The sequence below is a fragment of the Micromonospora terminaliae genome (assembly GCF_009671205.1).
Classification (GTDB): domain Bacteria; phylum Actinomycetota; class Actinomycetes; order Mycobacteriales; family Micromonosporaceae; genus Micromonospora; species Micromonospora terminaliae.
On record NZ_CP045309.1, the window covers coordinates 6,354,310 to 6,466,160 of the forward strand.

At 73.6% G+C, this 111,851-nt stretch carries 109 protein-coding genes and 1 tRNA gene (1 of these 110 running past the window's edge); 63 read left to right on the plus strand and 47 right to left on the minus strand.

All coding sequences use genetic code 11. The features are described 5' to 3' along the window. Window positions 1–79 precede the first annotated feature (79 nt). The 3 genes from GCE86_RS29605 to GCE86_RS29615 are packed head-to-tail and all read right to left on the minus strand — an operon-like array spanning window position 80 to window position 2,504. Window positions 80–733 (minus strand): O-methyltransferase, encoded by a 654-nt coding sequence (locus GCE86_RS29605; RefSeq protein ID WP_154229950.1) that lies wholly within the window; start codon window positions 731–733, stop codon window positions 80–82. Window positions 734–742: 9 nt separating this feature from the next. Then, the gene (locus GCE86_RS29610) at window positions 743–1,393 is read right to left on the minus strand and encodes a Maf family protein (RefSeq protein WP_154229951.1); all 651 of its coding nucleotides are present in this window, start codon (window positions 1,391–1,393) and stop codon (window positions 743–745) included. 10 nt (window positions 1,394–1,403) lie between these two features. Beyond that, entirely contained in the window at window positions 1,404–2,504 is a 1,101-nt protein-coding gene (locus tag GCE86_RS29615) for a S8 family serine peptidase (protein ID WP_420846453.1), read from the minus strand. 954 nt (window positions 2,505–3,458) lie between these two features. Between GCE86_RS29615 and GCE86_RS32535 the strand changes: the two genes are divergently transcribed. Continuing rightward, window positions 3,459–3,635: a hypothetical protein gene (locus GCE86_RS32535; protein WP_167537082.1), complete on the plus strand. Its 177-nt coding sequence runs from the start codon at window positions 3,459–3,461 to the stop codon at window positions 3,633–3,635. A 292-nt stretch (window positions 3,636–3,927) separates the two neighbouring features. Here the strand turns inward: GCE86_RS32535 and GCE86_RS29625 are convergent, their stop codons facing one another. Next, a complete protein-coding gene (locus GCE86_RS29625) occupies window positions 3,928–4,380 on the minus strand; it encodes a hypothetical protein (RefSeq protein ID WP_154229954.1) in 453 nt (150 codons plus the stop codon). Between the two features lie 101 nt (window positions 4,381–4,481). After that, the gene (locus GCE86_RS29630) at window positions 4,482–4,694 is read right to left on the minus strand and encodes an acyl-CoA carboxylase subunit epsilon (RefSeq protein WP_154229955.1); all 213 of its coding nucleotides are present in this window, start codon (window positions 4,692–4,694) and stop codon (window positions 4,482–4,484) included. Between the two features lie 91 nt (window positions 4,695–4,785). Here GCE86_RS29630 and GCE86_RS29635 point away from each other — a divergent pair, with 91 nt between their 5' ends. Further along, complete coding sequence (locus GCE86_RS29635) at window positions 4,786–6,771, plus strand: serine/threonine-protein kinase (protein ID WP_154229956.1); 1,986 nt, start codon at window positions 4,786–4,788, stop codon at window positions 6,769–6,771. An 89-nt stretch (window positions 6,772–6,860) separates the two neighbouring features. Continuing rightward, a complete protein-coding gene (locus tag GCE86_RS29640) occupies window positions 6,861–7,091 on the plus strand; it encodes a hypothetical protein (RefSeq protein WP_154229957.1) in 231 nt (76 codons plus the stop codon). A 92-nt stretch (window positions 7,092–7,183) separates the two neighbouring features. On the opposite strand, the gene GCE86_RS29645 is transcribed toward GCE86_RS29640, so the two are convergent. Both GCE86_RS29645 and GCE86_RS29650 read right to left on the minus strand, forming a co-directional pair. Beyond that, window positions 7,184–7,936 carry a GH25 family lysozyme gene (locus GCE86_RS29645; protein WP_154229958.1) on the minus strand — a complete coding sequence of 251 codons (753 nt, stop codon included), beginning with the start codon at window positions 7,934–7,936 and terminating at the stop codon, window positions 7,184–7,186. Between the two features lie 124 nt (window positions 7,937–8,060). After that, a complete protein-coding gene (locus GCE86_RS29650; RefSeq protein WP_154229959.1) occupies window positions 8,061–8,621 on the minus strand; it encodes a Uma2 family endonuclease in 561 nt (186 codons plus the stop codon). A 100-nt stretch (window positions 8,622–8,721) separates the two neighbouring features. Here GCE86_RS29650 and GCE86_RS29655 point away from each other — a divergent pair, with 100 nt between their 5' ends. The 4 genes from GCE86_RS29655 to GCE86_RS29670 all read left to right on the plus strand — a co-directional run bounded on the left by GCE86_RS29655 (window position 8,722) and on the right by GCE86_RS29670 (window position 12,102). Beyond that, entirely contained in the window at window positions 8,722–9,465 is a 744-nt protein-coding gene (locus GCE86_RS29655) for a M50 family metallopeptidase (protein ID WP_154229960.1), read from the plus strand. 170 nt (window positions 9,466–9,635) lie between these two features. Further along, window positions 9,636–10,619, plus strand: coding sequence for a ketopantoate reductase family protein (locus GCE86_RS29660; protein WP_154229961.1), 984 nt, complete (start codon window positions 9,636–9,638; stop codon window positions 10,617–10,619). A gap of 63 nt (window positions 10,620–10,682) precedes the next feature. Beyond that, window positions 10,683–11,183 (plus strand): SigE family RNA polymerase sigma factor, encoded by a 501-nt coding sequence (locus tag GCE86_RS29665; RefSeq protein ID WP_154229962.1) that lies wholly within the window; start codon window positions 10,683–10,685, stop codon window positions 11,181–11,183. Then, a complete protein-coding gene (locus GCE86_RS29670) occupies window positions 11,176–12,102 on the plus strand; it encodes a hypothetical protein (RefSeq protein WP_154229963.1) in 927 nt (308 codons plus the stop codon). The genes GCE86_RS29665 and GCE86_RS29670 overlap by 8 nt, the downstream gene beginning before the upstream one ends. A gap of 49 nt (window positions 12,103–12,151) precedes the next feature. On the opposite strand, the gene GCE86_RS29675 is transcribed toward GCE86_RS29670, so the two are convergent. Then, window positions 12,152–13,735, minus strand: coding sequence for an acyl-CoA carboxylase subunit beta (locus GCE86_RS29675; protein ID WP_154229964.1), 1,584 nt, complete (start codon window positions 13,733–13,735; stop codon window positions 12,152–12,154). A 96-nt stretch (window positions 13,736–13,831) separates the two neighbouring features. Here GCE86_RS29675 and GCE86_RS29680 point away from each other — a divergent pair, with 96 nt between their 5' ends. Beyond that, window positions 13,832–14,707 carry a biotin--[acetyl-CoA-carboxylase] ligase gene (locus tag GCE86_RS29680; protein WP_154229965.1) on the plus strand — a complete coding sequence of 292 codons (876 nt, stop codon included), beginning with the start codon at window positions 13,832–13,834 and terminating at the stop codon, window positions 14,705–14,707. A gap of 78 nt (window positions 14,708–14,785) precedes the next feature. Next, the gene (locus GCE86_RS29685) at window positions 14,786–15,358 is read left to right on the plus strand and encodes a PH domain-containing protein (protein WP_154229966.1); all 573 of its coding nucleotides are present in this window, start codon (window positions 14,786–14,788) and stop codon (window positions 15,356–15,358) included. 52 nt (window positions 15,359–15,410) lie between these two features. Here the strand turns inward: GCE86_RS29685 and GCE86_RS29690 are convergent, their stop codons facing one another. Both GCE86_RS29690 and GCE86_RS29695 read right to left on the minus strand, forming a co-directional pair. Continuing rightward, window positions 15,411–16,112, minus strand: coding sequence for a GtrA family protein (locus tag GCE86_RS29690; protein WP_154229967.1), 702 nt, complete (start codon window positions 16,110–16,112; stop codon window positions 15,411–15,413). Between the two features lie 63 nt (window positions 16,113–16,175). Next, window positions 16,176–16,712 carry a GtrA family protein gene (locus GCE86_RS29695; RefSeq protein ID WP_154230726.1) on the minus strand — a complete coding sequence of 179 codons (537 nt, stop codon included), beginning with the start codon at window positions 16,710–16,712 and terminating at the stop codon, window positions 16,176–16,178. Window positions 16,713–17,159: 447 nt separating this feature from the next. On the opposite strand from GCE86_RS29695, the gene GCE86_RS29700 reads away from it, so the two are divergent. The 4 genes from GCE86_RS29700 (at window position 17,160) to GCE86_RS29715 (ending at window position 22,084) form a co-directional block, all read left to right on the plus strand. After that, window positions 17,160–19,001: a phosphoenolpyruvate carboxykinase (GTP) gene (locus tag GCE86_RS29700; protein ID WP_154229968.1), complete on the plus strand. Its 1,842-nt coding sequence runs from the start codon at window positions 17,160–17,162 to the stop codon at window positions 18,999–19,001. A 39-nt stretch (window positions 19,002–19,040) separates the two neighbouring features. Continuing rightward, entirely contained in the window at window positions 19,041–19,916 is an 876-nt protein-coding gene (locus tag GCE86_RS29705) for a hypothetical protein (RefSeq protein ID WP_154229969.1), read from the plus strand. A gap of 167 nt (window positions 19,917–20,083) precedes the next feature. Continuing rightward, a complete protein-coding gene (locus GCE86_RS29710) occupies window positions 20,084–21,253 on the plus strand; it encodes a geranylgeranyl reductase family protein (protein WP_154229970.1) in 1,170 nt (389 codons plus the stop codon). Between the two features lie 60 nt (window positions 21,254–21,313). Continuing rightward, window positions 21,314–22,084, plus strand: a complete 771-nt coding sequence (locus GCE86_RS29715) for an isoprenyl transferase (RefSeq protein ID WP_154229971.1) — start codon at window positions 21,314–21,316, stop codon at window positions 22,082–22,084. Window positions 22,085–22,223: 139 nt separating this feature from the next. Here the strand turns inward: GCE86_RS29715 and otsB are convergent, their stop codons facing one another. From otsB to GCE86_RS29730, 3 genes are all read right to left on the minus strand, one after another. Further along, entirely contained in the window at window positions 22,224–23,048 is an 825-nt protein-coding gene (gene otsB, locus GCE86_RS29720) for a trehalose-phosphatase (RefSeq protein WP_154229972.1), read from the minus strand. Between the two features lie 71 nt (window positions 23,049–23,119). Beyond that, window positions 23,120–23,473 (minus strand): hypothetical protein, encoded by a 354-nt coding sequence (locus tag GCE86_RS29725; protein WP_154229973.1) that lies wholly within the window; start codon window positions 23,471–23,473, stop codon window positions 23,120–23,122. Window positions 23,474–23,652: 179 nt separating this feature from the next. After that, window positions 23,653–24,093: a helix-turn-helix domain-containing protein gene (locus GCE86_RS29730; RefSeq protein ID WP_154229974.1), complete on the minus strand. Its 441-nt coding sequence runs from the start codon at window positions 24,091–24,093 to the stop codon at window positions 23,653–23,655. 264 nt (window positions 24,094–24,357) lie between these two features. On the opposite strand from GCE86_RS29730, the gene GCE86_RS29735 reads away from it, so the two are divergent. The 6 genes from GCE86_RS29735 (at window position 24,358) to GCE86_RS29760 (ending at window position 29,680) form a co-directional block, all read left to right on the plus strand. After that, on the plus strand, window positions 24,358–24,699 hold the full coding sequence (locus GCE86_RS29735) for a hypothetical protein (protein WP_154229975.1): 342 nt from the start codon (window positions 24,358–24,360) through the stop codon (window positions 24,697–24,699). Beyond that, the gene (locus tag GCE86_RS29740; protein ID WP_154229976.1) at window positions 24,696–25,130 is read left to right on the plus strand and encodes a hypothetical protein; all 435 of its coding nucleotides are present in this window, start codon (window positions 24,696–24,698) and stop codon (window positions 25,128–25,130) included. Before GCE86_RS29735 ends, GCE86_RS29740 begins: the two co-directional genes overlap by 4 nt. 342 nt (window positions 25,131–25,472) lie before the next feature. Continuing rightward, window positions 25,473–26,885 (plus strand): RNA 5'-3' helicase PhoH2, encoded by a 1,413-nt coding sequence (gene phoH2, locus GCE86_RS29745; protein WP_154229977.1) that lies wholly within the window; start codon window positions 25,473–25,475, stop codon window positions 26,883–26,885. Between the two features lie 277 nt (window positions 26,886–27,162). Next, window positions 27,163–27,843 carry an aggregation-promoting factor C-terminal-like domain-containing protein gene (locus GCE86_RS29750; protein WP_167537083.1) on the plus strand — a complete coding sequence of 227 codons (681 nt, stop codon included), beginning with the start codon at window positions 27,163–27,165 and terminating at the stop codon, window positions 27,841–27,843. 101 nt (window positions 27,844–27,944) lie between these two features. Then, a complete protein-coding gene (locus GCE86_RS29755) occupies window positions 27,945–28,604 on the plus strand; it encodes a rhomboid family intramembrane serine protease (protein ID WP_154229979.1) in 660 nt (219 codons plus the stop codon). Between the two features lie 107 nt (window positions 28,605–28,711). Further along, window positions 28,712–29,680, plus strand: coding sequence for an NAD(P)/FAD-dependent oxidoreductase (locus GCE86_RS29760; protein ID WP_154230727.1), 969 nt, complete (start codon window positions 28,712–28,714; stop codon window positions 29,678–29,680). A gap of 17 nt (window positions 29,681–29,697) precedes the next feature. Here the strand turns inward: GCE86_RS29760 and GCE86_RS29765 are convergent, their stop codons facing one another. After that, window positions 29,698–30,390 (minus strand): TetR/AcrR family transcriptional regulator, encoded by a 693-nt coding sequence (locus GCE86_RS29765; protein WP_154229980.1) that lies wholly within the window; start codon window positions 30,388–30,390, stop codon window positions 29,698–29,700. A gap of 137 nt (window positions 30,391–30,527) precedes the next feature. On the opposite strand from GCE86_RS29765, the gene GCE86_RS29770 reads away from it, so the two are divergent. Further along, a complete protein-coding gene (locus GCE86_RS29770) occupies window positions 30,528–31,445 on the plus strand; it encodes an NAD-dependent epimerase/dehydratase family protein (protein WP_154229981.1) in 918 nt (305 codons plus the stop codon). Here GCE86_RS29770 and GCE86_RS29775 read toward each other — a convergent pair. After that, on the minus strand, window positions 31,414–32,415 hold the full coding sequence (locus tag GCE86_RS29775) for a DMT family transporter (RefSeq protein WP_154229982.1): 1,002 nt from the start codon (window positions 32,413–32,415) through the stop codon (window positions 31,414–31,416). The two genes, GCE86_RS29770 and GCE86_RS29775, sit on opposite strands and share 32 nt — an antisense overlap. Beyond that, on the minus strand, window positions 32,412–33,443 hold the full coding sequence (glpX, locus tag GCE86_RS29780; RefSeq protein WP_091260318.1) for a class II fructose-bisphosphatase: 1,032 nt from the start codon (window positions 33,441–33,443) through the stop codon (window positions 32,412–32,414). The genes GCE86_RS29775 and glpX overlap by 4 nt, the downstream gene beginning before the upstream one ends. 159 nt (window positions 33,444–33,602) lie before the next feature. Here glpX and GCE86_RS29785 point away from each other — a divergent pair, with 159 nt between their 5' ends. Then, complete coding sequence (locus GCE86_RS29785; RefSeq protein WP_154229983.1) at window positions 33,603–34,316, plus strand: DUF4245 domain-containing protein; 714 nt, start codon at window positions 33,603–33,605, stop codon at window positions 34,314–34,316. 180 nt (window positions 34,317–34,496) lie between these two features. Further along, the gene (locus GCE86_RS29790) at window positions 34,497–35,351 is read left to right on the plus strand and encodes a hypothetical protein (RefSeq protein ID WP_154229984.1); all 855 of its coding nucleotides are present in this window, start codon (window positions 34,497–34,499) and stop codon (window positions 35,349–35,351) included. Between the two features lie 35 nt (window positions 35,352–35,386). Here the strand turns inward: GCE86_RS29790 and GCE86_RS29795 are convergent, their stop codons facing one another. Then, window positions 35,387–35,599, minus strand: coding sequence for an exodeoxyribonuclease VII small subunit (locus GCE86_RS29795; RefSeq protein ID WP_091260311.1), 213 nt, complete (start codon window positions 35,597–35,599; stop codon window positions 35,387–35,389). A gap of 14 nt (window positions 35,600–35,613) precedes the next feature. Continuing rightward, complete coding sequence (gene xseA / locus GCE86_RS29800) at window positions 35,614–36,825, minus strand: exodeoxyribonuclease VII large subunit (RefSeq protein WP_154229985.1); 1,212 nt, start codon at window positions 36,823–36,825, stop codon at window positions 35,614–35,616. Between the two features lie 96 nt (window positions 36,826–36,921). Here xseA and GCE86_RS29805 point away from each other — a divergent pair, with 96 nt between their 5' ends. Beyond that, window positions 36,922–37,908 carry a 4-hydroxy-3-methylbut-2-enyl diphosphate reductase gene (locus GCE86_RS29805; RefSeq protein WP_154229986.1) on the plus strand — a complete coding sequence of 329 codons (987 nt, stop codon included), beginning with the start codon at window positions 36,922–36,924 and terminating at the stop codon, window positions 37,906–37,908. 41 nt (window positions 37,909–37,949) lie between these two features. After that, window positions 37,950–38,420, plus strand: a complete 471-nt coding sequence (locus tag GCE86_RS29810) for a hypothetical protein (protein ID WP_154229987.1) — start codon at window positions 37,950–37,952, stop codon at window positions 38,418–38,420. A 69-nt stretch (window positions 38,421–38,489) separates the two neighbouring features. Here GCE86_RS29810 and GCE86_RS29815 read toward each other — a convergent pair whose 3' ends face one another. Both GCE86_RS29815 and rmuC read right to left on the minus strand, forming a co-directional pair. Continuing rightward, complete coding sequence (locus tag GCE86_RS29815) at window positions 38,490–41,792, minus strand: S8 family serine peptidase (protein WP_154229988.1); 3,303 nt, start codon at window positions 41,790–41,792, stop codon at window positions 38,490–38,492. 148 nt (window positions 41,793–41,940) lie between these two features. After that, window positions 41,941–43,119: a DNA recombination protein RmuC gene (rmuC, locus tag GCE86_RS29820; RefSeq protein ID WP_154229989.1), complete on the minus strand. Its 1,179-nt coding sequence runs from the start codon at window positions 43,117–43,119 to the stop codon at window positions 41,941–41,943. A gap of 55 nt (window positions 43,120–43,174) precedes the next feature. Here rmuC and GCE86_RS29825 point away from each other — a divergent pair, with 55 nt between their 5' ends. Continuing rightward, the gene (locus GCE86_RS29825; RefSeq protein ID WP_154229990.1) at window positions 43,175–43,996 is read left to right on the plus strand and encodes a hypothetical protein; all 822 of its coding nucleotides are present in this window, start codon (window positions 43,175–43,177) and stop codon (window positions 43,994–43,996) included. A gap of 60 nt (window positions 43,997–44,056) precedes the next feature. On the opposite strand, the gene ppc is transcribed toward GCE86_RS29825, so the two are convergent. Together ppc and GCE86_RS29835 are read right to left on the minus strand one after the other, a co-directional pair. Continuing rightward, on the minus strand, window positions 44,057–46,843 hold the full coding sequence (ppc, locus tag GCE86_RS29830; protein WP_154229991.1) for a phosphoenolpyruvate carboxylase: 2,787 nt from the start codon (window positions 46,841–46,843) through the stop codon (window positions 44,057–44,059). Between the two features lie 123 nt (window positions 46,844–46,966). Next, a complete protein-coding gene (locus tag GCE86_RS29835) occupies window positions 46,967–47,998 on the minus strand; it encodes a hypothetical protein (protein WP_154229992.1) in 1,032 nt (343 codons plus the stop codon). Window positions 47,999–48,082: 84 nt separating this feature from the next. On the opposite strand from GCE86_RS29835, the gene GCE86_RS29840 reads away from it, so the two are divergent. Continuing rightward, a complete protein-coding gene (locus tag GCE86_RS29840; RefSeq protein ID WP_154229993.1) occupies window positions 48,083–49,123 on the plus strand; it encodes a S66 family peptidase in 1,041 nt (346 codons plus the stop codon). On the opposite strand, the gene GCE86_RS29845 is transcribed toward GCE86_RS29840, so the two are convergent. Beyond that, window positions 49,117–50,304 carry an FAD-dependent monooxygenase gene (locus GCE86_RS29845; RefSeq protein WP_154229994.1) on the minus strand — a complete coding sequence of 396 codons (1,188 nt, stop codon included), beginning with the start codon at window positions 50,302–50,304 and terminating at the stop codon, window positions 49,117–49,119. The genes GCE86_RS29840 and GCE86_RS29845 overlap by 7 nt on opposite strands. A gap of 90 nt (window positions 50,305–50,394) precedes the next feature. Between GCE86_RS29845 and GCE86_RS29850 the strand changes: the two genes are divergently transcribed. Beyond that, window positions 50,395–50,982: a PadR family transcriptional regulator gene (locus GCE86_RS29850; RefSeq protein WP_154229995.1), complete on the plus strand. Its 588-nt coding sequence runs from the start codon at window positions 50,395–50,397 to the stop codon at window positions 50,980–50,982. 42 nt (window positions 50,983–51,024) lie between these two features. On the opposite strand, the gene GCE86_RS29855 is transcribed toward GCE86_RS29850, so the two are convergent. Next, window positions 51,025–51,936, minus strand: a complete 912-nt coding sequence (locus tag GCE86_RS29855) for a cyclase family protein (protein ID WP_154229996.1) — start codon at window positions 51,934–51,936, stop codon at window positions 51,025–51,027. 166 nt (window positions 51,937–52,102) lie between these two features. Between GCE86_RS29855 and mfd the strand changes: the two genes are divergently transcribed. The 4 genes from mfd (at window position 52,103) to GCE86_RS29875 (ending at window position 59,246) form a co-directional block, all read left to right on the plus strand. Next, window positions 52,103–55,747 carry a transcription-repair coupling factor gene (mfd, locus tag GCE86_RS29860; RefSeq protein WP_154229997.1) on the plus strand — a complete coding sequence of 1,215 codons (3,645 nt, stop codon included), beginning with the start codon at window positions 52,103–52,105 and terminating at the stop codon, window positions 55,745–55,747. Window positions 55,748–55,794: 47 nt separating this feature from the next. Next, a complete protein-coding gene (locus tag GCE86_RS29865; protein WP_154229998.1) occupies window positions 55,795–56,544 on the plus strand; it encodes a hypothetical protein in 750 nt (249 codons plus the stop codon). A gap of 2 nt (window positions 56,545–56,546) precedes the next feature. Continuing rightward, entirely contained in the window at window positions 56,547–57,530 is a 984-nt protein-coding gene (locus GCE86_RS29870) for a nucleoside triphosphate pyrophosphohydrolase (RefSeq protein ID WP_154229999.1), read from the plus strand. A 96-nt stretch (window positions 57,531–57,626) separates the two neighbouring features. Continuing rightward, entirely contained in the window at window positions 57,627–59,246 is a 1,620-nt protein-coding gene (locus tag GCE86_RS29875) for a DUF885 domain-containing protein (RefSeq protein WP_154230000.1), read from the plus strand. A 2-nt stretch (window positions 59,247–59,248) separates the two neighbouring features. On the opposite strand, the gene GCE86_RS29880 is transcribed toward GCE86_RS29875, so the two are convergent. After that, complete coding sequence (locus GCE86_RS29880; RefSeq protein ID WP_154230001.1) at window positions 59,249–60,142, minus strand: NAD(+) diphosphatase; 894 nt, start codon at window positions 60,140–60,142, stop codon at window positions 59,249–59,251. A 23-nt stretch (window positions 60,143–60,165) separates the two neighbouring features. Then, on the minus strand, window positions 60,166–60,861 hold the full coding sequence (locus GCE86_RS29885; RefSeq protein ID WP_154230002.1) for a hypothetical protein: 696 nt from the start codon (window positions 60,859–60,861) through the stop codon (window positions 60,166–60,168). Between the two features lie 296 nt (window positions 60,862–61,157). Between GCE86_RS29885 and eno the strand changes: the two genes are divergently transcribed. Genes eno through GCE86_RS29905 form a run of 4 tightly spaced genes read left to right on the plus strand, consistent with a single transcriptional unit; the run spans window position 61,158 to window position 64,198 of the window. After that, window positions 61,158–62,441 carry a phosphopyruvate hydratase gene (gene eno, locus GCE86_RS29890; RefSeq protein ID WP_154230003.1) on the plus strand — a complete coding sequence of 428 codons (1,284 nt, stop codon included), beginning with the start codon at window positions 61,158–61,160 and terminating at the stop codon, window positions 62,439–62,441. A gap of 29 nt (window positions 62,442–62,470) precedes the next feature. Beyond that, window positions 62,471–63,103 (plus strand): FtsB family cell division protein, encoded by a 633-nt coding sequence (locus GCE86_RS29895; protein WP_154230004.1) that lies wholly within the window; start codon window positions 62,471–62,473, stop codon window positions 63,101–63,103. Between the two features lie 23 nt (window positions 63,104–63,126). Continuing rightward, on the plus strand, window positions 63,127–63,684 hold the full coding sequence (locus GCE86_RS29900; RefSeq protein WP_154230005.1) for a DUF501 domain-containing protein: 558 nt from the start codon (window positions 63,127–63,129) through the stop codon (window positions 63,682–63,684). A 1-nt stretch (window position 63,685) separates the two neighbouring features. Then, entirely contained in the window at window positions 63,686–64,198 is a 513-nt protein-coding gene (locus tag GCE86_RS29905; RefSeq protein ID WP_154230006.1) for an amino-acid N-acetyltransferase, read from the plus strand. A gap of 6 nt (window positions 64,199–64,204) precedes the next feature. Here GCE86_RS29905 and GCE86_RS29910 read toward each other — a convergent pair whose 3' ends face one another. Beyond that, window positions 64,205–65,116, minus strand: a complete 912-nt coding sequence (locus tag GCE86_RS29910; RefSeq protein ID WP_244317113.1) for a CE1 family esterase — start codon at window positions 65,114–65,116, stop codon at window positions 64,205–64,207. Between the two features lie 99 nt (window positions 65,117–65,215). Between GCE86_RS29910 and GCE86_RS29915 the strand changes: the two genes are divergently transcribed. Both GCE86_RS29915 and GCE86_RS29920 read left to right on the plus strand, forming a co-directional pair. Continuing rightward, window positions 65,216–66,202 carry an ArsR/SmtB family transcription factor gene (locus tag GCE86_RS29915; protein ID WP_154230007.1) on the plus strand — a complete coding sequence of 329 codons (987 nt, stop codon included), beginning with the start codon at window positions 65,216–65,218 and terminating at the stop codon, window positions 66,200–66,202. 148 nt (window positions 66,203–66,350) lie between these two features. Beyond that, the gene (locus GCE86_RS29920; RefSeq protein WP_154230729.1) at window positions 66,351–67,280 is read left to right on the plus strand and encodes a Ppx/GppA phosphatase family protein; all 930 of its coding nucleotides are present in this window, start codon (window positions 66,351–66,353) and stop codon (window positions 67,278–67,280) included. A gap of 107 nt (window positions 67,281–67,387) precedes the next feature. On the opposite strand, the gene GCE86_RS29925 is transcribed toward GCE86_RS29920, so the two are convergent. Then, window positions 67,388–68,077 (minus strand): hypothetical protein, encoded by a 690-nt coding sequence (locus GCE86_RS29925; RefSeq protein ID WP_154230008.1) that lies wholly within the window; start codon window positions 68,075–68,077, stop codon window positions 67,388–67,390. A gap of 132 nt (window positions 68,078–68,209) precedes the next feature. Then, the gene (locus GCE86_RS29930) at window positions 68,210–68,836 is read right to left on the minus strand and encodes a LysE family translocator (protein WP_154230009.1); all 627 of its coding nucleotides are present in this window, start codon (window positions 68,834–68,836) and stop codon (window positions 68,210–68,212) included. 65 nt (window positions 68,837–68,901) lie between these two features. On the opposite strand from GCE86_RS29930, the gene GCE86_RS29935 reads away from it, so the two are divergent. From GCE86_RS29935 to GCE86_RS29980, 10 genes are all read left to right on the plus strand, one after another. After that, window positions 68,902–69,234, plus strand: coding sequence for a PadR family transcriptional regulator (locus tag GCE86_RS29935; RefSeq protein ID WP_154230010.1), 333 nt, complete (start codon window positions 68,902–68,904; stop codon window positions 69,232–69,234). Beyond that, window positions 69,231–70,283, plus strand: coding sequence for an HAAS signaling domain-containing protein (locus GCE86_RS29940; RefSeq protein ID WP_154230011.1), 1,053 nt, complete (start codon window positions 69,231–69,233; stop codon window positions 70,281–70,283). Before GCE86_RS29935 ends, GCE86_RS29940 begins: the two co-directional genes overlap by 4 nt. Window positions 70,284–70,544: 261 nt before the next feature. Next, window positions 70,545–71,258, plus strand: coding sequence for a dienelactone hydrolase family protein (locus tag GCE86_RS29945; RefSeq protein WP_154230012.1), 714 nt, complete (start codon window positions 70,545–70,547; stop codon window positions 71,256–71,258). Between the two features lie 19 nt (window positions 71,259–71,277). Beyond that, window positions 71,278–71,991 carry a uracil-DNA glycosylase gene (locus GCE86_RS29950; RefSeq protein WP_154230730.1) on the plus strand — a complete coding sequence of 238 codons (714 nt, stop codon included), beginning with the start codon at window positions 71,278–71,280 and terminating at the stop codon, window positions 71,989–71,991. Window positions 71,992–72,011: 20 nt separating this feature from the next. Further along, the gene (locus tag GCE86_RS29955) at window positions 72,012–72,749 is read left to right on the plus strand and encodes a DUF4129 domain-containing protein (RefSeq protein WP_154230013.1); all 738 of its coding nucleotides are present in this window, start codon (window positions 72,012–72,014) and stop codon (window positions 72,747–72,749) included. Next, window positions 72,746–73,327 (plus strand): hypothetical protein, encoded by a 582-nt coding sequence (locus GCE86_RS29960; RefSeq protein ID WP_154230014.1) that lies wholly within the window; start codon window positions 72,746–72,748, stop codon window positions 73,325–73,327. Before GCE86_RS29955 ends, GCE86_RS29960 begins: the two co-directional genes overlap by 4 nt. Further along, on the plus strand, window positions 73,327–74,334 hold the full coding sequence (locus tag GCE86_RS29965; protein ID WP_154230015.1) for an AAA family ATPase: 1,008 nt from the start codon (window positions 73,327–73,329) through the stop codon (window positions 74,332–74,334). The genes GCE86_RS29960 and GCE86_RS29965 overlap by 1 nt, the downstream gene beginning before the upstream one ends. Next, window positions 74,334–75,698 carry a DUF58 domain-containing protein gene (locus tag GCE86_RS29970; RefSeq protein ID WP_154230016.1) on the plus strand — a complete coding sequence of 455 codons (1,365 nt, stop codon included), beginning with the start codon at window positions 74,334–74,336 and terminating at the stop codon, window positions 75,696–75,698. Before GCE86_RS29965 ends, GCE86_RS29970 begins: the two co-directional genes overlap by 1 nt. Before the next feature lie 55 nt (window positions 75,699–75,753). Then, complete coding sequence (locus tag GCE86_RS29975) at window positions 75,754–76,326, plus strand: hypothetical protein (protein ID WP_154230017.1); 573 nt, start codon at window positions 75,754–75,756, stop codon at window positions 76,324–76,326. Window positions 76,327–76,428: 102 nt separating this feature from the next. Further along, window positions 76,429–77,760 (plus strand): NAD(P)/FAD-dependent oxidoreductase, encoded by a 1,332-nt coding sequence (locus GCE86_RS29980; protein ID WP_154230018.1) that lies wholly within the window; start codon window positions 76,429–76,431, stop codon window positions 77,758–77,760. A 69-nt stretch (window positions 77,761–77,829) separates the two neighbouring features. On the opposite strand, the gene GCE86_RS29985 is transcribed toward GCE86_RS29980, so the two are convergent. Beyond that, window positions 77,830–79,668 (minus strand): DUF6311 domain-containing protein, encoded by a 1,839-nt coding sequence (locus GCE86_RS29985; RefSeq protein ID WP_154230019.1) that lies wholly within the window; start codon window positions 79,666–79,668, stop codon window positions 77,830–77,832. Window positions 79,669–79,757: 89 nt separating this feature from the next. On the opposite strand from GCE86_RS29985, the gene GCE86_RS29990 reads away from it, so the two are divergent. The 4 genes from GCE86_RS29990 (at window position 79,758) to GCE86_RS30005 (ending at window position 82,012) form a co-directional block, all read left to right on the plus strand. Continuing rightward, window positions 79,758–79,841, plus strand: a tRNA-Leu gene (locus GCE86_RS29990). Between the two features lie 104 nt (window positions 79,842–79,945). Continuing rightward, the gene (locus tag GCE86_RS29995; RefSeq protein WP_154230020.1) at window positions 79,946–80,788 is read left to right on the plus strand and encodes a Bax inhibitor-1/YccA family protein; all 843 of its coding nucleotides are present in this window, start codon (window positions 79,946–79,948) and stop codon (window positions 80,786–80,788) included. A gap of 127 nt (window positions 80,789–80,915) precedes the next feature. Further along, window positions 80,916–81,674 carry a Bax inhibitor-1/YccA family protein gene (locus GCE86_RS30000; RefSeq protein WP_154230021.1) on the plus strand — a complete coding sequence of 253 codons (759 nt, stop codon included), beginning with the start codon at window positions 80,916–80,918 and terminating at the stop codon, window positions 81,672–81,674. 17 nt (window positions 81,675–81,691) lie between these two features. Next, window positions 81,692–82,012 (plus strand): hypothetical protein, encoded by a 321-nt coding sequence (locus tag GCE86_RS30005; RefSeq protein WP_154230022.1) that lies wholly within the window; start codon window positions 81,692–81,694, stop codon window positions 82,010–82,012. 7 nt (window positions 82,013–82,019) lie between these two features. Here the strand turns inward: GCE86_RS30005 and GCE86_RS30010 are convergent, their stop codons facing one another. From GCE86_RS30010 to GCE86_RS30025, 4 genes are all read right to left on the minus strand, one after another. Further along, a complete protein-coding gene (locus tag GCE86_RS30010; RefSeq protein WP_154230023.1) occupies window positions 82,020–83,483 on the minus strand; it encodes a CYTH and CHAD domain-containing protein in 1,464 nt (487 codons plus the stop codon). Between the two features lie 40 nt (window positions 83,484–83,523). Beyond that, the gene (locus GCE86_RS30015) at window positions 83,524–84,786 is read right to left on the minus strand and encodes an acetyl-CoA C-acetyltransferase (protein ID WP_154230024.1); all 1,263 of its coding nucleotides are present in this window, start codon (window positions 84,784–84,786) and stop codon (window positions 83,524–83,526) included. A 73-nt stretch (window positions 84,787–84,859) separates the two neighbouring features. Further along, window positions 84,860–85,660, minus strand: coding sequence for an SGNH/GDSL hydrolase family protein (locus GCE86_RS30020; RefSeq protein ID WP_154230025.1), 801 nt, complete (start codon window positions 85,658–85,660; stop codon window positions 84,860–84,862). Between the two features lie 111 nt (window positions 85,661–85,771). Next, window positions 85,772–86,818 carry an SGNH/GDSL hydrolase family protein gene (locus GCE86_RS30025; RefSeq protein ID WP_154230026.1) on the minus strand — a complete coding sequence of 349 codons (1,047 nt, stop codon included), beginning with the start codon at window positions 86,816–86,818 and terminating at the stop codon, window positions 85,772–85,774. A 140-nt stretch (window positions 86,819–86,958) separates the two neighbouring features. On the opposite strand from GCE86_RS30025, the gene GCE86_RS30030 reads away from it, so the two are divergent. Next, window positions 86,959–87,315, plus strand: a complete 357-nt coding sequence (locus GCE86_RS30030; RefSeq protein WP_154230027.1) for a YkvA family protein — start codon at window positions 86,959–86,961, stop codon at window positions 87,313–87,315. Between the two features lie 76 nt (window positions 87,316–87,391). Continuing rightward, on the plus strand, window positions 87,392–88,762 hold the full coding sequence (locus GCE86_RS30035; RefSeq protein ID WP_154230028.1) for a cystathionine beta-synthase: 1,371 nt from the start codon (window positions 87,392–87,394) through the stop codon (window positions 88,760–88,762). Window positions 88,763–88,813: 51 nt separating this feature from the next. On the opposite strand, the gene GCE86_RS30040 is transcribed toward GCE86_RS30035, so the two are convergent. The 10 genes from GCE86_RS30040 to GCE86_RS30085 all read right to left on the minus strand — a co-directional run bounded on the left by GCE86_RS30040 (window position 88,814) and on the right by GCE86_RS30085 (window position 98,336). Further along, window positions 88,814–89,764: a S1C family serine protease gene (locus GCE86_RS30040; RefSeq protein WP_154230029.1), complete on the minus strand. Its 951-nt coding sequence runs from the start codon at window positions 89,762–89,764 to the stop codon at window positions 88,814–88,816. A 44-nt stretch (window positions 89,765–89,808) separates the two neighbouring features. Then, window positions 89,809–90,318 (minus strand): GNAT family N-acetyltransferase, encoded by a 510-nt coding sequence (locus tag GCE86_RS30045; protein ID WP_154230030.1) that lies wholly within the window; start codon window positions 90,316–90,318, stop codon window positions 89,809–89,811. After that, window positions 90,315–91,244: a ribonuclease Z gene (locus GCE86_RS30050; RefSeq protein ID WP_154230031.1), complete on the minus strand. Its 930-nt coding sequence runs from the start codon at window positions 91,242–91,244 to the stop codon at window positions 90,315–90,317. The genes GCE86_RS30045 and GCE86_RS30050 overlap by 4 nt, the downstream gene beginning before the upstream one ends. Window positions 91,245–91,574: 330 nt before the next feature. After that, complete coding sequence (locus GCE86_RS30055) at window positions 91,575–92,750, minus strand: osmoprotectant NAGGN system M42 family peptidase (RefSeq protein ID WP_154230032.1); 1,176 nt, start codon at window positions 92,748–92,750, stop codon at window positions 91,575–91,577. Beyond that, window positions 92,747–94,573, minus strand: a complete 1,827-nt coding sequence (ngg, locus tag GCE86_RS30060; protein ID WP_154230033.1) for an N-acetylglutaminylglutamine synthetase — start codon at window positions 94,571–94,573, stop codon at window positions 92,747–92,749. The genes GCE86_RS30055 and ngg overlap by 4 nt, the downstream gene beginning before the upstream one ends. A 2-nt stretch (window positions 94,574–94,575) precedes the next feature. Next, the gene (locus GCE86_RS30065) at window positions 94,576–96,360 is read right to left on the minus strand and encodes an N-acetylglutaminylglutamine amidotransferase (RefSeq protein ID WP_154230034.1); all 1,785 of its coding nucleotides are present in this window, start codon (window positions 96,358–96,360) and stop codon (window positions 94,576–94,578) included. 203 nt (window positions 96,361–96,563) lie between these two features. Continuing rightward, complete coding sequence (msrA, locus tag GCE86_RS30070; RefSeq protein WP_154230035.1) at window positions 96,564–97,226, minus strand: peptide-methionine (S)-S-oxide reductase MsrA; 663 nt, start codon at window positions 97,224–97,226, stop codon at window positions 96,564–96,566. Window positions 97,227–97,302: 76 nt separating this feature from the next. Next, the gene (locus tag GCE86_RS30075) at window positions 97,303–97,716 is read right to left on the minus strand and encodes an HIT family protein (protein WP_154230036.1); all 414 of its coding nucleotides are present in this window, start codon (window positions 97,714–97,716) and stop codon (window positions 97,303–97,305) included. Between the two features lie 93 nt (window positions 97,717–97,809). Then, window positions 97,810–98,007, minus strand: a complete 198-nt coding sequence (locus tag GCE86_RS30080) for a hypothetical protein (RefSeq protein ID WP_154230037.1) — start codon at window positions 98,005–98,007, stop codon at window positions 97,810–97,812. Continuing rightward, the gene (locus tag GCE86_RS30085; protein ID WP_154230038.1) at window positions 98,007–98,336 is read right to left on the minus strand and encodes a hypothetical protein; all 330 of its coding nucleotides are present in this window, start codon (window positions 98,334–98,336) and stop codon (window positions 98,007–98,009) included. Before GCE86_RS30085 ends, GCE86_RS30080 begins: the two co-directional genes overlap by 1 nt. Window positions 98,337–98,431: 95 nt before the next feature. Here GCE86_RS30085 and GCE86_RS30090 point away from each other — a divergent pair, with 95 nt between their 5' ends. From GCE86_RS30090 to ilvA, 4 genes are read left to right on the plus strand one after another with little or no spacing between them, the layout of a single operon-like run. Beyond that, window positions 98,432–99,574: a cystathionine gamma-synthase gene (locus GCE86_RS30090; RefSeq protein WP_154230039.1), complete on the plus strand. Its 1,143-nt coding sequence runs from the start codon at window positions 98,432–98,434 to the stop codon at window positions 99,572–99,574. 16 nt (window positions 99,575–99,590) lie between these two features. Then, complete coding sequence (locus GCE86_RS30095) at window positions 99,591–101,003, plus strand: amidase (RefSeq protein ID WP_154230040.1); 1,413 nt, start codon at window positions 99,591–99,593, stop codon at window positions 101,001–101,003. 49 nt (window positions 101,004–101,052) lie between these two features. Next, window positions 101,053–101,949: a DUF4328 domain-containing protein gene (locus GCE86_RS30100; protein ID WP_154230041.1), complete on the plus strand. Its 897-nt coding sequence runs from the start codon at window positions 101,053–101,055 to the stop codon at window positions 101,947–101,949. After that, window positions 101,946–103,166: a threonine ammonia-lyase gene (gene ilvA, locus GCE86_RS30105; protein ID WP_154230042.1), complete on the plus strand. Its 1,221-nt coding sequence runs from the start codon at window positions 101,946–101,948 to the stop codon at window positions 103,164–103,166. Before GCE86_RS30100 ends, ilvA begins: the two co-directional genes overlap by 4 nt. A 132-nt stretch (window positions 103,167–103,298) precedes the next feature. Here ilvA and greA read toward each other — a convergent pair whose 3' ends face one another. Both greA and GCE86_RS30115 read right to left on the minus strand, forming a co-directional pair. Beyond that, window positions 103,299–103,799 (minus strand): transcription elongation factor GreA, encoded by a 501-nt coding sequence (gene greA / locus GCE86_RS30110; RefSeq protein WP_154230043.1) that lies wholly within the window; start codon window positions 103,797–103,799, stop codon window positions 103,299–103,301. Window positions 103,800–103,946: 147 nt separating this feature from the next. Beyond that, entirely contained in the window at window positions 103,947–104,381 is a 435-nt protein-coding gene (locus GCE86_RS30115; RefSeq protein ID WP_154230044.1) for a DUF4307 domain-containing protein, read from the minus strand. 213 nt (window positions 104,382–104,594) lie between these two features. Here GCE86_RS30115 and mca point away from each other — a divergent pair, with 213 nt between their 5' ends. From mca to GCE86_RS30135, 4 genes are all read left to right on the plus strand, one after another. Next, entirely contained in the window at window positions 104,595–105,476 is an 882-nt protein-coding gene (mca, locus tag GCE86_RS30120) for a mycothiol conjugate amidase Mca (protein ID WP_154230045.1), read from the plus strand. Window positions 105,477–105,524: 48 nt separating this feature from the next. Beyond that, window positions 105,525–105,818, plus strand: coding sequence for a hypothetical protein (locus GCE86_RS30125; protein WP_154230046.1), 294 nt, complete (start codon window positions 105,525–105,527; stop codon window positions 105,816–105,818). Between the two features lie 216 nt (window positions 105,819–106,034). Next, the gene (locus GCE86_RS30130; protein WP_154230731.1) at window positions 106,035–108,530 is read left to right on the plus strand and encodes a putative bifunctional diguanylate cyclase/phosphodiesterase; all 2,496 of its coding nucleotides are present in this window, start codon (window positions 106,035–106,037) and stop codon (window positions 108,528–108,530) included. A 49-nt stretch (window positions 108,531–108,579) separates the two neighbouring features. Then, entirely contained in the window at window positions 108,580–110,616 is a 2,037-nt protein-coding gene (locus tag GCE86_RS30135) for a thioredoxin domain-containing protein (protein WP_154230047.1), read from the plus strand. Here the strand turns inward: GCE86_RS30135 and GCE86_RS30140 are convergent. After that, the gene (locus tag GCE86_RS30140; RefSeq protein ID WP_154230048.1) at window positions 110,609–111,169 is read right to left on the minus strand and encodes a PadR family transcriptional regulator; all 561 of its coding nucleotides are present in this window, start codon (window positions 111,167–111,169) and stop codon (window positions 110,609–110,611) included. The two genes, GCE86_RS30135 and GCE86_RS30140, sit on opposite strands and share 8 nt — an antisense overlap. Before the next feature lie 102 nt (window positions 111,170–111,271). On the opposite strand from GCE86_RS30140, the gene GCE86_RS30145 reads away from it, so the two are divergent. Then, window positions 111,272–111,748, plus strand: a complete 477-nt coding sequence (locus tag GCE86_RS30145; RefSeq protein ID WP_154230049.1) for a hypothetical protein — start codon at window positions 111,272–111,274, stop codon at window positions 111,746–111,748. 44 nt (window positions 111,749–111,792) lie between these two features. Continuing rightward, on the plus strand, window positions 111,793–111,851 hold the beginning of the coding sequence (locus GCE86_RS30150; protein ID WP_154230050.1) for a 5-(carboxyamino)imidazole ribonucleotide synthase. The gene runs 1,099 nt beyond the window's last position; 59 of the gene's 1,158 nt are visible here — the first part of the coding sequence; it begins with the start codon at window positions 111,793–111,795; its stop codon lies beyond the right edge, outside the window.

The window sequence follows — 111,851 nt, forward strand, 5'->3', positions numbered from 1 at the left end:
TCGGCCGGCTTGATCGACTCCGGCTCGGCGAGGTGGCGGGGTCCGGCGGGTGCGGACACCGCCACCTCGGCGTACTGGTTCAGAGCACCCGGGCGAGGGTCACGCCGTCGGCGATGGGGAGCATGACGACCTCGACGCGGACGTCGGCGAGAATCTCGTCGTTGAAGGCGGCGATCGCGCGGTCGTCGGCGTTCTGCGGGGCGAGCACCCGCCCGTTGCGCAGCGTGTTGTCCACCGCGATCACGGCACCCGGACGCATCCGCGGCACCAGCTCGTCCCAGTAGATCGGGTAACCGACCTTGTCGGCGTCGATGAAGGCGAAGTCCAGGTACCGCTCCCGCGGCAACTCGCGGAGCGTGTCCGCGGCCGGACCGATGCGCAGCTCGATCCGGTCCTGCACGCCCGCGCGGGTCCAGTACCGCCGGGCCACGCCCGTGTACTCCTCGGAGATGTCGAAGCAGGTCAGGCGGCCGCCCTCGGCCAGGCCCCGCGCGATGGCCAGCGAGGAGAGCCCGGTGAAGGTGCCCACCTCCACCGCCTGCCGGACACCGAGCAGCCGGGTCAGGAAGGTGAGGAACGCGGCCTGCTCGGGCGCGACCTGCATGTCCGCCTGGGCGGGAAGGGCGGCGCGGGTCTCCTCGGCCAGCTCCCGGACGATCTCGTCGGGGGCGGACCCGTGCGCCACGAGGTACGCGTGCAGTTCCGGGGTCAGCGGCAACGGCTTCGTGCTCATGACCGGACGTTAGCCGAGATTTTCGATCTCCTGGCCCCCGGGCGCGACCTTCGTCCACAGGTCGGTGATGTTCAGCCCCAACTCGGCGACGAGACCCCGCAGCAGCGGCAGCGAGAGCCCCACCACGGTGCCCGGGTCGCCCTCGATGCCGGTCAGGAACGCCCCGCCCAACCCGTCGATGGTGAACGCCCCCGCGACGGCCAGCGGCTCACCCGTCGCCACGTACGCGGCGATCTCCGCATCGCTGATGTCGGCGAAGTGCACGGTGGTCGAGGCCACCGCCTCCGCCCGGGACTCGTGCACCACGTCGAGCAGGCAGTGGCCGGTGTGCAGCACCCCGCTCCGACCGCGCATCCGCTGCCACCGCCGTGTGGCGTCCGCCGCGTCCGCCGGCTTGCCCAGGATCTCCCCGTCGAACGCCAGCACCGAGTCGCAGCCGAGCACCAGCGTCCGCTCGTCGGGGTCCGGACGCAGCCGGCCCAGCACCGCCTGCGCCTTCAGCCGGGCCAGCTCCAGGCACAGCTCCTCGGCGCGGTCGCTGACCACCTGCGACTCGTCGACGCCACTGACCAGCACGTCGGGTTCGATTCCGGCAGCCTGGAGCAGCTTGCGGCGGGCGGGACTCTGCGAGGCGAGCACGAGGCGCAGCGGAGTAGACACCCGACCGACGCTACCGGCTGATCCGCGGCGGCGGGTCGTCGCCACGTCGACGCCGGCGCCAGGCCAGGTACCCGCCGCCCGCGGCCAGCAGCACACCCAGCGTCGCCAGGCCGCGTGCCGTGGAGTTGTCGTTGTCCTTGTTCTTGTTCGCGGCCGCAGTCGAGGCGGGTGCGGTGACCGACGATGTCTCGAAGCCGAGTGGGGGGACGTCGGCGGTGAGGGCGGCGACCAGGTCGATGACGCCGTAGCCGTACTGGTCGTCGCGGCCGGGCGGACCCTTGTCGATCGCCGTTGCGGTCAGGCGGTGAGCGACCTCCTGCGCGGGGAGGTTGGGGTATTTGGAGCGGATCAAAGCCGCGGCACCAGCCACGATGGCCGTGGCACTTGAGGTGCCGGTTCCCTTCGAGTACTTCCCTCGGTAGCTGGTGCTGTAGATGTCTACGGCAGGAGCCACTATGTCGACGTCTGGCCCTACGACTGAGACTGAGGCGTGGTCGCCCAGGCGGTTAATGCCTCCCACTCCGATCACTCCCTGCTCGCGCGCCGGATAGCCGACATAGGAATCCTTGGGCGCATTCCCTGCGGCTGCGACTACTACCACATTCGCCGATACGGCGGCCTTGACCGCCCTTATCAGTTCAGGGCTTGCCCCTCCAACACTGGAGACGCATATGACGCCTGCGCCATGGGCGATCGCAAAATCAATGCCGAGCGCCAAATCATCCGCAGTCCCAGCGTTGTTTGCACCCGACGACTGAATCGGCAAGATCTTCGCTTGTGGCGCAATCCCCAGAGCGCCCGTGCCGTCGCTCCGACCGTGTGCGGCGATCAGGCCGGCCATGCTTGTGCCGTGGCTGTTCAGATCTTTGCGACCGTCGCCAGGAGTGCCGGAGATTGTCGTAGTTCCTGCCAGAAGATTTTCGCGGAGGTCTTGGTGAGGATCAACGCCTGTGTCTGCAACCGCTACAACCACTCCCTCTCCTCGGCTGATTCGGTGAGCCTCACCCACCTTCAAGTAGCCTAAGTGCCACTGATCAGGCCGGATGCGTGCAGCGGCGTCAGGGCTGGCTTGGGGGTTCGTGTGAAGGTTGGGGGAAGAAATGCCAGAAATTGCCAGGGCCGCGATCGCGAGAGAAAGACCTACTTTCACCGATCGAAGCCAATTGCTGGGCCGGGATCGATAGGGCCATCTTCTTCGGGTGGCAGCATGACAGGGGTGACGCCCTGCGCCGTCTCCCAAGGGTTGTCGGGATCCCAGGGCCGAGGGCTTTGTGCTTCTCGTTCAGGCCGACGGGGCATGCCGTGGCCGTTTATTGCAGAAGGTGAACCGCCAAACGGGAAGGTGTTCTGGGCTCCGTTGAGTTGCGCGTTCCGTCCTCCACCCGGCCTGGAGCCCGCAGCGCCGCTTGGCGCCGTACCCGCACCACCCCCACCGATGACCCCGCCGACTGGGTTGATGCGGCGTGAAGGGTTGGAGCTAACAGGCTGGCCGGCGCCTCCACCTGGCAAGCCTCCGATCAAGCCGTTAGGCGGTAATGGTCGAGAGGTGTTCGGTGGCGTCAAGCGAGAAGTTCCGCTCTTCGGTTCATTTGTTCGAAGATCGGGCGGAACCGTTGGCCCGCCGCGGCGGACCGGTGGAGCGCTTCCAATTCCTGCGATCGGAGGGGCCGCGGAATTTGGAGCCACTCCGGTCGTCGGGGATGGGTGCGCAGTATTCGGGAGGGTCGGCCGCGTGGGATCTGATGCTAGCCCTGTACCGACACCGCCTAGTACTGGCCCAACCCCCGCCGACGGGACGTTGGCGGGTGGCATGGAGGGTGATGCTGCCTGCGTCGTAGTCGTTTTCGGTCGCTTGGGTGAAGAGATGCCCTCCGACGATGCAACAGGAATGGGGATGACGGGAGGGATCACAGGTGCTGCGTTCCCATATACGTCTGGGTCGTTCGTCTGACGACCTGGCCGAATCGGTGCTGGTGGGCGTTGGAGCATGACTTGGGCTTGTTGGAGTTCGCCGCTCAGTCCCGTCATCAACCCGCGTGCCCGTACGTTCAACTCTTCGAGGTCCGTGTCCGTCACCGGAGGCTTCTCCGGCAGCCGGCTCCCCGCCACCGCCTTCGGGTCGGCGAGCACCGCCTCGTACGCCCGCTTCTGTCGCACCTTCTCCGCGTACTCGTCGAAGAGCGGCTTGAGTTCGGCGCGGGTGCTGCCGATGGCGCGGGTGGCGGCGGCGAGCGCGTCGTAGTTCGCGGCGGCGGCGTCGTGGGTGCGTTGCACCTGGTCGATGAGCTGATCGAGTTCGCCGAGGTACGCGCGGGCGGCGGCGTTGGTCTCCGGCGGCCACGCCTCCGCGAGCCCGCGCCGGTATTCGCGTAGCCGGCTCACGTGGGCGAGGGCCAGGTCGCAGACCTTGCGCCAGCCGGCGACCTGCTTCCACTGGCCGGTGGTGTCCTGGTCCTGCAGGCACGCCCACATGCTCAGCACGTCCATGAGGTGCCAGTCGGTGAGCCCGGAGGTGCGTCCGCTGCCCCGTTCGATCACGGCAGGACCACCCGCCCCGGCTCGGCGGCGGTGGGATCGGCCAGCGGCGGCGCCGGGCGGGCGGTCGCCACCGACGGCGCCGCGAGGGCCTGTTCGACGTCGCCGACCCGGGCCGAGGAGAAGGCGTCGGAGTCGTCGTAGGCCGCCGCGATGTGGCCGGCCGCTCCGGCCAGCCGGCCAGTGGCGGGGGCCAGGTCCCACACCATGGTGACCGTGGCCTTCTGGGTCTCGTGGTGGGCCTGGAGGAACTGGACCAGCTCGACGAACGCGTCGGCGGGGTTGGGGATCGGCGCCCGCATGTCGTCGGCGATGTACGACAGGTGGGGGGCGTAGTTGCGGCTGACCTCGTCCTGGAGCCGGTCGGCGAACTCCCGCATCCGTCGGATGTCGGCCTCGATGCCGCCGTAGTCACGCAGCCAGCCGGCCGGCTGGTTGTCCTCCGGGATCATCGACCCTCCCTGCCCGTCACCGCACGGTTTCCCTGAGTGAGGTTAATGGCTCGGCGCGGATCCCGGCAGTCCTGATGCGCGGGTGCGTACCCCGGGAAGGGTCAGCGGGGGAGGCCGGAGGCGCGCCACGCGCCGGAGCCGGCGACGGGCGCCGCGCCCGCCGGACGGGCGCTGCGCGCCCAGTGCGACACGGCGGCCGGCGCGGGGGCCGCGGCGGGCCGGGTCCGCACCACGATCGCGCCGACCAGGGCGGCCAGTTCCTCGGCGGTGGGCACGCCGCGGACGATCCGGAACAGCGGCTCTTCGGCAGACATGCCGACAGGGTACGCGTCCAGAACTTGACCTTCACCGCACAGTGGCGTGCCGCCGGTGTAGGCGTCGGCGCTGCCGGGTACGGTTTCCGGGATGTCTAACGCGCTCCCCCAACTCGTCGCCGACCGGTACCGGCTCATCTCGCCGCTCGGCCAGGGCGGCATGGGTCGGGTGTGGAAGGCGCGCGACGAGGTGCTGCACCGCGACGTGGCGATCAAGGAACTCGTCCCGCCGCCCAGCCTCACCCCGGAGGAGCGCCGCGAGATGCGGGAACGCTCGCTGCGGGAGGCCCGGGCCATCGCCCGGCTCAACAACGTCAACGTGGTCCGCATCTTCGACGTGCTGCGCACCGACGGCGATCCGTGGATCGTCATGGAATACGTGCCGTCGAAGTCCTTGCAGGACACGATCGCCGAGGACGGCCCGGTCTCGCCGGCCAAGGCCGTGGAGATCGGCCTGGGCGTGCTGGGCGCGTTGAAGGCCGCGCACAAGGCCGGCATCATGCACCGCGACGTGAAGCCCGGCAACGTGCTGCTCGGCAACGACGGGCGCGTCGTGCTCACCGACTTCGGCCTGGCCACGATTCCGGGCGACCCCAACGTGACCCGCACCGGCATGGTGCTCGGCTCGCCCGCGTACATCGCCCCGGAGCGCGCGAAGGACGGCACGGCGGGGCCGGAGGCCGACCTCTGGTCGCTGGGCGCCACGCTCTACGCCGCCGTGGAAGGCAAGTCGCCCTACGCGCGGCCGTCGGCGATCGCCACCCTGGCCGCGCTGGCCACCGAGTCGCTGCCGCCCCCGAAGAACGCCGGCCCCCTGAAGCCCGTGCTCCAGGGCCTGCTGCGCAAGGACCCGGAGGAGCGGATCACCGCCGAGGTCGCGGAGCGCATGCTGCGCAAGGCCGCGGGGCGGCGGGCCAAGGGCATCTCGCTGCTGGACGGCGTACGCCGGCCGGGGCCGAACGGTCCCCGCGTGCCGCGCCCACCGCTGGTGCCGGCCCCGCGTCCGGCGGACGGCCAGGCCGAGCGGCCGGTGAGCCCGGCGCCGCGCACATTCGACAAGGGTGCGGCTGCGGTGGCCGGTGCCGCGGCGGTCGCCGGCGCCACCGAGAAGGCGTCGGCCGGCTCGGACGCCGCGCCCACCGCCAAGGTGGCCCCGCCGGTCGCCGAGCCGACCACGAAGCTCGACGCCGCGCCCGTCACCGACGAGACCCGGGTGGACGGTCCCGATCCGGCGCTCGACGAGACTCGGCTGGACGGCGAGCCCGTGGTGGAGCCCCCGGCCCCGCCGAGGAACCCGACCTCCGTGCTGGCCGAGCCGGTCAGCCCAGCCCCGTCGACGGGCCGGGCCGCGGTGATCCCGGGTACGAAGCCGGAGCGCAACAGGCGCAACCTGCTGATCGGCGCGGTGGTCGCGGTGCTGCTGGTCGGCCTGGCGGTGGCCGTGCCACTGCTCAACTCCGGTGACGACGACCCGAAGGGCGGGCAGCAGGCCGCCACCACCTCGTCGGCCGCGGCCCCGCCGGCGCCGGGAACCAGCGCCGCACCGACCTCGGCCGCGCCGAGCAGCGCGGCACCCAGCGCGACCCCGTCGGCGTCGGCGTCGGCGTCGCCCACAGGCTTCGTGCTGCCGGCCGGGTGGACTTACTACGAGGGCCCCATCGGCTTCAAGGTGCCGATCCCGAACGGGTGGAAGGCGCGGGTCCGCTCCTCCGACAACTCGGTGGTGCTCTACGAGGTTGGCGGTACGAATCGCGTGCTGCTCATCCAGTGGACCAATTCGCCGAAGAGCGACGCGGCGGCGGACTGGCGGCAGCAGGAGCCGGCCCGCCGGAGCCGGGTCACCGCGTACCAGTTGGTTGGCATCAAGCCGTGCGACTGGTACCGGACCTGCGCGGACTGGGACTGGCTGGAGACGCGGGACAGCGGCACCCGCTTCCACGTGCGCAACCGGGGCGTGGCCACGGCCAGCAACCGGGGCTACGCGCTGCGCTGGGAGGTCCCGGCGAACGCCTGGGACGCCAACCTGGCCAACTGGGAGATCATCACCAAGGGCTTCAAGCCCGACCGGTCGAACTGATCCGGCGAATCCCACCGTTGCGAAACTGACTCGCATGGCCTTCCGTCTCCGGGGGTATTGAGACCCGCGACGACGGAAGGAGGAACGACATGGGTTACCGACACAGGGACACCGGCCCCCGGCTGGCACTGTGGATGCTGGTCGCGCTCGGGGACGTGATCCTGCTGCTGGTCAGCGCCGGTCTCTCCGCCCCGGTCGCGGTGCTCGGTGCAGTCGCCCTCACCGTCGCGGGGGTGGCGGCGTGGCGGCTGGCGCGGCGGACCACCCTGGCCGGGCGGGGCGCGGTCCCCGTGCCGGTCGGCTCGCGACGCAGGGCGTGACCCGGGGCCAGGACGACAGTGGCGGCAGCCGGACCAGCTATCGACCTCGGTCGTAGCCGATCCCGCTGCCGCCGACTGGCGACCGGGGCCGATCAGGTGTTGTTGGCCAGGGCGATCAGCCGGGTCCGGTCACCGTTCCAGTAGTTGCGGTCGACGTTGCCGCTGATCCCGGAGACGCTGCCGGTGCTGGTGTACTGCCAGAAGCTCCAGAACGGGGCGCCGGCCGGCAGGGTGCCCACCGTGCTGGACCACCGTGCGACCCACAGCGGGTGGTTGGCCCACGGGGCGGTCCAGCTGCCGGTGCACTGGTTCCACCAGCTGGTGGTGGTGTAGATGACGGCGTACCGGCCGGTGCGGGACCGGTAGGTGTTCAGGAAGTCCTGGACCCAGTTGCGCATGCCGGTGGTGGTCAGGCCGTAGCAGTAGCCGCCGCTGTACGGGTTGGCCTCCAGGTCGAGGGCGGCGGGCAGCGTGCGGCTGTCGGCGGACCAGGCGCCACCGTTGCTGGCCAGGTAGTTCGCCTGGGTCGAGCCGGCGGAGATGTTCGGCCGGGCGAAGTGGTAGGCCCCGCGGATCACGCCGGCGTTGTAGGCGTTGACGTAGTTCGCGTTGAAGTTCGGGTCCTTGTAGCTCGTGCCCTCGGTGGCCTTGATGAAGGCGAACTGGATGCCGGCGTTCCGCACGCTGGTCCAGTTGATGCTGCCCTGGTAGCGGGAGACGTCGATGCCGGGAGTGGTTGCCGCGGCGGCCGGTCCGGCGGTCGCGACGAGGCCCGCCGCCGCGGTGGCGGCGACGGTCAGGCCGGCGGCGAGCAACCGGCGCACGGAGAGTCTGGTACGAGCCATTGATGCCTCCAGGACGTCCAATGATTGACGCCTATCTTTGGAGGTAAGTGCCCTAGATCGCAAGAGGGCTTAAAGAATTCTTCATTGACGATCGTCGTCGCCCCGGTGACCGGTGCGGGTCGGTTCAGCGGAGGGTGCCCGGGTCGATGACCCAGCGGAAGGGCTCGGTGATGCTCAGCGTCTCGCCGGCCTTGGCGACCCGGTCCTCGACGTAATGCTCCCCGTCCAGCCGGTGCAGCCGCAGCGAGTGGCTGTCGCCGTCCTGCTCGACCAGCAGGTACCAGGGGATCCGGGCGATGGCGTAGAGCTGCATCTTGACAAGCCGGTCGGCGGCGGCGTTCCCCGGCGAGACGATCTCTCCGACGAGCCGGACCTCGCTGACCTCCATCACGGTGCCCTCGTCGTCGGTGTCGGCCACGACCAGGTCCGGAATGACGATCCGGTTCAATCCGAGTCGGACGTTGACCGCCTCGAATACCAGCAGCCCGTGCTGTTCGACCGCTGCTTCCACCGAGTTCGCTAGGCGGCGCGAGATGGTCTGGTGCCTCTTGCTCGGAGCAGGGCTCACGATCAGGCTCCCGTCGAGCAGTTCGATCCGGTCGCGGCTCTCACCCAGGGCGAGGTAGTCGGCCTCGGTCCAGGGGCCGACGTGCGGTCCGAAGGGCTCAAGTGGTGCCGCGCTCATCGGCGTTCACCTCCGCTCCGACTCGCCACCCGATCAGTTCCACACGATACGGGTCGTCGCCCCTCGAATGACACAGCTCGGGCCGGTAGGCTCCCCGCCCATGCCCCTGATCGACGGCCTCACCACCCTCTGGGACAAGCTGCTCGGCGCCCAGCCGGACCCGCCGCCGCTGCTGGTGCTGCTCACTGCCGTCGTCGCGCTGGTGGTCGTCGCCACCCGGCTGCCCTGGCGGATCGCCCGCAACGCCGTGACCATCGCCCACGAGGGCGGCCACGCGCTGATAGCGCTGCTGACCGGCCGGCGGCTGCGGGGCATCCGGCTGCACTCGGACACGTCCGGGCTCACCCTCTCCGCCGGCCGCCCCACCGGACCGGGAATGATCCTCACCCTGCTGGCCGGGTACGTCGCCCCGTCCCTCATCGGTCTGGCCGGGGCGTGGTTGCTCGCCGGCAACCGGATCACCCTGCTGCTCTGGGTCGCGGTGGCGCTGCTGCTCGCGATGCTGGTCATGATCCGCAACGTCTTCGGCGTGCTGTCGCTGCTGGTCACCGGCGGCGTGGTGCTGGCCGTCTCCTGGTACACGTCGCCGCAGGTGCAGGCGGTGTTCGCCTGGACGTCGGTCTGGTTCCTGCTCTTCGGCGGCGTCCGCCCGGTGTTCGAGCTGCAACGGCTGCGCAGCCGGGGGCGGATGCCCGAGTCCGACGCGGACCAGCTCGCCCGGCTCACACCGTTCCCCGCGCTGTTCTGGGTCGGCGTGTTCCTGCTGGTCGCAGTCGGTGCGTTGGTCGCCGGCGCGCTGCTGCTCGCCGGCCCGATCCTCACCGACGTCGGCCTCACGATCTGAGCGGGACATCACCCGTCCCGGAGCGCCGCTGGGCTGCGCCCGCATGGACGAGGTGGGTCACGGCCAGCGCTGGCTCTGCCACCTCGCCATCGTGAGCTGACCGAGCGCCGGTTCCCGCTGTGGAGTGGATCACCCGGCGGGACGGGTCGGGGCGGGGCAGAATCGGACGGGTGCGATACGTGATCATCGGGGCGGGCGCGGTCGGCGGCACCATCGGCGTACGGCTGGGGGAGGCCGGCCGCGACGTGACGCTCGTGGCCCGCGGCGCGCACCTGGACGCCCTCCGGGAGCGGGGCCTGACCCTGCGGACGCCGGACGGCACGGTGACCGGCCGGCTTCCCGCGGTGGCCGGCCCGGACGACCGCCCGCTGCCGGCGGACACCGTGCTGGTCCTCACGGTCAAGTCCCAGGACACCGCGGCGGCCCTGGCGACCTGGGTGGACACCCCGGTGGAGGGCGGCGGCACGGCGGGCGAGCGGCTGCCGATCGTGCTGGCCCAGAACGGCGTCGCCAACGAGCCGGCCGCGTTGCGGCTGTTCGCCCGGGTGCACCCCGTCTGCGTCTGGCTGCCCGCCACTCACCTGGAACCCGGCGTCGTGGTGGCGAACGGGCACCCGCATCCGGGGATGCTGCACCTCGGCCGCTATCCGTCCGGTGCGGACGACACCAGCCGCGCGGTCGCCGCCGACCTGACCGCCGCCGGGTTCGTCGCGCCGGTCCGCGACGACGTGATGCGCTGGAAGTACGGCAAGCTCCTCGGCAACCTCGGTAACGGCGTCCAGGCGCTGCTCGGCCGGGAGGCGCCCGAGGCGCTGGCCGCCCGCGTACGCGCCGAGGGGGAGGCGGCGCTGGCAGCGGCCGGCATCGCGCACACCACCCCCGAGGAGGAGGCCGCCGAGCGGAGCGACCGCGTGCGGCACCGGCCGGTCGACGGCGAGGAGCGGGCCGGGGGCTCCACCTGGCAGAGCCTGGCCCGGGGCGCCGGCTCCGCCGAGGCGGACCACCTCAACGGCGAGATCGTGCTGCTCGGCCGGCTGCACGGAGTACCCACCCCGGCCAACGCGGCGGTACAGGCCGCCGTGCGGCGGGCGGTCCGGGAGCGCATCCCGGCCGGCGGCTTCCCCCTCGCCGAGCTGGAGAAAATGGTCGGCTGAACCGGCAACCGCGGCCCGGGCTCCAGGCGTCTCTCCTGCGACCGCCACGGGGGAGGTAGCAGGGTGCCGGACGTCGACGGGTTCGACGAGTTCTACCGGGGCAGCCGGCAACGGCTGCTCGGTTTCGTCTACGTGCTCACCGGCGACCTCGCCGAGGCCCAGGACGCCGTGCAGGAGGCGTACATCCGGGCCTGGCAGCGGTGGTCGACGGTGCGCGGGTACGACGACCCGGAGGCGTGGGTGCGGGTGGTGGCCAGCCGGATCGCCGTGAGCCGCTGGCGCAGCCTGCGTAGCCGGGCCCGGGCCTACCTGCGGCACGGGGCGGAAGAGAGCATTCCCGCGCCGACCACGGACACGGTCGAGGTGGTGGCCGCGCTGCGCCGGCTCCCCGAGGAGCAGCGCACCGCCATCGCGCTCTACTACCTGTGCGGCATGCCGGTCGCCGAGGTGGCCCGGGAGACCGAGGCGCCGGTCGGCACGGTCAAGGCGCGGCTCTCCCGGGGGCGCGCCGCGCTCGCCGGACTGCTCGCGGTCGTGGATCTGGAGGAGGCCGCCGATGCGTGACGATGACCTGACCTTCGTCGAACTGCTGCAGCGGGAGCTGCACAGCGTCCGCTGGGCGGAGCCGGCCGAGATCCGGGCCCGCGCCCGGCGGCGCAGCCGGCGCACGGTGGTGGCGGCGGCGCTCGCCGTGCTGGCGGTGGCCTCGGGCACCGCGCTCGTGGAGGCCGGGCGGGCCGCCGGTCCGACCAGCGCCGTGGGGGACGGCGGTCCGACGGGCACGGTGGCGGCGTCGCCGGTCGCCCCCGCGCCGTCCGGCCGCGCCGACATTCCCGAGGCGGTGCTGCTCGAGCCGCGCGACCTCACAGTCAAGACGGGGGTACGGCTCGGCGACACGGGCCTGGCCGAGCCGGTGCGGGTCGACAGGCAGCTGGAGTCCTGCGCCCGCGAGCAGGGGATCTATCTGCAGCCGACCGTCTCCCGCTACTCCCGTTCGCGGACGCTGCTGCGGCCCGTGGCCGGGGCGTCGGGTGATGTCCCGGTGTTGAGCCAGGACGTGTACCGGGTCGACCCTCCGTGGGGTCTGGGACTCTTCGGCGACATCGATCGGATGCTGGCGGCCTGCCCGCAATGGCAGACCAGCTCGCTCCTGACCCAGACTGGCCGGACAGTGACCGCGGAGACCGAGCACCGCTGGGAGCCTGCCGTCACCGGATTCGCCGGCGACCAGTCGGTGATGCTGCGGCACGTCACGGACCAGGCCCGCGACCAGACCAGCGGGAAGGCGGTCGGGCCGGCGGGGTCGGTCGACGTCACGCTGGTGGTCCGGCTCGGCGACCTGGTGACCGTGATCGTGCCCGGCCCGGGCACGATCGAGGACCGGGTCGACGGCAGCGGGCCGGGCCTGAGCTACCCACAGCTCGAGGCACTCGGCAGGGTGGCCGCCCGGCGGCTGTGCGGAGCGGCCAACCCGGGCTGCTGACGCGCCGAGGCCCCCGTCGCACGCGCGTCGGGGGCCTCGGCGGACAGCGCTACAGCGGGATGTTGCCGTGCTTCTTCGGGGGCAGGGTCTCGCGCTTGGTGCGCAGCACCCGCAGCGCCCGCACGACCTGGGTACGCGTCTCGTGCGGCGGGATCACCCCGTCGACGTACCCGCGCTCGGCGGCGATGTACGGGTTGGCCAGGGTGTCCTCGTACTCGGCGATCTTCTCGGCCCGGACTGCGGCCGGGTCCTCGGCGTTGGCCAGCTCGGAGCGGTAGAGGATGTTCACGGCGCCCTGCGCCCCCATGACCGCGATCTGCGCGGTCGGCCAGGCGAAGTTCAGGTCCGCGCCGAGGTGCTTGGAGCCCATGACGTCGTACGCCCCGCCGTACGCCTTGCGGGTGATGACGGTGACCTTCGGGACGGTGGCCTCGGCGTAGGCGTAGATGAGCTTCGCGCCGCGGCGGATGATGCCGTCCCACTCCTGGCCGGTGCCGGGGAGGAAGCCGGGGACGTCCACGAAGGTCAGCACCGGGATGTTGAACGCGTCGCAGGTGCGCACGAACCGGGCGGCCTTCTCGGAGGCGGCGATGTCGAGGGTGCCGGCGAAGTGCATGGGCTGGTTGGCGACCACGCCCACCGGGCGCCCCTCGACCCGGCCGAAGCCGACCACGAGGTTCTGCGCGTAGAGCGGCTGGACCTCCAGGAACTCGCTGTCGTCGAGGACGTGCTCGATGACCCGGTGCATGTCGTACGGCTGGTTGGCCGAGTCGGGGATCAGGGTGTCCAGCTCCCGGTCCTCGTCGGTGATCTCCAGCTCCGCCGGGGCGTCGAAGACCGGCGGCTCGTCGAGGTTGTTCGACGGCAGGTACGACAGCAGCGCCTTCACGTACTCGATCGCGTCCTCCTCGTCGGTGCCGAGGTAGTGCGCGTTGCCGCTGCGGGCGTTGTGGGTGCGGGCACCGCCCAGCTCCTCCATGCCCACGTCCTCGCCGGTGACCGTCTTGATGACGTCCGGGCCGGTGATGAACATGTGGGAGGTCTGGTCGACCATCACGGTGAAGTCGGTGACCGCCGGGGAGTAGACCGCGCCACCCGCGCACGGACCCATGATCAGCGAGATCTGCGGGATGACGCCGCTGGCCCGCACGTTGCGGAAGAAGATCTCGCCGTAGAGGCCGAGCGAGGCGACGCCCTCCTGGATCCGCGCGCCGCCCGAGTCGTTGATGCCGACGACCGGGCAGCCGATCTTCATGGCCAGGTCCATCAGCTTGACGATCTTCTCGCCGAAGACCTCGCCGAGGGAGCCGCCGAAGACGGTGAAGTCCTGCGCGAAGACGCAGACCTGCCGGCCGTCCACCGTGCCGTAGCCGGTCACCACGCCGTCCCCGTACGGGCGGGTCTTCTCCAGCCCGAAGTTGGTCGAGCGGTGCCGGGCGAATTCGTCCAGCTCGACGAAGGAGCCCTCGTCGAGGAGCATCTCGATCCGCTCCCGAGCGGTCTTCTTGCCCCGCGCGTGCTGCTTCTCGACCGCGCGCGCCGACCCGGCGTGCACCGCCTCGTCGAGCCGTCGCTCCAGGTCCGCCAGCTTGCCGGCGGTCGTGTGGATGTTGATCCCGGTCTCGGTAGTCACGAAGGGAATATAACGATGGTTCAGGTGGGTGCCGCTGTGCAGTGCGCCTCACCGCTTCCCGGCGACCGGCCGGCGTGCGGGCCGTAGGCTGGCGGAATGCCCGGCTCGCCGTACACCGATCTGGATCGCCCGCCACTGTCCGCGGCCCGGCTGCAGCGCGCGCTGGTGGCGCCGCACGGGCCCTGGCGGCGGCTGGAGCTGCGCGCCGAGACCGGCTCGACCAACGCCGACGTGGCCGAGGCCGCCCGGGCCGGCGAGCCGGAGGGCCTCGTGGTGGTCGCCGAGCGGCAGACCGCCGGCCGGGGCCGCCGGGGCCGGGTCTGGCAGTCGCCGCCGCGGGCCGGCCTCGCCACCAGCGTCCTGCTCCGGCCGGGCGAGGCCGTCGCCGAGCGCGGCTGGGCGCCCGTGCCACCGCAGGGGTACGGCTGGCTGCCGCTGCTGGCCGGCGTCGCGCTGGTCGAGGCGGTGGCCCTGCTGGCCGAGCTGGACGCCCGGCTCAAGTGGCCGAACGACCTGCTGCTGGACGGCGCGAAGTGCGCCGGCGTGCTCGCCGAGGCGGTGCCCGGCACGGCGCCCGACCCGCCGCCCGCCATCGTGGTCGGCATCGGCCTGAACGTGACCCTGCGCGCCGACGAGCTGCCGGAGAACCCCACCGGGCTGCCGGCCACCTCGCTCCAGCTGGCCGGCGCCGCCGCCACCGACCGGGACCCGCTGCTGCGCGCCCTGCTCCGCTCGCTGGCCGACTGGTACGAGCGCTGGCGGGACGCCGGGGGCGACGCGGTCGCCAGTGGCCTGCGGGAGGCCTACCTGGCGGGTTGCGCCACTGTCGGCCGGCAGGTCCGGGTGCTGCTCCCAGACGGCCGGGAGGTGCGCGGCACGGCCACCGGCGTGGACCCGGACGGACAGCTGCTGGTCGACGGCCCGGAGGGCGAGCTGCGCCTTGCCGCGGGCGACGTGCTGCACCTGCGCTGAGCACCCTCCGCGCGGCCGATCCCGGAGGATGCGCCGACCGGTTACGGTCAGCCCGTCCTGTTCTGCGAGGAGGTTCCCGTGGCGTTCCCCGAAGACGTGCTCACCGAGGACGAGCACGTCGTGCTGCATCTCCACCCGCACTGGAAGGCCCTGATCCGGCCGATCCTGGTGCTGGTGCTCGCCGTCGCGGCGGTGGTCGCGGGCTGGGTCCTGCTGCCCGAGGGCGACGGCGGCACGATCGCGCTCTACGTGATCGCCGCGCTCGGCCTGGTGCTGGTGTTCTGGCTGGGGCTGTGGCCGTTCCTGGTCTGGCGCACCACCCACTACCTCTTCACCAACGAGCGGGTGCTGCTCCAGGAGGGGGTGTTCTCCCGCAACCGGCGGGACCTGCCGCTGACCCGGATCAACGACCACGCGATGCACCAGAAGTTCCTCGAGCGGCTGCTCGGTTGCGGCACGCTGACCATCGAGTCCGCCGGTGAGCGCGGCCAGTCGGTGCTCAGCGACGTGCCGCACGTCGACCGGGTCCAGACCAAGCTCTACGAGCTGGTGGAGGCCCACCACGACCGGCACAGCCTGGGCGACGGCGAGATGCGGGAGATCCTGGCCGACATGGCCGAGGGCAAGCCCCTGCGCGACCCGTCCGCCTGATCCCGGGTCCTCCGGTGTCCGCTCTCGCGGGCGCCGGAGCGCCGGGCCGGCGTCAGCGGCGCGGGGTGCGACGCGGGGTGGGCTGCAACTTGGCCAGTTCGGCGTCGAGGTCGGCGCCGAGGGCAGGGCCCAGGCCGGCGTCGGCCGCCGCGGGACGGACCTGTTGTGGCGCGTAGTCGCCCGCACGACGCTCGCCGAGCGGCGGCTCGGTCTCCTCCAGCTCGCTGACCGACTCGGCCAGCTCGGCCACCGGGTCCATCTCGCCCACGTTGTCCCACTCGTCGCGCGGAATAACGTGCCAGGTTTCCTGGGCGTGTTTCGGCACCGGCTGGAACACGAACGTCCGGTAGGACCAGAAGCGGAACAGCGTCGCCAGCAGGACGCCACCCGTCTTGGCCACGTTCAACGCGAGCAGGCTGTGCACGCCGAGGCCGTACTTCGCCAGCGCCAGGACGCCCAGTTCGATGATGAGGCCGGCCCCGTTGAAAAGGAAGAACAGGGCGTATTCGCGGCGAAGTGCCGCCTTCGGCCGATCCCGGTACGTCCAGTGCCGGTTCATCAGATACGACGTGATCGTCGCGACGATGGTCGCGATGACGGTGGCCTTGAGCTGACCATCGCGGAAAACCGTGAGTGCCAGCGCATTGAACACCGCGTAATTGATGACGGTGTTGATGCCGCCGACGATGCCGAATTTGAGCGCCTCATGGATGAACTTCTGCCAGCGCTCGGGCAGCAGACGGACAAGAGGCATGCGGAACACCTTAGGGCAGTGGGCAGGGCCGGCTGGGCCCGGCAGGACGGGATGGGCGGTGGGTCACGCCCCGGACTCTCGGTCGCGGCTCGTCGCCGGAACGGGGGGAGTTCCCGCCTCGACGAAAACGAACCGTCGGTACGCCCAGAACCGGAACAGCGTCCCCAGGCCGGTTCCGACGATGAAACTGGCGATGTTGTCCGCCAGTGGGGTCTGGAACACCCCGGGCCACACCGCGCCGAGCCCGTAGCGGCTGATCGCGAGACAGGCCACCGCGATGCCGAGACCCACCCCGTTGAAGAAGAAGAACAGCGCGTACTCGCGGGCGGGGTGGGAGCGCTGGCGGTGCCGCCAGGTCCAGAACCGGTTGCCCAGGAACGCCAGGGTGGCCGCCACGACGGTGGAGATGGTCTTGGCCGCCACCGGCGGCATGTGCCGCACGCTCGCGAGGTAGTTGAAGAGGGCGAAGTCGACGAGGAAGGCGAAGCCACCGACGGTGGCGAACTTGCTCATCTCCCGCACCAGGTGACCGAAACGGTCAATCAGGGCCCCGATCAGACCTCGGCGGGTCTGCGGAGCCCCGGGTTGTTCACCGGTCATCGTCGCGGCCACCCGACGAGAGTACCGGTTGCGCGCTGCGGGGACGGGCCGCAACGGCGAGTCGGCGGCGGCGGCCGCCCAGTTGCGGTGTCCGTGAGCGGAGCGTAACCGCCCGTGGCGGAATTGTGGAGCAGATCACGGAATCGTCGTTCGTGTTATCCCGGCCCGCTTCGGCTCATCCGGCACCGCCGCGGGGTTGGTCGCGAACCGGCCCGTCGAAGGTTCTCCGCAAGATTTGCGTGAAACTGCGCGCGAAAGCGGGTAAGAGATCGCGATGCCGCAGCGTGGCCGTACCTTGTGCAGTTCTTCACAACCAGTCCCACTGACTGGGGAGGCAGCCCGGTTTACGCTGAGCCCAATCCCAGGTTTCCACGAAGGCGACGCACCGGCTCGCCAGTACTCGTGCATCCCATACATCGGTCAGCGTCGACCACAAGGAGATGTGACATGGTTGCTCCGGCTACTGTTCGGGGTATCGATCAGGCCCCGACGTCCCACCCCAAACTGCTCGCCTGGGTACGTGAGGTCGCGGAACTGACCACCCCCGACCGGGTGGTCTGGGTGGACGGGTCCGATGAGGAGTGGCGCCGCCTCACCGACGAGCTCGTCGACAAGGGCACCCTGATCCGGCTGAACCCCGAGAAGAAGCCCAACTCGTTCTACGCGCGGACGGACCCCACGGACGTCGCGCGGGTCGAGGAGCGCACCTTCATCTGCTCCGTCGACGAGGCGGACGCCGGCCCCACCAACAACTGGATGGCGCCGGCCGAGATGAAGCGGACGATGACGGAGCTCTACCGCGGGTGCATGCGCGGGCGCACCATGTACGTCATCCCGTTCTGCATGGGGCCGGTCGAGGCGGAGAGCCCGATGTTCGGCGTCGAGATCACCGACAGCCCGTACGTGGTCGCCTCGATGCGCATCATGACCCGCATGGGCGAGAAGATCCTCGAGGCGATGGGCGACGACGCCGACTTCGTGCACGCGCTGCACTCGATCGGCGCTCCGCTCGAGCCGGGCCAGCAGGACGTGGCCTGGCCGTGCAACGAGACCAAGTACATCTCGCACTTCCCGGAGACCCGCGAGATCTGGTCCTTCGGTTCGGGATACGGCGGCAACTCCCTGCTCGGCAAGAAGTGCTACTCGCTGCGGATCGCCAGCGTCATGGGCCGCGACGAGGGCTGGCTCGCCGAGCACATGCTCATCCTCAAGATCACCTCGCCCGAGGGCAAGGTCTACCACATCGCGGGCGCCTTCCCGTCCGCCTGCGGCAAGACCAACCTGGCCATGCTGGAGCCGACCATCCCGGGCTGGAAGGTCGAGACCATCGGTGACGACATCGCCTGGATGCGGTTCGGCCCGGACGGCCGCCTCTACGCGATCAACCCGGAGTACGGCCTCTTCGGCGTCGCACCCGGCACCGACTGGAAGACCAACGCCAACGCCATGCGGACGCTGGACCGCGGCAACTCCGTCTTCACCAACGTGGCCCTCACCGACGACGGCGACATCTGGTGGGAGGGCATGGGTGAGCCGCCGGCGCACCTGATCGACTGGAAGGGCAACGACTGGACGCCGGAGAGCGACAGCCTCTCCTCGCACGCGAACAGCCGTTTCTGCACCCCGATCACGCAGTGCCCGATCCTGGCCGACGACTACTACGACCCCAACGGCGTGCCGATCGACGCGATCCTGTTCGGCGGCCGGCGCCGGGACACCGTCCCGCTGGTCACCGAGGCCCGCGACTGGGTGCACGGTGTCTACATGGGCGCCACGCTCTCCTCGGAGACCACGGCCGCCGCCTCCGGCGCGGTCGGCGTGGTGCGCCGCGACCCGATGGCCATGCTGCCGTTCATCGGTTACCACGCCGGCGACTACTTCCGGCACTGGATCGAGATGGGCAAGGGCGCCGACGGCGACGAGGCCAAGCTGCCGAAGATCTACTACGTCAACTGGTTCCGCAAGGACGCCGAGGGCAACTTCCTCTGGCCGGGCTTCGGCGAGAACTCCCGGGTGCTCAAGTGGGTCATCGAGCGCCTGGAGGGCCGGGCCGAGGCGGTCGAGACCCCGATCGGCATGGTCCCGGCGCAGGACGCGCTCGACGTCGAGGGCCTGGACATGACCCCGGAGGACGTCCGGATCGCCCTCAAGGTCGACCCGGAGGAGTGGCGCAACGAGCTGCCGCTGGTCACCGAGTGGTTCGAGAAGTTCGGTGACAAGCTCCCCGGCGTCCTCTGGGCCGAGCTGGACGCGCTGCGCGCCCGGCTCGACGCGGAGCCGCAGAAGTAGAGGTGTGACGGAAGCCCGCACCGGGCAACACCGGATGCCATGAGGACGGCCGCCGAACCTGTCGAGGTCCGGCGGCCGTCCGCCGTCCGGGCGCTGACCACCCTGCTCGCCGTCACGGCGGCGGCCACCATCGTGGTCGAGCTGCTCAACTACTGGTACGCCCCGGAGCAGGAGTTCGGGCTCGCCGTCCGCACCGGCTGGGCCATGCTGCGGTCGCTGGGCTTCCTCGTGCTGATCGGGCACGTCAAGCGCGGCCGGGCGGTGGCGAAGCCGTTCGGCCTGATCCTGTCGGTGACCACGGTCTTCGCGGTGGGGCGGCTGCTCGTACCCCGGGCGGGGGTGCCGCCCCTGCCCGGCCTGCTCGGTTTCGCGGTGCTCACGGCGCTCTGCGTCGCCGTGGTGGTGCTGCTCTACCGCTCCGAGGCGGTCGGCGGGCACCTGGTCCGGCACCGCAAGGGCCTGGTCGTCGAGGGCGGGGTGATCTCCTGGCGGGAGGTGGTCCCGAAGCGCCCGCCGGTCACCGGCTGGCTGCTCACCGCTCGGGTGGCCGCGTTCACCTACAGCCCGCTCATGCTGGTCCCGGCCCTGATCGCCACGGGCTCCATCCTCGACGGGCGGATCAGCGCGGTGCCGGCCGTGCTGTTCTGGTTCGCCGCCGGCATCGCGGTCAGCTACGCCGTGCTCTTCTGCACCGCCTTCCTCATGCGCGACCGCCCCTGGGCCCGCAGGTTCCTGGTCGTCATCACCCTGACCACCCTGGCGGTGGACCTGCCCCTGTGCTGGTGGCTCCTGGGCGTGGACGGCCTGGTCCGGGACGGCGCCCCCCTGGTGACGGCCGCCCTCCTGACCCTGTACTCCCTGAGCCGCGCCGGCCACGCGCCCACCCCGCCGCCCTCCCCGTCCTCGGCGCGTTGATCAAGAAGTTTGCGTCAAATTCCGGCCGTTGCCTGACGCAAACCTCTTGATCAACCCGACGAGCCGGGCCGCGGCGTGCGCGAGGTTGGCGGCGGTGTTGATCTCCGGTGGTGCCGCCAACCTCATGATCAACGGGGTGGGGTGGGGCGCGGCGGGTCCAGGGCGGGGTGTGGGCGGGGGAGGATGGGGGTGTGTGGGACGTCATCGTCGTTGGGGCCGGGCCTGCGGGGGCGGCCGCCGCTCTTGGCGCGCGACGGGCCGGCGCGGCGCGGGTGTTGCTGCTCGACCGGTTCGACTTTCCGCGGGACAAGGCGTGCGGAGACGGCATCGCCGCGCACGCGCTGGACGTCCTCGCCGAGCTGCGGGTGACCGGGGCGGTCGACGGGTACGCGCCGCTGCCCGCCCTGCGCCTGGTCGGCCCCGGTGGCGGCACGGTGGCCCGGGCGCTGCCCCGGCCCGCGTACACGGTGCCCCGGCAGGTGTTCGACGCCCGGCTGGTGGCGGCGGCGACCGCGGCCGGTGCGGAGCTGCGCCGGCACACCGTACGCACCGTGGAGGTGCGCGAGGACCGGGTGGTGCTCGACGGGGACCTGGCCGCCCGGGCGGTGGTCGGAGCGGACGGGGCCGGTTCGGTGCTGCGCCGGGCGCTCGGCCACCCGGTGAACCCGGACCGGCACCTCGCCCTCGCCATCCGGGGCTACGCGCCCGCCCGCCCCGGCCCGCCCGAGCAGCTCATCGTCACGTCGTCGCCGCGCTGGCCGGCGTACGCCTGGTCCTTCCCGATCGGCGACGGCCGCGCGAACGTCGGGTACGGGGAGGTGCTGCGCGGCGAGCCGCTGACCCGCGCCCACCTGCTGGAGCGGCTGGGCGCCCTGCTCCCGGACACCGACCCGGCGGCGGTGACCGACCTGCGGGCGCACCACCTGCCGCTCTCCACCCACCGGCCGGCGCCCGGGCGGGGCCGGGTGGTGCTGGCCGGCGACGCGCTCTCGTTGATCAACCCGTTCACCGGCGAGGGCATCTTCTACGCGCTGCGCTCCGGTGCCCTGGCCGGCGCCGCCGCGGCCGACGCCCCGGCCCTCGCGGCCCGCCGGTACGCCGACGCGCTGCGCCGCCGGCTCGGCACCCACCTGCGGCACAGCTCGGTGGCGGCCTGGCTGGCCCGGCGCCGGTGGGTGGTGGACGCGGCCGTGCGCGCCGCCCGCCGCGACGAGCGGGTCTACCGGACCGTGGTGGAGCTGGGACTGGGTGACGGACGTCTCGACGCCCGCACCCTGGCCCGGATCGGCGCCGGGCTGGCACCCGGCAGCGCGTCGGCACGCCGCGCCGCGACCTGACGCCGTGCGATGCGGCACCGAGACACTCATCGTCGGCGCGGGTCGCTACCCTGCAAGGTGATGACTCTGCGGAAACTCCTCTACTCCGTTTACGAGCGCCGGCTCACCGCGAAGCTCGCGGGTAAGCCGGTGCCCCGGCACGTCGGTGTGATGTGCGACGGCAACCGCAGATGGGCCCGGGAGATGGGCTTCGTCGACCCGAACGACGGCCACCGGATGGGCGCCGAGCGGATCAAGGAGCTGCTGCGCTGGTGCGACGCCGCCGGTGTCGGGCACGTCACGCTCTGGCTGCTCTCCACCGACAACCTGACCCGGCCGGCCGCCGAGCTGGACCCGCTGCTCCAGATCATCGAGGACCTCACCACCGAGCTGGCCGAGGAGGGCAACCCCTGGCGGCTGCGGATGGTCGGCGCCCTCGACGTGCTGCCGGCGCACCACGCGGCCGCGCTCAAGGCGGCCGAGGAGCGCACCCGGGAGCGCAGCGGGGGCGCCCAGGTCAACATCGCCGTCGGCTACGGTGGCCGGCGCGAGATCGCCGACGCGGTGCGCTCGCTGCTGCTGGAGCACGCCGCGACCGGCGGCACGGTCGAGGAGCTGGCCAATTCGATCGATGTCGACCACATCTCCGAGCATCTCTACACCAAGGGGCTGCCCGACCCGGATCTGATCATCCGGACCAGCGGCGAGCAGCGTCTCTCCGGCTTCATGCTGTGGCAGAGCGCCCACTCGGAGTTCTACTTCTGCGAACTCAACTGGCCCGACTTCCGCCGAGTCGACTTCCTCCGCGCCCTGCGCTCCTACGCCACCCGCCAACGCCGCTTCGGCGCCTGAGCCCCACCCCGCCCCGGCCGCCCGCCCCGCCCCGCATCCGCGTGACGATCATGGAGCTGTGGCGCCCGGAATGCCGGTGAGGTGGCCTTTGCGCGGGGCCACAACTCCATGATCGGCCGGCGCAGGGTATGGGCGGGGGTCAGGGCAGGTGGGTTAGCGCTTTGGTGAGGAAGTCGCCCAGGGCGGCGGGGGAGTCGAGGGTGAGGTCGGCGGCGTCGGCGACCTCGTGACCGGTCTCCGGGTTCGCCACGGCGACGCAGACGCCGAGGAACTGCGGGTCGGCGGCGGCCCGGGCACGCAGCGCCGAGAAGGCCTTGATGTCGGAGACGTCGTCGCCGAAGTACCAGGCACCGCCGGCGTCCCGGACCACCTCGCCGATGACCATGCCCTTGTCCCGGTCGACCGGCGGCTTCAGCTCCAGCACCATGCGCCCGGCCTGGCAGCGCAGGCCCAGCCGCTCGGCGCGGGCACGGCCCCACTCCTGCACGAGGTCGCCGAGGTGCGGCGCGGTGCGCCAGTGCAGCGCAACGGAGAGCCGCTTGAACTCCACGAGCGCGCCGGGCGGCAACTCGGCGCGGGCCTGCTCGGCCAGCTCGGTCATGGTGGGCACCCAGGGCAGGGCGGCCGGTTCGGTGACCGTCTCGCCGCCGGAGTGGCTGTGCTCCAGCCCGTAGAGGCCGTAGAGGTCGATGCCGGAGAGGCCGCCGAGGTGGTCGCGGAGGAACTCGACCGGGCGCGCGGAGACGATGGCGATCCGGCCTACGCGGGGGGCGAGCGCCTCCAGCGCGGTGAGCACCTTCGGCGCGGGCTGAACCGCGGTCGGGTCGTCGTCGACCGGCGCGAGGGTGCCGTCGAAGTCGAAGAAGAGCACCACGTCACCCGCGCGGGCGGCGGTGGCACGCCACGCGTGCTCGGCGTCCAACGGGGTTTTCGGCTGCTGGTTGCCCAGATTCAACGGCGGCACGCGCGACAGCGTACCCCGGTCACGGCGGCGTATTCGTGGCCGAGATGTGACGCCGGAACGACGTGGGACGGTCAGCGTTCGGCGGCTCCCCGTCCCCGGCGCCCGAACGGCACCACGGCCGCTTCCTGCCCGTGGCTCAGCAGGTAGCCCTCCACGAAGCCGGTGTTCCGGTCGCCGGTGTGCGCCTCGATCTCGTTGAGCCGCGCCACCAGGAACTCGGTGAGCGCGCTGACCCGGTCGTTGAGCCGGTCGTGCAGTTCGGCGACGACCGCGAGGACCACCGCGGTGCCGGCCGTGATGAGCGCGAAGAGGTTGACGACCAGGGGAAGCTGACCGCCGTCCACCACACCGACCACCACGTTGCCGGTCACGCACGATGTCACCGACACCACCGCGACCACGACTGCCAACCATTTCAGGGTCATGGACAGACCCCTCCTTCTGTCCCGCAGGGCTGGGTTCGGCTGTGTCCCGTCCCCCCGCCGACGACGAGCCCTTAGCAGTACAAACAGGCACGCTAGCGTGTCCGATCCGAGCCCGGAGGGGATCGATAGGATCTGTCCGGCGGTTCTTTCGCCATTTGCGGAACTAACTGGCTTGTCGACTATCCGGCCTGTCTGCCTCGTTTTCCGGAATCGGCAGGGAGTGTCGGCCGGTAAGCGAGGTAGCGAATGGTTTCGCGGATGTGGAACTTCTCCGCTTCGGAGACGTCCGGGTCGACCAGCCGGCGCAGCAGGGCCTCGACGTCCGGGTCCATGGGCGGCGCGGTGGGGGTGGCGCGAGGGGCGGCCGCCCGGTCCCAGCCGAGGGCGGTGAACGCCGCCGCCGGGTTGATCCCCAGCCCTTCGCAGAAGGCGACCACCCGCTCGGCCTCGGGGTCGCTGGCCCAGTCACCCCGGACCCAGCGGTTGATGGTCTGCCGGGAGACGCCGGTGCGCCGGGAGACCTCGGTGCCGCTCCAGGCCCGCATGGCACGCGCGTCCTCCAGGGCGCGGCGGACGAAGGTGGCGAAGGCGATCTTCCGTGCGTTCGCGGTCTCGGTCACCCCGTGACGGTACGGCCAGTCGGTCTCCAGGGCACCGCCCGGCACGCTGCTGTCACGCCGGCGTGACGGTGATCCACCGTTTCCGGTAAACGATCCAGAGCTCTTCCTGAGGGGTGTCACCCGGGCAGAATAGATGGACGCCAGTACGGCGGTAAACAGACGAAAAGCTGATACTGTCACGCTCATGAGACAACTTACGGTGTGTCACGTGCATGAGACGACGAGTGCTCACATGCGTCACTCCGCGGGTGTCGAGGGGGTCTCGTGACCGAGCTCGCGACCCGTGCGCAGGCCTTCGGCCTGATCGCCGAGGGGGTGACCGCCGGCCTGAGCGCCCCCTGGCGCCTCTACCTGGCGCGGGGCTGCCGCTACCTCTCCCTCAGCGTCGGGGACCGCGACGAGTGGGACGCCTGGCGGACCCACCTCGGTTGTCCCGAGCTGAGCGTCCGGGTCTACGAGGCCGGCGGCGAGATCCGCCGGGCCTCGGTGGCCGAGGTGATCGTCGACGGGTGCCGGATCAGCGTCGAGCTGGTCGAGGAGGTCAGCACCGCCGATCTGGAGCGGCTGCTGGTCGTCGACCCCCTGCCCGGGACGGACGAGCGATGAGCCCCTTTCTCGCCGTCGTGCTGGTTCTCGTGCTCGGCTCGACCTGCTATGCGGCCGGCCGGCTGCACGGCCAGCTCAGCTACCGGATCGGCTACCGGTTCGGCTACCGCCAGGGCTACTTCGACGGGGACCGGGGCGCCTGGCACCGGCGCCGCCGGGACGCCCAGGCCGCGATCGCCTCGGCGCTGGCCGGTCCGGCCCCGGCCGTGGTGACCACCACGACCGGGCGCTCGACGCCGTTCGCGGGCACGGCCGTCCCCGCCGCGGTCGCGGCCCGCACCGCCACCGGCCCGGCGCTGCGGGCCACCGCCACGGCGACCGCCCAGCTCGGTGGGCTGGCCGCGCGGCAGGGCACCACGTACACCGGCTCGTCGTTCGGCGCGGCCGGCGGCGGGCCGCGGGCCGGGACCCTGGTCCGGCGGCAGGGCTGACGCCCGCCCAGACGCGGTGTGCCGTCCGCGGCGGACGCGCACCGTCGGAGCCGCCCGTCAGACCGGTGACGGTGGCTCCGCCGGCCGGGATGCGCGCAGGGGGCATGCATCCCGGCCGGTTCCGCCGTCGTTCATCTCCCGGTCGGGTGTGATCCACTGCCACCACTAGCCGACCGGGCCTCCGGCGATTAGCGTCTAGGCATGGCACGGGGTTTTCCCGAGCCGGCCGGACAGCCCGGACCTGCGACCTCGCGCACGGGGCCCGCATCCGACCCCGTGTCCCACCGGGCACCGGAAGAGGCGGAACTCGGGTGGCCGGGTGCCCATCCGCGGAGCAGGCCTGTGACCACTCGCCGTACCCCCGCCGGTGCCGACCAGAACCCGGCCGCGACCGCCACGACCCGCCGGACCACCCGCAGCCGCCGTACGGCCGCCGCGTCCGCCGGCGCCGAGGAGCCCCGACCAGCCGGCCCGGCCTTCGTCCTGGACACCTCGGTCCTCCTCTCCGACCCGGCGGCGTTCCACCGCTTCGCCGAGCACGAGGTGGTGCTGCCGCTGGTGGTGATCTCCGAACTGGAGGGCAAGCGCCACCACCCCGAGCTGGGCTGGTTCGCCCGGCAGTCGCTGCGCATGCTGGACGAGCTGCGGGTGAAGCACGGCCGGCTGGACCGGCCGGTGCCCGCCAACGACCAGGGCGGCACCCTCCGGGTGGAGCTGAACCACACCGACGACGGGGTGCTGCCGCCCGGGTTCCGGAACGAGTCGAACGACGCGCGGATCCTCTCCGTGGCGCTCAACCTGGCCGCCGAGGGCCGCGAGGTCACGCTCGTCAGCAAGGACATGCCGCTGCGGGTGAAGGCGGCCTCGGTCGGCCTGCGGGCCGACGAGTACCGGCACGGTCAGGCCAGCGACCCGACCTGGACCGGGATGGCGGACCTGGAGCTGGCCGAGGAGGAGATCGGCCGGCTCTACGCGGGCGAGACGCTCGACCTCGACGCGGCCGCCGGCCTGCCCTGCCACACCGGCCTGGTGCTGCACTCGGCACGGGGCTCTGCGCTCGGCCGGGTGCTGCCCGACAAGACGGTCCGCCTGGTGCGGGGGGATCGGGAGGCGTTCGGCGTGCACGGTCGCTCGGCCGAGCAGCGGGTGGCCCTCGACCTGCTCCTGGACGAGTCGATCGGCATCGTCTCGCTGGGCGGCCGGGCCGGCACCGGCAAGTCCGCGCTGGCCCTCTGCGCCGGCCTGGAGGCCGTGATGGAGCGCCGCCGGCACAAGAAGGTGGTCGTGTTCCGCCCGCTGTACGCGGTCGGCGGCCAGGAGCTGGGTTACCTCCCCGGGTCCGAGTCGGAGAAGATGTCGCCCTGGGCGCAGGCCGTCTTCGACACCCTCGGCTCCGTGGTGCACGAGAACGTGCTGGAGGAGGTCACCTCGCGGGGCCTGCTGGAGGTCCTGCCGCTGACCCACATCCGCGGCCGGAGCCTGCACGACGCCTTCGTCATCGTCGACGAGGCGCAGTCGCTGGAGCGCGGCGTCCTGTTGACCGTGCTGTCCCGGATCGGCCAGGGGTCGCGGGTGGTGCTCACCCACGACGTGGCCCAGCGGGACAATCTGCGGGTCGGCCGGCACGACGGGGTGACCGCGGTGATCGAGGCGCTGAAGGGCCATCAGCTCTTCGCGCACGTCACTCTCAGCCGTTCGGAGCGTTCGCCCATCGCCGCGATGGTCACCGATCTGCTGGAGGACATTCCGCTCTGAGGCTGCCCTTTGCCCCATTTTGCGGGCATTCTCTTTGTGGCGCAGATCACAATCGGCGTCCTTGGTTTCCCATCGGCCTCACTGTGCGCAATGGTGTCCAACGAGCGCCTCAGCACCACCAAGATCGTTGAGCATCGTTCGCCGGGACCCGGCGGGAGAGCCACGAACACCGGTGCGCCGGCTGCGACCGCGAGGGTCGGGGCGCTCACGGCGCCGCCGAGGCCGCTCCCGGGCCGCGCGTCGCGCCGTGTCCTTGCCCCCGACGAAGGGACACTTCGTGAGTCGGCTGTGGAGCCGGTTCGGCGCCCGTACGGCCGCCGTCGCACTGCTCTCCGTGGGCGTTGCCGGCGGCTTCTATCTGGGTGAAGACCGACAGACCCAGCAACAGGGCCTGACCGCGCAGGTCGGCCTGCAGGTCGACCGGACGGAGTACGCGTACCAGCGCGACCGCCAGGCCGACCACCGCCTCGTGTCGGCCAAGCAGCGAGCCGCCGAGTACCAGGCGAAGCTGCGCGCCGCGGCGGCGGCCAAGGAGGCCGCCCAGCGGGCCAAGGAGGCCGAGGCGGCGGCCGCGTCCCGCAAGAAGGAGCGGGAGGCCGCGGAGAAGGCGGCGGCCAAGCCGTACGACGGGCCGATCCCGGCCTCCTGCGAGGAGTTCAGCGGCAACCGCAAGATCGGTTGCGCGATCATGCTCGACGAGGGCTTCGGCATCGACCAGTTCCCCTGTCTGGACAAGCTCTGGACGCGGGAGAGCGGCTGGAACCACAAGGCCTACAACGAGGGGTCCGGCGCGTACGGGATCCCGCAGGCCCTGCCGGGCAGCAAGATGGGCTCGGTGGCCGACGACTGGAAGACCAACCCGGCCACCCAGATCAAGTGGGGCCTCGGCTACATCGAGGGCCGCTACGACGACCCCTGCGGTGCCTGGGCGCACTCGCAGAGTTCCGGCTGGTACTGATCGGACACCGACGGCGGGGCGTGCGGAGATTCGCACGCCCCGCCGTCGTCGTGCCGCGGCTCGGGTGGCGGTACGTCGCGATTGCTGATAGCACTTGACGGGTGACCTGGCGAGACGGCCCGACGGGCGGCGACCCCCACCGGTTCGGCACCGAGGCGTTCTACGCCTCGCTCGGCCGGGCGTTCGTCGCCATGTGCGCGGTCGTGCCGGTGCTGTTCCTCATCGAGGCCGTCGACGTGGGCCTGCGCGCCGACCTGGACGTCACCGCCGGCATCATCCCGCACCGCATCCAGGGGCTCGACGGCATCTTCTTCTCGCCGTTCCTGCACGCCGGCTGGAACCACCTCTACAGCAACAGCATCCCGCTGATCCTGCTCGGCACCTTCGTGCTGGCCGCCGGCACCCGCCGGTTCCTCTGGTCCACGCTGGTGATCATCCTGGTCAGCGGCCTGGGGGTCTGGTTCACCGGTTCGCCGAACTCGGTGGTGGTCGGCGCGAGCGGGGTGATCTTCGGCTACCTCGGCATCCTGCTCACCCGCGGCATCGTCGAGCGCAGTTGGTGGAACTTCGCCGTGGTGCTCCTCGTCGGCCTGCTGTACGGCTGGCAACTGCTCGGCATCCTTCCCACCGACGAGCGCATCTCCTGGCAGGGCCACCTGTTCGGGTTGCTCGGCGGTGCCGTCGCGGCCGTGCTGTTCCGCCGCCGTACGGACACGGGGGACCGGGACACGCTCGGGTCACCGCCGGTCACGCTGTCCTGACGGCACGTCCATCGGCCGGCGGGACGTGCTTGCCCGCGGCCACCGCCCCGCCTACCGTCGAGATCAGCACGCGTTGATCCCCTGGCGAAGTGACGGGACGGTACGCCATGCGCGAGGTCGATGTCGCCGTGATCGGGGCCGGCCCCGCCGGGCTGTTCGCCGCCTACTACGCCGGGTTCCGGGGGCTCTCCGTCGCCGTGATCGACGCGCTGCCCGAGCCGGGGGGCCAGGTCACCGCCATGTACCCGGAGAAGCTCATCCTCGACGTCGCCGGGTTCCCCGCCATCAAGGGGCGGGAGCTGGTGGCCAACCTGGTCGCCCAGGCCGCGCCCTTCCGCCCGGACTACCTGCTCGGGGTGCGGGCGGAGAAGCTGTCGTACCTGGACGGGCGCCCGGTGCTCGGGCTGGCCGGCGGTGACCAGCTGCACTGCGGCGCGGTGCTCGTCACCGGCGGGCTGGGCAGTTTCACGCCCCGGCCGTTGCCGGTGGCGGACAGCTTCGTGGGCGGCGGGATCGTCTACTTCGTACCGCAGCCGGCCGAGCTGACCGGCCGGGACGTGCTCATCGTGGGCGGCGGCGACTCGGCGTTCGACTGGGCCGTGACGCTGGCCCCCATCGCCCGCTCGGTGACCCTCGTGCACCGGCGGGACCGGTTCCGCGCGCACGCCTCGACCGTCGACCGGGTGCGCGCGCTGCCGGTGCGGATCGTGGTCAACGCCGAGGTGACCCGGCTGCACGGGGAGGACCGGGTCACCGGCGCCGAGCTGGCCGTACGCGGCGGCGCCGTGGAGACGGTGCCGGTGGACACCGTGGTCGCCGCCCTCGGGTTCACCGCCGACCTGGGCCCGCTCGCCGAGTGGGGGCTGCGCCTGGACCGCCGGCACATCGTGGTCGACAGCGCCATGGCCACCAACCTGCCCCGCGTCTTCGCGGCCGGGGACATCACCGACTACCCGGGCAAGGTCCGGCTCATCGCCACCGGCTTCGGTGAGGCGGCCACCGCCGTCAACAACGCCGCGGTCGTCATCGACCCGAGCGCGCACCTCTTCCCGGGCCACTCCTCCGACGGCACCTGACCGGCGGGCCGCCGCGCTCAGGCCGCGGGCAGGCCGATGAGGTCGGCCATCAGGCCGGTCTGGTGGTCGAAGTACTCGTCGCGGTGCGGCAGCGTGCGGTTGATCCGGCCGAACAACTCGAAGCTGATCAACCCGAAGAGCTGGGTCCAGCCGGCCATGCCCCGGGCCAGCAGGGCGGGCGGCACGTCAACGTCGAGCAGCGCCGCCAGTTCGGCCACGTCGGACCGCAGCGGTTCGGGCAGTTCCTCGCCGGACGGTGCGAGCCGGCCGGCGGCCACCCCATCGCGGAGGATGCCGACCAGGGTCACCGGGGGTCGCTGGGCCGGCTCCACGGTGTCGTCCGGGGCCGCGTAGCCGGGGACGGGGCTGCCGTAGAGCAGGGCGTACTCGGCGGGGTTGGCCAGCGCCCAGGCCCGGGCGGCCCGGCACACGGCGTGCCAGCGGCCGCGCAGGTCGGCCTGATCGACGCCGGCATCGGCCGCCTCGACCACGTCGCCGAGCGCGCCGTACGCCTCCAGGATCAGCGCGGTGAGCAGGTCGTCGCGGCTGGGGAAGTAGCGGTAGATCGCCGACGAGACCATGCCCATGTCGCGGGCGACCGCCCGGAGCGAGAGGTTGGCGCCGTCGGTGGCCAGGTGGCGACGGGCGACCGCCTTGATCTCTTCGATCATGCCGGCGCGGACCCGGGCGCGGAGCGAGGGAGCGACCATGCCTCCACTCTGCCACGCCGGAGAGCGGCATTCAAAACCGAGAGCAGTGCTCTTGACGAAATGGCCCGGCGTCGGGCATGCTCTGTTGCGAGAGCGGTGCTCTCGGAATGGATCCCTGCTTTGAAGGGTGGCCCCTCATGGCCCTGCACGTCATCGTCGGCGCCGGACCCGTCGGCACCGCCACCGCCCGCCTGCTCGCCGAGCGCGGCGACCGGGTGCGGGTGGTGACCCGCCGCGGCACCGGCCCGGCCCACCCCGCCGTCGAGCGGGTCGCCGCCGACGCCGCCGACGCCGACCGGCTGACCGCGCTGACCGAGGGCGCGGTGGCGGTGTACAACTGCGCCAACCCGGCCTACCACCGCTGGCCGCTGGACTGGCCGCCGCTGGCCGCCGCGCTGCTCACCACCGCCGAGCGGACCGGCGCGGTGCTCGCCACCGTCGGCAACCTCTACGGGTACGGCCCGGTCGACGCCCCCATGACCGAGGCGACCCCGCTCGCCTCGACGGGCACGAAGGGCCGGGTCCGCAACCGCATGTGGGCCGACGCGCTGGCCGCGCACCGGGCCGGCCGGGCCCGGATCACCGAGGTACGCGGCTCCGACTACCTCGGCCCGGACGGGACCTCGCTGGCCATGATGGTGCTGCCCCGGGTGCTCGCCGGGCAGCGCGTGTTCCTGCCGGTCGACTGGGACGCCCCGCACACCTGGACGTACATTCCGGACGTCGCCCGTACCCTGGTGGCCGCCGCGACCGACGAGCGGGCCTGGGGACGCGCCTGGCACGTGCCCAGCGCGCCCGCCGTCTCGATGCGGGACCTCGCCCAACGCGCGGCGGCCCTGGTCGGTGCGCCCGCGCCGCGACTGACCCGGATGCCGTACCCGGTGCTCTGGCTCGGCGGGCTGGCCAACCCGTTCGTCCGGGAACTGCGGGAGACCGCCTACCAGTTCGCCCGCCCGTACGTGCTGGACTCGACCGCCGCGACCGCCACCCTCGGCGTCGAGGCGACGCCGCTGGACCGGGCGGTCAAGGAGACGGTGGCGGCGCTGCGCGCCTGACCAGCCTCGGCGGCGGCCCGAGCGCGGCGACCAGCACCGCGACCAGCGTCAGCGCCGCGCCCAGCAGGGTGGTCGGCGTGGGGTGCGAGGCGGCGGTGGGCAGCAGCAGGTCCAGCAGGACGGCGCCGACGACCTGCCCGGCGATGGTGGCCAGGCCGAGCAGCAGCACCCCGGTGAACCGGACGATGGCGGCGGCCAGCGCGATGAACACGATGCCGATGGGGCCGCCCACGTAGAGCCACGGCTCGGCCGGGAAGGCGCCGGCCGGGCGGCCCCGGACCGCCACGTCCACCGCGAAGGTGGCGAGCAGCGCCACGGTGCCCACGGTGAAGTTGACCAGCGTGGCGGTCATGGCGCTGCCGGTGGCCCCGCGGACCCGCCCGTTCACCGCCTGCTGCCAGGCGATGCCCACCCCGGCGGCCAGCGGCAGCAGGGCCAGCGCCAGGGCACCCGGGTCGCCCAGCCGGTCGCCTACCGCCAGCAGCACGGCCACCACCGTGAGCGCCGCGCCGACCAGCCGGTTCGGGGTGACCGGCTGCCGCCCGGTCGGGCCGATCCCCGCCCGGTCGACGAGCAGGCTGCTGCCGGACTGCCCGGCCACCACGGCGACGGTGAACACCGCCACGCCGAGGGCGCCGATGGTCAGGCCCTGGGTGGCGACCAGGAAGGCGCCGCAGACCCCGCCGAGGCACTGCCACGGCCGCAGCGAGCCGTCCCGGAGCGCGGCCCGCAGGGCGGCCAGGCCCCGCCGGCCGCCGGGGGAGGCGGGGACCAGCACGAGCAGCACCAGCAGGCCCACGCCGAACGAGACCACCGCGGCGGCGATCCCGTCGGCCAGGCGTACGCCGAGTTCTCCGTTGATCCGGGACTGGACGGCCACCGCGACCCCCGAGGCGGTGGCCAGCCCGGTGCCGGCGATCCGCCGCGTGGTCGGCAGCGTCGGGGTCGCCGCCGTCCCGGTCGCGGTCACTCCTGCTCGGCCAGGGGGCGCCCGTCGAAGTCGACCGCCGAGTAGAGGGCGAGCTTCTCCAGCCGGTGGTAGGAGTCGATCACCCGGATCGTGCCGCTCTTCGAGCGCATCACGATCGACTGGGTGTACGCCCCGCCCGCCCGGTAGCGCACCCCGCGCAGCAGGTCGCCCGAGGTGACGCCGGTGGCCACGAAGAAGCAGTTGTCGCCGGTGACCAGGTCGTCGGTGAACAGCACCCGGTCCAGGTCGTGTCCGGCGGCGAGCGCCTTCTCCCGCTCCTGCTCGTCCTTGGGCCAGAGCTTGGCCTGCATCATGCCGCCCATGCACTTCAGCGCGCAGGCCGCCGTGATGCCCTCCGGGGTGCCGCCGATACCCATGAGCACGTCGACGTCGGACTCGCCCCGGGCCGCCGCGATGGCGCCGGCGATGTCGCCGTCGGAGATGAACCGGATGCCCGCCCCGGTCCGCCGGATCTGCTTCACCAGGTCGTCGTGACGCGACCGGTCCAGCACGCAGACCGTCACCTCGGCGGGGTCGGTGCCCTTGACCTTGGCGATCCGCCGGATGTTCTCGGCCACCCCGGCGTTGATGTCGACCACGTCGGCGTACATCGGGCCGACCGCGAGCTTCTCCATGTAGAAGACGGCGCTCGGGTCGAACATCGCACCCCGCTCGGCCACCGCGAGCACGGCCAGCGCGTTCGGCATGCCCTTGCTCATCAGCGTGGTGCCGTCGATCGGGTCGACCGCCACGTCCACCTCGGGACCGGTCCCGTCGCCGACCTCCTCGCCGTTGAAGAGCATCGGGGCGTTGTCCTTCTCGCCCTCGCCGATCACCACGACACCGCGCATCGGGATCGAGTTGATCAGCTTGCGCATGGCGTCGACGGCGGCTCCGTCGCCGCCCTCCTTGTCGCCCCGGCCGACCCAGCGGCCGGCGGCCATGGCCGCGGCCTCGGTCACCCGGACCAGGTCGAGGGCGAGGTTACGGTCGAGATCCTGGGGCGTCCGCGTCCTGGTGGTTGTCATGACGGCTTCCTCCTCGCGACGTTGCGGGGTGGACCGGCGGGATGCGGCCGTCGCCGCCGCCGGTTTTGTCGCTGATCCTCACACGATCCCAGGTTCGCCGCCGGAGCGGGGCGGAGGAGGCCAGGATCACGTCACCCGGACGGCTGCGAGAATGGTCGGGTGGAACCCGCACAGCCTGCCGACCGCGCACCGACCGACGCCACTCCGCCCGACGGCCAGCCGCCGGTGCGGCCGGCCGCCGGAGCGACCCCGCCGGCGGGGGAGCCGGCCCTCGTCGAGTCGACCGGCGCCACGTCGCTGACCGACGCCGCGACGCCCGACGACGCCGGGGAGCAGCCCGCGCCGCCCCCGCGCAAGGAGAAGGCCCGGTCCGAGCGGTCGCCGAAGGACATGGCGCTGTCGCTGCTGGTCCTGCTGGTCCCCATCGCCCTGCTGCTCGCCTTCTACCGGGGCTTCCTCGGCGGAGACGAGCCGGTCACCGTCGACCCGGCGCCCGCCGTCGAGCAGGCCCGCGCGGCGGGCGCCTTCCCGGTCGCCGAGCCGCAGGGGTTGGGCTCCGACTGGCGTGCGGTCAGCGCCCGCTACCAGACCGAGTCGGGCGCCGGGACGCTGCGCATCGGCTACCTGACCCCGGAGGGCCGCGGCGCGCAGCTGGTGGAGAGCAACGCGCCGGCGGAGAAGCTGCTGCCGGCCGAGCTGAGCGGTGGCCAGCCGCAGGGTCCGGCCGACCTGCCCGGCGGGACGAGCTGGCAGCGGTACACCGCCCGGGGCAACGAGCAGGCCCTCGTCCTGCTGGAGCCGAACCGGACGGTGATCGTGGTGGGCGACGCCGGTGAGGCGGAGCTGCGCGAGCTGGCCACCTCGCTCCGCTGACCGCTCCCGCACCGGACAGGGATTGCGGAACACCGCTTCAGGGAACAGAAGGGGGCACGAGCCCGCCGGGGCCGACCACACCGGCCGGACCGGGCTCGTGCGCCGGAGCCGGCGTCCGGGCTGCGGCGCCCCGACTCCGGCACCTCCGTGGGCCGGACGACCCACCTGGAGAGGTTTGACGTGAAGATTCGACGCTTCAGCGCCACCGCGTTCGCCGCGGCGCTGCTCATCCCCGGCCTGGCCGCGTGCAACGACAACGGGACCGCCGGCGCGGGAGCCTCCGCGACCCCGGCCGCCTCCGGCAGCGCCGCCTCCGGCAGCATCGCCCCGAGCGGCACGCCCGGCGGCGACGCCAAGCAGGCCCTGCTCGACTCCACCAACGCGATCCGCGAGGGGAACTTCCGGTTCAGCATGTCCGGCGCGGGCTCCACCGCCGAGGGGCAGGTGCACGAGCCCACCCAGAGCGCCGAGATGCGGATGACGATCGGCGACCCGTCGTCGGACCTGATGATGAAGCTGGACCTGGTCCACTACAAGCCGGACAGCTGGGTCAAGGTGGAGCTGGGCGGCAAGGCCGCCGCCAGCGTGCCCGGGCTGAAGAACCTCAACCTGGGCAAGTACCAGCACCTCGACCAGACCCGGATCCAGGGCAACCGGGCGCTCGGCTTCGACTTCGACAAGCTCGACCCGGCCGGCAGCGCGGTGCTGACCCAGGGCGTCACCGAGGTCCGGCAGACCGGCGAGGGCGCGTACGCGGGCACCGTCGACGTGTCGAAGGCAGCCGAGGCGGGCTCGCTCGACCCGGCCGTGATCACCGCGCTCGGCGCGCAGGCCCAGTCGGTGCCATTCACCGCCAAGGTCGACCCGCAGGGCCGGCTCAGCGAACTGGTGCTCAAGATCCCGGCCGCCGGGCAGAGCGCCGCGCAGGACGTGAAGATCACCTACACGGACTACGGCAACGCCGCCGCCGCGCAGAAGCCCCCGGCCGACCAGGTCGTCGAGGCGCCCGCGGAGCTCTACAACCTGTTCAAGTGACCGGGCCGGCGGGACGGCTCCGGCCGTCCCGCCGCTCAGTCCTCGGTGCGCTGCCGGGCGGCGTCGATGCGCTCCCGGGCGCCGTCCAGCCAGCGCTGGCAGATCCCGGCGAGCTGCTCGCCGCGCTCCCAGAGCGCCAGCGACTCCTCCAGCGAGGTGCCGCCCGCCTCCAGCCGCTCGACCACCGAGGCCAGCTCGGCGCGGGCCTGCTCGTAGCTGAGCCGCTCGTCCTTCGTCGTGTCAGTCATCGGGTCCCATTTCATCAGCCGTCCACGGTGGCGGTCAGCTCGCCCTCGGCGAGGCGGACCCGCAGCGGATCACCCTTGGCCACCTCGGACGCGGCGCGGACCACGTGCCCGTCGCCGCGCTGGACGATGGCGTAGCCCCGGTCGAGGGTGGCCGCGGGGGAGAGGGCGCGCAGCCGCGCCAGGGTGTGCCGCAGGTCGTCGCCGGCGGCGCCGAGCCGGTGGTCCAGGCAGCGGCCGGCCCGGTCGCGCAGCGCCGCGACGTCGGTGGCCCGCTGGTCGACCATCACCTGCGGGCGGGCCAGCACCGGCCGGGACCGCAGCAGGTCGAGCCGGTGCTGCTCGCGGTCGACCAGGTTGCGTACCGCCCGCTCCAGCCGGGACCGGGCCTGGCCGATGAGGCGGACCTCCTCGGCCAGGTCGGGCACGATGCGCTTTGCCGCGTCGGTCGGGGTCGAGGCGCGTACGTCGGCGACGTAGTCGAGCAGCGGAGTGTCGGTCTCGTGGCCGATCGCGCTGACCACCGGCGTGCGGCAGGCGAAGACCGCCCGGCACAGCGCCTCGTCGGAGAAGGGCAGCAGGTCCTCGATGCCCCCGCCGCCCCGGGCGATGATGATCACATCGACCGTCGGGTCGGCGTCGAGGACCTTGAGCGCGCCCACGATGTCGGGCACGGCGCTCGGCCCCTGGACCGCCACGTTGACCGTGCGGAACTCCACGGCCGGCCAGCGGCGGCGGGCGTTGGTCAGCACGTCCCGCTCGGCGGCCGACGCGCGGCCGGTGATCAGCCCGATCCGGCCGGGCAGGAACGGCGGCCGGCGCTTGCGGGCCCGGTCGAAGAGCCCCTCGGCGGCCAGCAGCTTCTTGAGCTTCTCCAGCCGGGCCAGCAGCTCGCCGAGCCCGACCTGGCGGATCTCGTCGGCGCGTAGGCTGAGCGTGCCGCGGGCGGCGTAGAACTCGGGCTTGGCGTGCAGCACCACCCGGGCGCCCTCGGCCAGCTCCGGCGCGCCCGCGTCGAGCACGTCGCGGTTGGTGGTGACGGTCAGGCTGAGATCCGCCGACGGGTCACGCAACGTCAGGAAGACCGTGCTCGCCCCGGGCCGGCGGCTGATCTGCGCGACCTGGCCGTCGACCCACACCCACCCCAGGCGGGCGATCCAGGCCCCGATCTTCTGGCTCACCACCCGGACCGGCCACGGCTCCTCGGACGTGCTCCGCTCCTCGCTCACCCGCCCACCCTACGGCCCACCTCCGACGGGACCGTGCCCCGGACGTGGCACAGCTCGCAGTCCAGGCGGGGCGGAGGAGGCACGTACGATGGTCGGGTGACTGATGCTGAGACGACTTCCCGGACCGGCAAGCGCGTGCTCCTGGCCAAGCCCCGCGGCTACTGCGCGGGCGTGGACCGGGCGGTGCAGACCGTCGAGGAGGCGCTCAGGCTCTACGGCGCGCCGATCTACGTCCGCAAGCAGATCGTGCACAACAAGCACGTGGTGCAGACGCTGGAGGCCAAGGGCGCGATCTTCGTGGAGGAGAACGAGGAGGTGCCGGAGGGCGCCACCGTCATCTTCTCCGCGCACGGCGTGGCCCCCGAGGTCTACGAGCAGGCCCGGACCCGCTCGCTCAAGGCGATCGACGCGACCTGCCCGCTGGTCACCAAGGTGCACCAGGAGGCCCGGCGGTTCGCCGCCGAGGACTACGACATCCTGCTGATCGGCCACGAGGGGCACGAGGAGGTCGTCGGCACCGCCGGCGAGGCGCCCGCGCACATCCAGCTGGTCGACGGGCCGGACGGCGTCGACAAGGTCACCGTGCGCGACCCGAACAAGGTCGTCTGGCTCTCCCAGACCACCCTCTCGGTCGACGAGACCCTGGAGACCGTGGCCCGGCTCAAGCAGCGGCTGCCGCTGCTCCAGTCGCCGCCCAGCGACGACATCTGCTACGCCACCTCCAACCGGCAGCACGTGGTGAAGGAGATCGCCCCCGACTGCGACGTGGTGATCGTGGTCGGCTCGCGGAACTCCTCCAACTCGGTCCGCCTCGTCGAGGTGGCGCTGGACGCCGGCGCCCGGGCAGGGCACCTGGTCGACTTCGCCCACGAGATCGACGACGCCTGGCTGGAGGACGCCCGCACCGTGGGGGTCACCTCGGGCGCCAGCGTGCCGGACGAGCTGGTGCAGCAGGTGCTCGCGCACCTGGCCGAGCGCGGATTCGCCGACGTCGAGGAGATCACGACCGCCAACGAGCGGCTGACCTTCTCGCTGCCCCAGGAGCTCAAGCGGGACCTGAAGGCCGCGGCCGCCCGCGGCTGACCGGCCGGAACGAAACCGCCACTGACCACGTCCAACCGGTCATGAAGACTCCTCGGACGGTTCTCGTCGCCCTGCTGGCCGGCGCGGCGCTGACCGCCTGCGCCGGTCCGGGCAGCGAGCCCGCCGGTCCCAGCCCGACGGGTGCCGCCCCGGCGACCAGCAGCACCGGGCCGTGCGAAACCTGGCCCGCCTGCCAGGCCGATCCCGGCCCCAGCCCGACAGGAGCCCCGGTGACCAGCCAGCCCGATCCCGGCCCCAGCCGCCCGAACCCCACCTGGAAGGGCGGCCCGTCGAAGCCGCCCGGCCCGGGCGCCACCACCCTCACCGGGACGATCCGCGCCGGTGTCGAACCGAACTGCCTGCTGCTCGACGACAACCTGCTGATCGGCGGCCCGCGCGACCTGCTCAAGCCGGGCACCCGGGTCGAGGTCACCGGTCACGCGGAGCCGGGCATGATGACCACCTGCCAGCAGGGCACCCCCTTCGTCGTCGAATCGGCCCGCCGCGCCTGATCCCGCGCCGAGGCCGGAAACGGCGGAGCCCCGCCCCCGGGTGGGGGCGGGGCTCCTGGGTTCAGCGGGTCAGTTGACCGCACCGACCTCCACCGAGCCGCGGCCGACGACCGCGCCTTCGACGGTGGTGACGGCGAGGTCACCGTAGAGCTCCCGGCCGGCGGCCGGGGTGGCCTTGGCGGTCACCGTGCCGGTCAGGGTCGCGGTGGCGCCGTTGGCCAGGGCCAGCGGGGTGCTCGGGGCGGAGAGCGAACCCAGCGCCGGGGCGGCGAAGGAGTCGCGGTAGTCGTACGCGGTGGTCGGGTCGCTCACCGAGTAGCCGTCGATGACGACCCGGTAGGTGCCGGCGGCCGGGTTGGTCAGCGTGACCGCCTCCTCCGAGTCACCGTCGGCCGACTGGCCCACCCGCGTCGCGCCGAGGAAGACCGACAGGTCCAGGTCGGCGCTCAGGTCGGACGGGTTGCCGATCCGGGCGGTGAACGAGGTGGCCCCCGCCGGGACGTCCACCGTGTATTCCTGGCGAGCGCCCTGGGCGATGCTCGGCCGCTCGGCGTGCACGCTGGACAGCGGGCCACCGACGCCGGTCACCTGGACCGGGCCGAACGTGTTGGTCAGGCCCCAGCTCACCTCGGTCGGGGTGCCGGCGGTCACCGACGGCAGCTCGACCACGGCCGGCTCGACCGCGACGCCCTGCACCCGCGCCTGGAGCTGGAACGGGTTGTTCAGCGCCGGCGAGGTGCGCCGCGCCTCCACCTCGATCTCCCAGACGCCCGGGATCGGGTTCTGGTAGTCCCGCTCCTGCGGCTTACAGGCGGCGGCGTCGGAGAAGTTGGTGTAGCAGGCGGTGCTCGCGGTGCTCTCGACCGGCACGCCGTACGGGTTGATGGCGATGAACCGGGTCTGCGAGCCGGTGGCGATGCCGGAGAGGTTGACCTGCAGCGCGCCGGCGCCCTTCGGAACCGTCACGAAGTACGAGGTGAAGCCGTTCCGGTCGACCGAGCCGGCGGTGGCGAACGAGTAGGCCGGCGCGGAGACCGCGGTCGAGGCGACCACGACGGTGGCGACCTCGAAGTCGACCACCGAGGTGGCCGGGTCGTCGACGGTCATGATGGCGCCGTGCGCGCCGGCGGTCAGCGGCTTGGCCTTCACCTTGACGGTGACGGTCTTGTCGAGCGGCAGCCACACGACCGCCGGGGCCGAGAAGGTGCCGTCGTTGCCGCGGAACGCGACGGTGTGCTTGAGGCTCTTGTTCGGGCCGCTGGTGCGGGTCAGCTTGACCTCGTAGGTGCGGCTCTCCTTGACCTTCTGCCCGCCGTCGCCGGCCGCGCAGCGGTTGTAGATGCCGGTGCCGACGTTCGGGTTCGGCTCGAACACGCCGGAGTCCTTGTTGTACTTCGTCAGGTTGCCCGACAGTTCGGTGCAGACCGGCGCCGCGGAGGTGTAGGTCCGGGTCTGCACGCCCGCGGCGAGCAGGTCCCACGCGCCCGCGACGTTGAACATGCCGTAGCCCTGCGCGTAGGTCGGGACGTCCGCGATCGGCTTGGCGGAGGTGTAGATGGCCCGGCGCAGCGCGGCCGGGGTGACGCCCTCGTCGGTGGCCTTGGCCGCCGACAGCAGCAGCGCGGCGGCGCCGGTGGCCTGCGGCGAGGCCATCGAGGTGCCGTTCAGCATCTGGTAGCCGGGGGGCAGCGAATAGCCGGCCTCGGGGACCGGGTTGCCGGGCTGCCAGGTCGGCGCGGTGGAGATGGCCGAGCCGGGGGCGGTGACGTTGGGCTTGAAGCCGCCGTCCTCACGCGGGCCGCGCGAGGAGAAGTTGAACAGCGCGTTCTCCTTGCGGACCACCGAGCCGTAGTTGGCCAGCCAGGTGTCCTTGCTGACGTTCGCGGCCACGCTGACCACGTTGCTGGCGACGGAGGGGTCGCCGACGGTGTTCAGGCCCGGGCCGGAGTTGCCGGCCGAGATGAACATCTGCACGCCGTAGGTGCTGATCAGCTCGTCGTAGAGGTTGGCGCGGGCGTTGGAGCCGTCGTTGAGCGCCGGCAGGCCACCGATCGACATGTTGACCACGTCGACCTTGCGGTTGACCACCAGGTCGACCATGCCGGTGGTGAGCGCCGCGGCGGTGCAGCCGCCGCCCCACGAGCAGGCCCGGGCGGAGACGAGCTTGGCGCCCGGGGCGGCGCCGTCGAGGACGCTGTTGCCCAGCATGTCGTTGGCGGCGGTGATGCCGGCGACGTGGGTGCCGTGGGTCGCCTCGATGATCCCGATGTTGACGAAGTCGTAGTACGGGCCGGGCTGGCCGTCCGCCGGCGCGATGTCCACGTTCTTGCGGTACTCGACCACGAACGGGATCTGCTCGCGCACGGCGGTGGCCGGATTGTCCGTGCCGAAGTGGCCGACCTGGAACTTCTCCTTGTACGGCCGCATCGGCTCGTCGTCGGTGAAGTCGTTGTTCTGGTTGGCGTCTACGCGGATGTCGCCGTTCACCGGGTTGTAGAGGATGCCCCAGAAGTCGGTCGTGTCACCGTCGCGGTTGACGTCGCCCCGCGCGTCGTCCAGCAGGGTGATGTTCTCCCGGAAGACGTTGAACTTGTAGGCGCCGGCCGGTGCGGTCCAGGTGCCCAGCGTGTTGGTGAACGAGGGGCCCGCCACGTCGCTGGCCATCGCGCGCCAGGAGGCGTCCTCGAGCGGGTCCGTCGCGGTGACCCAGTCGACGATCTTGCGCTCGCCCGTGGTGGTCTTCTGCAGCGCCGGCTGGTCCAGGTCGATCCCGGAGTCCATGATGCCGATGGTGACGCCGCGGCCGTCCCACGTCGGGTGCGCGGCCTTGAAGGCCTCCGCGCCGGTCTCGTTGGTCGGCATGTACGGGTTGACCGCACCGGTGTCGGCGCCCGGGCCGGCCAGCGTCTCGCCCTGCTCGGCGGCCTTCGCGCCGGCCGGGGCGGCCTCGGGGGCCGGGTCGGGGAGCTTGATGGTCTCGTCGAGGTCGACGGCGGAGATGCCGGGGAGCGTCGCGGCCTTGAGGACCTTCGCGGTCGGGACCTTGGCCAGCACGTAGCCGACCTGGTCGTAGCGCTGGCTGACCGCGGCGCCCAGGCTGGCCAGCCCGTCGGCGACCTTCTTGGTCGAGCCCTTCTTGGCGGCGATGATCAGGGTGACGGTCGGGGCGTGCTTCGCCTCCGCCTCGTCCAGCAGCTTGGCGTCGTGGGCGCCCAGCGTCTCGGCGGCGGTCGGCTGCGAGGCGTCGGGGGCGGCGGCGGGGGCTGCGCTCGCGGTCGCGGCGCCACCCCCCACGGTCATGGCGCCGGCCGCCAGGACCGAGGCGAAGAGCGCGGCGGAGGTACGCCGGCTCCGGTTGCGGGGTTGACTCACGTTCTCTTCCTCCAGAGAACAGGGCCCTTCAGGAGACAGGGCACGCGTGACAGCGATCCTTCGGGCTGGCCCCGCCGGTGTCACTACTCCGAAGTAGGTTGTGACCACTCCGTGACGCCGATCGGCCGATGTCGTCACGTTTCGAGTGTCAACCGTCGATGGCTGCCGGCCGATCGGCCGATGTGGACACGCCGTCCACCAGTTCCGGGGCCTGCGGCTGGCGGGGCGCCAGCTCGACCTGGGCCGGTGCGGGCAGCTCCTGGTCGGAGACGCCCAGCTCGGCCAGCTTGCGGGCGCTGACCAGCACCCGCGCCTCCAGCGAGCCGACCGCGCGGTTGTAGGCGGTCACCGCACCGCTCAGCGCGCCGCCGAGCTTGCCCACGTGTTCGCCCAGGGTGGACAGCCGCCCGTAGAGCTCGCGGGCCAGCGAGTGCACGGTGGCCGCGTTGCGGGCCAGCGCCTCCTGCCGCCAGGAGTAGGCCACCGTGCGCAGCAGCGCCACCAGGGTGGCCGGCGTCGCCAGCACCACGTTGCGGGCGAAGGCGTGCTCGAGCAGCGACGGGTCGCGCTGCAACGCCACGTCGAGGAACGGGTCGGCCGGCACGAACAGCACCACGAACTCCGGGGTCTGGTCGAACGCCGCCCAGTAGGTCTTGGCGGCCAGCCCGTCGACGTGCGCCCGCAGGTGCCGCGCGTGCGCGTCGAGGTGGGTGTCGCGCCCCCGCTCGTCGCGCGCCTCCATGGCGGTCAGGTAGGCCTCGAAGGGCGCCTTGGCGTCGACCACCACGGTGCGGCCGCCGTGCAGCCGGACCACCAGGTCGGGGCGGACCCCCTGGTGGTCGGTGGCGGCGGTGACCTGCTCGTTGAAGTCGCAGTGCTCCAGCATGCCGGCCGCCTCGACGATCCGCCGGAGCTGGTGCTCACCCCAGCGGCCGCGCACCTGCGGGGCGCGCAGCGCCGCGACGAGCTGCTTGGTCTCGGTGCGCAGCTCGCCGGAGACGGCGCTCATCGACCGCACCTGTTCGCGCAGCTCGGCGTAGGCGTCGACCCGGTCGTGCTCCAGCTCGGCCACCCGCTGCTCGTAGCGGCGGAGGGTGTCGTGCAGCGGGGCCACCGCGCGGGCCACCGCCTCCTGGGACTGCGCGGTCGCCTCGTAGCTGAGCGCGCGCAGCGACTGCTCCAGCCGCCCCTCACCCTCGCGCGTGGCGGCCAGGGTCGCCTCCAGCCGGGCGATGTCGGTCGCCGAGCGGGACCGGGCGGCGAGCCACCCCACGGCACCGCCCGCGGCGAGGCAGAGCACCACCACGGCCAGCGTCGAGAAGCTCATGCCGAAGAGCTTGCCAAACGGGTACGACGTGCGCCCGCTGGGTACGTTCGACGTCATGGAGGTTGCCCTGTGGGTGGTCCTGATCCTGATGCTCGGAGGTGCCCTGGTGTTCTGGCGGTGGGGAAGCAGGTCCCGGCGGGCCACCGAGCTGGCCGACGCGCGCGCTGAGGCGCAGCGCTGGTACGAGCGGCTCGGCGGGCAGCTCATGAACCTGCACGGCGACGCCCCCGCGGTCCGCCAGGCGCTGGCCGACGCGGGCGAGCGGTACAACGCGGCCGGCTCCCAGCTGGAGCAGGCGGGCACCACGCACCAGTTCGCGCTGGCGCGGGAGACGGCGCTGGAGGGGCTGGCGTACATCCGGGCGGCCCGGACGGCCCTGGGCATCGACCCGGGCCCGGAGCTGCCGCCGCTGGCCGCCGCGCGCGGTGCGGGAATGCTCACCAAGGAGCGCGAGGTCAACGTGCAGGGCCAGACCTACCGGGCCGGCCCGCAGCCGGGAAATCAGACTCCGTACTACTACCCGGGCGGAAACTGGCAGGGCCGTCCCGTGCCGGCCGGCTGGTACTCGACGCCGTGGTGGAAGACGGCGCTGGGCACCGGGGCCGGCGTGCTTGGCGGCATCCTGATCGCCGACGCGCTCTTCTCACCCGCCTTCGCCGACCCGGGCTACGGCTACGAGGCCGGCTACCAGGAGGGCTTCAACGACGGGTTCGACGACGGCCAGGACCAGGGCGGCGACTTCGGCGACCAGGGTCAGGACTTCGGCGACCAGGGCCAGGACTTCGCCGGCCAGGGTGACTACGCGGCCGGCGACTTCGGCGGTGGGGACTTCGGCGGCGACTTCGGTGGCGGCGACTTCGGCGGCGGCGACTGGTAGCCCGCCCGGGAGGACGGAGGCCCCGGTCGGCGGGACCGGGGCCTTCCTCGTGCACCGGGGTCAGCCGGTGTTGCGCATGCCGGCGGCGATGCCGTTGACCGTGGTCAGCAGCGCCCGCTCCAGCGCCGTACCGTCGTTGGGCGCCCGGCGCCCGCCCGGCGCGGTGGCCACCGCGCGGCCCGCGGCCCCGGAGTCCCGGTACTGCCGCAGCAGGGCCACCTGGAGGTGGTGCAGCGGCTCCAGGTAGGTGTCCCGTACCGCGAGGGTGCGCTGGAGCACGGGCGAGTTCTCCAGCAGCGCCGGCGAGGCGGTGACCGCCAGCACCTCCTGCTTGGTGAGCTCGTACTCCTGCTCGATCTTCGCGAAGATCGGGTGCAGCTTCTTCGGGACCAGGGTCTCCACGTAGCGCCGGGCGATGCTCAGGTCGGTCTTGGTGAGCATCATCTCGACGTTCGACAGGAACGTGCGGAAGAAGTGCCAGTTCCGGTTCATCTCGGCGAGCACGTCCTCCAGCCCGGCCGCACGCGCGGCGGCCAGCCCGGAGCCCACGCCGAACCAGCCGGGCACGATCTGCCGGGTCTGCGTCCAGCCGAACACCCACGGGATGGCCCGCAGGCCGGACAGCCCGGCGCCGGTGTTCGGCCGCTTCGCCGGCCGGGAGCCGATGTTGAGCGCGCCGAGCAGCTCGGTCGGGGTGGAGGCCCAGAAGTAGGCCGGCAGGTCCGGGTCCTCGACCAGCGACCGGTAGGACCGGAAGGCCGACTCGGAGACCACGTCCATGGTGGCGTCCCAGCGTTCCAGCATCTCGGCCGGCTGCCGGGGCGCCGTGTGCAGCAGCGTCGCCTGGAGCACCGCGGCCACGGTCAGCTCCAGGTTCTCCCGGGCCAGCGCGGGCAGCGTGTACTTGTCGGAGATGACCTCGCCCTGCTCGGTCACCTTGATCGCGCCGTCGAGGGTGCCGTAGGGCTGGGCCAGGATGGCCTCGTGGGTGGGGCCGCCGCCCCGCCCCACGGTGCCGCCGCGGCCGTGGAAGAGCCGCAGGTGTACGCCGTGCCGCGCGGCCACGTCCCGCAGCGCGCGCTGGGCGCGGTGGATGGACCACTGGCTCGTGGTGATGCCCGCCTCCTTGTTCGAGTCGGAGTAGCCCAGCATCACCTCCTGCACGTCGCCGCGGGCCGCCACGAGCGCCCGGTAGGCCGGCAGGGACAGCAGCTCGTCGAGGATCTCGCCGCCGGCGTTCAGCTCGGTCGGGGTCTCCAGCAGCGGCACGATCCCGATCCGGGCCCGGCCGCTGTGCACGTCGACCAGGCCGGCCTCGCGGGCCAGCACGACCGCGGCGAGCACGTCGTCCACGCCGAGGGTCATCGAGATGATGTACGACTCGATCACCTCGGCGCCGAACCGGTCCTGCGCCTCGCGGATCGCCCCGAACACGTCGAACGTCTTCTGCGCCGACTCGGTGAGCGGGCTGTCCTGCGTGGAGAGCGGCCGGCGGCCGGCCAGCTCGTCGGCGAGCAGCTTGGTGCGCTCCAGCCGGGTCAGCGACGGGTAGTCGGACACCTCGCCGACCGCCGCGTAGAGCTGGGTGAGCACCTCGTGGTGCTTCTCGGCGTGCTCCCGGACGTCCATGGTGGCCAGGTGCAGCCCGAACGCGGACACCGTACGGATGGTCGAGGCCAGCCGGCCCACGGCGGTGAGCTGCCCGGAGTTGCGGGCCAGCGAGGCGCGCAGCAGCTCCAGGTCGGCGATCAGCTCGGCCGAGCCGCGGTAGTCCCGCCCCGGCACGTGCGGCGTGCCGGTGCGCAGCCGCTCCCGGGTGTTGGCCAGCTTGGCCTTCACGCACCGCGCCTTGAGCCGGTAGGGCTCCTCGGCGTTGACCCGGCGGAACCGGGGCGCCACCTCGGGCAGGGCGTCCAGGTCGGCCGCGAGGCTGGCCGACAGGTCGAGGGAGACCGCCCGCAGCCGGCGGGAGACGCTGACCTCGTTGATCAGCTGGTCCATGGCCTTCTCGGTGGCCTCGATGCCGTGCTCGTGCTGGATGCGCAGCACGTCGCGGGTCACCGTCGGGGTGACGAACGGGTTGCCGTCCCGGTCGCCGCCGATCCAGGTGCCGAAGGTCAGCGGGCGGGCGGTCGGGGAGGTCTCCACGCCGAGGGTGCGCAGCGTGTCGGCGAGGTCGTCGAGCACCTGCGGGGCGGCCTCGGCGTGCAGGTCGCGCAGGTAGTAGATGGCGTTGCGGGCCTCGTCGGTCGGGTCCGGCCGGTCCAGCCGCAGCTCGTCGGTCTGCCACATGAGGTCGAGCAGCTCGGCCAGGCGCCGGTTGGCCGGCCCCTCGTCGCTGGCGCCGTAGAGGATCGCGTTGGCCGTCTCGGCGTCGAGCTCGTCGGCGACCGCGCGCAGCTTGGACAGGATGGACCGGCGGGCCGCCTCGGTGGGGTGGGCGGTGAAGACCGGGCGTACGGCGAGCCGGCGGGCCGCGGCGGCGATCTCCTCGGCCGGCACCCCGCGCTCCGCGATCATCTTGGCCGCCTGGTCCAGCCAGCCGCCGTGCGTGGCCCGCCGGCGGCGCAGGTCGCGGGCCCGGTGCACCTGCTCGGTGATGTTGGCCAGGTGGAAGTAGGTGGAGAAGGCCCGGGCCAGCTTGGTGCCGGTGGTGACGTCGAGCCCGGCGAGGCGCTGGGCGGCGGCCGGCGGGTCGGAGCGGACCTGGGCCCGGATCTCCTCGACCAGGTCGAGCAGGGGCCGGCCCTCCTGGCGGGCGAGGGTCTGCCCGAGCAGCGTGCCGAGGCGGCGGATGTCGGCCCGGAGAGCAGCGTCGGGGCCGTCGTGGTCGTGCTGGTCGGTCACGGTGCGCTCCTTACGCGAGTACGAAGGACAGCGCTGTCCGACTCCCTGGATGGTATCCGCGCGAGCCCCGGCGGAAGGAGGGGGACCGCGTGACGATCTGCACTCTGGGACGGGCCGGCCGGCTCAGCCATGGGCGGTCGGCGCCTCGGAGGTGCGGGCGCGGGCCGCGCGCCGGTGGGTCCGGAAGACCGTCGCGGTGAGCAGGCCGACGATCCCGAGCAGGGCCCAGAGGGTCAGCCCGGACAGCGTCCAGCCCGTCGAGCGGCGGTCGAAGTAGACCGCCGACTTGATGAGGTCGGTGGTCAGGCCGGGCAGGTTCCACCGGTGCATGCCGCGCATCCAGTCCGGCAGGAACTCCGGGGCGTAGATGCCGCCGGAGCCGGGGTTGCCGAGCACCACCAGCAGCAGGATCACCAGCCCGGTGCCGAGCAGCCCGAGCCAGGCCTGCACGGCGCTGGCGATCATCGCGGCGGCGAAGACGGCCAGCGCGCCGACCGCCGCGACCGCCGGGAGGTCGTGGTGCCAGATGTCGAGCACCGGGCCGACGATGGTGGCCCCCACGACGCCCAGCACGACCGAGTAGACCGCCAGGGCGGCGATCCGCAGCCCGGCCCGGGGCAGGCTCACCGGGGCGGTGCCGGTGCGCAGGCCCAGCGCGGTCGAGGCCAGGTAGCCGCCGAGCACGAGGCCGACCGCCAGGTAGAACGGGACCAGCCCGCGCGGGTCGGTCGGCTCCACCGGCACCTCGTCGGTCACCTGGATCGGGAGGTTGGCCTGCTGGGCGGCCTGGCCGAGCACCTGGGTCACCAGCTCGGTGGCGGCCGGGGCGGAGGCGCTGGCGGTGGCCAGGTGCAGGCCGTTGTCCGGGCCGGAGGTGAGCACCCCGTACACCTTGCGGGTCGTCAGGCCGTCGTCGGCGGCGCCCGGGTCGTCGTACTCGATGGGTTCGATCTTGTTGGTGCGCTGGCGGACGGCCGCCAGCACGGCCTCGGCGCGCTGGTCGCCGAGGACGACCCCGACGGGCACGTCGTGGGGCCGGGGCTGGTGCAGCGCGCCGACGTAGGCGGCGATGAACGCGGTGGCCAGGGCGAGCGTGCCGAGCAGCAGCGCCGCCGTGCGGGGCAGCCAGTCGCGTGCCGGAAGCGCCTCGTCCACGCGCCCAGCCTATTGCCCGCATATGCCCGGCTCGGGCGGTTTCCTCCGGCGGAATTCGCTGGCGCGGCCCGATAGCTTCGGATCATGTCGCTGCCCAGCTACCCCCCGAAGCCGAAGCCGGGCGACCGGGTCGCCGTCGTGTCGCCCTCCGCCGGCCTGCCGGGCCTCTTCCCGCACGTCCACGAGCTGGGCCTGCGCCGGCTCCGCGAGGAGTTCGGGCTGGAGCCGGTGGAGTACCCGACCACCCGGCAGCTGGGAGCCGACCCCCGGGACCGGGCGCGCGACCTGACCGCCGCCTTCGCCGACCCGAGCGTCACGGCGGTGCTCGCCACGGTCGGTGGCGACGACCTGGTCACGGTCACCCCGTTCCTGGACGACGCGGTGCTGCGGGCCAACCCGAAGCCCTACTACGGCTACTCGGACAACACGAACGTGCTCAACCACCTGTACCGGCTCGGGATCGTCGCCTACCACGGCGGGTCGGTGCTCGTGCACCTCGGCCGGTCCGGCGCGCCGCACCCGCTGACGTTCGACTCGCTGCGGGCGGCGCTGTTCAGCTCCGGGTGGTACGACCTCACTCCCGCGCCGGAGTGGGGCGACGAGCCCCGCGACTGGCGCGACCCCGCCACCCTCGCCGAGGAGCCGGTGATGTTCCCCGGGGAGGGCTGGCGCTGGCACGGGCCGGCCCGGGTGGTCCAGGGGCGCACCTGGGGAGGCTGCCTGGAGATCATCCACTGGTTGATGGCGGTGGACCGGGTGCCCTCGGCGGCCGAGCTGGCCGGGTCGGTGCTCTTGGTCGAGACCTCCAACGAGCTGCCCGGCGCGCAGGAGGTCTTCCGGATCGTGCGCAACCTGGGCGAGCGCCGGCTCCTGGGGGCCTTCCCGGCGATCGTGGTGGGCCGGCCCAAGGCGTGGGACTTCGAGAAGCCGCACACCCTGGACGAGCGGCGGGCCTGGGGCGAGGCGCAGCGGGAGGCGATCCTGCGGGCCCTCGCGCCGTACGCCGACGACCCGGTGGTGGTCTTCGACGTCGACCTCGGCCACACCGACCCGCAGCTGATCATCCCGTACGGCGGGGAGATCCGCGTCGACGCCGTGGAACGCCGCATCGCCGTCCGCTACTGAACCTCCAGCGGCACGGTGGCGTGCCAGTCGATGTGATGACGGTGGACGGGGCCGAACATCTGCTCCGGGGTGGGCATGGCGGGCCCACCCGCCTGGCCGGCCTTGGCCCGGTTGGTGGCCGCCGCGTTGCCACCGATCAGCTCGACGCGCCCCCGGCGCAGCCGCTCGTACGCCGCGAACGCGGCGGCGTGATCGGGCCGGTCGCGTAGGCAGCGGGCCAGCTCGACGGCGCTCTCGATGGCGAGTGAGGCACCCTGGCCAGAGCTGGACGAGGGCGCGTGGACCGCGTCGCCCACGAGGACCAGGCGACCCCGGTGCCAGTGCGGCACGGACGGCATCCGCTCCATGGGCCCGGTGGCCATCAGCGTGTCCGGCGCGGTCTGGGCCAGCAGCCGTTCCCCGGGCACGTGACCCACGTAGCGCTCGCGCAGCCGGGCCAGCCACTGCTCCGCCGGGATCCGCTGGACCTCCGCCCAGGTGAGCGGCTCGGTGCGGGGGAGGCTGGCGAACCAGCAGACCTGCCCGTCGGGCAGTCGCCACCAGCCGATGAACGACCTGCCGAAGGCGAAGTACATGGTGCCGGGCTCGGCGGGTGCCACGTCCCCGGCGGATGCCACGTCCTCCGCGACCAGCCCGCCGAAGCCGAGCACGCCGGCGTACTCGGGCCCCGGTGCGCTCGGGTCGATCAGCGTGCGGACGGTGGAGCGGATGCCGTCGGCCCCGATCAGCACGTCCGCGTGCGCGGTGCTGCCGTCGGCGAAGACGGCGGTGACCCCGTCACGACCCTCCTCGGCCCCGACGAGGCGCCGACCGTATTCGACCTTCACGCCCTCGGCGAGTGCCTCTGCGGTCAGCGCCCGGTACAGGTCCGCGCGGGCCATCGCGTGGGTGGCGGGCAGCCCCGGGAAGCCGTGGAACTCGCTGAGGCGGTTTCCCGCGCCGTCGGCCATGACCACGCCGGGGACCGCGTGTCCGGCCGCCCGGACCGCCTCCTCGGCCCCGACGATCCGCAGTGCCGCCAGGCCGTTCGGGGCGAGGGTCAGCATCGCGCCGACGCCGTCCGCCCCGCCCGGGTGCGCCTCGTGCACGGTCGCCTCGATGCCCGCCCGGGCCAGCGCCATCGCCGTGACCGTGCCGCCGATGCCGCCGCCGATCACCACTGCCGTTCGCGTCGCGCCCATCTGCCGCTCCCTTCGATCGAGTAACTCTGAGAATAGTCTCAGCGAAACTAGTCCACGTCAACTAGTTCCGTTGGCTCTAGGATCACCGGCATGGACACCGCTGCCCGGAGCTCGCCGCTCGCCCTGACCGTGCTGGCCCTGCTGCACCACGAGCCGCTGCACCCGTACGGGGTGCAGCGGCTCATCAAGCAGTGGGGCAAGGACCAGGTGGTCAACGTGGGGCAGCGGGCGAGCCTCTACCGGACCATCGAGCGGCTGCACGCCGACGGCCTCATCGCGGTGCGGGAGACGGGGCGGGACCAGGCCTACCCCGAACGCACCGTCTACGAGTTGACCGACGCCGGGCGGCGGGTCGCCCGTACGTGGCTGAGAGCGATGCTGGTCGAGCCCAAGCAGGAGTTCCCGCAGTTCCCGGCGGCCCTGTCACACCTCGCGATGATCAGCCCGGCGGAGGCGGCGGAGCTGCTGGAGCGGCGTGCCGAACGGATTGGGCAGGCCCGGCAGGAGCGGGCCGCCGCGCTGGCGGCCCACGCCGACCTGCCCCGGGTCTTCCACCTCGAGGACGAGCACCTGGACGCGGTGACCGCCGCCGAGGAACGGTGGTTGCGCTCGGTCGTCGAGGACCTGCGCAGCGGCCGGCTCACCTGGTCGGCGCCCGCCGGTGCCGATCCGGCCTGACCGCGTGAGGGCGGCCGGAGCCGCGGGACCCGAACGGCCGGGTCAGCCGGCGACGACGGCGAAGGCGCGGACCGTGAAGGTGCCCATGCCGGCTACTCGGGGTGGGGCGGCTGTGAAGCGGAAACCCTCCGGGGGCAGGGCGGACAGGTTGGTCAGGTGCTCCGCGATCGGGATGCCGGCGGCGAGGAGGGCGCTGTGCGCCGGTCGCTCCCCGGCCGCCGCCGGGGTCATGTCGTCGATGTTGACCGAGTCGATCCCGACCAGCGCCGCCCCCGCCTCGACCAGCCAGTCCGCGCCGTCGCCGGTCAGGTAGGGCGCCTCCGGGCCGGCGTACCGGTCGGTGCCGAAGTGGGTGTCCCAGCCGGTGTGCAGCAGCACCGCCCGGCCGGCCACCTCGTAGGGAGCGAGCAGCAGCCGGTCCACCGCCCGCGTGCCGGCCGGCACGCGCACCACCAGGCCGGGCAGGTCGGCGAGGCGGTCCAGCGGTACGCTGGTCAGGTCCGGGCCGTCCGCCCACCGGTGCGAGGGCGCGTCCACGTAGGTGCCGGTGTTGGCGATCATGTCGATCCGGGCCACGTGGAACTCGACGCCCGGCGCGTACCGCTCCCGGGACGCCTCGCGGGTCAGCCAGTCGGTGATGCGGGGTGGCTGCCAGCCGGGCAGGGTGACCATGCCGTCGGTGATCACGTGGCTCAGCTCGACCAGCCGCCGCCCGCCGGGTGCCGGCGCGGCCACCCCGCGACCGCCCTTGTGCGGCTCCTCCACCACGGTCCGGTTGGTGATCCGCACCTCGCCGACCATCAGCAGCCCGAGGTGCCGGACGAGGAGCGCGGCCAGCTCGCCGTCGGTGACCTCCGGGCCTGGGATGTCCAGCCGGAAGCCGTCGGTCCGCAGCCCGCCACCGTTCGCGAAGATCACCTCGGCGTCGAACACCGCCCGGTACTCACCCGTCATGCGCCCCACCGCATCACGGCGGTCGCGACCCGTCAAGATCCATCTCACGGCCCGTGGCTGAGGCCCGGAATGTCCGGGGCGCGGGATAGTCTCGAACGGTGCCACCCCCCGTCCGTGCCGGACGCGGGGTCGTCGTCGTGCGCCGACCTCCTGGAAGTGATCGCAGATGCTCACCGGACTCTTCTCCGCCGCCCTGGCCGACCCCGGGCTGGCCCGGGCGCGTGACCTGGCGCGCTCCGGTGCCGCCCAGGTCGACGGCCTCGACCTCACGGCCCCCGCCGCGCTGCGCCCGTTCGCCGTCGCCGCGGTGGCCGCCGACCAGCCGGCCGGCGGCGCGGGCCGTCCCGTGCTCGCCGTGACGGCCACCACCCGCGAGGCCGACGACCTGGCCGCCGCGCTGGGCAGCCTGCTGCCGCCGGAGCAGGTGACGGTCTTCCCGTCCTGGGAGACGCTGCCGCACGAGCGGCTCTCGCCCCGCTCCGACACCGTCGGCCGGCGGCTGGCCGTGCTGCGCCGGCTGGCCCACCCCGACTCGGCCGACGCCCACGGGCGCACCGGCCCGCTGCGGGTCGTCGTGGCGCCCGTCCGTTCCCTGCTCCAGCCGCAGCTCAAGGGGCTCGGTGACCTGGAGCCGGTGCAGCTCGCGGCCGGCGACGAGGCGGACCTGGAGGAGGTCGCCCGCCGGCTCACCGACATGGCGTACGCCCGGGTCGACCTGGTCACCAAGCGCGGCGAGTACGCCGTGCGGGGCGGCATCCTGGACGTCTTCCCGCCCACCGACGAGCACCCGTCCCGCGTCGAGTTCTGGGGCGACGAGGTGGAGGAGATCCGCACCTTCGCCGTCGCCGACCAGCGCACCATCGAGGGCGTCCCGCAGCTCTGGGCGCCGCCCTGCCGGGAGCTGCTGCTCACCCCGGCCGTACGGGAGCGGGCCGCCGCGCTCGCCCAGGAGCACCCCGAGCTGGCCGAGATCCTCGACAAGCTGGCCGAGGGCATCCCGGTCGAGGGCATGGAGTCCCTCGCCCCGGCGCTGATCGGCGCCGACTCGATGGAGCTGCTGGTCGACTGCATGCCGGCCGGCACCCACGTGCTGCTCTGCGACCCGGAGCGGATCCGCACCCGGGCGCACGACCTCGTGCGTACCTCGGAGGAGTTCCTCCAGGCCAGCTGGGCCGCGGCCGCCGTCGGCGGCCAGGCCCCGGTGGACCTCGGCGCCGCAGCCTTCCGGACCCTCGCCGACGTCCGCACGGCGGCCCGCGCCCTGCGCCAGCCCTGGTGGACCCTCGCCCCGTTCGGCCTGGTGGAGGCCGACGCCGCGCCGGCCCGCCAGCCCTGGGAGGACGAGCCGACCGAGGTCGACGTCACCCCCGACGACGCCATCGCCGTGACCCTGGCCGCCCAGCCCGCCCCGCTCTACCACGGCGAGACCTCCCGGGTCGTCGACGACCTCAAGCGCTGGGCCGGCGAGGGCTGGTCGATCGCCCTGGTCTTCGAGGGCCACGGCCCCGCCCAGCGGGCCGTCGAGGTGCTCCGGGACGCCGGCCTCGGCGCCCGGCTCACCGAGGAGGTGCCGGCCGCGCCCGCGCCCGGCGACCTGCTGGTCTCCTGCGGCTGCCTGACGGCCGGCTTCGTCGACGAGGCGTCCCGGTTCGTGCTGCTCACCGGCAACGACGTCACCGGCGGCCGGGGCACCTCCACCCGCGACATGCGCAAGATGCCGAGCCGGCGGCGCAACACCATCGACCCGCTGGAGCTCAAGGCGGGCGACCACGTGGTGCACGAGCAGCACGGCATCGGCCGCTACGTCGAGCTGGTGCAGCGCACGGTCAACGGCGCGAGCCGGGAGTACCTGGTCATCGAGTACGCGCCGAGCAAGCGCGGCCAGCCCGGCGACCGGCTCTTCGTCCCCACCGACCAGCTCGACCAGCTCTCCCGCTACGTCGGCGGCGAGCAGCCCACCCTGCACAAGATGGGCGGCTCGGACTGGCAGAAGTCCAAGGCCCGGGCCCGCAAGGCGGTCCGCGAGATCGCCGCGCAGCTCATCCAGCTCTACGCCGCCCGCAAGGCGTCGAAGGGGCACTCGTTCGGCCCGGACACCCCGTGGCAGCGGGAGCTGGAGGACGCCTTCCCCTGGCAGGAGACGCCCGACCAGCTCGCCGCCATCGAGGAGGTCAAGCGGGACATGGAGCAGACCGTCCCCATGGACCGGCTGATCTGCGGCGACGTCGGCTACGGCAAGACCGAGATCGCGGTCCGGGCGGCGTTCAAGGCGGTGCAGGACGGCAAGCAGGTGGCCGTGCTGGTGCCCACCACCCTGCTGGTGCAGCAGCACTACAACACCTTCGCCGAGCGGATGAGCCAGTTCCCGATCACCATCCGGCAGCTGTCCCGCTTCCAGACGCCGAAGGAGACCGAGCGGACGCTGGAGATGGTCGGCGACGGCACCGTCGACATCGTCATCGGCACCCACCGGCTGCTCCAGTCGGCCACCCGGTTCAAGCAGCTCGGCCTCGTCATCATCGACGAGGAGCAGCGCTTCGGCGTCGAGCACAAGGAGCACCTGAAGACGTTGCGCGCCTCGGTCGACGTGCTGGCCATGTCGGCCACCCCGATCCCGCGCACCCTGGAGATGGCGATCACCGGCATCCGGGAGATGTCCACCATCGCCACCCCGCCGGAGGAGCGGCACCCGGTGCTGACCTTCGTGGGGGCGTACGACGACCGGCAGGTGGCCGCCTCGATCCACCGCGAGCTGCTCCGCGACGGGCAGGTCTTCTACCTGCACAACCGGGTCGAGTCGATCGACAAGGCGGCCCGCCGGATCCGCGAGCTGGTGCCCGAGGCCCGGGTCGCGGTGGCGCACGGCCAGATGGGCGAGGAGGCGCTCGAGAAGGTGATGGTCGGCTTCTGGGAGAAGGAGTTCGACGTCCTCGTCTGCACCACGATCGTCGAGTCCGGCATCGACATCCCGAACGCCAACACGCTCATCGTCGAGCGGGCCGATCTGCTCGGCCTGGCCCAGCTGCACCAGATCCGCGGCCGGGTGGGCCGGGGCCGGGAGCGGGCGTACGCGTACTTCCTCTACCCGTCGGACAAGCCGCTCACCGAGAACGCGCACGAGCGGCTGGCCACCATCGCGCAGCACACCGAGCTGGGCGCCGGCATGTACGTGGCCATGAAGGACCTGGAGATCCGGGGCGCCGGCAACCTGCTCGGCGGCGAGCAGTCCGGGCACATCGAGGGCGTGGGCTTCGACCTCTACGTCCGGATGGTCGGCGAGGCGGTCTCGGCGTTCAAGGGTGAGCACGCGGAGGAGGAGACCGAGGTCAAGGTCGACCTGCCGATCGACGCGCACCTGCCGCACGACTACGTCGGCGTGGAGCGGCTGCGCCTGGAGATGTACCGCAAGCTGGCCGAGGCCCGCGACGAGGAGCGGCTGCGCGAGGTGGTCGCCGAGATGACCGACCGCTACGGCGAGCCGCCCGCGCCGGTGCAGAACCTGGTGGCGGTGGCCCGGTTCCGGCTGCTGGCCCGGCGCTACGGCCTCACCGACGTGTCGATGCAGGGCAAGCACATCCGGTTCGGCCCGCTGCCGCTGCCCGACTCGAAGCAGCTCCGCCTCAAGCGCTACCACCCGGACTCGGTCTACAAGCAGGCGCTCGACCAGGTCAGCGTGCCCCGGCCGAGCACCCGCCGGGTCGGCGGCGAGCCGCTGCGCGACCAGGCGCTGCTGGAGTGGTGCGCCCAGCTCCTCTCCGATGTGCTGGGCGAGCCGGTCGCGGCGCAGCCGGCCGGGGCGGGGGCGCGGTGAGGTGGGCGGCGTCACAGCCGGGTACGGGCCGTGAGAGAGTGACCGGCATGCGTGCTCGCCGTCTTGTCGCCGTCGCCAGCGTGGCGGTCGGCCTCGTCACCCTCACCGGTTGCCGTACCGAGCCCGGAGTCGCCGCCTACATCGGTGACCACCGGGTCACCGAGGACCAGGTCACCTCGATCCTCGACGAGATCCGGGACGGGCTCTCCGCCTCGCCGGCCACGGCCGGGCAGGCCGGCGCCCTGCTGCCGGGCCGGGACCAGGTGGTGGCCACCCTGGTGCTGCGGGACGTCTGCCGGGACCTCTCGGCCGACAAGGGTTACCAGCCGCGGGGCCAGGTCAGCGCGGCGCAGGTCGCCCAGCAGACCGGCATGCCGGCCGACGCCGTCTACCCGCAGCGGGTGGCCGAGTTCTACACCTGCCTGTCCGGTGTGCCGGCCGGGGAGCAGGCCGCCCCCACCAAGGAGGAGTTGGCCGCGGTGATCGCGGCCGGCCGCTCCACCGGCGACATCCCGGCCACCGTCACCGACGAGGAGGCCGCGACTCAGCTCGACGGCGACCAGCTCCGGTCCGCGCTGGCCACCCGCAAGGTGCTCGCCGACGCCATCGGCAGCTACGACGTGTCGGTGAACCCGCGCTACCGTCCGCTGCTCTTCCCGCTGCTCAGCTTCAAGGGCGGCCCGGCGGTCTCCGTGCCGCTGGGCGAGGCCGGCTCCGCGGTCACCGAGATCTCGACCCCGGAGCCCGAGCCGACCGAGCCGGGCTCGGCGGAGCCGAGCGCGTCGGTGGCGCCCTGAGCATGACCGCGCGCATCGTCCTGCTGGTCACGTCGCCGCGGCTGCCGGCCGGCCTGCTGACCGCGCCCGCCTGGGACGCCGTCCGTTCCGCGCCGGTGCTGGCCGCTGCCGAGAGCGAGCTGGCCCGGGCGGTCCGGTCGACGGGCGCCGAGGTCACGGTGGTTACCGAGGGCGCCACGCAGGCGCTGCTCGACGCGGCGGCCGCGCACGGCAGCGCGGTGTGGCTGGCCGGCCCGGCCGGCGACGAGGCGCTCGCCCGCGAGCTGGGGTTGCGGCTGGCCCGCCAGCCGGGCCTCGCCGAGCTGGAGCTGATGTACGGCTCGTGGGACCCGCCGGGGGCCCGGCTGCTCGACGCCGTCGAGGTGATGGACCGGCTCGCCTCGCCCGGCGGGGACCCGTGGAAGCGGGCGCAGACCCACCGCAGTCTGGCCGGCTTCCTGCTCGAGGAGTGCTACGAGGCGTACGACGCGATCAGCGCCGACGACACCGACGCGCTCCGCGAGGAGCTGGGCGACGTGCTGCTCCAGGTGCTGCTGCACGCCCGGCTGGCCGAGGACCTGCCGGAGGGGAAGCGCTGGACGGTCGACGACGTGGCCGGCGGCCTGGTCGACAAGATGGTCCGCCGCAACCCGCACGTCTTCTCGGGTGAGCAGGCCGGCACCATCGAGGAGATCGAGGCGAACTGGGAGCGGATCAAGCGGGCCGAGAAGACCCGCGAGTCGGTGCTGGACGGGATCGCCCTGAGCCAGCCCGCGCTCGCCCTGGCCGCGAAGATCCTGGACCGCGCCGGCCGGATCGGCCTGGCCGTCCCGCCGCCGCTGGCGGAGTCGCAGGTCGATCCCGAGGCGCGTCTCGGCGCCGGCCTCCTCGCCACGGTGGCCGCCGCGAGACAGGCCGGCATCGACCCCGAGGCCGCCCTCCGCCGCGCCACCCTGGCGTACGCCGACGCCGTCCGCGCCGCCGAACGCGCCGCCGAGTCGAGCTGATCAAGAAGTTTGCGTCAGCCGGAGCGGTTTTCTCGACGCAAACTTCTTGATCAACGCAGGCAGCGGCCGTCGGTGGTGCTCGGTAGGGTTTCCGGCATGGAGCCGTTTGTGCCGCTCGCTGAGCGGATCGTCGAGGCGTTGCTGGAGAGCCGGCCCGGGCTGGCCACGTCGGCCGGGGACCACCGGTACGACGACCGGCTGCCCGACCTCTCCGCGGACGCACTCGCCGCCGACCAGGCGATGCTCAAGGACGCGGCCGATGCGCTCTCCGAGATCGACCCGGACTCGCTCGACCTCGAGGAACGCGTCGACCACGCGCTGCTCAGCAGCATGGTCGACCGGGGGCTGTTCGAGGCCACCGAGATCCGCAGCCACGAGTGGGACCCGCTGCGGCACAACCCGGGCCCGCTGCTGCACGCCCTCATGGCCCGCCCGTACGCGCCGGTCGAGGAACGGCTGACGCACCTGGCCGGGCGGCTGGCGGCCGTACCCGACGCCCTGGCGACCGCGCGCGCGACGCTGCGCGACATGCCGCGGATCCACGCCGAGACGGCGGTGGGGCAGTTCACCGGCACGGCGGCGCTGATCCGCGACGAGGTGCCCGGGCTGCTCGCCGAGGCGCCCGCGCTGCTCGACCGGGTCGAGCCGGCCGCCACCGCGGCCATCGCGGCGCTGGAGGAGTTCGTGGCCTGGCTGCGCACCGGCCTGGCCGCCGACGCCGGACCGGGGCGCGACCCCCGGCTGGGCCGGCGCCGCTGGGAGGCGCGGCTCTGGCACACCCTCGACACCGAGCTGGGCGCCGCCGAGGTCCAGCGCCGCGCGTGGGCCAACCTCGACCGCGTCACCGACGAGATCCGCGCGGCGGCCGTCGAGCTGGTCGGCGGCCCGGCCGACGACGAGACCGTACGCCGGGCGCTGGACCTGCTCGCCGCCGAGCACCCGGACGACGCCACCATCGTCGAGCTCGCCTCGGTCACGCTCGACGAGGCCAGCGACTTCGTGCGGGCCCACGACCTGGTGAGCCTCGTCGACGATCCGTGCGTCATCCAGGAGATGCCGGAGTTCGCCCGGGGCGTGGCGGTGGCCTACTGCGACTCGCCCGGCCCGCTGGAGACGGCCGACGTGCCGACCTTCTACTGCATCGCGCCCACCCCGGCGGACTGGCCGGCGCACCGGGTCGAGTCGTTCTACCGGGAATACAACGACCACATGATCCGCAACCTGACCGTGCACGAGGCGATGCCCGGCCACTTCCTGCAGCTCGCCCACGCCCGCCGGTACGCCGGGCCGACCCGGGTCCGCGCGCTCACCGAGTCCGGCGTGTTCATCGAGGGCTGGGCCGTGTACACCGAGGAGCTGATGGCCGGGCTGGGTTTCGGCGGCCTGCCGGTCCGGCTCCAGCAGCTCAAGATGCAGCTCCGGATGACCATCAACGCACTGCTCGACCAGCTCGTGCACTGCGAGGACCTGCCCGAGTCGGAGGCCATGGCGCTGATGACCGGGCGCGGTTTCCAGGAGGAGGGCGAGGCGGCCGGCAAGTGGCGGCGGGCGCTGCTCACCTCCACCCAGCTCTCCACCTACTTCGTCGGCTACAGCGAGGTGGCCGACATCGCCCGCGCCCGGCCGGCCGGGGTGTCCGTGCGCGACTGGCACGACGCCATGCTGGCGCACGACTGCCCGCCGCCGCGGCACCTGCGGACCCTGCTGGGGATCTGACCTCAGCGCGACGCGCGGGCGGCGACCGCGTCGACCAGCCAGCGCGACAGGGAGTACGCCGGGGGCAGCTCCGCCGGCAGCGTGTCCACCGGGAACCAGCGCGCCTCGGTCAGCTCCTTCGGGTCCACCACCGGCTCGGCCGCCGGGTCGGTGACGGTGGCCGTGAAGCCGGCGAGCAGGGTGCCCGGGCCGGACATCGCCCAGGGCTGGCTGTCCACGTAGGTGGGCCGCGCGATGGTCAGGCGGACCTCCTCGGCGACCTCCCGGTGGGCGGCCGCCTCCAGCGACTCGCCGGCCTCGACGAACCCGGCGACGAGCGCCCACAGCTCGGTCGGCCCGTAGGCGTGCCGGACCAGCAGCAGCTCCTCGGGGCCACCGGCCGGGCCGGGCCGGGTGATCGCCACCAGCACCGCGACGGACAGCGGCAGGAACGCGGTCAGCCCGCAGGCGGGGCAGCGTCGCGCCGTCTCGCCCGGCACGTCCGCCAGCTCGGCCCGGCACGCCCCGCACCACCGGTGCGTACGCCGCCAGGTGACCATGGCGAGCGCCCGTCCGGCCAGGTCCGCCTGCGCCGCGGGCAGCTCGGCGGCGAGGCCCCGCCAGCCGCGCCAGCGGCCGGGCAGCGCCTCGGGGTCGGCCGTGTCGGCCGCCCAGGCCGGCACCCCGCCCAGCGTGCCGACCGGCACCCAGTCCAGCCCGGCGGGCAGCTCGCCGATGCGGGGGAACCGCCCCTCCGGGCCGGTCAGCAGTTTGCGCCCGGCCACCGGCAGGGCCAGGTCGTCCGGGTGCGGCGGCCGGCCGTGGTCGGCGGCGGGAAGGAAGCCGGCCCGGCCGGCCGAGCTCCGGTCGGCGGCCGTCCCGCCCGTGTCGCCGGCCGCGCCGGCGTCGCGCGGCATGCGGGTTCCGGTGCCGCCGGGGCTCACGACGTGGTGGGGCGGCGGTGGTCGACCACGCCTGCCCCGGACGGGACGTCGAAGGCCGCGGACTCGACCGTGTCGGTGTAGCGGCTCAGGGTGACCTCCGCCGGCTTGCCGTCGAGGGTCCCGGTGAAGCTGCCCAGCACGCCCTCGCTGGTCACGCAGGCGCCGAAGCGGTCACCGGCCCGGGTCACGTTCACGCAGGTGGCGTGGTGCCCGGCCAGGGTGGTGTCGCTCTGTTCGATGGTCGCCTCGGGGTCCAGCGCCGCATCGGTGAGCAGTCGGATCACCGCCGGCGGGGTGACCAGCCCGTGCTTGCGCGCCTCGCCGTAGACGATCACCGAGGGCCGGCCGGCGGTCAGCACCGGCGGCGACACCGTGCACGAGGTGCGCCCGGCCGCGCTGGTGCAGCGGGTCACCGCCTCCTGGGTCACCGTGATCTTGCCGTCCGGCCAGGTGTACGAGGAGCGCAGCGGTTCCGTCGTCTGCGCGATCGACGCCGTGCGCCCGCCGCTGAGCTGGTAGTCGGCGGCCCAGGTCCGCTCCAGCGCCCGGTCCATCCGGGAGGTCAGGTCGTTGACCAGATCGGCCCGGCCGAGGGCGACCCCGGTGTCGTCGAGGGCCTGGCAGCCGGTGACCGAGAGCGACGCGATGGCCGAGGCGGCGAGCACGCGGAGAGTCGTCGAGGCGGCGGGCATGCCGCCCAGCCTTGTCGATCGACGCAACCTCTCGCAAACCCGTTGTCGGTTGAGGCCGGAGAATCCGGGAATGTCCGTGTCCGTGTCACCCACCGTCGTGGGCGGTATTCAGGTGAAGGTCCGCGGGGGGCGCGGTCCCTCGTCCCGCGGGGGCACGGTCCCTCGCGTTCAGTCACCGGGTGCCGCCCCGACGCAGGTACGCGAGGGCGGCGACCGATACGCTGCGTTCAACACCTGCCTCAGCCGCACCGTCGCGGCCCATACCGGACCGGAACACACAAACGAGGAGCGACTCAGTGGCAACCATCGAGGGAATCGTCGCCCGGGAGATCCTGGACTCGCGGGGCAACCCGACGGTCGAGGTCGAGGTCGGGCTCGACGACGGCACGATCGCCCGCGCCGCGGTGCCGTCCGGCGCCTCCACCGGCGCCTTCGAGGCGGTCGAGCTGCGCGACGGTGACAAGGACCGCTACCTGGGCAAGGGTGTCGAGAAGGCCGTCGCCAACATCGAGGACAAGATCGTCGACCAGCTCATCGGCTACGAGGCCAGCGAGCAGCGACTCATCGACCAGAAGATGATCGACATCGACGGCTCGGACAACAAGGGCGAGCTGGGCGCCAACGCCATCCTGGGCGTGTCGCTGGCCGTGGCGAAGGCCGCCGCGGGCAGCGCCGAGCTGAGCCTCTTCCGCTACCTGGGTGGGCCGAACGCGCACCTGCTCCCGGTGCCGATGATGAACATCCTCAACGGCGGCGCGCACGCCGACTCGAACGTCGACATCCAGGAGTTCATGATCGCGCCGATCGGCGCGCCCACCTTCCGCGACGCGCTTCGCTCCGGTGCCGAGGTCTACCACGCGCTGAAGTCGGTGCTGAAGAAGAAGGACCTGTCGACCGGCCTCGGCGACGAGGGTGGCTTCGCCCCGAACCTGCCGACCAACGCCGCCGCGCTCGACCTGATCGCCGAGGCCGTCGAGAAGGCCGGCTACCGGCTCGGCACCGACGTCGTCTTCGCCCTCGACGTGGCCGCCACCGAGTTCTTCGACAACGGCAGCTACACCTTCGAGGGCACCGCGAAGACCGCCGAGGAGATGAGCAACTACTACACCAAGCTCGTCGGCGACTACCCGATCGTGTCCATCGAGGACCCGCTGTCCGAGGACGACTGGAGCGGCTGGGCCACCCTCACGGCGGCGCTCGGCGACCGGATCCAGATCGTCGGCGACGACCTGTTCGTCACGAACCCGCAGCGCATCGCCCGGGGCATCACCGAGCGGGCCGCCAACGCCGTGCTCGTGAAGGTCAACCAGATCGGCTCGCTGACCGAGACCCTGGACGCGGTCGACCTGGCCCACCGGGCCGGCTTCAAGTGCATGATGAGCCACCGCTCGGGCGAGACCGAGGACACCACCATCGCCGACCTGGCGGTCGCCACCGGCTGCGGCCAGATCAAGACCGGTGCCCCGGCCCGCTCCGACCGGGTCGCGAAGTACAACCAGCTCCTGCGGATCGAGGAGGAGCTGGCCGACGCGGCGCGGTACGCCGGTGCCGGCGCGTTCCCGCGCTACCGTTCGGCCTGAGCCGTGAGCTCCGGGGGAGGGGTGTGACGATGCAGCAGCGCCGCACACCGGGTGGCCAGCGGCCCGCCCGTCGGCCGGGTCAGGCCGGCCGGCCGGGCGGGGCCCGGGTCCGGTCGTCGGTCCGGGACGCCGGCGTCCGCGCCGAGCCGCGTGCCGCCGGTCGGTCGCCCGGCGCCACCCGCGCCACCGAGGGGGTACGCTCCGCGAGCCGCCCCGCGGCGGCCCGGCGTACCGCGGCCGGTGGCACGGTCAAGCGGCTCACCGCACCCCAACCCCGGCGCTTCACCGGGCGCGCCACCGTGCTCTTCGCGGTGCTGATCGCGCTCGCCCTGGCCTACACCTATCCGGTCCGGGTCTACCTGGACCAGCAGGCCGACATCGAGCGCATGGAAGCGTCCCAGCAGCGGCAGCGCGAGCTGATCCAGGAGCTCTCCGCCGAGGCGGAGAAGTGGCACGACCCGGCGTACATCGAGACGCAGGCCCGGGAGCGGTTCTTCATGGGCCGGCCCGGCGAGACCCTGCTGGTGGTGCTCTCCGATCCGGAGGGGGCCGCCAAGGACGCCGGCAAGGGGAAGCCGGGGCCGCCGAAGCCGCCCGACCCCTGGTACGACACGCTGTGGTCGAGCGTGCAGGCGGCCAACGCCGAGCGCCCCGACAAGTGATCGACGAAACGAGAGAGGCACCGTTGAGCGTCGTACCACCGCAGGATCCGGCGGCGGAGTCCGTACCCCCGCCGGAGCGCCAGCCGGCCACCGAGGCCGACCTGGCCGCGGTGGCCGCGCAGCTCGGACGCCCGCCCCGCGGCACCCGGGCGGTGGCCCACCGGTGCCCGTGCGGCCTGCCCGACGTGGTGGAGACGACGCCCCGGCTGGCCGACGGCACGCCCTTCCCGACGCTGTTCTACCTGACCTGCCCGCGGGCCACCGCGGCGTGCAGCCGGCTGGAGTCGGCCGGGCTCATGAAGGAGATGGCCGAGCGGCTGGCTGAGGACCCGGAGCTGGCCGCCCGCTACCGCGCGGCGCACGAGGACTACCTGGCCCGCCGGGAGGCGATCGGCCAGGTGCCGGAGATCGCCGGCATCTCGGCCGGCGGCATGCCGGGGCGGGTCAAGTGCCTGCACGTGCACCTCGGGCACGCGCTCGCGGCCGGCCCCGGGGTCAACCCGTTCGGTGACGAGACCCTCGCCCTCGTGGAGAAGTGGTGGGCCGCGGGCCCCTGCGTGGACGTGCCCGCGGCGGAGTGAGATGACCGCCACCGACGAGATCGTCGTCCGCCGCGCCCGCACCGGCGACGTGCGCGGCATCCGGCGGCTGGTGGACACCTACACCGACGACCGGCGGCTGCTCAGCAAGGCCACCGTCACCCTCTACGAGGACGTGCAGGAGTTCCGGGTGGCGGTGACGCCCGACGGCACGGTGGTCGGCTGCGGCGCGCTGCACGTGATGTGGGAGGACCTCGCCGAGATCCGCACGGTGGCGGTCGACCCGGCCTGCCGGGGGCACAAGATCGGGCACCGGATCGTCGGCGAGCTGATCGACGCGGCCCGTGAGGTGGGCGTCGCCCGGATCTTCGTGCTCACCTTCGAGACCGGGTTCTTCGGGTCGTTCGGCTTCCGCGAGATCGACGGGGCGCCGGTGCCGCAGCCGGTCTACGAGCAGCTCCTGCGCTCCTACGACGAGGGTGTCGCGGAGTTCCTCGACCTGGAGCGGGTCAAGCCGAACACGCTCGGCAACAGCCGCATGCTGCTGCGCCTCTGACCCGCCTCACGTGCGCCGCGGGTGGGCCGCGAAGAACTCCCAGACCAGGTCGGTGGCGGTGACGCCGGCGTCCGGGGCGGCGAGTTGGCCGGCGGTGGCGCCGGGCCAGGAGTGGCCCATCTCGGGCAGGCTCCACACGGTCACGTCGCTGCCGTCGGCGCAGCGGGCGTCGGTCCGGCTCAGGCCCTTCGGCGCCGCCGGCTTCCGCCCCGCCACGGGCCGGCAGCCGAGCCGGCGCTGCCAGGTGCGCAGCCCGTCGTGGAAGGTGCCGGCGTACCGGTCCTGCCCGCCGACGAAGGTGATGACCGAGACCGGCCGCTTCGGAACGTAGCTGTCCGGCTCGGTCAGCGGGCCGCTGTAGCCGCCGCTGACCACGCCGATCGCCGCGAACACTCCGGTCGCCTCCACAGCGAGGCGGAAGCTCAGGTCACCGCCGTTGGAGATGCCGGTCAGGTAGACCCGGTCCGGGTCGGCCCGCCAGGTGTCGACCAGGTGCGCGGTGAGCGCGGTGAGGAACCCCGCGTCGTCCGCCGACCCGCAGCAGATCAGCGCGTTGAAGCCGCCGTGCTGCCCGTCGGGGTAGGCGACCAGGAAGTTCTCCCGGTCGGCGCGGGCGTCGAGCCCGGTCAGCTCCCGCATGTCGGCCCCGGAGCCGGGGAAGAAGTGCAGCGCGATGACCAGCGCCGCGGGGCGCGCCGGGTCGTACCCGGGCGGGGCGTGCAGCAGGTAGCTGCGGTCCACCCCGCCGTGGCGCAGGGTCAGCTCGTGGTCCCCGGCGGCCGGACGCTCGCTGGGCGCCGGCGTGGCAGCCGACCGCGCGCCGGGTGTCGGCGCGGCGGCCGGCTCGGCCTTCCCGCCGCACGCCCCACTGCTGAACGCCAGAACGAGCCCCGCCAGCACCGCGATCGTCCGCCGCACGTCCCGCCCTCCCCGTGGGTGTCCGGGCTCCACCGTCGGTTCCGGGACCCGAGCCGGTCAACCCTTTCGGTCCTCGCCGAAGCCGGGCACGCTGCTTCCATGCTGCGGCTGCACCTCGGACCGGCGGACCTGTGCCGGGTACGGTTCGTCGACCGCCTGCACCCCGTCGGCACCGCCATGCTGGCCTGCCAGGCGCTGTTCGACCCGACCACCGCCGCCATGGCACCGGACCTGGTGGCCGCGGCCGGCACGGCGACGTCCGTACGCGAGGTCCGCGCCGCCGCCACGTCGCTGCGGCACTTGCTGCCGGCCCGCGGCCGGCTGCCCGACTTCCTCACCCCGTTCGACGGGCTGGACTCGGTGGCCGCCGGCCTCGCGGCGATCCGGTCCACCCCCGTCCGCCGGGTCCGGGAGGAGGTCGCCGCCGCCTACACCGAGGTCGCCGCGACACCGCTGCGGCGCGCGTTCGCCGCCGCCGATCCGACCGCGCTCGACCTCTTCGGCCGGGCCCTCGACACCTGGTTCGGCGCGGTGCTGGCCCCGCACTGGTCCACCCTGACCACCGTCCACCAGCGACAACTGGCCGACGCCGCGCACCGGCTGGCCCGGCGCGGCCTGGCGGGTCTCTTCGACGGGCTGCACCCGGCGATCCGGTGGCGGCCACCCGTGCTGGAGGTGCGCACCTGGTGGAGCGGGGAGGTGACCGGCACCGGGGAGGGGATGGTGCTGCTCCCGTCACCCGTGGCCGGCCCGCTGCCCCGGGTCCTGGTCGAACCGGGCCGGCCGGTCCTGCTCGTCTACCCCGCCGCCATGCCCGCGCGGGCCGCCGATCCGGCGGTCGACCCGCTCGCCGGGGTGCTGGGCACGACCCGGGCGGCACTGCTGCGTCGCCTCGCCGGGCCGGGTCCGCACACCACCACGGCGCTCGCCCGGGGCGTCGGGATCGGCCTCTCCACGGCCTCCGAACACGCCACCGCGCTGCGTGCCGCCGGCCTGCTCAGCACCGAACGCGACGGCGCCGCGGTCCGCCACCGGCTGACCCCGCTCGGCGCGCACCTGCTCGGCCGCCCGGCGGCCGACGACTGAGTCTTCGTCGCGCCGCCCTCTTGATCGACTCCAGACCGCCGGGCCGGCGGTGTCCACCCGCCCCTGATGCCACCACCTCCCGCGAGGTGGAGTGGATCAGCCGGCGGGCGGTCGAGGCTGCCGTAGGGTGGCAGCCGTGACGACGCGTGTGGCCGCCATCGACTGCGGGACCAACTCGATCCGACTGCTGGTCGCCGACCTGCCCGACCCGTCCGCCGGGCCCCAGGCCCCGCTGGTCGATGTGAGCCGCCGGATGGAGATCGTCCGGCTCGGCCAGGGCGTCGACCGCACCGGCCGGCTCGCGCCCGAGGCGATCGAGCGGACCCGCGTCGCGCTCGCCGACTACGCGGCGGAGATCCAGAAGCTGGGCGCCGAGCGGGTGCGGATGTGCGCCACGTCGGCCTCCCGCGACGCGTCCAACGCCGCCGACTTCCGCACGATGGTCGAGGAGACCCTCGGCGTGGCGCCCGAGGTGGTCACCGGCGACGAGGAGGCCCGGCTCTCCTTCACCGGCGCCGTCCGTGGCCTGCCCACCGACGCCGAGCCGCCGTACCTGGTGGTCGACATCGGCGGCGGCTCGACCGAGTTCGTGGTCGGCACCCGCGAGGGCGGCGTCCAGGCGGCGATCTCCATGGACATCGGCTGCGTCCGCATGACCGAGCGCCACCTGCACGGTGATCCGCCCGGCCTGGACGAGATCGCCGCGGCGCAGGCCGACATCGCGGTCGCGGTGGACCGGGCGCTGACGGCGGTGCCGGGCCGGGAGGCCGCCACCCTGGTCGGTCTCGCCGGGTCGGTCACCACCGTGGTCGCCATCGCCCAGGGCCTCCAGGAGTACGACCCGGAGCGCATCCACCACGCCCGGGTGTCGTACGACCAGGTCGCCCAGGTCACCGCCGACCTGCTGGGGAAGACCCGCGAGCAGCGGCTGGCCATCCCTGTGATGCATCCCGGCCGGGCCGACGTGATCGGCGCGGGCGCGCTCGTGCTCCGGGTCATCATGGAGCGCGCCGGAATGCCCTCCGTCGTCGCCTCCGAACACGACATCCTCGACGGCATCGCCTGGTCCCTGGCCTGAGACGGCCCCGCATGATCGATGTCGAGCGGGCCGGCCCTGGACGATGCTGCTCCCCGGGCCCGGACGCAGTCGGACTGCTCCGGGTTGGCGGGTGAGCCGTCAACGGTTCACGTCGAACGCTGGCGTGGCCAGTCCGACGACCGCCCGGACCGGACCGCGGAGCCACCCGACAGCAGCCCGGCCCAGTCCGAACGACCCGCCCAGTCCGACCCGCCGGCCCCGGTGGAACCGCCGGTCCGGACCAGCTCCGGTTCGGAGGTGCCGCGCGGCGTGCTCAGCCCGAGGCCGTCCACGCCCAGTGGGCGGTCCTTCTGGGTCGCGGGCGGGATGATCTCGTCCGCCTGCAGCGCCGCCGGGGTCTCGGCGGCTGGCTGCGGCCACCGCTGCCAGCGGCGGATGCTCACGACCCCGACGAGGAGCAGCGAGCCGACGAGCAGCGTCGTCCCGGTCCGGAGCGGCGCCGCCAGGTCGACCTGGTGCCCGCTCAAGGTCAGTTGATGGTCGAACAGTTTCGCCACCGCGGTCGGGTTGACCAGCAGGCCCAGGTAACTGGCCGAGTAGGCCAGGCCGGTCAGTGCCGCGCCCAGCGGGGAGAACCGGAGCGTGGCGATGAGCCCGAGCACGAGCCCGGCGGCGGCCAGCACCAGCGCGGGCCGGACGAAATCTCCGCTGGCCAGGGCGCCGTCGTTCAATGCGGCGGCGAACGCCTGTTCCGACCGGTCCTGGCCGAGGGCGAAGAGAATCCAGGCCAGCGGACCGACGATGGCTGCGGCGAGCACGGTTCCGAGGTGTCGCATCCGGGCAACGTACCGATGGTCCGCGTCGATGAGCAGGCCCCATAAGCGAAACTTAAGGCAATTCGCACGCCGCGGTGGCTGGGGCGGGGCACGCGGAGCGGGTCACGGACGGCGTCGCGCGTCCGGCGGTGGTCAGGTCCGTTCGGTGGCGAGGCGGGCGCCGAAGCCGAGCAGGGCCACCCCGGTCAGCCCGTCCAGCCAGCGCCGGACCCGCCGCCGGGACAGCAGGGCCCGGGCCCGGTTCAGCGCCGCGATCAGGGCCAGCAGGTAGGCGAGGCTGAGCACGGCGTGGCTGAGTGCGAAGGCGAGCAGCACCCCGATCGGCGCGCCGCCGCCCACGAACTGGGGCAGGACCGCCAGGTAGAACGCCAGCACCTTCGGGTTGGTGACGTTGGACAGGAAGCCCTGCCGGAACCCGGCCAGCGCCTGGCCGGGCGGGGCGACGTCACCGGCCAGCGGGGCATAGTCGCCCCGCCAGGCCGACCGCCAGGCCTGCACCCCGAGGTACGCCAGGTACGCCACACCGGCCCAGCGGATCGCCTCGAAGAGCGGCTGGGAACGGACGATGAGCGCGCCGAGCCCGGCGGCGGCGGTCACCCCCTGCACCGCGTTCGAGGCGGTCACGCCGATGGCGCTCCACCGGCCCCGGCGCCGCCCCGAGGCCAGCGTGTTGCGGGTGACCACGGCGAAGTCCGGCCCCGGAACCAGGATCAGCACGGTGGCGAACACCAGGAAGGACGCGTAACCGCTCCACGACACACCCCGAGCCTAACCAGCTACCACGTTCTTGACGGTACTACGTAATCCACACTAGTGTCCGGAGCGTGGATACGACGCAGCTCCTCAAGGGCGTGCTCGACCTCGCCGTTCTCGCCGTGCTCAAGGACGCGGACGGCTACGGTTACGACATCCTCCGCCGGCTGCGCGAGGCCGGCCTGGAGGAGGTCGGCGACGCCTCGGTCTACGGCACCCTGCGCCGGCTCTTCGCCGCCGGCCTGCTGACCACCTACGTGGTGCCGAGCGAGTCCGGCCCGCACCGCAAGTACTACTCACTCAACGCGGCCGGCCGGGACCAGCTCACCCGCGCCGGCAAGACCTGGCGCTCCTTCGCCACCACCATGGACGCACTGCTCGACGATCGGGGGATGGCGGCATGACCGTCACGGGGCAGGAGATCGCGGACTACGTCGACCGGGTGCGGGCGGCACTCGCCGACCTGCCGCCGGCGGTTCGGGACGAGCTGACCGAGGATCTGCCGGAGCACCTCGCCGAGGTGGCCGCCGAGTCCGAGGGCAGCCTCGTCGACCGGCTCGGCGAGCCGGAGGCGTACGCGGCCGAGCTGCGGGCTGCCGCCGGTGCCGAGGCGGGAGCCGCACCGGGACGCCGGGGCCGGCGACTGGCCGCCGCGCAGGCGCGTGCCGGCGTCCAGCTGCGCGCCCTCGACACCCAGCTCGGCCCGCTGCTCGGGCAGTCCTCGGTGAGCGAGTTCCTCCGCCCGCTGCGCCCGGCCTGGTGGCTGCTGCGCGGCTGGCTCGCGGCGCTGGTGATCTCGGTGGTGCTCCAGGAGCCCTCCGGGTTGCTTCCCCGGCTCGACGGCAGCGTGCTGGCCGGCCTGTTCCTGCTCGCCGGCACGGTCCTCGCCTCGGTGTGGCTGGGCCGGCGCTCCGCCGGCATCCACGGCTGGCGGCGGCAGCTGGTGCAGATCGGCACCGCGGCACTACTGGTCTTCTCCTTCGCGATGCTGGTCAACGTCGACCACCACGCCAGCTCCGACCAGTTCGGCAGCTACCAGGAGGTCTCGGGCGGCGACCGGTACGACCGGATCGAGGACGTCTTCGTCTACGACCAGGAGGGGCGGCTGGTCCGCAACGCGCAGCTCTTCGACCAGAACGGCGTGCCGATCCGCCTCGGCTGGCCGAGCTGCCTGGACGCGAGCGGCAACATGCCCGCGCCGCGCAACGCCTACCCGTACTGCCCCGACCGGGCGCCCTTCGGGCCGCCGGCGCCGGCCGCGCCGACCCTGACCGCCCCGCCGGCGCCGGCCGCGCCGACCCTGAACGCCCCGCCCGCACCGGGCGCGAGCGTCGCCCCGGCCCCCGGCGCCAGCGTGGCCCCCGCACCGAGCGGGAGCGGCGTCCCCGCGCCGGCCGTGAGCCCGTCGGCCGCGCCCGGCGCGAGCACGCCGACGCCGGCGCCGACCCGCTGACGCCGACCTCCGAGGGGTGCCCGCCGACCGGCGGGCACCCCTCGGCGCGTCCACGGTGGAGGGCCGGGTGAGGTGCCGGAGCGCGGGGCGGTCCGCCGGCCGGCCCCGGCGGCGGTGACGGACCGGTCCGGGAGACGAACAGGAGGTGAATGCCACTGTTCTTTCGTCTTCCCCGGGCCGGTGAGCGCGTGGCACGCTACCCGCACGTAACACCCACTGTGCGACCAGCCAACGATGACTGACCGCTAGGAGGACGGGACCATGGGCGAGATGGTGAGCTTCACCGGCAACGGAGGGACGAGCGAGGGGTATCTCGCGATACCCTCCGGCGGTGCGGCCAGCCCGGCGGTCATCGTCATCCAGGACTGGTGGGGTCTCGTGCCGCACGTCCGGGCCGTGGTGGACCGCTTCGCGGAGGCCGGCTTCGTGGCCCTCGCACCCGACTTCCGGCACGGCGGCCCGGCGAGCAAGCCGAGTGAGCCGCGGCAGATGTTGAACAGCACCCAGATGGACGAGGCGGCGACCGACATCGCGGCCGCCGCCGAATACCTCGCCAACCGGCCCGAGGTCGCCGGCAAGGTGGGCTGCGCCGGTTTCTGCGCCGGTGCCAGCCTGGCGCTCTGGTCCGGCACGTTCTCCGAGCGCATCGTCGCCACCGCCGGCTTCTACCCGCGACTGCCCTGGGAGGGCATGCGCACCGGCGCGGCCGACAACGCCGGCCGCACCGACTGGGCCGGCTACGCCGGCAAAGCCGCACTCATCCACTGCTCCGAGGCGGACGGCCTGTCGGCCGCCGACGGGGTGCAGAGCGTCCGCCGGGCCATCGAGACCGCCGGCGGCACCTGCCAGACCTACGACTACCCGGGCACCGCGCACGCGTTCTTCAACGAGGACCGGCCGGAGCACTTCGACCAGCGCGCCGCGGCCACCGCCTGGGCCCGCACGCTGGAACTCTTCCGGGCCAAGCTTGGCTGAGCCGCGTACCCCCGCCGAGGTGGTCGCCCGCGCCGCGCGGGCGACCGACCTGGCCGACCTCGACGGCGCCGTGAGCAACTGCTTCGCCTGCCCCCGGCTGGTGGCCTGGCGGGAGGACGTGGCCCGGGTGAAGCGGGCGGCGTTCCGGGACCAGCACTACTGGGGCCGGCCCGTGCCCGGCTTCGGCCCGCCCGACGCGCGGATCGGCATCCTGGGCCTGGCGCCCGCCGCGCACGGCGGCAACCGCACCGGCCGGATCTTCACGGGGGACCGCTCCGGCGACGTGCTCTTCGCCGCGCTGCACCGCGCCGGGCTGGCCAACCAGGCGACCAGCGTGTCCGCCGACGACGGCCTGGCCCTGCGGCACACCCGCATCTTCGCCGCCGTGCGCTGCGCACCGCCGGACAACAAGCCCACCCCGGCCGAGCGGGACACCTGCGCGCCGTGGGTGCACCGCGAGGTCGCGCTGATCCGGCCGACCCTGCGCGTCGTGGTCGCGCTGGGCGCGTTCGCCTGGGCCGCGTGGTGGCCGGTGCTGCGCCAGGTGTACGGACAGCGCCCGCCCACACCGCGCCCGGCGTTCGGCCATGGGGCACACTGGTCCGGCACGTCCGCACCGGCGTTGCTCGGCTGCTACCACGTCAGCCAGCAGAACACCTTCACCGGGCGGCTGACACCAGCGATGTTGGACGACGTGTTCGCCCGGGCCAAGGACCTGGCCGGGGTGGACTGAGGAATGCGTGAGGCGGTGGGATGGACCTCGGCGTGCTCCGCAGGTGGTGGCCGGTCGCCGCGGTGACCCTGCTGCTCGCCGTCGCCGCGCTCGCCGCCGGCCACTCCGTCATCGGGGCGAGCCGCATCCCGCCCGCCGCCGACAACATCCCGTACGTGCCGGAGTACCCCTCCGCCGAGGCCGCGCCCTCGATCACGGCCGAGCCCCGGGACCTCGGCGAACCGACCTCCGGCGGTATTCCGGGCTGGCTCGCGACCGCCGCCGTCGTGGTGCTCGGTGCGGCCGTGCTGGCGGTCGTCGGGTACGTGCTCTGGACCGTGGTCGGCGGGGCGCTGCGCCGGACCACCCGTGCGGTGCCCCTCCAGCGGACCCGGCGCACCGCCGAGGGCACGGCCCGCGAGGTGGTGGCCGCGCTGGACGCCGGTCTCGTGGAGCTGGACGACCGGTCCACCGACCCGCGCACCGCGGTGATCGCCTGCTGGGTCCGGCTGGAGGAGGCCGCCGACGAGGCCGGGGTGCCCCGGCGCGCCGGTGACACCCCAACCGACCTGGTCAGCCGGCTGCTGCGGGGCGACCCGGAGGCCGGTGTCCCGGCGATCGCCAGCGCCGACGTGCTGGACGGTTTCGCGCACGTCTACCGGGAGGCCCGGTACGCCACCCACACGGTCGACGAGCGGATGCGGGACCAGGCCCGGGCCGCCCTGCGCCGGCTGCGCGGCGAGCTGACCTCGGTGGCCACCGGTGAGGCGACCGCATGAGCACGACCATCGACGACCTGCTCTCGTTCGACGAGGAGCCCGCCGGGGAGGCGCGGCGGCCCGGCGGCGGGCGGGCGCGCTGGGTGCTGCGGACCCTCACGGTCACCGCCGCGATCGTGGTGGTGATCGTCGTCGGGCTGCGCGCGGTCGGCCTCCAGGTCTCGCTCTGGGTCATCGTGGCGGGCGTGCTCGCCGTGCTCGCCGTCCGCCGGGTCACCGCCGAGCTGTCGCCCCCGCCGCCGTCCCGGGCCGGCGCCCGCGCCCCGGCCGGCGAGGAGCCCGGCACCTGGAACTGGTCCGCCCGCGACGCCCTGCGCGCCGCGATCAACGGGTGGGAACGCCCGCTGGACTGGTGCTCCGACAACCGCGAGCGGTTCACCGAGCGGGTGCTGCCCCGCCTCGGCGAGCTGGCCGACGAACGGTTGCGCCAGAAGCACGGCGTCACCCGCGAGTCCGACCCGGCCCGCGCCCGCACCCTGCTGGGCGAGCCGCTGTGGACGTTCCTCGGCACCCCCGCCCGCCGCCCCCCGACGCCGCGCGACCTCGCGGTGATCGTCGCCGAACTGGAGAAGCTGTGATGAACGACGTGGACCGGACCATGCCCCCCGCCGAGGTCGGCCGGCTGGCCCGCGGGGTGCTCGACGCGGTCGGCACGGTCGTGGTCGGCAAGCGGGAGGCGCTGGAGCTGGTCCTGGCCGGCATCCTGGCCGGCGGCCACGTGCTGCTGGAGGACCTGCCCGGCCTGGGCAAGACGCTCACCGCGCGCTCGTTCGCGCAGGCTCTCGGGCTGGACTTCCGCCGCCTCCAGTTCACCCCGGACCTGCTGCCCGCCGACGTCACCGGCTCGTTCCTCTACGACCAGCGCAGCGGCGACTTCTCCTTCCGGGCCGGCCCGGTCTTCACCAACCTGCTGCTCGCCGACGAGATCAACCGCACCCCGCCGAAGACCCAGTCGGCGCTGCTGGAGGCCATGCAGGAGAAGCAGGTCTCGGTGGAGGGCGTCACCTACCGGCTGGACGAGCCGTTCCACGTGCTCGCCACCGCCAACCCCATCGAGTACGAGGGCACCTACCCGCTGCCCGAGGCGCAGCTCGACCGGTTCCTGCTCCGGGTCTCGTTCGGCTACCCGAACCACGACGAGGAGTGGGAGGTGCTGCAACGGCGGATCGCGCGCCGCCGCGAGGAGGCTGAGATCAAGCCGGTGGTGGACGCCGGCACGCTGCGCGCCATGCAGGCCGCGCTGGAGGACGTGGTCGTCGAGGACTCGATCGGCCGCTACATCGTCGCGCTGACCGCGGCCACCCGGGAGCACCCGTCCGCGCTGGTCGGCGCCTCGCCGCGCGGCTCGCTGGCGCTGCTGCTGCTGTCCCGGGTCCGCGCGGTGCTCGCCAACCGGGACTACGTGGTGCCGGAGGACGTCAAGGCGGTGGCCGTGCCCGCCCTGGCACACCGGATCACACTGCGGCCGGAGATGTGGCTGCGCCGGGTGGATCCGTCCTTCGTGGTCGGTGAGGTGCTGGAATCCACTCCCGCCCCGGCCAGCGGCGCCCTGCCCAGCTACGCGGCCGGACCGTCCGGGCGCTGATGGCCGACCGTCAGGAACCGGCGAGCGGCTGGGCGCCCACCCGGGCGCTCGGCCGGGCCGTGCTGCTCACCGGCCTGCTGCTGGTCGCCGCCGTGCTGCTCGGCCGGATCGACCTGGTGGTGCTGGCCACGCCGTTCGCGCTGGGCACCGCGTACGCGCTGCGCCGCCGGCCCACCGCCCTGCCGGCCCTGGAGATCGGCGTCGAGGACACGCACCTGGTCGAGGGCGCGCCGATGACCGCCGCGGTGGCCGTGGGCAACCCGGACACCGTCTCCTACGACGTGGCCGTGGTGCGGACCCGGATGTCGCGCTGGCTGCGGGTCGAGAAGGTCGGCTTCGGCGGTACCGGGGTGGACGTGAGCCACTCCGGCGGCGCCGACCGGCCCTTCGTCACGTCGGTGCCGTCCGGCTCGGCCGTCGACCTCGAGCTGACCGGGACGGCGCTGCGCTGGGGACGGCACCCGATCGGGCCGGCCGGCGCCCGGGTCGCCGCCGCCGACGGGCTGCTGGTGTCGCGGGCCGTGCTCACCGACGCGGTCCGGATGCGGGTCTACCCCATGACCGAGCCGTTCGAGGCGGTCGAGGCGATGCCTCGGGCGGCGGGGCTGGTCGGCGCGCACCGCTCCCGCCGGCCGGGGGAGGGCGGCGAGCTCGCCGGGGTGCGCGTCTTCGCGCCCGGCGACCGGCTGCGCCGGATCGACTGGCGGGTCTCGCTGCGGGCCCGCCAGCTGCACGTGGCGGCCACCCTCTCCGACCGGGACGCCGAGGTGGTGGTGCTGCTCGACGTGCTGGCCGAGGCGGGCCGCTCCGGCGGTGTACGCGGGGCGGCGTCCGTGCTGGACACCACCGTGCGGGCAGCCGCCGCGATCGCGGAGCACTACCTGCACCGGGGTGACCGGGTGGCGATGCTGGAGTACGGCCCCGCCGCCCGGCGGCTGCGCCCGGCCACCGGCCGCCGGCAGTACCTGACCGTGCTGGAGTGGCTGCTCGACGTCAAGGCCGAGTCCTCCCCGCACGAGCCGTACGACCAGGTCTTCGGCCCGCAGCTGCTCTCCTCGGACGCGCTCGTGGTGGTGCTCACCCCGTTGCTCGACGAGCGCTCGGCGCAGATGCTGGCGCGGATGGCCCGGGGCGGGCGGTTCGTGGTCGCGGTGGACACCCTGCCGGCCGAGCTGCCGGTGCCGAAGGACCGGGGCTGGGCCGAGGTGGCGTACCGGCTGTGGCGGCTGGACCGGGACACGATGATCGGTCAGCTCCGGGAGCACGGTGTGCCGGTGGTGCGCTGGGCCGGTGCCGGCAGCCTCGACCAGGTGCTGCGCGACGTGGCCCGCCTGGCGACCGCCCCGAAGGCGGGCCTGCGGTGAGCGCGAGGAACGCAGCGCAGCGGAGTCCCGCAGTCGCGAACGAAGAGTGGCGCAGATGAACGATCTCGTCGAGGGCCTGACCGAGCGGGTGCGTGCGCTCCAGTACGCGGTGCGAAGGGTCAGCCCCACGCCGCTGCTGGTGCGGGCCGGCATCTTCCTCAGCGTGCTGGTCGGCTTCCTGGTCGCGTACCCCGCACAGGCCCTCGCCCCGCGGTCGCTGCTGGCCCTCACGGTGGTGGCCGTGCTCCCGGCGTTCGGTCCGCGCCGGGTGTGGCCGACCTTCGCGGCGCTGGTGACCGTCGGCGGCTGGCTGCTCGCGACGCTCGGCTTCGACCGGCCACCGGCGCTGTGGCGGCTGCTCGCCGTGGCGACTCTGCTCTACCTGGCGCACACGCTGTGCGCGCTGGCCGCGCTGCTGCCCTACGACGCGGTGGTCGACCCCGATCTCGTGCTGCGCTGGCTGGCGCGGGCCGGCGCCGTGGTGCTCGCGGCCGCGGTGCTCGGCGTCGTGCTGGCCGCACTCGGCGGGGCCGGCGGAGACCGGGGTTCCCAGGCGGCGACGGTGGTGGGGCTGCTGGTGGCGGTGGGTCTCAGCGGCCTACTGGCGTGGCTCCTGCGTCGCAGATAACGGGACGCTCCGGGAAGTTGCGCAGGTCACAGGGGTTGTGCTCCGTCACAGATGGGGGTCTCGATCGGGATTACCCGAGCCGACCGGGGAAAGATAGATGACGTGAATCCGAAGCGGATCCTTGTCGTGGGTGCCGGGCACGTGGGCCTGTACGCCGCTCTGCGCCTGTCCAAGAAGCTGAGCTCCCGTGAGGCCGAGGTCATCGTCGTCGACCCGCAGCCGCACATGACCTACCAGCCGTTCCTCCCGGAGGCTTCGGCGGGCAACATCTCCCCGCGGCACGCTGTGGTGCCGCTGCGGCGGGAGTTGCGCAAGTGCAAGGTCGTGGCCGGCACGGTCACCCGGATCGACCACGACCGCCGGACCGCCGTGGTGCAGCCGATCAGCGGCCCGACCCGGGAGATCCAGTACGACCACGTAGTGGTCGCCCCCGGTTCCGTCTCCCGCACCCTGCCGATCCCCGGCCTGCACGAAAACGGCATCGGGTTCAAGACCATCGGTGAGGCCATCTTCCTGCGCAACCACGTGCTGGACCGGCTCGACGTGGCGGCCGCCACCACCGACCCGGAGGTGCGCAGCCGGGCGCTGACCTTCGTCTTCGTCGGCGGCGGTTACGCCGGCATCGAGGCGCTCGCCGAGATGGAGGACATGGCCCGGGACGCGCTGCGGTACTACCCGGAGCTGAAGCCGGAGGACATGCGCTGGGTGCTGGTGGAAGCCACCCAGCGCGTGCTGCCCGAGGTCGACCGGGACATGGGCGCCTACACGGTGCAGGAGCTGCTCAAGCGGAACATGGACATCCGCCTGGACACCCGCCTGGAGTCGTGCGTCGACGGGGTCGCGAAGCTCTCTGACGGGTCCGTCTTCCCGTCCGACACGATCGTCTGGACGGCCGGCGTGAAGCCGTCGCCGATGCTGGACGCGACCGATTTCCCGCGCGACGAGCGGCGCCGGGTCACCTGCCTGCCCACCCTCCAGATCGTGGACGGCGACCGGGTGGTCGAGGGCGCCTGGAGCGCCGGCGACTGTGCCGCGGTGCCGGACCTGACCAAGGAGCCGGGCAACTTCTGCTCGCCGAGCGCGCAGCACGCGGTCCGGCAGGCCGCCCGGATGGCCGACAACATCGTGAACGTGATCCGCGGGCGCGAGCCGGTCAACTACAAGCACAAGCACGCGGGCAGCGTCGCCAGCCTCGGCCTGCACAAGGGCGTGGCGCAGGTCTACGGCGTGAAGATGACCGGCTGGCCCGCCTGGTTCATGCACCGCACGTACCACATGTCGCGGATCCCGTCGTTCAACCGCAAGGTCCGGGTCGTGGTCGACTGGTCGCTGGCGTTCTTCCTCAAGCGTGAGGTGGTCGCCCTGGGTCAGCTGCACGACCCGCGCGAGGAGTTCGCCGAGGCGTCCGCCCCGCCGGTCGGCGCACGCGTCTGAACCGACCGGCGGCAGAGCAACCGGAGAGGGCCCTTCCCGCACGGGAGGGGTCCTTCGCCGTGTGCGGCGTCAGAACCGCCAGGTCCAGGCGTCGGCGACCCGGGTGCCCGGACCGAAGAGCTGCTCCAGCGTCCCGCGCAGGGTCTCCGCGTGCGGCGCGTCGTCGGTCAGCGCCACGCAGGAGGCGCCCCAGAACTCGATGTCGCGGGCGGCCTGCCGGCGCTGCCGGTCGCCCACCGCGGGCGCCACCCCCCGCTTCGCGACGTCGGCCAGCAGGGCCGAGGTGGGGCGCTGGTACGTGCCCATGGTGGCCGAGCCGTTGCGGCCGTACGGGCCGATGAAGAAGCCCTCCGGCATGCCGAAGGCGGCGTCGGCCGCGGTGCCCCAGCGCATCGGCCACGGGTCCTTCGGGGTGGCCGTGGGCACCGGCACGAGCACCCCGCCGGGGCGTACGCACTGCCGCCAGTGCCCGCCGGTGACGAACTCGGGCAGCGGCGGCCGGCCGGTGGTGGGCAGCGGCGCCGGGAAGACACTGAGCAGGGCCGCGCCGACCGCGAGGGGGACCAGCCGGCGGGCCGACCCCCGCTCGCCGAGTGCCCGGTGCACGGCCAGGGTGAGCACCGTCCCGGCCAGCGGCAGCACCACGAGGCCGAACCGCATGGGCAGCGCGCCGTCCACCACGGGCAGGCCGGTCAGCAGGGTGTACGGGCCGGGGACGCCGGTGCGCTCCCCGCCGACCACCACCTCGGGGCCGAGTGAGAGCGCCGCCATGACCAGCGCCCCGGCGAGGCAGGCGACGACGAGGGCGCGCCGGCCCAGCCAGACCGCGCAGCCGGCGGCCACCAGCAGCAGCGGCCAGCCCAGGAAGGTGTTGAACTCGGCCGGGCCGGTGGTCAGCCGTGCCGCGTCGTAGCTGCCCAGCACCGACAGCGCGGAGAGCCGGGTCCAGCTCGTCAGGTCGGCGGAGAAGTAGTGCGGGCTGAACATCCCGTCCGAGACGCCCTGCGGCCCGGCGAACTGGAGCCACAGCGGGTACGCCAGCACGAGCAGGGCCAGCCCGGCGGCGCACATCAGCCCACCGGCGAAGCCGGGCAGCGCCCGGCGCAGCAGCGCCCGGTCGGCCAGCCCGTAGGCGACGGCCATGACCAGCAGGGTGAGTGCGGTGAGGAAGAGCACCTCCTCGCCGACGAAGATCTGGACGGTGACGGCCGTGGCCAGCCCGAGGGCCGAGCTGGCCAGCCGGCGGCGGTCCGGGCCGTCCGGCCGCCCGGCGGGGTCGGCCGCCCGGAGCAGCCGGATCACCAGCCAGATGATCACCGGGACCAGCCACTGGGCGGTCATGTGCAGGTGGGCGTTGCTCTGCGACACCATGCCGGGACCGAAGCCGCAGAGCGCCGCCCCGAGCCCGGCGGCGAGCGGGCGGGCCCGCAGCGTCCGGGTCAGGAGCAGGTACCAGGCCAGCGCCGTGCCGGCCAGGTTGGCCGCGGCCAGCAGGGCGAAGGTGACCGGTGCCCCGAGGACGAGGGTGACCGGGGCGAGCAGCACGCCGAGCGCGATCACACTGGTGTTCGTCATGAGGTTGACCCCGTCCGGCGCGTTCAGCCGATCGGTGATCAGGCCGAATTCGCCGTGCAGGGCGCGCGCGTCGACGGTCAGGAACCACTCGTAGAGGGTCTGGTCGGCCGGGTTCAACGCGAGCATGCGCTGCCCGGGCGGCCACAGGCCGTGGGTGAGCCAGCCGGCGAGCGCGGCGAAGAGCAGGCCGGCCAGCAGGTCCGCGCGGTGCCGGCGGCCGGCGGCCAGCAGCCGGGCCGCCCGGCCCGGGCGGACGGCCGGGTCGAGACGGAGTGCCTCGTCGGGGTCGGGCCCGGGGGCCGTGCGGGCGGCGCTGGTCACGGCCTCGACCATATCGGCCGGAACCCACGGGTACGCCGGGCCGCGACGCAGCCGCTACGGTGAGATCTGCACCGCCGCGTGTCGACGCGCCGGTGTCACCCGCCCGGGTGGTGGAACGGCAGACACGGCCGCCTTAAAAGCGGCTGCCGCAAGGCGTGCGGGTTCGACCCCCGCCCCGGGCACCAACTCTCAGCTTTCCCACAGCTTCGCGCCGCGCACGGCGTTGCACCCCCGTTTACCCTGGAGAGGCACGTTCACGTGCATCGACCCCCTGAGGGAGGCCTGAGAAGTGAAGACCACGAACCCGGTGCTCGCCCGGCTCGGCCAGGCGGCTGAGCGGGAGCGGGCGGCCGGGTACGCCCAGCCCGGGCCGTACGGTCAGCCCGGATATCCGCAGCAGTACCCGCAGTACCCGCAGCAGCAGCCGTACCCGACCGGTCACGGCTTCCCGGCGGCCCCGCCCACCGTGACCCCGATGACCCTCGACGACGTGGTCGTCAAGACGGTGCTGATGCTCGGCATCCTCGGCGCCTCGGCCGCCGCGGCCTGGGTCCTCGTGCCGGACGCCCTGACCGGCGCCGCCTGGATCGGCGCCGCCGTGGTGGGCCTGGTCCTCGGACTGGTGATCTCGTTCTCCCGGATGGCCAACCCGGCGCTGGTGGTGGCGTACTCGATCGTCGAGGGCGTCTTCGTCGGCATGGTCAGCAAGACGTTCAACACGGTCTACGACGGCATCGTGCTCCAGGCCGTGGTCGCCACCTTCGGCGTCTTCTTCCTGATGGCGATGATCTACAAGGCGCGGATCATCCGGGCCACCCCGAAGTTCGCCCGGATCATGGTGGCGATCATCGCGGGTCTGTTCGGCGTCATGGTTATCAACCTGGTGCTCGCGCTCTTCGGCGTCAACACCCACCTCCGCGACGGCAGCCCGCTGGCCATCGGCTTCAGCCTGGTCTGCATCGTGGTCGCCGCGCTGAGCTTCGTGCTCAACTTCGCGGAGATCGAGGACGGCGTCCGGATGGGGCTCCCGCAGCGCTACTCCTGGACCGCCGCGTTCGGCATCGTGGTCGGCCTGGTCTGGCTCTACCTGGAGATCCTCCGGCTGCTGAGCTACTTCCAGGGCGACGACTGACCGACCCCGCCCGACTGCGACGCCCGCCTGCCGCGCCCGCGGCGGCGGGCGTCGTCGTTTCCCCGTCGCCGCCGGGCCGCCGGGGGCAGAGTGGGAGCCGGGGGTACGTCGGCGCGAGGAGGTCGCGGTGCGCAGTGCCAACCCGGTGCTGGACCGGCTGGACGACGTGGGCCGGACCGAACGGCAGGTGCTCGGCGTCGGGGCCGCCGACACGATGACGGTGGCCGACGTGGTCAGCCGGACCGTCGGGTTGCTGCTGCTCACCGGCGTCACCGCGGCGGTGGCCTGGGTGCTCGTCCCGCAGGCGGCGTGGATCTCCGCCGCGCTGGCCGGCAGCGCCCTGGCCAGCCTGGTGCTCGTGCTGGTGATCTCGCTGAAGCAGATCACCAGTCCACCGCTGATCGCCGGGTACGCGGTGCTCCAGGGCCTGCTGCTCGGCGTGGCCAGTCGCGCCTTCGAACTGGTCTATCCGGGCATCGTGGCGCAGGCGGTCGTCGGCACGTTCGGGGTCTTCCTCGGCATGGCGCTGCTCTACCGGGCCCGGCTGGTCCGGGCCACCCCGCGGCTGGCCCGGCTGGTCGTGGGCACGCTCATCGGCATCGTGGCGATCGGCCTGGTCAATCTGGTCACCTACCTGTTCACCGGGAAGCAGGGCGTCGAGGTCTACAGCCTCTCCGCGCGGGTGGGCTGGCTGCCGTACGTCTTCTCGGTGGTCGCGATCATCGCCGGCGCGCTCAGCTTCGTCCTCGACTTCGACCTGGTCGAGCGTGCCGCCCGCAACGGCCTGCCCCGCCGGTACGCCTGGTTCTGCGCCTTCGGCCTGGTGGTCGGCCTGATCTTCCTGTACTGGCAGATCCTGCGCCTGCTCAGCTACGTCCGGCGCTGACCGTAGAATCCCCGGCGATGAGCGCAGCGGAACTGGACCGGGCCGTGACACTGCTGGTCCGACAGGTCGGGCACTGGGAGCAGCCGCGCTGGTCGGCGGCGGCCGCGGGCGGCAACGTGTCCCGTGCCGACCTCGTGCACAAGCTGGTCCAGGAGATCGCCAACCTGGCGGCCGACGCCGAGGGGGAGCCGCGCCGTGAGGTGCCCCGGCTGCCCAGCGACCTGGCCCTGCCCGACCAGCTCCGGGTGGTCACCGCCGACCTGCTGGCGGCCGGCGCGCGCGAGCCGGTCCTGGCCGGGGCGGCCGCCGCGGTCGCCCGGACCCGGTCCGCGCTGTAGCCGGCGCTCAGCCCAGCCAGCGGCGCGCCTTGCGCCGGCGAGCGCGATCCCGCGCCCGGGGCAGCCTCGACAGCTCCCGGTCGGCCACCGCGGCCTGCCGGGCGTGCAGCAGGCCGTAGGTGAACGTGTTCTCGCCGTCGGCGTACGCCCGCAGCGCCTGCTCGCGCAGCACCGCGCGGGTCACCACCGAATCCTGGTGCGCGCCGAGCACGTCCTGGAGGTCCTTGAGCCGGCTCACCAGCTCGGCGTCGGGCCGGCGCACCTCGACGGCGTACCGGGCCCGCTTGCCGGCCTTGCGCGCCTCGTGCAGGGCGGTGTCGTCGGTCCCGCCGTCGGCCAGCGCCCGGTCCAGGCGGTCGTCGAAGCGGGTCACCGCACGGCGCACCCGGCGCTTCACCCACCGGGGCCGTACGCGCGCGGCCGGCCCCTCGACGAGCGCGTCCAGCCGGCGCAGCAGGTCGGTGTAGCGATCCGAGCCGAGCGCGGCGCGCAGACCGTCCAGGGCGGTGGCCAGGTCGGCGGCGAACCGCTCGGCGAAGCGGGCCGGGACCGGGCCGAGCACCAGCTCGCCGGGTTCCGCGTGGACCGCGTCGGCCAGCCGGGCGGCCATCACCTGGACGTCCCGGACCGGCCCGAGCTGCGCGCCCAGCCAGCGCAGCTCCGCCCGTACCGCCTCGCTCTCCGCGCGGTCCCACAGCCCGCGGAAGGTCCGCAGCGTGGAGCGGAGCCGGCGGACGGCCACCCGCATGTCGTGCACGGCGTCCTCGTCGCCGCCGAGCGCGCCGGCGTGGTGGCCGATCAGGGTGTCGCGCTGGGCGGTGAGGTAGTCGACCACGGATGCGGCGGCCGGGTCGGCGGGCGCCGGCCGGGTGGCGGCGAGCCGGCCGCCCAGCGCGCGGTGCGACTTCGAGACCGGGACCGTCCGGGCGCAGGCCGCGCGCAGCCGGTCGTCCACCGCGTCGAGCAGCGCCTCGTCGCCCTCGACCAGCTCGACCTCCAGCTCGTGCCAGGCCTGCCGCTCGCCGCTGACCAGATCCTCGGCGTGGACGTCGTCCTCGGCCACCTCGGCCAGCGGGCGGCCCGCCGCGTCCAGCAGGCGGCGTTCCCGTCGGCGGGTCACCACCCGCGCGGCCGGAGCGACCGGCCGGCCCCGGGACGCCCCGCGGAAGAGCGCGACCAGGTCGGGAGGCGGATCGGCGTCGTCCGGCCCGGCCGGGAACTGGTGCTCGGTGCGTGCGCCGCCGACCGCGCCCACCTTGAGGTGCCAGCCCGCGTCGTGCCCACCGGTCCGCCGCCGCAGGGCGTAGCCGCTGCGGGCCAGCCGAAGGTCGGCGGTGTCCCAGTAGACCGCGTCCAGGTCGAGCACGGTGGCGTCGGACGTCGTCGCGACGCCACCGCACCCGGTCAGGTCGGGCAGCCGGAATCCCTCGTCGCCGGAGTACTTGCGTTCGCGTTCCACGACGGTCGCCATGGCGCCTCCCGTACCCGGCCCCGGTGTCGGGGAACCGGTCTCAGTTCAGGCGTTCGAGCACCATGGCCATGCCCTGGCCGCCGCCCACGCACATGGTCTCCAGACCGATGGTCTTGTCGTGCCACTCCAGCGCGTTGAGCAGGGTGCCGGTGATCCGGGCGCCGGTCATGCCGAACGGGTGGCCGACGGCGATCGCGCCGCCCATCACGTTCAACTTGTCCTCGGGGATACCGAGCTGCCGGTACGACGGGATCACCTGGGCGGCGAACGCCTCGTTGATCTCGACCAGGTCGACGTCGTCGATGGTCATGCCGGCCCGCTTCAGCGCCTGCTTGGACGCCTCGACCGGGCCCAGGCCCATGATCTCCGGCGAGAGCGCCGTGACGCCGGTGGAGACGATCCGGGCCAGCGGGGTGAGGCCGAGCTCGCGCGCCCGCTCGGCGCTCATGATCACCACGGCGGCCGCGCCGTCGTTGAGCGGGCAGCAGTTGCCGGCGGTGATCCGGCCGTCCGGGCGGAAGACCGGCTTCAGACCGGCCACGGCCTCCAGGGTCACACCGGGGCGCGGGCCGTCGTCGGTGCTCACCACGGTGCCGTCCGGCGTGGTCACCGGAGTGATCTCGCGGGCCCAGAAGCCGTCCGCGATCGCCTTCTCGGCCAGGTTCTGGCTGCGGACGCCGAACGCGTCCATGTCCTCGCGGGTCACGTCATAGACCTGGGCGAGGTTCTCCGCGGTCTGACCCATGGTCAGGTAGATGTCGGGGAGCTGGCCGGCCTCGCGCGGGTCGGTCCACACCTCGGCGCCGCCCTGGGCGCGGGCCTTCGAGCGCTCGCGCGCCTCGGCGAAGCGCGGGTTCTCCCAGCCGCCGCCGACCAGCGCCTGCGCCTCCGGCGGGAGGGCGTCCGAGTTGCCCCGCGCGTACCGGGAGACGGTCTCCACGCCGGCGGAGATGAAGACATCGCCCTCGCCGGCCCGGATCGCGTGCATCGCCATCCGGGTCGTCTGGAGCGAGGAGGCGCAGTAGCGGGTCAGCGTGGCGCCGGGCAGGCCGTCCAGGCCCAGCAGGGTGGCGACCACCCGGGCCATGTTGAAGCCCTGCTCGCCGCCGGGCAGGCCGCAGCCCAGGTAGAGGTCCTCGATGGTGGTGGGATCGAGCGCCGGGACCTTGTCGAGGGCGGCCTGGACGATCGTGGCGGCGAGGTCGTCCGGCCGGACCTCCCGCAGGGAACCCTTGAACGCGCGGCCGATGGGGGACCGGGCGGTGGCGACGATGACGGCGTCGCGGGGCGACTCAATCGGCATGAACCAACGTTAACCCGCCGGTAACTTGTGGCGGAAGCCGCGCGGCGGGCGGGAAATGTCACCCCGCCGGGGCTCAGTGGTGGTGCCGGTAGGCGACCGCGGCGGCCGCCTCGACCGCCGGGAGCAGGGCGTGCGCCCAGACCCGGTAGCCGTCGGCGGACGGGTGGAAGCCGTCGTGGCAGAGGGTGCCGGCGTCGGCCCGGAACACCGGGCCGGTCTCGGTGCCCAGGTCGACGACGCTGCCGCCGGCGTCGAGCACGGCGGTCGTCTGGGCGCGCGCCACCCGCCGCCCCGCCCAGCCGAGCACCTGCCGCAGCGGGGACGCGACGGCGCGGACCGCGCCGAGGTCGGGACAGGTGCCCACGACCACCTCGACGTGCGCCTCGCGGAGCCGCCGCACCGCGGAGCCCAGGTAGGCCGCCGCGTCGGCCGGGCGGGCCAGCCCGGTGGCGTCGTTCGCCCCGATCAGGATCACCGCCACGTCGGGCCGCTCGCCGAGCAGCGCCCGGGCCACCTGGGTGGCCAGGTCGGTGGAGCGCGAGCCGGAAACCCCCACGCTGGACAGGTGCACGCGCCGGCCGGCGGGCGCCTCGGCCAGCAGCTGGGCGAGCTGGCCGCCGATGGTCTCCTCGAAGCGTTCGACGCCGACGCCGAGCGCCGACGAGTCGCCGAGCAGCACGAGCCGCAGCGGCGGGGCGTCCGCCCGGCCGACCGTGGCACGCAGCGCCAGGCCGAGCTCGGGCTGCGCGTATTCCCGGCTGCGGGCGGCGATGGCCTGGCCGGCGAGGACGACCGCCCCGCCCACCGTGCCGGCGAGCAGCGAGAGCGCGGCGGCCCGGCCGAGCCGGACCGCGAGCTCGTTACGCTCGGTCATGACGACACCTCCCCAGCTCCCCCGACCCGTGGGTCGGACTGCTCGTGGCGAACGGCGTCGACATGAGCATGGCACACGTTGTGCCTGCTGATGATGCCCCCGCGACCGCGCTCATGCCAGCCCCTCCACCTGCGCCGGGTCGGCGGCGGCGCCGGGCTGCGGCACCGCGCCGACGCCGAAGAAGGCCCGCCGCCGGAGCTGTGCCCAGCGCCCGCCGGGCCCGCGCTCGCGGCCCCGGACCCGGGTGGCGCTGACCTCGGTGCCCGCGTGCCGGGCCGCCTCCTGGGCCGCCTCGGGGAGCGACCGGACGCCTTCCGCACCCGCGAGCGCGGGGCGGCGCTCCTGGCCGGCGCCCAGCGCGGAGAGCACGGTCGGCAGCAGCGCCGCCGCGGCCACCGCGTACCCCTCCGCGGACGGGTGGAACCGGTCCCAGGCGAACATCCGGGTCGGCTCGGCGGCGAACCGCGGGCCCAGCAGGTCGCCGAGGGAGACCGTCCAGCCGCCCGCCTCGACCACGGCCACCGTCTGGGCGGCGGCGAGCTGGCGGCTCCAGCGGCGGGCCAGCCAGCGCAGCGGCGGCTGGATCGGCCGGATCGCACCCAGGTCCGGGCAGGTGCCCACGACCACCTCGCAGCCGGCGGCCCGCAGCGTGCGGACGGCGTCGACCAGGTAGCGCACGGCCACCGCGGGCGGCGTGCGGTTGGTGACGTCGTTTCCGCCGACCAGGACGACCGCGATGTCCGGTTCGACCTCCAGGGCCGACTCGACCTGCGGCTTCAACCCGGCCGACAGGGCGCCCACCACGGCGAACCGGTGCAGCCGGACCGGCCGGTGCAGCCGGCGGGACAGCCCGGTGGCGAGGAGCGCCCCCGGCGTCTCCCGGCGGCGGTGCACGCCGTAGCCCGCGGCCGAGGAGTCACCGAGGATCACCATGGTGACCGGGGGGCCGGGAAGCTTCGCGCCGTAGACGCCGTCGCAGCGCGGCGGGGGCGCCTCGGCCATGGGGATGGTGCGCCGGGCCTGGCGGGCCTGACCGAGCAGGACCCCGCCCGTGGCGACGGTGGCCGCCACCGTGGCGCCCGTGCCGATCGCCGTCAGGCGGGCGATCCGCCGGGCGCGCTGCCAGCCGCCCGGCGCGACGGAACCAGCGTCCCCCATGCACCGACATTATCGCGCCGCCACGACCCCCGCTCTCCCGTGATCGTCATGGCTGGGACGGCGGCGTTCCGGGTACCGGTAGGTGAAGGGGCGGGCTTGCGCCGGGACCGCACCCTGGTCGAGCGGAGAGGGGCGAGGAGATGGGGAAGACGTTGAAGCGGAGCGCGGCCTTCACCGCGCTGGCGCGGGCGCTGGCGGCCGGGGCGCGGGGTGGCCCGTCGCTGGGCGCCCGGCTGGCGGCGCTGCCCCGGATGATCCGGGCCACCGCCCGGGGCGAGTACGACGGCGGCCTGCGGCTGGCTCTCATGGCCGGCGCCACGGCGTACATCGTCTCGCCGATCGACCTGCTGCCGGAGATCCCGCTGGCGATCTTCGGCCTGGCCGACGACGCGGTGATGGTCACCTGGCTGGCCGGCAGCGTGCTGGCCGAGACGGACCGCTTCCTGGAGTGGGAGGCACGTCGCAGGTCCGTCATCCCGGGGCATGTGGCGCCCTGAGGGCACGTACCCTGGGCGACGAACTGACGACTTACCGGCCGCCCCACGACGGCGGCGCGACGAAGGGCACAACGAGGTGCAGTACTACGACAACGTGGTCGAGCTGATCGGCAACACCCCGCTGGTCCGCCTGCGCAACGTCACCGAGGGCATCCAGGCGACCGTGCTGGCGAAGGTGGAGTACGTCAACCCGGGCGGTTCGGTGAAGGACCGGATCGCGCTGCGGATGGTCGAGGACGCCGAGAAGGCCGGCCTGCTCCAGCCGGGCGGCACGATCGTCGAGCCGACCAGCGGCAACACCGGCGTCGGGCTGGCCCTCGTCGCCCAGCTCAAGGGCTACAAGTGCGTCTTCGTGTGCCCCGACAAGGTGAGCCAGGACAAGCAGGACGTGCTGCGGGCGTACGGCGCCGAGGTGGTGGTCTGCCCGACCGCCGTGGCGCCGGAGGACCCCCGCTCCTACTACAACGTCTCCGACCGGCTGACCCGGGAGATCCCCGGCGCCTGGAAGCCCGACCAGTACAGCAACCCGGCCAACCCGCGCTCGCACTACGAGACCACCGGGCCGGAGATCTGGCAGCAGACCGAGGGGCGGCTCACCCACTTCGTGGCGGGTGTCGGCACCGGCGGCACCATCTCCGGCATCGGCCGCTACCTGAAGGAGGCGTCCGAGGGGCGGGTCCGGGTGGTCGGCGCGGACCCGGAGGGTTCGGTCTACTCGGGCGGCACCGGCCGGCCCTACCTGGTCGAGGGCGTCGGCGAGGACTTCTGGCCGGAGACCTACGACCGGGGCGTGGCCGACGAGATCGTCGAGGTGTCGGACAAGCAGTCCTTCGAGATGACCCGGCGCCTGGCCCGCGAGGAGGGGTTGCTGGTCGGCGGCTCCTGCGGCATGGCCGTGGTGGCCGCCCTCGAGGTGGCCCGCAAGGCCGGCCCGGACGACGTGATCGTGGTGCTGCTGCCGGACAGCGGCAAGGGCTACCTGTCGAAGATCTTCAACGACAGCTGGATGGCCCGCTACGGCTTCCTCGACAACTCGGGCACCGAGCCGACCGTGGCCGAGGCGCTCGCCGGCAAGCCGGGCGGCCTGCCCGAGCTGGTGCACGTCCACCCCACCGAGACGGTCCGCGACGCCATCGACTACATGCGGGAGTACGGCGTCTCCCAGCTCCCGGTGCTCAAGGCCGAGCCGCCCGTGGTGACCGGTGAGGTGGCCGGCTCGATCGCCGAGAAGGACCTGCTCGACGCGCTCTTCACCGGCCAGGCCCACCTGCACGACACGATCGAGCGGCACATGGCCGACCCGCTGCCCATGATCGGCGGCGGCCAGCCGGTCAGCGAGGCGGTCACGCTGCTGGAGAAGGCTGACGCCGCCCTGGTGCTGGTCGACGGCAAGCCGAAGGGCGTGCTGACCCGGCAGGACCTGCTCGCCCACCTCGGCGCGCGCTGACGGACCGGATGACGAGGGCCGCACCCCGGGCGGGGTGCGGCCCTCGTCGCGTCACCGGCCGAGCTCGGTGGGCACGGCGACGACGTCGACGAAGGCGCCGCGACGCAGCACGGTGACGGGCAGGCGGGCACCGATCGCCGGGCCGAGCATGAGCCGCTGCAGGCCCTGGCCGTCCTGCACGGGCCGGCCGCCCGCCGCCACGATCACGTCGCCCAGGTAGAGGCCGGCCACCCCGGCCGGGCTGCCCGGCACCACCTCGACCACCCGCAGCCCGCGTCGCTGCCCGGTCCGCGCGGTGATCTCCGGCGGCAGCGGCACCGGCACGCCGGCCACGCCCAGCCAGGCCCGGCGGACCCGGCCGTCGCTGGTGAGGTCGGCGATGATCTGCCGGGTGGTGGCGTTGACCGGCACGGCCAGCCCGAGACCGTAGCCGGCGACGGCCGTGTTGACCCCGACCACGCGGCCGGCCGAGTCGGCCAGCGCGCCGCCGGAGTTGCCCGGGTTGAGCGCCGCGTCGGTCTGGATGACGTCCTCGATGAGCCGGGTGACCCGCCCGTCCCGGGCCGGCAGCGACCGGCCCAGCCCGGAGACCACTCCCGCGGTGACCGACCCGGCCAGCCCCATCGGGTTGCCGACGGCGACCACCAGCTGACCGATCCGCAGCCGGTCGGCGTCGCCCAGCTCCACGGGCTCGACGGTCGCCCGCTCCGCCCGCAGCACCGCCAGGTCGGAGAGCGGGTCGGCGCCCACCACCCGGAACCCGGTCTCGGTGCCGTCGCCGAAGGCGGCCGACCCGTCCCGCGCGCCCTGCACGACGTGGGCGCTGGTGAGCAGCAGCCCGTCCGGGCCGATCACCACGGCCGAGCCGGCTCCGGCGCCGCGCGGGGTCCGCACCGACAGGGCGGCGACGCTCGGCAGCACCCGGGCGGCCACGCCGGTCACCACCCGGGAGTACGCGTCGAGCGCGGCGTCCTCCGCCCGCTCGGTGTGCTCGGTGTCCATGCCGGTGCCAACGCGCCGGCATCGACGCCCATGCCCCGATCCGCTCAGAGCGAACGGGCGTAGCGGAGCTGGGGTACGACAACCGTGCCGATGAGGTCGTCGCGCTGCCCGCCGGTGGTGGTCCAGCCGCCCCGCTCGTAGAAGCGGCGGGCCGCCGCGTTGTCCCGCAGCACCCAGAGCACCGCCCGGGACCAGCCGCGGGCCCGCATGGCGTCGAGGGCGTCCACCATGAGCGCCCGCCCAGTGCCCCGGCCGCGCTCGGCCGGCTCCAGGTGGATGGCGTTGAGCAGGCCGGTGGCCGGGTCGCCCTCGTCGTCCGGCCCCAGGTAGCTGAAGCCGACGAGCCGGCCGTCCCGCTCGGCCACGGTCATCCGGTGGTCGGCGCCCTCCCAGGTCACCCGCTCGGTCCAGTACCGGCCCATGGCCTCCGGGGTCGGGTCCGCCAGCGCCTCCGGCGGCAGGAACGACGCGTACGCCGCGACCCGGGACCGCTGGTGCAGGGCGCCGACGGCCATGAGGTCGGCGCCGGTGGCGGGACGCAGGGAGACCGTCACCCGGCCGAGGCTACCCGCCGGGGCGGCACCTGGACGGTCATCAGGTCCTCGGCGATCACCAGCTCACCGGCGAAGTGGGCGCGGGCCTCGTCGGCGAAGCGGCGCGGGTCCGCGTACCGCTGGGAGAAGTGGGTGAGCACGAGCGTGCGTACCCCCGACTCGGCCGCCACGCGCGCGGCCTGGGCGGCGGTGAGGTGGCCGACCTCGGCGGCGAGGGCGGCCTCCGACTCCAGGAAGGTCGACTCGATGACCAGCAGGTCGGCGTGCTCGGCCAGGGCCCACACGGCGTCGCAGAGCCCGGTGTCCATGACGAAGGCGAACCGCTGCCCCGGCCGGGTCACGCTCACCTCGTCCCGGGTGACGCGGCGTCCGCCCACGTCCAGGTGGCCGTCGCGGAGGAGCTGGCCGACCGCCGGGCCGGCGATGCCGTACGCGGACAGCTTCTCCGGCAGCATCCGGCAGCCGTCCGGCTCGACGAGCCGGTAGCCGTACGTCTCGATGGGGTGCCGCAGCCGGCGGGCCTCCAGCGTGCCGATGCCCAGCGTGATCCGCTGCCCGTCCGTCTCGATCGGCTCGACGGCCAGCTCGGCGGTCTCGTAGAAGCTCGACGCGTGGCGCAGCCGGGCGAAGTAGGCGGCGCCCCCGGCGGGGAAGTGCACGGCCACCGGGTGCGGGACCCGGTCCAGGGAGAGCCGCTGGATCATGCCGGGCAGGCCCAGGCAGTGGTCGCCGTGGAAGTGGGTGACGCAGATCCGGGTCAGGTCGGTGGCGGAGATCCCGGTGTGCAGCATCTGTCGCTGGCTGCCCTCGCCCGGGTCGAAGAGCAGCACCTCGTCGTCCCAGCGCAGCAGGTAGCCGTTGTGGTTGCGCTGCCGGGTGGGCGCCTGGCTGGCCGTACCGAGGATCACCAGCTCGCGCATCGACACGCCGACCCCCCGGATATGAAGCGACCCCCGGGGCTTCCGCGCTCGCGCGCGGGCCGGCTGGACTGGGCCGGCACCCCGGGGGTCGGGTGGCTGTCGTGGTTTCGCCGCACCGCTGCCACACGGTCTCGACGATGGTGCCTGATGCCCGCCTCGCGGCGGACGGTCTTTCACTGTCGAGGACAGCGGCTAGCGGACAGCCACCTCACGAGTCCGATTGCTATACAAGTCTGGACCACCTCCTTTCCCGTGTACCGCCACGCTATCCACATCCCGGTGAGCCCGGCAACGGATTTGGATCACAGGCGGAACGGGAATCGGCGCGCCCCCGGCTCAGTCCAGGCCGATGGGTCCCTCGCGGGGGCCCTCCTCGGAGGCCGGCTGGACGGCCAGCGACGGGAAGTCGGCCAGGTCGCCCTCGGGCTCGGCGTCCCACTCGGGGAAGACCAGCGGCTTCTGGAGGTAGAGGCAGAGCAGTTGGGCGAGGTGCCGCAGCCCGTCCAGGTGGGTCCGCTCGTGGCCGTGGGTGGCGTCCACGCCGAAACCGAGCAGCGCCACCCGGGCGTGCGCGCCCGCCTCGACCGCCGCCGCCACGTCCGAGCGGTAGTAGTCGAAGACGTCCCGAACCAGGTGGACGTCGTGCTCCCGGGCGATGGCGGCGAGGTGCCGGGTGAGGTGGTAGTCGAACGGGCCCACCCCGTCGCCCATGGCGAGCGTGGCGGCATCCTCCCTCGACTGCTGGCCGGGCGCGACCACCGCGGCGTCCACCGAGACGATCTCCGCGACGTCGGGGTCCAGGCCGTGGCTCGCGCCGTGCCCGATCTCCTCGGTGACCGTGACCAGCAGGTGCGCGGTGACCGCCGGCGTGACGCCCGCGTCGACCAGCGCCTTGAACGCGGTCAGCACCGCGGCCACGCCGGCCTTGTCGTCCAGGTGCCGGGACTTGACGTACCCGCTCGGGGTGATCGTCGGGTTGGCGAGCAGCGCCACGAAGTCCCCGGCGTCGACGCCGAGCGCCCGGAGCCCGGCCTCGTCGGTGACCGGCTCGTCGACCCGGACCTCGACCAGCTCCCAGCCGACGCCCTGGAGGTCGACGCCCTCGTTGTAGCGGTGCCCGCTGGCCTTCAGCGGCAGCACCTGGCCGGTGACCACCCGGTCCAGGTCGTCGGTGAAGATCCGTACGTGGGCGCCCTCGGCGAAGCGGGCGCTGTGCGTGCCGATCGGCTTCACCTCCAGCCGGCCGTTGTCCTTGAGCCGCTTCACCATGCCGCCGATGGTGTCGGTGTGCACCACGACGGCCCGGTCGGCGCCGGTCGACCGCGGCCCGGGCAGGCTGGCGCTCAGCGCACCGCGCCGGGTCAGCGTCGAGGTGATGCCGAGCGCCGAGAGCCGCTCGCCGACGTACTGCTGCACGTGGTCGGTACGCCCCGACGGGCTGGGGATCTCCAGCAGCTCGACCAGCACCTGGCGCAGGTAGTCGAGGTCCAGCTCCAGCGGCTTCGGGCTCACGCGGCCCCTCCCGCGCCGGCCGGCGACCACAGCCGCTGCGGTGCCCGGGTGCCGGGGAAGAGCAGGTCGACGAAGCGTTCGGCGGTCGGCTGCGGCTCGTGGTTGGCCAGGCCGGGCCGCTCGTTCGCCTCGATGAACACGTGCTCCGGCCGGTTGGCGGCGGGTACCAGCAGGTCCAGCCCGGTGACCGGGATGTCCAGCGCCCGGCTGGCCGTCACGCACGCCTCGGCGATGGCCGGGTGCAGCACGGCGGTCACGTCGTGGATGGTGCCCCCGGTGTGCAGGTTGGCGGTCCGGCGGACGGCCAGGACCTGCCCCTCGGGGAGCACGTCGTGCATGTGGTGGCCGGCCTCGGCCACCACCTCGCGGGTCATGTCGTCGATCGGGATGCGGGACTCGCCGCCGGTGGCGGCGGCGCGGCGGCGGCTCTGCCGCTCGATCAGCTCGGTGACGTCGTGCACCCCGTCCCCGGTGATCTGCGCGGGCCGGCGGACCGCCGCGGCCACCACCTCGTGGTCGATGACGACCACCCGCAGGTCCTCACCCTCCCGAAGCTCCTCGATCAGCACGTCCGGGCAGAACCGGCGGGCCAGCTCGACCGCGGCGGTCAGCGCCTCCGGCGTGCGTACCCCGACGGTGATGCCGTTGCCCTGCTCGCCCCGGGCCGGCTTGACCACCACCGGGCCGACGTCGGCCAGGAACGCCAGGTCGTCGGCGTCGCCGGTGGCGGTGCGGCCGTGCGGCACGGACAGGCCCGCCTCGGTGAGGATGCGCCGGGTGACCCGCTTGTCGTCGCAGCGGCTCATCGCCACGGCCGAGGTCAGCTCGGACAGCGACTCGCGGGTGTGCACCGTCCGGCCGCCGATGCTCAGCCGCAGCTCACCCCAGCGCGGATCGGTCACCTCGACGCGGATGCCGCGCCGCATCGCCTCGTCCGCGACGATCTTCGCGTACGGGTTCAGCTCGTCGTACCCCTCCGGCATGGCGGGCAGGAACAGCCGCTCGTTGATCGGGTTCTTCCGCTTCACGCAGAGCGTCCCCGTGCGGTGGAAGCCGAGCCGCTCGTAGAGGCGGATCGCGCCCGAGTTCTCGGCCAGCACCGACAGGTCCACGTACGCCCGGCCGCGCGCGTCGAGACGGTCGGCCAGCGCGGTGAGCAGGGCCTGACCGGTGCCGGGCGGCGCCGTGTTGAAGTCCACGGTCAGGCACCAGAGGCTGGCGCCGTTCTCCGGGTCGCCGAAGACCGCCACGTGGTCCACGCCGGTGATGGTGCCCACCACCTCGCCGGTGGCGTCCTCCGCGACCAGGTGCAGGAACCGGTCGGTGGCCGCGTTGTCGACCAGCACCTCCACGGGCGCCGTGACCATGCCGTTGCGGGCGTAGATGCGGTTCACCGCGTCCGCGTCGCCGGCGTCGCGCAGCGGCCGGACGCTCAGTCCGGGGATCTCACCGCCCTCGGTGGCGGCGGGCCGGTGCTCGCCCAGGGGCAGCCGGTAGGTCAGCGACGGGTCGATGAACAGCTCGTCGGGGAGGCGGGAGACCAGCACGTGCGGGTCGCGCAAGTAGATGCAGATGTCCCGGGCGCCGACCGCCTCGGAACGCAGCACGTCGGCGACCTCGACCTGCTCGGCGAAGGTCTGCCCGAAGACCAGCCGGCCCCAGCCGCAGTCCAGCACCACGCCGGACGCGTCGGCGGAGCGGCGGTCGGGCTCGGGGACGCCGGGGGCCACCGGGTCGCCGCCCGGGCCGACCCGTTCCCGGCGCCGGCCCAGCACCCGTTCCCGGTCGGTCGGTGCGGTTCCGGTCGCGAGGGTGTCGGTCACGGTCAGTCGATTCCGTGGCTCTGGAGCCACATTTCCAGGAGTCCCAGCTGCCACAGCTTGTTTCCGTTCAACGGGGTCAGTTCGGCGTTCGGGTCGGCGAGCAGCGCGTCGACGTAGTCGGCGCGGAACAGGTCGCGGCGGCGCGCCTCGGGGGCGGTGAGCGCGTCGCGTACCCGGTCGAGGAGCTTGTCCTCCAGGTGGGTGAGACCCGGCACGGGGAAGTAGCCCTTCGGCCGGTCGATGACCTCGTGCGGCAGGACCCGCCGGCCGATCTCCTTGAGCACGCCCTTGCCGCCCTGGGCCAGCTTCAGCTCCGGCGGGCAGCTCGCGGCCAGCTCGACGAACTCGTGGTCGAGGAACGGCACCCGGGCCTCCAGCCCGTGCGCCATGGTCATGTTGTCGACCCGCTTGACCGGGTCGTCGGTGAGCATGACCTGGGTGTCGATGCGCAGGCCGGCGTCCACGGCGGTCTGCGCCCCCGGCCGGCCGAGGTGCGCCGCCACGAACTCCCGCGCCGGGTCGCCGTCGGCCAGCCACGCGGGGTTGAGCACCCGGGCCAGGCCGGCCGCGTCGCGGTCGAAGAACGCCTTCGCGTACGTCTCCAGCGCCCGGTCCCGGTCGGCGCCGGCCAGCGGCGGGTACCAGTGGTAGCCGCCCAGGATCTCGTCCGCGCCCTGGCCGGACTGGACCACCTTGACGTGCCGGGCGACCTCCTGGCTGAGCAGCCAGAACGCGACGCAGTCGTGGCTGACCATGGGCTCGCTCATGGCGGCGACGGCGGCCTCCAGCGGCGGCAGCAGGTCGCCGGTGGGCACCCGGATCTGGTGGTGGTCGGTGCCGAAGGTCTTCGCGACCAGGTCGGAGTAGACGAACTCGTCGCCCTCCCGGCCGCCCACCGCGTCGAAGCCGATGGAGAAGGTGGCCAGCCCGGACTGCCCCTCGCCGGCCAGCAGCGCGACCACGAGGCTGGAGTCGAGCCCGCCGGAGAGCAGCACGCCCACCGGCACGTCGGCCACCATCCGGCGGCGGACGGCGGTGGTCAGCGACTCCAGAAGCGCGTCCTGCCAGTCCCGCTCGGACCAGCCGGCCCGCTCGGCGGCGCGGGTGAAGGACGGGTCCCAGTAGACCCGGTCACGGCTCGTGCCGTCCGGCTCGTACACCCGGACCGTGGCCGGGGGGAGCTTGGCGACGCCGCGCAGGATGGTCCGCGGCGGCGGCACGATGCTGTGGAAGCTCAGGTAGTGGGCGAGGGCCACCGGGTCGATGCCGGTGTCGACGCCACCGCCGGCGAGCAGCGCCGGCAGGGTCGAGGCGAAGCGCACCACGCCGGGGCTCTCGGCCAGGTAGAGCGGCTTGATGCCGAGCCGGTCCCGGGCCAGCACCAGGCGGCCGGTGTCCCGCTCGCTGATCGCCACCGCGAACATGCCGACGAGGTGGTCGACGAAGTCGGGGCCCCACTCGGCGTACGCCTTGACGACGACCTCGCTGTCGCCGGAGGAGAAGAAGCGGTGTCCCCTGGCCTGCAACTCCTCGCGCAGCTCGCGGTAGTTGTAGATGCAGCCGTTGAAGACGCCCGTGAGCCCGGCGGCCGGATCGACCAGTGGCTGGCCGCTGGCGGCCGAGAGGTCGATGATCTTCAGGCGGCGGTGGCCGAGGGCGACCGGCCCCTGTGACCAGACCCCGCTGTCGTCCGGGCCCCGGTCGCTCATGGTGGCCGCCATCCGCTCCACCGCCGCGACGTCGGCCCGCGATCCGTCCCGCCGGAACTCTCCTGCCAGTCCGCACATGCCAGGCAATGCTGCCAGAGCCCGTTACGGTTCGCCTGTTGAGCTGATGTCGGGGGCGTTACGTCTTTGCTAGGATGCGCGCCCACTTCGAAGCGACCGCTGGCCTCGGTGAAGATCCGGTGGCCGGGCGGGCCGGGTGACCGAATCGGGCCGGGCCCGCGGTGTGACAAACACCGCAGGCCCGGAAACGGACACCGGGTCGCTCAGCCGGCGGTACGCGCCACGCCCACCGGGCAGCTCAGCCCGTTGGGGCCGTGGTTGCAGTACCCGTTCGGGTTCTTGGTCGGCGCGAGGTACTGCTGGTGGTAGTCCTCGGCGAAGTAGTAGTCGCCGAGGCGGGCGATCTCCGTGGTGATCTCACCCTTGCCGGCCCGCGCCACGATCGGCGCGAAGGCGTCCCGCGAGGCCTGCGCGACGGCCAACTGCTCGTCGGTGGTGGCGTAGATCGCCGACCGGTACTGCGTGCCGACGTCGTTGCCCTGGCGCATGCCCTGGGTCGGGTCGTGGTTCTCCCAGAAGACCTTGAGCAGGTCCTCGTAGCTGATCTTCGACGGGTCGTAGACCACCTGGACCACCTCGGCGTGCCCGGTCATCCCGGAGCAGACCTCCTCGTACGTCGGGTTGGTGGTGTAGCCACCCGCGTAGCCGGCCGACGTGGTGAGCACGCCCGGGAGGGTCCAGAACAGCCGCTCGGCACCCCAGAAACAGCCCATCCCGAAGACGGCGACCTGCGCGCCCTCGGGGAACGGGCCCTTCAGCGAGGACGGCAGCACCTCGTGCCGGTCGGCGATCGGCATCGCGATCGGTCGGCCCGGCAGGGCCCGCTCGGGGGAGATCATCTCGGCCTTCATGCGGCGAAGGAACACGGTGGGACTCCTCTCTTGGCTTTCCCAGCGTGTGCAACAGCGCCGACCCCCGGTTCCTTACCCGACGGTCCCGCCCTCAGGCCAGCGCGGCGGCGACCCGGCCCGCGAAGTCCTCGGCCTCGGCGTCGTCGGCGTAGCGGGTCCGCGGCCAGAAGAAGCCGCGCAGCCCGTCGCCCTTCGTCCGCGGCACGACATGGGTGTGCAGGTGGGGGACCGACTGGGACACCTTGTTGTTCATGGCCACGAACGTCCCACCGGCCCCCAGCCCGGCCTCCACGGCCACGGCGAGCCGCTGCACGAGGCGGAAGTAGCCGGGCAGCGCGTCGGCCGGCAGGTCGGCCAGGGTGACCAGGTGGGTGCGCGGCACCACGAGCACGTGCCCCTTGAACACCGGGCGGGTGTCCAGGAAGGCCACGCCGTCCGCCTCGTCGGCGACCCGGAACGCGGGTACCTCGCCCGCCACGATCCCGCAGAACACGCACCCAGCCACCCCGCCAGGCTAGGCGCTGCCGCGCGAGCCTGCCGGTTGCCCGCGCCGATCTTGGAGAGTTGCCGTTCGCGTGGAGCGGCAACTCTCCAAGATTCACGTTGCCGGGCCGCGTCCGCCGCGGTCAGGGCTGGTCGAGGTACGCGTCCCATCCGGCGTGGCGAAGTCGATGTCCTGCGATGGCCGGTCGACCAACTCGTGGGCGCACATGGCGTAGCCGCCCGCAAGCACCAGCCCGAGGTCGTCACCGGCGGAGAAGCCGATCTTGAGGAGTCGGCGGCGCAGGGTATCCATCAGCGGGCGGCGAGGTCGGGGAGCTTCCGCTCCCAGAGCCGGGTGAGCCGACGCGCGGTCAGCCGGCAGATCCGTGGCCAGTCTCGCCGAAGGAGGTCGGCGTTGACGTAGCGGACGATGTCGTCGCGTTGTCCGCAGTCCATCAGCGTCCGGTAGAGCGTCAGCCGCTGGCGGGCGTCGCTGACGTCGAACTCGGCCGGGCCGGACCAGGCGAGGCGGACCGGCAGACTGACCCGGCCCTGGTCGGGGCCGGCCAGGAGCCCCAGCGAGGCGGGAATCCGGTCGGCCACGCCGAGGAGGCGGGACGGCAGCGCTTCGGTCGGGGGCACCGAGCCAGTATGGCCGACCGGTCGGACAACCTTCCGATTGTGACGCCGGGCGGGTTCCACGCGGTGGGACGGGCGGGCGGACTAACGTCTCGGGAATGAGTCACGGCTTCGAGACGCTCGCCATCCACGCCGGTCAGGACCCGGAGGCCCGCACCGGCGCGGTGATCCCGCCGATCTATCAGACCAGCACCTACGCCCAGGACGCCGTCGGCGCTCCCCGTGAGGGCTACGAATACAGCCGTTCCGGTAACCCGACCCGGGACGCGCTCCAGGAGTGCCTGGCCGCGCTGGAGGGCGGGCCGGTGGGCCTCGCCTTCGCCAGCGGCCTGGCCGCCGAGGACACCCTGCTGCGGACCGTCTGCAAGCCGGGCGACCACGTGGTGATCCCGGACGACGCGTACGGCGGCACGTACCGGCTGTTCGCCAAGGTGGCCGAGCGCTGGGGGCTCGACTACACCCCGGCGAAGGTCTCCGACCCGGACGCGGTCCGGACCGCGATCCGTCCCGGCGCCACAAAGATCATCTGGGTGGAGACGCCGACCAACCCGCTGCTCGGCATCGCCGACATCGCCGCCCTGGCCGCGGTCGCGCACGACGCCGGCGCGCTGCTGGTGGTCGACAACACCTTCGCCTCGCCGTACCTGCAGCAGCCGATCGCGTTCGGCGCGGACGTGGTCGTCCACTCCACCACCAAGTACATCGGCGGGCACTCCGACGTGGTCGGTGGCGCCCTGATCGCCGCCGACCGCGCGCTCGGCGAGGAACTGCGCTACCACCAGAACGCGATGGGCGCCGTCAACGGCCCGTTCGACGCCTGGCTCACCCTGCGCGGCATCAAGACCCTCGGCGTACGCATGGACCGGCACTGCGACAACGCCGAGCGGATCGCCGCCTACCTGGACGGTCACGCCAGGGTCGCGCAGGTCATCTACCCGGGCCTGCCCGCGCACCCCGGTCACGAGGTGGCCGCCAAGCAGATGCGCCGGTTCGGCGGGATGATCTCCTTCCGCGCGGCGGGCGGCGAGGAGCACGCCGTGGAGATCTGCAACCGGGCGAAGCTCTTCGTGCTCGCCGAGTCGCTCGGCGGCGTCGAATCCCTGATCGAGCACCCGGGACGGATGACACACGCGAGCGCTGCCGGCTCGCCGCTTGAAGTTCCCGGCGATCTCGTGCGACTGTCTGTCGGCATCGAGACGGTCGACGACCTGCTCGCCGATCTGGAGCAGGCGCTGGGCTGACCGCTGGCTGGGGAGGATGGCCGTGCAGGACATCATGCCGACGACCTGGGTGGGGGCGACCGCCAAGCAGATCGCCCGGGGCGTACGCCGGGGTGACGTCTCCGCCACCCAGGTCGTGGCCGACCACCTCGACCACATCGCCCGGGCCGACGCCGAGCTGGCCGCGTTCCGCACGGTGCGCGGCGGGGAGGCGATCACCGAGGCGGAGAAGGTCGACGAGCAGGAGGACCTGGCCAACCTCCCCCTGGCCGGCGTGCCGGTCGCGGTCAAGGAGAACACCCCGGTGGCCGGCCTGCCGACGTGGAACGGGTCGGCCGCCGTGCGTACCCCGGTGGCGGAGGCCGACCACGAGGTGGTCCGCCGGCTGCGCGGCGCGGGCGCGGTGATCCTCGGCGTGACCCGCATGCCGGAGCTGGGCCTCTGGGCCCTGACCGACGACGAGAGCGGGGTGACCCGCAACCCCTGGGATCCGGCGCGGACCCCCGGCGGCTCCTCCGGCGGCGCGGCCGCCGCGGTGGCCGCCGGGCTCGTGCCGATCGCGCACGGCAACGACGGCCTCGGCTCGATCCGCATCCCCGCCGCCTGCTGCGGCCTGGTCGGGCTCAAGCCCGGCCGGGGCGTGGTGCCCTGCCAGCTCGGCGCGGACGACTGGTTCGGCCTCACCGAGCACGGCATGCTGACCGGCACGGTGGCCGACGCGGCCGTCGGCTTCTCCGTGCTGGCGGGTCGCCGCCCCGACAAGCTGGTCCCGCCGCCGCGGCTGCGGGTCGGCGCCTCGCTGCGCTCCCCGGTGCGCGGCGTCTCGCCGGACGCGCCGAACCGCGACGCGGTCGCCACCGCCGGCCGGCTGCTCGCCGCCGCCGGGCACGACACCGTCCCCGCCGACCCGGTCTACCCGACCCGGCTCGGCCTCCAGGGCATCGCCACCTGGTTCGCGGCGGCCGCCGCCGACGTGCAGGCCGCGGGTGTGGAGCGGCGTGGCCTCCAGCGGCGCAGCCGCCGGCACGTCGCGCTCGGCGAGTGGGCGCAGCGCCGGGGGTACGTGCGCGAGGCCGACCGGGCCGCCTGGCGCGAGCGGTCGGTGAACTTCTTCGCCGACCACTCGGTCGACCTGCTGCTCACCCCGGCGCTGGCCGGCCCGCCGCCGGAGGCCGCCGGCTGGTCCGGCCGCTCCTGGGTGGCGAACATGAAGGCCAACATCCGGTACGCCCCGTACGCCGCGCCCTGGAACATCGCCGGGCTGCCCGCGATCGTGGTGCCGGTCGGCCGCCGCCCGGACGGCCTGCCGGTCGCCGTGCAGTTCGTCGGCCCGCCCGGCTCGGAACTGCTGCTGCTCGGCGTCGCGGGCCAGTTCGAGATGCAGGCGCCGTGGCAGCGGCACGCCCCCGGCTACCCCCGGGTCGGGACGGGGTCGCCGACCCTCGCATGATCGTCTAGCGTGTGCGCGACTTCCGTACGCCGACCACGGGGACGACGCCATGCACTGCCAGACCTGCGGGGCCGACAGCTCGACGGCCGGCGCCTGCCCGCGCTGCGGCGTCTCGCCCGATCGGCCGGCGCTGTCGCCGGGTATGCCGACCTTCGCGGTCCAGGGGATCGGTCTGGCCGCGTCGTTCACGGTCGGCCTCACCGCGCTGCTGTACACCCTGGTGGCGCTGGCGCCGGCCCTGCGCGTCCTGCTCGCCCCGCCCGACGGCGACCCGGGCCGGCAGCCGGCGCCGCTCGCCGCTGAAGGGCTGCTGTCCCTGGCGTACGTCGTGGTCTTCCTGACCGCGGCAGTCCTCGTGATGGTCTGGATGTTCCGGGCCCGGAAGAACACCGACGCGTTCCCGGGCGGCCGGAAGGTGCTGGCCGCCCACTGGGCCATCACCGGCTGGTGGGTGCCGGTGGCCAGCCTCGCCGTGCCGTGCGTGGTGCTGGTCGGCATCGTCCGGGACAGTCTCGACCGGGTGTGGCTGCGTGTCCTGGTCGGCGTCTGGTGGCTGGCCTGGCTGGCGTTCGGCATCGCCGATCTGGTCACCAGTCTGGCCGAGGCGCGTGACCGGGTACGCCGCGCCGAGGCGGGGCTGGCACCGGATCTCGACTTCTATCGGGACGCGGCGCTGCGCAACAGCGTCCCGGCGCTGGCCTGTCTCGTCGCCGCGGCCGCGCTGGTCGCTGTCGTGCTGCGGGTCTCCGCCGCGCAGCAGGCTCGCATCGACGGGGCGGCGTGGCGGGCCGCCCTGCTGCCGTCCCCGGTCCCGGCGCAGCCCGTCACCGAACCGTCGCCGCAGGTGCCGGGCGACGTGGCCGAAGCGTCGCCGCAGGTGCCGGGCGACCTGACCGTGGCGTCGCCGCAGGTTCCCCCGGGCCCGGGTGGCACGATCGGGGCATGACGGAACTGGTCGGTCTCGCCGACGTACAGGCCGCGCGGGAACTGCTCGCCGGCGTCACCCGCACCACCCCGCTGGAGCCGTCCCGGCCGCTCAGCGCCGCGCTCGGTGGGCCGGCCTGGCTGAAGTGCGAGAACGTGCAGCGCGCCGGGTCGTACAAGGTGCGCGGCGCGTACGTGCGGATCTCCCGGCTCTCCGCCGAGGAACGGCAACGCGGGGTGGTGGCGGCCAGCGCCGGCAACCACGCCCAGGGTGTGGCGCTCGCCGCCGGACTGGTGGGCGCGCACGCCACGGTCTTCATGCCGGTCAACGCGCCGCTGCCGAAGGTGGCCGCCACGAAGGGGTACGGCGCCCAGGTCGAGCTTGTCGGCAACACGGTGGACGAATCGCTGGTCGCGGCGCAGACCTTCGCCGAGCGGACCGGGGCGGTGTTCATCCACCCGTTCGACCACCGGGACGTCATCGCCGGTCAGGGCACGGTGGCCCTGGAGATCCTCGAACAGTGCCCGGACGTGAAGACCATCGTGACCGGGGTGGGCGGCGGAGGCCTGATCTCCGGCCTGGCCGTGGCCGCCAAGGCGCTGCGCCCGGACGTACGTGTGATCGGGGTGCAGGCGGCCAGCGCGGCCGCCTTCCCGCCCTCGCTCAAGGCCGGGGAGCCGGTCCGGCTGCCCTTCTTCTCGACGATCGCCGACGGGATCGCGGTCGGCCGCCCCGGGGAGCTGACCTTCACCCACGTCCGCAAGCTGGTCGACGAGATCGTGACGGTCTCCGAGGAGGACATCTCCCGGGCGCTGCTGATGCTGCTGGAGCGCGGCAAGCAGGTGGTGGAGCCGGCTGGTGCGGTGGGCGTGGCGGCGCTGCTGGCCGGGGTCGTCGAGGTGCAGGCGCCGGTGGTGGCGGTGCTCTCCGGCGGCAACATCGACCCGCTGCTGATGCTGCGGGTCATCGAGCACGGCCTGGCGGCGGCCGGTCGCTACCTGCGGGTCACCGTCCGCTGCACGGACCGGCCGGGCCAGCTCGCCTCGCTGCTCGGCGAGATCGCCGAGCACCGGGCCAACGTGGTCGACGTGGTGCACCAGCGGGCCAACCCGCACCTGCGGCTCGGCGAGGTGGAGGTGGCGCTCTCGGTGGAGACCCGCGGCGTGGAGCACTCCGACACCCTCATCAGCGCCCTGCGGGCCAGCGGCTACCAGGTGGTCTTCGCCGGCGAGGGGTGAGGTCGCCGCGAAAACGCGACCGCCCCGGCCGGACGGTGCCGGTCGGGGCGGTCGGGATGTGGCTCGGGGCCGAGGAGCCTGTCAGCCTCGGTCGGGTCGGACCCGAGCCGTCCGGCGCGGGTCCGGAGGCGGTCAGCCGGAGAACGGCTCGAACTTGACCACCGTCACCTTGATGTCGGCGCCGCTGGGCGCCGTGTAGGTGCAGGTCTGGCCGGCCTTGCCGCCCAGGATCGCCTTGCCGAGCGCGGACTCGGGGCTGTAGACGGTGAGGTCGGTCGTGGAGGCGATCTCGCGGGAGCCGAGCAGGAAGGTCTCCGTGTCGTCGGCGTCGTCGTCGAAGTAGATCGTGACGACCATGCCGGGCGACACGGCGTCGGCGGTCGGGGCCTCGCCGACCTTGGCCGTGCGGAGCAGCTCCTTCAGGTAGAGGATGCGACCCTCGGCCTTGCCCTGCTCCTCGCGGGCGGCGTGGTAGCCACCGTTCTCCCGCAGGTCGCCCTCCTCGCGCCGGGCGTTGATCTCGGCGGCGATCACCGGGCGGTTGGCGATGTGCTCGTCGAGCTCGGCCTGCAGGCGGTCGTACGCGTCCTGGGACAGCCAGGTGGCGGGCGCCTCGTTGTCATTGGTGGACACAGGCGATCTCCTCGTTGGTGCGGACTGGCTGACAGGTGAACTACCAAGTTACCAGTGCCGGGCACCTCGGGGTGTCGCCGATCACCCCGGGTGCCGGAGGCGGGACCCGGGGTTGCGTGTGTCCCGGCGGCTCGCCGGGTGCCCGGCTCAGCCGGCCGGTCGGCAGCGCAGCACCTCGCCGATGAAGGGCCGGGCGCTCGTGGGCACCTCCTGCCGGGCCCGGACGTGGCGCTCGCCGGTCGGGGCCGTCACGGTGGCCTCCACGTGGCCCACCTCGGCGCCGTCGTGGGAGCGGGCCCGCAGCAGGCAGGTCGCCGAGCCGCCCTCCGGCACGGTGACCCGGAAGTCGACCACCACGCTGGAATCGGTGATCCCGGTGTAGGTGATCACCTCGGCGCGGTAGTCCGGGTCGCCGTACTGGTTGTAGAGGCGTGCGGCGACCAGCCCGAGGAGCGCCAGCAGGACGACCGCCACCAGCACGGGAAGGATCGGACGGCGGCGCCCCGGCTCCCGGCGGCGGCCGTAACGGCCGGGCGGGAAGACCGGTGCACCCGGTGCGACTGTGGCGTGCGTCTCGCTCACCGGCGGGTATCTCCTGGCGTTGTTGTCGGCGGCATCGGCAAGAATGGCAGAGTCCATCTTCCCAGCCCGGCGCTGAGTCAAGGATGGCAGGTCGGCCCCGCCGCCGATCGGCCAGCACGGGGGCTTTCGCGGGCGCGGGGGGAGATTCCGGCAGGTCAGCCGGGCGGGCCCGGGCGGGCCGGGCCCGGTGGGCACAGACGAGGAGCGCCGAAGGTGGCAGAACAGCTGCGGCTCATGGCGGTGCACGCCCATCCCGACGACGAGTCGAGCAAGGGTGCGGCCACCATGGCGAAATACGTCGCCGAGGGGGTGGATGTCCTGGTCGTCACCTGCACCGGCGGCGAGCGGGGCAGCGTGCTCAACCCCAAGATGGACCGGCCCGACGTGTGGGCCAACATCGGCGACATCCGGCGCGCCGAGATGGACGCGGCCCGGGCCATCCTCGGCATCGAGCAGGCCTGGCTCGGCTTCGTCGACTCGGGGCTGCCCGAGGGCGACCCGCTGCCGCCGCTGCCGGAGGGCTGCTTCGCCCTGGAGGACGTCGAGGTCGCGGCCGCCCCGCTCGTGCGGCTCATGCGCCAGTTCCGCCCGCACGTCGTCACGACGTACGACGAGGAGGGCGGCTACCCGCACCCCGACCACATCATGACCCACAAGGTGACCGTGGCCGCCTTCGAGGCCGCGGGTGACCCGGAGCGCCACCCCGAGCTGGGCGAGCCGTGGCAGCCGCTCAAGCTCTACTACGACGTGGGCTTCTCGCGGGCCAAGATCATGGCGCTGCACGAGGCGATGCTCGCCGCCGGCCTGGAGTCGCCGTACGGGGACTGGATGAAGCGCTGGGAGGACCGCCCCGACAAGGGCGAGCGGATCACCACCCGGGTCGACTGCGCCGAATACTTCCCGGTCCGCGACGACGCGCTGCGCGCCCACGCCACCCAGATCGACCCGGACGGCTTCTGGTTCCAGGTGCCGATGGATCTCCAGCAGCGCGCCTGGCCGACGGAGGACTTCCAGCTCGCCCGCTCGCTGGTCGACAGCCCGCTGCCCGAGTCCGACCTCTTCGCCGGGGTGCGCGAGACGTGCCGTGCCCGCTGATTCCCCGGCGGGCTACGCTGGTGGTCAGCCGCACATCGGAGGAACACCATGCTGACCACCGCCCAGGTGCTCGCGGAGAATAACTTCGGTGACACCCGCACGGGTGGTCTGGCCGGCCCGATGGGCCTCTTCCTCATCGTGCTGCTGGCCATCGTCACCGTCCTGCTGATCCGCAACATGAACGCCCGGCTGCGCCGGCTGCCCGACCGGTTCCCCCAGCAGGGCGGCCCGGCCGAGCCGGGCCGGACCGATGCGGCAGTCGCTGATCCGACAGACGGGACCGCCCCGCAGGATTCACCGACGAACGCCCCCAACGGCTCCCAGCAGCGCCGGAACGGCTGAACAGCACGTGAATCACGTCGAAGCCGGTCGTCAACCCCTGTTGCGACCACCGGCTTTGGCTTAGCCTTCCGCCGGGGGGACCGAACGGCCCCGAGCCGTGCGCGGAAGGGGGGCGCCGATGTCGATGGCACCAACGGCCCCTGACCGTGCCCCGGGGCCGCCGCCGGACGGGGTGGGTCGGTGACCTCCGGCCGGGCCGGCGATCCCCCCGATCGGCTGGGCCTCCGCGGCACGCCGGTCGGAGTGCTCCTGCTGACCTCGGCCGTCGCGATCACCGCTGTGGTGGCGGCCGTGGTCGGCCTCAGCGTCCCCGCGCACCTGCCGGCGGACGACCCGCTGCCCGGTCCCGTCCGGTTCGGCGTCGCCGTCGTGGCGTTCGCCGTGGCCCAGCTCGCCCGGCTGCGGTTCCGCACCGCCTCGGGCATGGTCAGCATCACCTGGGGCGAGGCGGCCCTCGTCGTCTGTCTCTACCTGGTGCCGGCCGGCTGGCTGCCGGCCGCGGCCCTGCTCGGCGCCGGCGCCGCGTGGACCACCATGTCCCTGGTCGCCGACCGTCGCCCCGCGCTGGAACTGGTCCGGATCGCCGGTTCGCTGGCCGCCGCCACCGCGCTCGCCGCCGCCGTCGCCAGCGCGCTCGGCCGCCCGCTGCTCGCCGCGCTCACCCCCGAGCTGGCCCTCGCCCTGACCGCCGGCGCGGTCGTCTACCTGCTCACGAGCGCCTGGCTGGGCGGCGCCGGCCTGGCCCTGCGGCACGGCATCCCCATCGGGCCGCCGCTGCTCGCCGCGCTCCGGGGCAAGTTGCTCATGTTCGTGGGTAACGTGGCGGTCGGCCTGGTCGTGGTCACCCTGCTGGAGCTCGACGCGCGCTGGCTGCTGCTCCTGCCGCCGCCGCTCTGGCTGCTCCAGCAGACCTACCGGCACCGGCTCCGCGCCGACCAGGAGCGGCGCACCTGGCGGGCCTTCGCCGAGGCCACCGCCGCGCTCAACCAGCTCGACGAGCGCGGGGTGGCGACCGCCGCCGTGACCGGGGCGCTCACCCTGTTCGGCGCCGAGCTGGTCGAGGTGGACGTGGCCCGGGGCGACGGCCGCTGGCGCCGCTATCGAGCGGACACCGGCGCGCAGGTGCGCGACCGGGAGGTGGAGCCGCCGTCGGCCACCGGGTCGGGCGAGCACGAGCTGGTCCGGCGGCTCGCCGTGGGCAGCGCCGAGGTCGGCCGGCTCCGGGTCCAGTTCCCCCGGTCCGCTCCGCCCAGCGCCCGCGAGGAGGACGGCGTCGCGGCGTTCGGCGACGCGCTGGCCGCCGCCCTGCACGACGCCGCGACCCACCGCGAGCTGCGGCTGGTCACCGCCCGCTCGTCGTACGAGGCGGTGCACGACCAGCTCACCGGGCTGCTCAACCGGGCCGCCCTGCTGGCCAAGGGCGACCAGGCGCTGCGGCAGCGCGCCCACGACCACCCCGTGGCGTTGCTGCTGCTCGACATCAACCAGTTCAAAGAGGTCAACGACACGCTGGGGCACGCGGCCGGGGACCAGCTGCTGCGGCTGGCCGCGAGCCGGCTCTCCACCCTGGCCCGGCCGGGCGACCTGCTGGGGCGGCTCGGCGGCGACGAGTTCGCCCTGCTGCTGACGACGGTTCCGGTGGTCGACGACCGCGCCGCCCCGATGGCGTACGCGCTGCGCCAGGCCCGGGAGATCGCCGAAAGGCTGGCCGCGCCGACCGAGGTGGCCGGGGTGCGCATGTCGGTCGAGGTGGCGGTCGGCGTGGTGGTCGCCGACGCGGGCACCGCCGACCTGACCGAGCTGCTGCGCCGGGCCGACATCGCCATGTACCAGGCGAAGGAGGGCGGCGGCAGCGTCGCCGCGTACGACAGCTCGCGCGACGCGGCGAGCACCGACCACCTGGCGCTGCTCGCGGAGCTGCGGGAGGCCCTGGCGGCCGACGACCAGCTGGTGCTGGCGTTGCAGCCCGCGGTGGACCTGGCCACCGGCGCCCCGACCGGGGTGGAGGCGCTGATCCGCTGGCGGCATCCACGCCGGGGCTGGCTCGGCCCGGCGGACTTCATCCGCCCGGTGGAGAACAGCGAGCAGCTCGGCAGCTTCACCCGGTACGTGCTGGACAAGGCCCTCGCCGTGGCGGCCGACTGGGCGCGCGAGGGGCTGGACATCCCGATCTCGGTGAACCTGTCGGCGCGCAGCCTGCTCGACCCGCGGCTGCCCGCCGAGATCGGCGAGGCGTTGCGCCGCCACCAGGTCCCGCCGCACCGCCTGGTCCTGGAGATCACCGAGACGGTGGTGATGAGCGAGCTGGAGGTCATCGACGAGGTGCTGGCCACCCTGCGTGCCATGGGCGTGCAGCTCGCCGTCGACGACTTCGGCACGGGGTTCTCCTCGCTGACCTTCCTGACCCGCATCGCCGTCGACGAGCTGAAGGTCGACCGTTCCTTCGTGATCCGGATGGCCGACTCCCCGGAGGCGGCGGCGATCGTGCGGACCACCGTGGGGCTCGCCCACGAGCTGGGGCTGCGGGTGGTGGCCGAGGGCGTGGAGACCGCCGAGCAGCGGACGGCCCTGGCCGAGCTCGGCTGCACGGCCGCCCAGGGCTACCACTTCTTCAAGCCGATGCCGGCGGACAAGATCGGGGCGGTGCTGGGGTCCCTGCTGGACACCGCACGCGGCAACGTCTTCCCGCTCCGCGCCGACGGCGCCTCCTGACCGGTCCACTCCGGCGGCGTCGCCGACGTGTGGCCGATATGGTCGGCGGGTGAACCGACTCGCCGACGCCACCTCGCCCTACCTGCTCCAGCACGCCGACAACCCGGTCGACTGGTGGCCCTGGTGCGACGAGGCCTTCGCCGAGGCGAAGCGGCGCGACGTGCCGGTGCTCATCTCGGTCGGCTACGCGGCCTGCCACTGGTGCCACGTGATGGCACACGAGTCGTTCGAGAACGAGGGCGTCGCCCAGCTCATGAACGACGACTTCGTCTGCGTCAAGGTGGACCGCGAGGAGCGGCCCGACGTCGACGCCGTCTACATGACCGCCACGCAGGCGATGACCGGCCAGGGCGGCTGGCCCATGACGGTCTTCGCCACCCCGGACGGCACCCCGTTCTTCTGCGGCACCTACTTCCCGCGGGCGAACTTCATCCGGCTGCTCGGCTCGGTGGCCACCGCCTGGCGCGACCAGCGGGAGGCGGTGCTCCGCCAGGGCGCCGCCGTGGTCGAGGCGATCGGCGGCGCGCAGGCCGTGGGTGGCCTCACGGCCCCGCTCACCGCCGAGCTGCTGGACGCCGCCGCCGACCAGCTCGCCTCCGAGTACGACGAGACGAACGGCGGCTTCGGCGGCGCGCCCAAGTTCCCGCCGCACATGAACCTGCTCTTCCTGCTCCGGCACCACCAGCGCACCGGCTCCCCCCGCAGCCTGGAGATCGTCCGGCACACCTGCGAGGCGATGGCCCGCGGTGGCCTGCACGACCAGCTCGCCGGCGGCTTCGCCCGCTATTCCGTGGACGGGCACTGGACCGTGCCGCACTTCGAGAAGATGCTCTACGACAACGCCCTGCTGCTGCGGGTCTACACCCAGCTCTGGCGGCTCACCGGCGACCGGCTGGCCCGGCGGGTGGCCCGCGACACGGCCCGGTTCCTCGCCGACGAGCTGCACCGGGCCGGCGAGGGCTTCGCCTCGGCGCTGGACGCCGACACCGAGGGCGTCGAGGGCCGCACGTATGTCTGGACCCCGGCCCAGCTCGTCGAGGTGCTGGGCGAGGAGGACGGCCGCTTCGCGGCCGACCTGTTCGGGGTGACCGAGGAGGGCACCTTCGAGCACGGCACCAGCGTGCTCCGGCTCGCCCGGGACGTCGACGACGCCGACCCGGCGGTGCGCCGGCGCTGGCAGGAGGTGGTGGGCCGGCTGCTCGCCGCCCGCGACACCCGGGCCCAGCCGGCCCGGGACGACAAGGTCGTGGCGGCCTGGAACGGGCTGGCGATCACCGCGATCGCCGAGTTCCAGCAGGTCGCGGCGCTCCTGGCGACCCCCGACGACGAGGACGCCAACCTCATGGAGGGCGTCACCATCGTGGCCGACGGCGCGATGCGGGACGCCGCCGAGCACCTGGCGGCCGTGCACGTGGTGGACGGCCGGCTGCGCCGGGTCTCCCGGGACAAGGTCGTGGGGGAGCCGGCCGGCGTGCTGGAGGACTACGGCTGCGTGGCCGAGGCGTTCTGCGCGATGCACCAGCTGACCGGCGAGGGGCGCTGGCTCGTGCTGGCCGGGCAACTGCTCGACGTGGCGCTGGCCCGGTTCGCGGCGCCGGACGGCGGCTTCTACGACACCGCCGACGACGCCGAGCGCCTGGTCACCCGTCCGGCGGACCCGACCGACAACGCCACCCCGGCCGGTCGCTCGGCGATCGTCGCGGCGCTGGTCGCGTACGCGGCGTTGACGGGGGAGACCCGGTACCGCGAGGCGGCCGACAAGGCCCTGTCGACCGTCGCGCCGATCGTCGCCCGGCACGCGCGGTTCACCGGCTACGCGGCCACGGTGGGCGAGGCGCTGCTCTCCGGGCCGTACGAGATCGCCGTCGTCACCGACGACCCGGTGGGCGACCCGCTGGTGGCCGCCGCGCTCCGGCACGCCCCGCCCGGGGCCGTGGTGGTGGCGGGCAGCGCCGACCAGCCCGGTGTGCCGCTGCTGGCCGACCGGCCGGCGCTGGGCGGCCGGCCCACCGCGTACGTCTGCCGGGGGTTCGTCTGCGACCGCCCGGTGACCACGGTCGAGGACCTCGTCGCCCAGCTCAGCTGACCGGCGCCTGACCCCCGTCGGCGGGGCGCAGCGCCTCGGGCAGCGCGTCGAACCACTCCAGCACCGCCCGCTCGTACGCGAGCCCGAAGCGCAGCGTGGCCACCGCGTACGGTTCGATCTCGTCCGCCTCCGGGGGGAGCGCCGCGGCGGCGGCCTCGTAGTCGGCGAGCCGTGCGGCATGGGCGGCCCGCTGGACGCCCAGGTACCCGGTGAGCCGCTCCGGGGGAAGGTGCCGCCCGAACAGCACGGTCAGCAGCAGCGGGAAGCGAATCGTCTCGTCCGCCGGGGGCCGGGCGGCCCACTCGGCGAACGCCCGGCGCCCGGCCTCGGTGATCTCGTACGGCTTCCGGTCGCGGCGGCCCCGCTCACCGGCCCGGACCAGCCCGGCCGCCGCCATGGCGGTCAGTTCCCGGTAGACCTGGCTCTGGGTCAGCGACCAGAACGCCCCGATCCGCTGCTGGGCCTCGGTGACCAGGTCCCAGCCGGTCATCGGGCCGTCGTGCAGGAAGCCCAGCAGCGAGGCGGCGGTGGCGTTCAACGGCCGGTCGGGCATGGGTTCGGTTCCCTTCGCGAATCTCCTTGACATCCCATTGTGTCAGGTCCGATGCTGGGACCGTCGACCTCCCACATTGGGATGTCGCGGGGAGGGGGACCCGTGCACACCGTTCTCGTCGTCATCCACGCCGCCAGCGGCACCATCGGCCTGCTGCTGGCCCTGCCCGTGCTCCTCGCGCCGAAGCGGCGCGGCCGGCACACCCTGCTCGGCCGGGTCTACGCGGGCGCCACCGTCGGCCTCAGCCTCAGCGCGTTCGGGCTGTTCGCCTACGACCCGGCGCACCTGTGGGGGCTGGCCGTGCTCGGCGCGCTCACCCTCGGCTGGCTGGTCGGCGGGCTCTGGTTCGCCCGGCGCCGGCCGCGCGGGTTCGGCCCCCGGGGCTGGCGGATCTGGCACCTCAACCTCATGGGCAGCACCGTGATCGCCTTCGTCACCGGGTTCGCGGTCCAGATGTCCGGCGGGCACCTGGCCGCCTGGCTCACCCCGACGGTGCTCGGCTCGCTGCTCATCGCCCGGACCACCGCCCGCGAGGTCGCCCGCGCGCCCCGCCGCGTCGCCGTCGCCACGACCAGCTGACCCGGGCCCGGCGCCCGCCGCCGCCCCGATATTCTGGCGGCGCTATGGATTCCCGTACCGGACTTCCTGTCGTCGGCATGGTGGGCGGTGGCCAGCTCGCCCG

Excerpts from the sequence above, each read along its gene's own strand:
- GCE86_RS29680 (WP_154229965.1), top strand. The coding sequence starts at position 13,832 with ATGCCCGGCTCGCCGTACACCGATCTGGATCGCCCGCCACTGTCCGCG.
- GCE86_RS29840 (WP_154229993.1), top strand. The coding sequence starts at position 48,083 with ATGTCGCTGCCCAGCTACCCCCCGAAGCCGAAGCCGGGCGACCGGGTC.
- GCE86_RS29945 (WP_154230012.1), top strand. The coding sequence starts at position 70,545 with ATGGGCGAGATGGTGAGCTTCACCGGCAACGGAGGGACGAGCGAGGGG.
- GCE86_RS29635 (WP_154229956.1), top strand. The coding sequence starts at position 4,786 with ATGTCTAACGCGCTCCCCCAACTCGTCGCCGACCGGTACCGGCTCATC.
- GCE86_RS29725 (WP_154229973.1), bottom strand. The coding sequence starts at position 23,473 with ATGACCCTGAAATGGTTGGCAGTCGTGGTCGCGGTGGTGTCGGTGACA.
- GCE86_RS29875 (WP_154230000.1), top strand. The coding sequence starts at position 57,627 with ATGGAGCCGTTTGTGCCGCTCGCTGAGCGGATCGTCGAGGCGTTGCTG.
- GCE86_RS29925 (WP_154230008.1), bottom strand. The coding sequence starts at position 68,077 with ATGCGACACCTCGGAACCGTGCTCGCCGCAGCCATCGTCGGTCCGCTG.
- GCE86_RS30010 (WP_154230023.1), bottom strand. The coding sequence starts at position 83,483 with ATGGCGACCGTCGTGGAACGCGAACGCAAGTACTCCGGCGACGAGGGA.
- GCE86_RS29865 (WP_154229998.1), top strand. The coding sequence starts at position 55,795 with ATGCGTGCTCGCCGTCTTGTCGCCGTCGCCAGCGTGGCGGTCGGCCTC.
- GCE86_RS30040 (WP_154230029.1), bottom strand. The coding sequence starts at position 89,764 with ATGGACACCGAGCACACCGAGCGGGCGGAGGACGCCGCGCTCGACGCG.
- GCE86_RS30125 (WP_154230046.1), top strand. The coding sequence starts at position 105,525 with ATGCTGACCACCGCCCAGGTGCTCGCGGAGAATAACTTCGGTGACACC.
- GCE86_RS30080 (WP_154230037.1), bottom strand. The coding sequence starts at position 98,007 with ATGGATACCCTGCGCCGCCGACTCCTCAAGATCGGCTTCTCCGCCGGT.
- GCE86_RS29845 (WP_154229994.1), bottom strand. The coding sequence starts at position 50,304 with ATGGGCGCGACGCGAACGGCAGTGGTGATCGGCGGCGGCATCGGCGGC.
- GCE86_RS29915 (WP_154230007.1), top strand. The coding sequence starts at position 65,216 with ATGCTGCGGCTGCACCTCGGACCGGCGGACCTGTGCCGGGTACGGTTC.
- GCE86_RS29975 (WP_154230017.1), top strand. The coding sequence starts at position 75,754 with ATGAACGATCTCGTCGAGGGCCTGACCGAGCGGGTGCGTGCGCTCCAG.
- GCE86_RS29895 (WP_154230004.1), top strand. The coding sequence starts at position 62,471 with ATGCAGCAGCGCCGCACACCGGGTGGCCAGCGGCCCGCCCGTCGGCCG.
- GCE86_RS29625 (WP_154229954.1), bottom strand. The coding sequence starts at position 4,380 with ATGATCCCGGAGGACAACCAGCCGGCCGGCTGGCTGCGTGACTACGGC.
- GCE86_RS29870 (WP_154229999.1), top strand. The coding sequence starts at position 56,547 with ATGACCGCGCGCATCGTCCTGCTGGTCACGTCGCCGCGGCTGCCGGCC.
- GCE86_RS29705 (WP_154229969.1), top strand. The coding sequence starts at position 19,041 with ATGAGGACGGCCGCCGAACCTGTCGAGGTCCGGCGGCCGTCCGCCGTC.
- GCE86_RS29695 (WP_154230726.1), bottom strand. The coding sequence starts at position 16,712 with ATGACCGGTGAACAACCCGGGGCTCCGCAGACCCGCCGAGGTCTGATC.
- GCE86_RS29700 (WP_154229968.1), top strand. The coding sequence starts at position 17,160 with ATGGTTGCTCCGGCTACTGTTCGGGGTATCGATCAGGCCCCGACGTCC.
- GCE86_RS29960 (WP_154230014.1), top strand. The coding sequence starts at position 72,746 with ATGAGCACGACCATCGACGACCTGCTCTCGTTCGACGAGGAGCCCGCC.
- GCE86_RS29810 (WP_154229987.1), top strand. The coding sequence starts at position 37,950 with ATGAAGACTCCTCGGACGGTTCTCGTCGCCCTGCTGGCCGGCGCGGCG.
- GCE86_RS30030 (WP_154230027.1), top strand. The coding sequence starts at position 86,959 with ATGGGGAAGACGTTGAAGCGGAGCGCGGCCTTCACCGCGCTGGCGCGG.
- GCE86_RS29955 (WP_154230013.1), top strand. The coding sequence starts at position 72,012 with ATGGACCTCGGCGTGCTCCGCAGGTGGTGGCCGGTCGCCGCGGTGACC.
- GCE86_RS29770 (WP_154229981.1), top strand. The coding sequence starts at position 30,528 with ATGGCCCTGCACGTCATCGTCGGCGCCGGACCCGTCGGCACCGCCACC.
- GCE86_RS29885 (WP_154230002.1), bottom strand. The coding sequence starts at position 60,861 with ATGCCCGCCGCCTCGACGACTCTCCGCGTGCTCGCCGCCTCGGCCATC.
- GCE86_RS29605 (WP_154229950.1), bottom strand. The coding sequence starts at position 733 with ATGAGCACGAAGCCGTTGCCGCTGACCCCGGAACTGCACGCGTACCTC.
- GCE86_RS30015 (WP_154230024.1), bottom strand. The coding sequence starts at position 84,786 with ATGCCGATTGAGTCGCCCCGCGACGCCGTCATCGTCGCCACCGCCCGG.
- rmuC (WP_154229989.1), bottom strand. The coding sequence starts at position 43,119 with ATGAGCTTCTCGACGCTGGCCGTGGTGGTGCTCTGCCTCGCCGCGGGC.
- glpX (WP_091260318.1), bottom strand. The coding sequence starts at position 33,443 with ATGACAACCACCAGGACGCGGACGCCCCAGGATCTCGACCGTAACCTC.
- GCE86_RS29850 (WP_154229995.1), top strand. The coding sequence starts at position 50,395 with ATGGACACCGCTGCCCGGAGCTCGCCGCTCGCCCTGACCGTGCTGGCC.
- GCE86_RS29795 (WP_091260311.1), bottom strand. The coding sequence starts at position 35,599 with ATGACTGACACGACGAAGGACGAGCGGCTCAGCTACGAGCAGGCCCGC.
- GCE86_RS29760 (WP_154230727.1), top strand. The coding sequence starts at position 28,712 with ATGCGCGAGGTCGATGTCGCCGTGATCGGGGCCGGCCCCGCCGGGCTG.
- GCE86_RS30025 (WP_154230026.1), bottom strand. The coding sequence starts at position 86,818 with ATGGGGGACGCTGGTTCCGTCGCGCCGGGCGGCTGGCAGCGCGCCCGG.
- GCE86_RS29650 (WP_154229959.1), bottom strand. The coding sequence starts at position 8,621 with ATGAGCGCGGCACCACTTGAGCCCTTCGGACCGCACGTCGGCCCCTGG.
- GCE86_RS29880 (WP_154230001.1), bottom strand. The coding sequence starts at position 60,142 with ATGCCGCGCGACGCCGGCGCGGCCGGCGACACGGGCGGGACGGCCGCC.
- GCE86_RS30020 (WP_154230025.1), bottom strand. The coding sequence starts at position 85,660 with ATGACCGAGCGTAACGAGCTCGCGGTCCGGCTCGGCCGGGCCGCCGCG.
- GCE86_RS30140 (WP_154230048.1), bottom strand. The coding sequence starts at position 111,169 with ATGCCCGACCGGCCGTTGAACGCCACCGCCGCCTCGCTGCTGGGCTTC.
- GCE86_RS29965 (WP_154230015.1), top strand. The coding sequence starts at position 73,327 with ATGAACGACGTGGACCGGACCATGCCCCCCGCCGAGGTCGGCCGGCTG.
- GCE86_RS29765 (WP_154229980.1), bottom strand. The coding sequence starts at position 30,390 with ATGGTCGCTCCCTCGCTCCGCGCCCGGGTCCGCGCCGGCATGATCGAA.
- GCE86_RS30065 (WP_154230034.1), bottom strand. The coding sequence starts at position 96,360 with ATGTGCGGACTGGCAGGAGAGTTCCGGCGGGACGGATCGCGGGCCGAC.
- GCE86_RS29940 (WP_154230011.1), top strand. The coding sequence starts at position 69,231 with ATGACCGTCACGGGGCAGGAGATCGCGGACTACGTCGACCGGGTGCGG.
- GCE86_RS30095 (WP_154230040.1), top strand. The coding sequence starts at position 99,591 with ATGGCCGTGCAGGACATCATGCCGACGACCTGGGTGGGGGCGACCGCC.
- GCE86_RS30100 (WP_154230041.1), top strand. The coding sequence starts at position 101,053 with ATGCACTGCCAGACCTGCGGGGCCGACAGCTCGACGGCCGGCGCCTGC.
- ilvA (WP_154230042.1), top strand. The coding sequence starts at position 101,946 with ATGACGGAACTGGTCGGTCTCGCCGACGTACAGGCCGCGCGGGAACTG.
- GCE86_RS29825 (WP_154229990.1), top strand. The coding sequence starts at position 43,175 with ATGGAGGTTGCCCTGTGGGTGGTCCTGATCCTGATGCTCGGAGGTGCC.
- mfd (WP_154229997.1), top strand. The coding sequence starts at position 52,103 with ATGCTCACCGGACTCTTCTCCGCCGCCCTGGCCGACCCCGGGCTGGCC.
- GCE86_RS29970 (WP_154230016.1), top strand. The coding sequence starts at position 74,334 with ATGGCCGACCGTCAGGAACCGGCGAGCGGCTGGGCGCCCACCCGGGCG.
- GCE86_RS29715 (WP_154229971.1), top strand. The coding sequence starts at position 21,314 with ATGACTCTGCGGAAACTCCTCTACTCCGTTTACGAGCGCCGGCTCACC.
- GCE86_RS29645 (WP_154229958.1), bottom strand. The coding sequence starts at position 7,936 with ATGGCTCGTACCAGACTCTCCGTGCGCCGGTTGCTCGCCGCCGGCCTG.
- GCE86_RS29905 (WP_154230006.1), top strand. The coding sequence starts at position 63,686 with ATGACCGCCACCGACGAGATCGTCGTCCGCCGCGCCCGCACCGGCGAC.
- GCE86_RS29985 (WP_154230019.1), bottom strand. The coding sequence starts at position 79,668 with ATGGTCGAGGCCGTGACCAGCGCCGCCCGCACGGCCCCCGGGCCCGAC.
- GCE86_RS29690 (WP_154229967.1), bottom strand. The coding sequence starts at position 16,112 with ATGCCTCTTGTCCGTCTGCTGCCCGAGCGCTGGCAGAAGTTCATCCAT.
- GCE86_RS29670 (WP_154229963.1), top strand. The coding sequence starts at position 11,176 with ATGCGTGACGATGACCTGACCTTCGTCGAACTGCTGCAGCGGGAGCTG.
- GCE86_RS29630 (WP_154229955.1), bottom strand. The coding sequence starts at position 4,694 with ATGTCTGCCGAAGAGCCGCTGTTCCGGATCGTCCGCGGCGTGCCCACC.
- GCE86_RS29655 (WP_154229960.1), top strand. The coding sequence starts at position 8,722 with ATGCCCCTGATCGACGGCCTCACCACCCTCTGGGACAAGCTGCTCGGC.
- GCE86_RS29855 (WP_154229996.1), bottom strand. The coding sequence starts at position 51,936 with ATGACGGGTGAGTACCGGGCGGTGTTCGACGCCGAGGTGATCTTCGCG.
- GCE86_RS30090 (WP_154230039.1), top strand. The coding sequence starts at position 98,432 with ATGAGTCACGGCTTCGAGACGCTCGCCATCCACGCCGGTCAGGACCCG.
- GCE86_RS29740 (WP_154229976.1), top strand. The coding sequence starts at position 24,696 with ATGAGCCCCTTTCTCGCCGTCGTGCTGGTTCTCGTGCTCGGCTCGACC.
- GCE86_RS29640 (WP_154229957.1), top strand. The coding sequence starts at position 6,861 with ATGGGTTACCGACACAGGGACACCGGCCCCCGGCTGGCACTGTGGATG.
- GCE86_RS30005 (WP_154230022.1), top strand. The coding sequence starts at position 81,692 with ATGAGCGCAGCGGAACTGGACCGGGCCGTGACACTGCTGGTCCGACAG.